100 protein-coding genes, 1 pseudogene and 1 riboswitch (1 of these 102 running past the window's edge) are annotated in these 115343 nt (G+C 32.7%); of the genes and pseudogenes, 23 read left to right on the top strand and 78 right to left on the bottom strand.

The genetic code is table 11. The features are described from left to right. A protein-coding gene (locus B5D15_RS01850; RefSeq protein ID WP_078695404.1) for a methyl-accepting chemotaxis protein crosses the window boundary here: on the bottom strand, positions 1-673 show its start. Its footprint begins 1385 nt before the window's first position; only the first 673 of its 2058 coding nucleotides appear in the window; its start codon is at positions 671-673; the stop codon falls past the left edge of the window. Positions 674-1112: 439 nt separating this feature from the next. Here B5D15_RS01850 and B5D15_RS01845 point away from each other — a divergent pair, with 439 nt between their 5' ends. The 5 genes from B5D15_RS01845 (at position 1113) to B5D15_RS01825 (ending at position 4944) form a co-directional block, all read left to right on the top strand. Further along, positions 1113-1739 carry a hypothetical protein gene (locus B5D15_RS01845; protein ID WP_078695403.1) on the top strand — a complete coding sequence of 209 codons (627 nt, stop codon included), beginning with the start codon at positions 1113-1115 and terminating at the stop codon, positions 1737-1739. Continuing rightward, positions 1732-2961 (top strand): glycosyltransferase family 2 protein, encoded by a 1230-nt coding sequence (locus B5D15_RS01840; protein ID WP_207651440.1) that lies wholly within the window; start codon positions 1732-1734, stop codon positions 2959-2961. The genes B5D15_RS01845 and B5D15_RS01840 overlap by 8 nt, the downstream gene beginning before the upstream one ends. A 101-nt stretch (positions 2962-3062) precedes the next feature. Further along, on the top strand, positions 3063-3437 hold the full coding sequence (locus B5D15_RS01835; RefSeq protein ID WP_078695401.1) for a GntR family transcriptional regulator: 375 nt from the start codon (positions 3063-3065) through the stop codon (positions 3435-3437). 3 nt (positions 3438-3440) lie between these two features. Then, positions 3441-4307: an ABC transporter ATP-binding protein gene (locus tag B5D15_RS01830; RefSeq protein ID WP_078695400.1), complete on the top strand. Its 867-nt coding sequence runs from the start codon at positions 3441-3443 to the stop codon at positions 4305-4307. Then, on the top strand, positions 4300-4944 hold the full coding sequence (locus B5D15_RS01825; protein ID WP_078695399.1) for an ABC-2 transporter permease: 645 nt from the start codon (positions 4300-4302) through the stop codon (positions 4942-4944). Before B5D15_RS01830 ends, B5D15_RS01825 begins: the two co-directional genes overlap by 8 nt. A 79-nt stretch (positions 4945-5023) precedes the next feature. Here B5D15_RS01825 and B5D15_RS01820 read toward each other — a convergent pair whose 3' ends face one another. Together B5D15_RS01820 and B5D15_RS01815 are read right to left on the bottom strand one after the other, a co-directional pair. Continuing rightward, positions 5024-5491: an HAD family hydrolase gene (locus B5D15_RS01820; RefSeq protein ID WP_078695398.1), complete on the bottom strand. Its 468-nt coding sequence runs from the start codon at positions 5489-5491 to the stop codon at positions 5024-5026. Between the two features lie 78 nt (positions 5492-5569). After that, positions 5570-6730, bottom strand: a pseudogene (locus B5D15_RS01815) (IS3 family transposase). Between the two features lie 113 nt (positions 6731-6843). On the opposite strand from B5D15_RS01815, the gene B5D15_RS01810 reads away from it, so the two are divergent. The 3 genes from B5D15_RS01810 (at position 6844) to B5D15_RS01800 (ending at position 9420) form a co-directional block, all read left to right on the top strand. Continuing rightward, positions 6844-7539, top strand: a complete 696-nt coding sequence (locus B5D15_RS01810) for a hypothetical protein (protein WP_078695397.1) — start codon at positions 6844-6846, stop codon at positions 7537-7539. A gap of 452 nt (positions 7540-7991) precedes the next feature. Next, positions 7992-8465 (top strand): C-GCAxxG-C-C family protein, encoded by a 474-nt coding sequence (locus B5D15_RS01805; protein WP_143287167.1) that lies wholly within the window; start codon positions 7992-7994, stop codon positions 8463-8465. 10 nt (positions 8466-8475) lie between these two features. Then, positions 8476-9420, top strand: coding sequence for a TDT family transporter (locus B5D15_RS01800; protein ID WP_078695395.1), 945 nt, complete (start codon positions 8476-8478; stop codon positions 9418-9420). A 232-nt stretch (positions 9421-9652) separates the two neighbouring features. On the opposite strand, the gene B5D15_RS01795 is transcribed toward B5D15_RS01800, so the two are convergent. From B5D15_RS01795 to B5D15_RS01785, 3 genes are read right to left on the bottom strand one after another with little or no spacing between them, the layout of a single operon-like run. Continuing rightward, entirely contained in the window at positions 9653-9973 is a 321-nt protein-coding gene (locus B5D15_RS01795) for a hypothetical protein (protein WP_078695394.1), read from the bottom strand. Then, positions 9966-12416 (bottom strand): hypothetical protein, encoded by a 2451-nt coding sequence (locus tag B5D15_RS01790; RefSeq protein WP_078695393.1) that lies wholly within the window; start codon positions 12414-12416, stop codon positions 9966-9968. Before B5D15_RS01790 ends, B5D15_RS01795 begins: the two co-directional genes overlap by 8 nt. A 36-nt stretch (positions 12417-12452) precedes the next feature. After that, a complete protein-coding gene (locus tag B5D15_RS01785) occupies positions 12453-12650 on the bottom strand; it encodes a DUF4177 domain-containing protein (RefSeq protein ID WP_078695392.1) in 198 nt (65 codons plus the stop codon). A 350-nt stretch (positions 12651-13000) separates the two neighbouring features. On the opposite strand from B5D15_RS01785, the gene B5D15_RS01780 reads away from it, so the two are divergent. Together B5D15_RS01780 and B5D15_RS01775 are read left to right on the top strand one after the other, a co-directional pair. Next, positions 13001-14413 carry a tetratricopeptide repeat-containing diguanylate cyclase gene (locus tag B5D15_RS01780; RefSeq protein ID WP_078695391.1) on the top strand — a complete coding sequence of 471 codons (1413 nt, stop codon included), beginning with the start codon at positions 13001-13003 and terminating at the stop codon, positions 14411-14413. A gap of 19 nt (positions 14414-14432) precedes the next feature. Further along, positions 14433-14828, top strand: a complete 396-nt coding sequence (locus B5D15_RS01775; RefSeq protein WP_242948667.1) for a YkvA family protein — start codon at positions 14433-14435, stop codon at positions 14826-14828. A 323-nt stretch (positions 14829-15151) separates the two neighbouring features. Here B5D15_RS01775 and B5D15_RS01770 read toward each other — a convergent pair whose 3' ends face one another. The 13 genes from B5D15_RS01770 to B5D15_RS01710 all read right to left on the bottom strand — a co-directional run bounded on the left by B5D15_RS01770 (position 15152) and on the right by B5D15_RS01710 (position 28569). Then, on the bottom strand, positions 15152-16453 hold the full coding sequence (locus B5D15_RS01770) for a tetratricopeptide repeat protein (RefSeq protein WP_078695389.1): 1302 nt from the start codon (positions 16451-16453) through the stop codon (positions 15152-15154). Positions 16454-16736: 283 nt separating this feature from the next. Then, positions 16737-17591 (bottom strand): NPCBM/NEW2 domain-containing protein, encoded by an 855-nt coding sequence (locus tag B5D15_RS01765; RefSeq protein ID WP_078695388.1) that lies wholly within the window; start codon positions 17589-17591, stop codon positions 16737-16739. A gap of 81 nt (positions 17592-17672) precedes the next feature. Then, on the bottom strand, positions 17673-18008 hold the full coding sequence (locus B5D15_RS01760) for a hypothetical protein (protein ID WP_078695387.1): 336 nt from the start codon (positions 18006-18008) through the stop codon (positions 17673-17675). A gap of 102 nt (positions 18009-18110) precedes the next feature. Next, a complete protein-coding gene (locus tag B5D15_RS01755; RefSeq protein WP_078695386.1) occupies positions 18111-18365 on the bottom strand; it encodes a hypothetical protein in 255 nt (84 codons plus the stop codon). Between the two features lie 66 nt (positions 18366-18431). Then, positions 18432-19199 (bottom strand): hypothetical protein, encoded by a 768-nt coding sequence (locus B5D15_RS01750; RefSeq protein ID WP_078695385.1) that lies wholly within the window; start codon positions 19197-19199, stop codon positions 18432-18434. 284 nt (positions 19200-19483) lie between these two features. After that, positions 19484-22306, bottom strand: a complete 2823-nt coding sequence (locus tag B5D15_RS01745) for a lipase family protein (RefSeq protein ID WP_078695384.1) — start codon at positions 22304-22306, stop codon at positions 19484-19486. Between the two features lie 81 nt (positions 22307-22387). Then, positions 22388-22588 carry a hypothetical protein gene (locus B5D15_RS01740; protein WP_078695383.1) on the bottom strand — a complete coding sequence of 67 codons (201 nt, stop codon included), beginning with the start codon at positions 22586-22588 and terminating at the stop codon, positions 22388-22390. 353 nt (positions 22589-22941) lie between these two features. Then, positions 22942-24258, bottom strand: coding sequence for a sensor histidine kinase (locus B5D15_RS01735; protein WP_179122151.1), 1317 nt, complete (start codon positions 24256-24258; stop codon positions 22942-22944). Then, positions 24242-24970: a LytR/AlgR family response regulator transcription factor gene (locus tag B5D15_RS01730; RefSeq protein WP_078695381.1), complete on the bottom strand. Its 729-nt coding sequence runs from the start codon at positions 24968-24970 to the stop codon at positions 24242-24244. The genes B5D15_RS01735 and B5D15_RS01730 overlap by 17 nt, the downstream gene beginning before the upstream one ends. A 149-nt stretch (positions 24971-25119) precedes the next feature. Then, entirely contained in the window at positions 25120-26334 is a 1215-nt protein-coding gene (locus B5D15_RS01725) for a putative zinc-binding metallopeptidase (RefSeq protein WP_078695380.1), read from the bottom strand. Between the two features lie 275 nt (positions 26335-26609). Continuing rightward, positions 26610-26816: a hypothetical protein gene (locus B5D15_RS01720; RefSeq protein ID WP_078695379.1), complete on the bottom strand. Its 207-nt coding sequence runs from the start codon at positions 26814-26816 to the stop codon at positions 26610-26612. After that, the gene (locus tag B5D15_RS01715) at positions 26809-27984 is read right to left on the bottom strand and encodes an ArsA family ATPase (RefSeq protein ID WP_078695378.1); all 1176 of its coding nucleotides are present in this window, start codon (positions 27982-27984) and stop codon (positions 26809-26811) included. The genes B5D15_RS01720 and B5D15_RS01715 overlap by 8 nt, the downstream gene beginning before the upstream one ends. Before the next feature lie 99 nt (positions 27985-28083). Next, the gene (locus B5D15_RS01710) at positions 28084-28569 is read right to left on the bottom strand and encodes a MarR family winged helix-turn-helix transcriptional regulator (RefSeq protein ID WP_078695377.1); all 486 of its coding nucleotides are present in this window, start codon (positions 28567-28569) and stop codon (positions 28084-28086) included. A 257-nt stretch (positions 28570-28826) separates the two neighbouring features. On the opposite strand from B5D15_RS01710, the gene B5D15_RS01705 reads away from it, so the two are divergent. Further along, positions 28827-29042, top strand: a complete 216-nt coding sequence (locus B5D15_RS01705; RefSeq protein ID WP_078695376.1) for a hypothetical protein — start codon at positions 28827-28829, stop codon at positions 29040-29042. A gap of 106 nt (positions 29043-29148) precedes the next feature. Here the strand turns inward: B5D15_RS01705 and B5D15_RS01700 are convergent, their stop codons facing one another. The 6 genes from B5D15_RS01700 to B5D15_RS01675 all read right to left on the bottom strand — a co-directional run bounded on the left by B5D15_RS01700 (position 29149) and on the right by B5D15_RS01675 (position 36669). Beyond that, a complete protein-coding gene (locus tag B5D15_RS01700; protein ID WP_179122150.1) occupies positions 29149-30732 on the bottom strand; it encodes a S41 family peptidase in 1584 nt (527 codons plus the stop codon). Positions 30733-30808: 76 nt separating this feature from the next. Beyond that, on the bottom strand, positions 30809-31621 hold the full coding sequence (locus tag B5D15_RS01695) for an SDR family oxidoreductase (protein WP_207651439.1): 813 nt from the start codon (positions 31619-31621) through the stop codon (positions 30809-30811). After that, the gene (locus B5D15_RS15740) at positions 31611-34868 is read right to left on the bottom strand and encodes an aminotransferase class I/II-fold pyridoxal phosphate-dependent enzyme (protein WP_078695373.1); all 3258 of its coding nucleotides are present in this window, start codon (positions 34866-34868) and stop codon (positions 31611-31613) included. Before B5D15_RS15740 ends, B5D15_RS01695 begins: the two co-directional genes overlap by 11 nt. 320 nt (positions 34869-35188) lie before the next feature. After that, complete coding sequence (locus tag B5D15_RS01685) at positions 35189-35476, bottom strand: putative quinol monooxygenase (RefSeq protein ID WP_078695372.1); 288 nt, start codon at positions 35474-35476, stop codon at positions 35189-35191. A 23-nt stretch (positions 35477-35499) separates the two neighbouring features. Then, a complete protein-coding gene (locus tag B5D15_RS01680; protein WP_078695371.1) occupies positions 35500-36120 on the bottom strand; it encodes a flavodoxin family protein in 621 nt (206 codons plus the stop codon). Positions 36121-36168: 48 nt separating this feature from the next. Next, complete coding sequence (locus B5D15_RS01675; protein WP_078695370.1) at positions 36169-36669, bottom strand: nitroreductase family protein; 501 nt, start codon at positions 36667-36669, stop codon at positions 36169-36171. Between the two features lie 306 nt (positions 36670-36975). Here B5D15_RS01675 and B5D15_RS01670 point away from each other — a divergent pair, with 306 nt between their 5' ends. Next, positions 36976-37326, top strand: a complete 351-nt coding sequence (locus B5D15_RS01670) for a winged helix-turn-helix transcriptional regulator (RefSeq protein WP_078695369.1) — start codon at positions 36976-36978, stop codon at positions 37324-37326. 98 nt (positions 37327-37424) lie between these two features. Here B5D15_RS01670 and B5D15_RS01665 read toward each other — a convergent pair whose 3' ends face one another. From B5D15_RS01665 to B5D15_RS01630, 8 genes are all read right to left on the bottom strand, one after another. Continuing rightward, entirely contained in the window at positions 37425-38423 is a 999-nt protein-coding gene (locus B5D15_RS01665) for a LacI family DNA-binding transcriptional regulator (protein WP_078695368.1), read from the bottom strand. Between the two features lie 55 nt (positions 38424-38478). Next, positions 38479-39396 (bottom strand): ribose ABC transporter substrate-binding protein RbsB, encoded by a 918-nt coding sequence (gene rbsB / locus B5D15_RS01660; protein WP_078695367.1) that lies wholly within the window; start codon positions 39394-39396, stop codon positions 38479-38481. Positions 39397-39418: 22 nt separating this feature from the next. Beyond that, positions 39419-40348: a ribose ABC transporter permease gene (gene rbsC, locus B5D15_RS01655; protein WP_078695366.1), complete on the bottom strand. Its 930-nt coding sequence runs from the start codon at positions 40346-40348 to the stop codon at positions 39419-39421. Positions 40349-40360: 12 nt separating this feature from the next. Continuing rightward, positions 40361-41860, bottom strand: a complete 1500-nt coding sequence (locus tag B5D15_RS01650) for a sugar ABC transporter ATP-binding protein (protein WP_078695365.1) — start codon at positions 41858-41860, stop codon at positions 40361-40363. Positions 41861-41871: 11 nt separating this feature from the next. Further along, on the bottom strand, positions 41872-42267 hold the full coding sequence (gene rbsD, locus B5D15_RS01645; protein WP_078695364.1) for a D-ribose pyranase: 396 nt from the start codon (positions 42265-42267) through the stop codon (positions 41872-41874). Next, positions 42267-43199 carry a ribokinase gene (gene rbsK, locus B5D15_RS01640; RefSeq protein WP_078695363.1) on the bottom strand — a complete coding sequence of 311 codons (933 nt, stop codon included), beginning with the start codon at positions 43197-43199 and terminating at the stop codon, positions 42267-42269. Before rbsK ends, rbsD begins: the two co-directional genes overlap by 1 nt. A gap of 327 nt (positions 43200-43526) precedes the next feature. Further along, entirely contained in the window at positions 43527-44636 is a 1110-nt protein-coding gene (locus B5D15_RS01635) for a THUMP domain-containing class I SAM-dependent RNA methyltransferase (RefSeq protein ID WP_078695362.1), read from the bottom strand. Positions 44637-44735: 99 nt separating this feature from the next. After that, positions 44736-45794: a CapA family protein gene (locus tag B5D15_RS01630; RefSeq protein WP_207651438.1), complete on the bottom strand. Its 1059-nt coding sequence runs from the start codon at positions 45792-45794 to the stop codon at positions 44736-44738. Positions 45795-46075: 281 nt separating this feature from the next. On the opposite strand from B5D15_RS01630, the gene B5D15_RS01625 reads away from it, so the two are divergent. From B5D15_RS01625 to B5D15_RS01610, 4 genes are all read left to right on the top strand, one after another. Continuing rightward, a complete protein-coding gene (locus B5D15_RS01625; RefSeq protein WP_143287165.1) occupies positions 46076-47557 on the top strand; it encodes a methyl-accepting chemotaxis protein in 1482 nt (493 codons plus the stop codon). Between the two features lie 55 nt (positions 47558-47612). Continuing rightward, positions 47613-48887 carry an aconitase X gene (locus tag B5D15_RS01620; protein ID WP_242948666.1) on the top strand — a complete coding sequence of 425 codons (1275 nt, stop codon included), beginning with the start codon at positions 47613-47615 and terminating at the stop codon, positions 48885-48887. Positions 48888-48955: 68 nt separating this feature from the next. Then, complete coding sequence (locus B5D15_RS01615; protein ID WP_078695360.1) at positions 48956-49399, top strand: aconitase X swivel domain-containing protein; 444 nt, start codon at positions 48956-48958, stop codon at positions 49397-49399. Positions 49400-49409: 10 nt separating this feature from the next. Then, positions 49410-51578: an oxidoreductase gene (locus B5D15_RS01610; RefSeq protein ID WP_078695359.1), complete on the top strand. Its 2169-nt coding sequence runs from the start codon at positions 49410-49412 to the stop codon at positions 51576-51578. Positions 51579-51839: 261 nt separating this feature from the next. On the opposite strand, the gene B5D15_RS01605 is transcribed toward B5D15_RS01610, so the two are convergent. Further along, entirely contained in the window at positions 51840-52808 is a 969-nt protein-coding gene (locus B5D15_RS01605) for a DUF5667 domain-containing protein (protein WP_078695358.1), read from the bottom strand. Positions 52809-52927: 119 nt separating this feature from the next. On the opposite strand from B5D15_RS01605, the gene sigI reads away from it, so the two are divergent. From sigI to nadC, 5 genes are all read left to right on the top strand, one after another. Next, on the top strand, positions 52928-53584 hold the full coding sequence (gene sigI / locus B5D15_RS01600) for an RNA polymerase sigma-I factor (RefSeq protein ID WP_078695357.1): 657 nt from the start codon (positions 52928-52930) through the stop codon (positions 53582-53584). A gap of 1 nt (position 53585) precedes the next feature. Then, positions 53586-54296, top strand: coding sequence for an anti-sigma factor domain-containing protein (locus tag B5D15_RS01595; protein WP_078695356.1), 711 nt, complete (start codon positions 53586-53588; stop codon positions 54294-54296). A 320-nt stretch (positions 54297-54616) separates the two neighbouring features. After that, positions 54617-55516, top strand: a complete 900-nt coding sequence (nadA, locus tag B5D15_RS01590; RefSeq protein WP_078695355.1) for a quinolinate synthase NadA — start codon at positions 54617-54619, stop codon at positions 55514-55516. A gap of 4 nt (positions 55517-55520) precedes the next feature. Then, complete coding sequence (locus B5D15_RS01585; RefSeq protein ID WP_078695354.1) at positions 55521-56816, top strand: L-aspartate oxidase; 1296 nt, start codon at positions 55521-55523, stop codon at positions 56814-56816. After that, the gene (nadC, locus tag B5D15_RS01580) at positions 56797-57624 is read left to right on the top strand and encodes a carboxylating nicotinate-nucleotide diphosphorylase (RefSeq protein ID WP_078695353.1); all 828 of its coding nucleotides are present in this window, start codon (positions 56797-56799) and stop codon (positions 57622-57624) included. The genes B5D15_RS01585 and nadC overlap by 20 nt, the downstream gene beginning before the upstream one ends. A 222-nt stretch (positions 57625-57846) precedes the next feature. Here the strand turns inward: nadC and panD are convergent, their stop codons facing one another. The 21 genes from panD to B5D15_RS01475 all read right to left on the bottom strand — a co-directional run bounded on the left by panD (position 57847) and on the right by B5D15_RS01475 (position 84389). Further along, positions 57847-58227, bottom strand: coding sequence for an aspartate 1-decarboxylase (gene panD, locus B5D15_RS01575; RefSeq protein WP_078695352.1), 381 nt, complete (start codon positions 58225-58227; stop codon positions 57847-57849). A gap of 16 nt (positions 58228-58243) precedes the next feature. Then, positions 58244-59095 carry a pantoate--beta-alanine ligase gene (panC, locus tag B5D15_RS01570; RefSeq protein WP_078695351.1) on the bottom strand — a complete coding sequence of 284 codons (852 nt, stop codon included), beginning with the start codon at positions 59093-59095 and terminating at the stop codon, positions 58244-58246. 354 nt (positions 59096-59449) lie between these two features. Further along, positions 59450-60286, bottom strand: coding sequence for a 3-methyl-2-oxobutanoate hydroxymethyltransferase (gene panB / locus B5D15_RS01565; RefSeq protein WP_078695350.1), 837 nt, complete (start codon positions 60284-60286; stop codon positions 59450-59452). Next, positions 60286-61158: a Rossmann-like and DUF2520 domain-containing protein gene (locus B5D15_RS01560; protein ID WP_278305438.1), complete on the bottom strand. Its 873-nt coding sequence runs from the start codon at positions 61156-61158 to the stop codon at positions 60286-60288. The genes panB and B5D15_RS01560 overlap by 1 nt, the downstream gene beginning before the upstream one ends. 186 nt (positions 61159-61344) lie before the next feature. Continuing rightward, positions 61345-61650 (bottom strand): nucleotidyltransferase domain-containing protein, encoded by a 306-nt coding sequence (locus B5D15_RS01555; protein ID WP_078695348.1) that lies wholly within the window; start codon positions 61648-61650, stop codon positions 61345-61347. Then, positions 61647-62042: a nucleotidyltransferase substrate binding protein gene (locus B5D15_RS01550; RefSeq protein WP_078695347.1), complete on the bottom strand. Its 396-nt coding sequence runs from the start codon at positions 62040-62042 to the stop codon at positions 61647-61649. Before B5D15_RS01550 ends, B5D15_RS01555 begins: the two co-directional genes overlap by 4 nt. 241 nt (positions 62043-62283) lie before the next feature. Beyond that, positions 62284-62733 carry a hypothetical protein gene (locus B5D15_RS01545; protein WP_143287164.1) on the bottom strand — a complete coding sequence of 150 codons (450 nt, stop codon included), beginning with the start codon at positions 62731-62733 and terminating at the stop codon, positions 62284-62286. A 210-nt stretch (positions 62734-62943) separates the two neighbouring features. Further along, complete coding sequence (locus B5D15_RS01540) at positions 62944-65682, bottom strand: GH36-type glycosyl hydrolase domain-containing protein (RefSeq protein WP_078695345.1); 2739 nt, start codon at positions 65680-65682, stop codon at positions 62944-62946. 43 nt (positions 65683-65725) lie between these two features. After that, positions 65726-68941, bottom strand: a complete 3216-nt coding sequence (locus B5D15_RS01535; protein WP_078695344.1) for a cellobiose phosphorylase — start codon at positions 68939-68941, stop codon at positions 65726-65728. A 175-nt stretch (positions 68942-69116) separates the two neighbouring features. Next, positions 69117-70124, bottom strand: a complete 1008-nt coding sequence (locus B5D15_RS01530; protein ID WP_078695343.1) for a LacI family DNA-binding transcriptional regulator — start codon at positions 70122-70124, stop codon at positions 69117-69119. A 153-nt stretch (positions 70125-70277) separates the two neighbouring features. Then, positions 70278-71039 carry a putative ABC transporter permease gene (locus tag B5D15_RS01525; RefSeq protein ID WP_078695342.1) on the bottom strand — a complete coding sequence of 254 codons (762 nt, stop codon included), beginning with the start codon at positions 71037-71039 and terminating at the stop codon, positions 70278-70280. A 284-nt stretch (positions 71040-71323) separates the two neighbouring features. Further along, positions 71324-72517: a trans-sulfuration enzyme family protein gene (locus B5D15_RS01520; protein ID WP_078695341.1), complete on the bottom strand. Its 1194-nt coding sequence runs from the start codon at positions 72515-72517 to the stop codon at positions 71324-71326. A gap of 149 nt (positions 72518-72666) precedes the next feature. Further along, positions 72667-73320 carry a class II aldolase/adducin family protein gene (locus B5D15_RS01515; RefSeq protein ID WP_078695340.1) on the bottom strand — a complete coding sequence of 218 codons (654 nt, stop codon included), beginning with the start codon at positions 73318-73320 and terminating at the stop codon, positions 72667-72669. Between the two features lie 9 nt (positions 73321-73329). Continuing rightward, the gene (locus tag B5D15_RS01510; RefSeq protein ID WP_078695339.1) at positions 73330-74094 is read right to left on the bottom strand and encodes an MTAP family purine nucleoside phosphorylase; all 765 of its coding nucleotides are present in this window, start codon (positions 74092-74094) and stop codon (positions 73330-73332) included. Positions 74095-74441: 347 nt separating this feature from the next. After that, positions 74442-75482, bottom strand: a complete 1041-nt coding sequence (gene mtnA, locus B5D15_RS01505) for an S-methyl-5-thioribose-1-phosphate isomerase (protein WP_078695338.1) — start codon at positions 75480-75482, stop codon at positions 74442-74444. A gap of 20 nt (positions 75483-75502) precedes the next feature. Then, complete coding sequence (locus B5D15_RS01500) at positions 75503-76789, bottom strand: amidohydrolase (protein ID WP_078695337.1); 1287 nt, start codon at positions 76787-76789, stop codon at positions 75503-75505. Positions 76790-76944: 155 nt separating this feature from the next. Beyond that, positions 76945-78261 (bottom strand): MFS transporter, encoded by a 1317-nt coding sequence (locus tag B5D15_RS01495; protein WP_078695336.1) that lies wholly within the window; start codon positions 78259-78261, stop codon positions 76945-76947. After that, positions 78251-79396: a nitrilase-related carbon-nitrogen hydrolase gene (locus tag B5D15_RS01490; RefSeq protein ID WP_207651437.1), complete on the bottom strand. Its 1146-nt coding sequence runs from the start codon at positions 79394-79396 to the stop codon at positions 78251-78253. Before B5D15_RS01490 ends, B5D15_RS01495 begins: the two co-directional genes overlap by 11 nt. Positions 79397-79423: 27 nt before the next feature. Next, positions 79424-80215: a carbon-nitrogen hydrolase family protein gene (locus B5D15_RS01485; RefSeq protein ID WP_078695335.1), complete on the bottom strand. Its 792-nt coding sequence runs from the start codon at positions 80213-80215 to the stop codon at positions 79424-79426. Continuing rightward, complete coding sequence (locus B5D15_RS01480; protein WP_078695334.1) at positions 80212-82005, bottom strand: glycoside hydrolase family 125 protein; 1794 nt, start codon at positions 82003-82005, stop codon at positions 80212-80214. The genes B5D15_RS01485 and B5D15_RS01480 overlap by 4 nt, the downstream gene beginning before the upstream one ends. 332 nt (positions 82006-82337) lie before the next feature. Next, positions 82338-84389: a glycosyltransferase gene (locus tag B5D15_RS01475; RefSeq protein ID WP_179122149.1), complete on the bottom strand. Its 2052-nt coding sequence runs from the start codon at positions 84387-84389 to the stop codon at positions 82338-82340. 400 nt (positions 84390-84789) lie between these two features. Here B5D15_RS01475 and B5D15_RS01470 point away from each other — a divergent pair, with 400 nt between their 5' ends. Continuing rightward, complete coding sequence (locus tag B5D15_RS01470; protein ID WP_078695332.1) at positions 84790-86232, top strand: Na+/H+ antiporter NhaC family protein; 1443 nt, start codon at positions 84790-84792, stop codon at positions 86230-86232. Positions 86233-86276: 44 nt separating this feature from the next. Here B5D15_RS01470 and ortB read toward each other — a convergent pair whose 3' ends face one another. The 21 genes from ortB to B5D15_RS01370 form a co-directional block, all read right to left on the bottom strand. Then, entirely contained in the window at positions 86277-87695 is a 1419-nt protein-coding gene (gene ortB, locus B5D15_RS01465) for a 2-amino-4-oxopentanoate thiolase subunit OrtB (RefSeq protein ID WP_278305437.1), read from the bottom strand. A gap of 17 nt (positions 87696-87712) precedes the next feature. Continuing rightward, positions 87713-88015: a 2-amino-4-oxopentanoate thiolase subunit OrtA gene (gene ortA / locus B5D15_RS01460; protein ID WP_242948665.1), complete on the bottom strand. Its 303-nt coding sequence runs from the start codon at positions 88013-88015 to the stop codon at positions 87713-87715. 186 nt (positions 88016-88201) lie between these two features. Next, on the bottom strand, positions 88202-89566 hold the full coding sequence (locus tag B5D15_RS01455) for a sigma-54-dependent transcriptional regulator (RefSeq protein ID WP_078695330.1): 1365 nt from the start codon (positions 89564-89566) through the stop codon (positions 88202-88204). A 1-nt stretch (position 89567) separates the two neighbouring features. Further along, a complete protein-coding gene (locus tag B5D15_RS01450) occupies positions 89568-91601 on the bottom strand; it encodes a transporter substrate-binding domain-containing protein (protein ID WP_078695329.1) in 2034 nt (677 codons plus the stop codon). A 192-nt stretch (positions 91602-91793) separates the two neighbouring features. Then, the gene (locus B5D15_RS01445) at positions 91794-91988 is read right to left on the bottom strand and encodes a 4Fe-4S binding protein (protein WP_078695328.1); all 195 of its coding nucleotides are present in this window, start codon (positions 91986-91988) and stop codon (positions 91794-91796) included. Positions 91989-92083: 95 nt separating this feature from the next. Further along, entirely contained in the window at positions 92084-93346 is a 1263-nt protein-coding gene (locus B5D15_RS01440; protein ID WP_078695327.1) for an MFS transporter, read from the bottom strand. A 15-nt stretch (positions 93347-93361) separates the two neighbouring features. Next, complete coding sequence (locus B5D15_RS01435; protein WP_078695326.1) at positions 93362-93610, bottom strand: hypothetical protein; 249 nt, start codon at positions 93608-93610, stop codon at positions 93362-93364. A gap of 8 nt (positions 93611-93618) precedes the next feature. After that, positions 93619-93987 (bottom strand): SHOCT-like domain-containing protein, encoded by a 369-nt coding sequence (locus tag B5D15_RS01430; protein ID WP_078695325.1) that lies wholly within the window; start codon positions 93985-93987, stop codon positions 93619-93621. Positions 93988-94000: 13 nt separating this feature from the next. Beyond that, a complete protein-coding gene (locus tag B5D15_RS01425; protein WP_078695324.1) occupies positions 94001-94363 on the bottom strand; it encodes a DUF2089 domain-containing protein in 363 nt (120 codons plus the stop codon). A 207-nt stretch (positions 94364-94570) separates the two neighbouring features. Then, the gene (locus B5D15_RS01420) at positions 94571-97285 is read right to left on the bottom strand and encodes a calcium-translocating P-type ATPase, SERCA-type (protein WP_078695323.1); all 2715 of its coding nucleotides are present in this window, start codon (positions 97283-97285) and stop codon (positions 94571-94573) included. A gap of 217 nt (positions 97286-97502) precedes the next feature. Beyond that, a complete protein-coding gene (locus B5D15_RS01415) occupies positions 97503-98864 on the bottom strand; it encodes an alanine/glycine:cation symporter family protein (RefSeq protein WP_078695322.1) in 1362 nt (453 codons plus the stop codon). 672 nt (positions 98865-99536) lie between these two features. Beyond that, positions 99537-100457 (bottom strand): ABC transporter permease, encoded by a 921-nt coding sequence (locus tag B5D15_RS01410; protein ID WP_078695321.1) that lies wholly within the window; start codon positions 100455-100457, stop codon positions 99537-99539. A 14-nt stretch (positions 100458-100471) separates the two neighbouring features. Continuing rightward, complete coding sequence (locus B5D15_RS01405; RefSeq protein ID WP_078695320.1) at positions 100472-101527, bottom strand: ABC transporter permease; 1056 nt, start codon at positions 101525-101527, stop codon at positions 100472-100474. After that, positions 101502-103088, bottom strand: coding sequence for an ABC transporter ATP-binding protein (locus tag B5D15_RS01400; RefSeq protein WP_078695319.1), 1587 nt, complete (start codon positions 103086-103088; stop codon positions 101502-101504). Before B5D15_RS01400 ends, B5D15_RS01405 begins: the two co-directional genes overlap by 26 nt. Positions 103089-103132: 44 nt before the next feature. Continuing rightward, positions 103133-104230 (bottom strand): BMP family ABC transporter substrate-binding protein, encoded by a 1098-nt coding sequence (locus B5D15_RS01395; RefSeq protein ID WP_078695318.1) that lies wholly within the window; start codon positions 104228-104230, stop codon positions 103133-103135. Between the two features lie 28 nt (positions 104231-104258). Then, positions 104259-104831 carry a xanthine phosphoribosyltransferase gene (locus B5D15_RS01390; RefSeq protein WP_078695317.1) on the bottom strand — a complete coding sequence of 191 codons (573 nt, stop codon included), beginning with the start codon at positions 104829-104831 and terminating at the stop codon, positions 104259-104261. Positions 104832-104984: 153 nt separating this feature from the next. Next, positions 104985-105086, bottom strand: a riboswitch (purine riboswitch). A gap of 97 nt (positions 105087-105183) precedes the next feature. Beyond that, positions 105184-105339 carry a hypothetical protein gene (locus B5D15_RS15350; RefSeq protein ID WP_179122148.1) on the bottom strand — a complete coding sequence of 52 codons (156 nt, stop codon included), beginning with the start codon at positions 105337-105339 and terminating at the stop codon, positions 105184-105186. Between the two features lie 86 nt (positions 105340-105425). Beyond that, on the bottom strand, positions 105426-107414 hold the full coding sequence (locus B5D15_RS01385) for a methyl-accepting chemotaxis protein (RefSeq protein WP_078695316.1): 1989 nt from the start codon (positions 107412-107414) through the stop codon (positions 105426-105428). Between the two features lie 322 nt (positions 107415-107736). Continuing rightward, entirely contained in the window at positions 107737-109845 is a 2109-nt protein-coding gene (locus B5D15_RS01380) for a sodium-translocating pyrophosphatase (RefSeq protein ID WP_078695315.1), read from the bottom strand. A gap of 187 nt (positions 109846-110032) precedes the next feature. Beyond that, the gene (locus tag B5D15_RS01375) at positions 110033-111985 is read right to left on the bottom strand and encodes an oxidoreductase (RefSeq protein WP_078695314.1); all 1953 of its coding nucleotides are present in this window, start codon (positions 111983-111985) and stop codon (positions 110033-110035) included. A gap of 21 nt (positions 111986-112006) precedes the next feature. Next, entirely contained in the window at positions 112007-113260 is a 1254-nt protein-coding gene (locus B5D15_RS01370) for an L-lactate MFS transporter (protein WP_078695313.1), read from the bottom strand. Positions 113261-113435: 175 nt separating this feature from the next. On the opposite strand from B5D15_RS01370, the gene B5D15_RS01365 reads away from it, so the two are divergent. Next, positions 113436-113999: a PadR family transcriptional regulator gene (locus B5D15_RS01365; RefSeq protein ID WP_078695312.1), complete on the top strand. Its 564-nt coding sequence runs from the start codon at positions 113436-113438 to the stop codon at positions 113997-113999. A 23-nt stretch (positions 114000-114022) separates the two neighbouring features. On the opposite strand, the gene yidC is transcribed toward B5D15_RS01365, so the two are convergent. Together yidC and B5D15_RS15345 are read right to left on the bottom strand one after the other, a co-directional pair. Next, positions 114023-114673, bottom strand: a complete 651-nt coding sequence (gene yidC / locus B5D15_RS01360; protein WP_078695311.1) for a membrane protein insertase YidC — start codon at positions 114671-114673, stop codon at positions 114023-114025. Between the two features lie 336 nt (positions 114674-115009). After that, the gene (locus B5D15_RS15345) at positions 115010-115159 is read right to left on the bottom strand and encodes a hypothetical protein (RefSeq protein ID WP_179122147.1); all 150 of its coding nucleotides are present in this window, start codon (positions 115157-115159) and stop codon (positions 115010-115012) included. Positions 115160-115343 lie beyond the last annotated feature (184 nt).

The raw sequence follows: 115343 nt of genomic DNA, 5'->3' as shown, positions 1-115343 counted from the left end.
TTTTATCTATTAAAAATGCGCTTCCCGTGTTTCCTATCTTTATACTGCCTATAGAATTTTGAATCATTTTAAGACTTATATCTGCTGTTGCAACCCCTATAAAATTTTTATTGCTGTCGAAAAATGGAGCTGTTGCAGTTATCATCGATGTTTTTGCAACTTCGTCGTAATATGCATCTGACCATGCTACCCCTGAAGGAATGTTTTTACCTATCTTATACCAATCATATTTAAAATAATCATAACTTTCGCTGCTATATTCTTCAGTATAAACGATTTTACCCTCTTCTCTATATACATAGGGTCCAAAATATTTCACACCTTCTTTATATTTATTTGGTTCAAACCAAATGCCAGCTCCAAAACTTTCTGGATTAGTAGACAAAACCCCTTTCAATAATTTTTCATAATGTTCATTGCTCATTATTACACCTGTAGATTCTGCTGATTTTGCAAGTGATTCAACAAGTTTAGAATGTGTTGAAAGGCTCTTATCTATATTTTTTACGATTGAATCGAGGTTTGCATTCATTTTATAACCTATTTCCCTATTTATTATTGTTTTCCCTGAATTATAACTTATAGCAGTAAGCAGTATCATCGCTATAATGGAAATCGGCAGTATAGCAATGATTATAAGTAGTCTTACACTTTTTAATTTTGGTAACTTCATTCAAATCCCTCCGCTCCATACTTTAGTAGTATAATTTTGTCCTTATTATTATCATCGACCTAATTCGTCATTTTTTTATACTTTCATATACTAAATTATTTTTTTAACCAGAAGAATTTTCTCTTCTCTCCGGTGCCTGTAACCGCATTTCCTCCAATTCCCATTATTATTTTAAATATCTTAAGTTTATAATTTTTATATGTATAAATCTCTTTTAAAATAAAACTCAAGCATTCTTTTCGAGGTGATAATTATTAAGAAGAATCTTTTCTATTTAAGCTTTGCTCTGTCAGCAGCTGTGCAGTTTGTACTGTTCTATCTTTTTTTAAGGATAATTCCTTCAGGGCTAAAGCCCTTATATATCTCTTATTTTTTACTATTGACTTTATTGAGTTATTTTTACGATAATCTCAAAAGTTTTACTTTTTTAGCCGCTTTTATGCTGAGCATTGCATTTTATTATGTTGCAAAGGCATGGATAAGTCCAATCTTAGAATACAGCCAGCTTAATATTATAGCACAGCAGCTAATTGTAATATTATTATCAGTTCTGCTGTGGGTTCAGTCCCTTTATATAAAAAATATTGTAAGCAAAAACGAAAAACTTGAAAGAAGAGTTCAGGAACTTGAAAAAATAAACCCTGAAATAGGGATAATGAATTTCAGGGAATTCTTAGACAGGGCTGAAACAATATATACAGCTGTAAAAAGGAGAAATGAAGCCGGGCAGCTTATTATAATTAAGCTTACTGATATTGCTATTGGAAACTCAAAAGCATCTAAAACCCTTATGAGGCTTTTAGGGGAAGCGATAATAAAATCAATAAGAAAAAACTACGACCTTGTCGGGCTTTATAATAACAATACCTTTATAGCGCTGCTTCAAAATACAAATGAATTTGGAAGCGAAATAGTTATAAACAGGATTAAGGATAACATAGATAAAATTGAAAATTTAAATTATGATGAGCTCTTGAATGATTTAAATTTTATAGTTAAAAACGTGGACAGCACCTTTATAAGTTTTGATGATTTTTTAAAATCTATTTTAAGTGCAGGTGAATAAGTTGTTTTCAAAGCTTGTTATAATAACTTCCATATTGTTTTGGGTTTTAATTTTATATTATTCCGTACTAACTATCTTAGGCCTTATATTTAAAATAAAAGAGAGAAATGATGAAAGAAAACTTGTTGAATATCCGAGCGTTGATATACTTATACCTGCCCATAACGAGGGAATAGTTATCTTTGAAACCCTCGATGCTATGGTTAATCTGTATTATCCGGGGGAACTTAATATTTATCTTTTAAACGATAATTCATCAGATGATACGGGAAAAATCGCCGATTATTTTGCAAAGCATTTTAAAAACCTTTACCATATAAAAGTGCCTCTTGGAACTCCTAAGGGTAAGGCAAGGGTTTTAAACTACGGCTTTTCTATATCAAAGGGGGATATGGTTGTTGTATATGATGCGGACAACCAGCCTGAAAAAATGGCGCTTATTAAGCTTGTAGAAAAGGCTGTAGAAAATGAAAAATACGCAGGTGCGGTAGGATATGTTAAAACAATAAATATGTACAAAAACGCATTAACAAGGATGATAGGCCTCGAGTTTATGGTTTTTCAGCTTTTGATGCAGTCAGGAAGGTGGATGCTTTTTAGGCTTGGCTCACTAACGGGAACTAATATGCTTGTTAAAAGAAAGGTTTTAGAGGAAGTAGGGGGATGGGATGCCTATGCCCTTGCGGAAGATGCAGAGCTGTCAGTCAGGATATATTCTAAAAACTATCTTCTGCCTGTTGTCCCATCTTCAGTAACATGGGAGCAGGAACCTGAAAAATTAAACGTCTTTATAAGGCAAAGAACGCGATGGATGCAGGGGAATCTCTATCTTATAAGTAAAATAATAAAAGATAAAAACATGACAAAAGGAATAAATAAATTTAACACTTTTCAGATGGTTTCAATATACTACCTATTCGTAAGCCTTGTCATAGCCTCAGATATATGGTTTGTAATGGGCCTTTTGGGAAAAATAAAAATAGACTACCAAATCCCTCTACTTATATTATGGTTTGAAACTCTTTGGATATATGTAGTTCAAATCGTAACTTCCGCAGTCGTTGAACGGGAAATAAACCTTAAAAACATAATCTTTGCTGTTCTTATGTACTTTACCTACGCCCAGTTTTGGATATACCTCGTTTTAAAGGGATATTTTCTTCAGATGAAAGGCAGCTTTAAAAAAGTAGAGCCTGAATGGGACAAGACCTTGAGGTTTTAGGTCAAAGAGATGTTTTCTCCATTCTCCTAATTATATATTGACGCAGGTGTTAATTCTGTATATAATGTATATATACAGTATTAACATTGGGAGGATAGAACATGAATATAATAATCTCCAACTCTTCTGAGGAGCCGATTTACGAGCAGATTGTAAAGCAGATAAAAGCAGCAATTATAAACGGTGAAGTTAATGCTCTTGAATCCCTTCCTTCAATCAGAAACCTTGCTAAGGAGCTTCAAATAAGCGTTATTACTACAAAAAGAGCCTATGATGAGCTTGAAAAAGAAGGTTTTATAGTTACTGTGCCTGGAAAGGGGACCTTTGTGGCAGCCCAGAACGACGAGCTTTTAAAAGAATCCCGTCTTAAAATAGTTGAAGAAAAGCTGTATGGCGCTGTTTCTGCCGCAAAAACAGCAAAACTGTCCTTAGATGAACTTAAGGAAATGCTTGAAATTTTATATAGGGAGGTTTAATAAATGGAAAACATTTTAGAAATCAAAAACCTTAGAAAAAACTTTAAAGATTTTAGTTTAAAGGATGTAAGCTTTTTTCTCCCGAGGGGATTTATTATGGGTTTTATAGGTCCAAACGGTGCAGGTAAAAGCACCACCATTAAGCTTATTATGAACCTTCTTAAAAAGGACTCTGGCGAAATAAAAGTGTTTGGATTGGACAACATAAAAAATGAAATTGAGATTAAAGACAGGATAGGCTTTGTATTTGATGAAAATTTATTTTATGAGGAGCTGACTGCCCTTGAAATTAAAAAGATTATAAAGCCTCTATATAAAAGATGGGACGAGGATTCTTTTTTAAAGTATATTAAGGACTTCAACCTCCCATTAAACAAAAAGATAAAGGATTTTTCTAAGGGTATGAAGATGAAACTGTCCCTTTCTGTTGCACTATCCCACAACGCTGAAATGCTAATTATGGATGAACCTACATCAGGGCTTGATCCTATTGTAAGAAGCGAACTTTTAGACATATTGTCCTATATAATACAGGATGAAAACAAAGGGGTTCTTTTTTCAACCCATATAACCTCTGATCTTGAAAAAATAGCTGATTATATAACATTCATAAATAACGGGGAGATTTTATTTTCCGTTGAAAAGGATATTATTATGGATAATTATGGTATGGTGAAAGGGGATAAGGAGATTTTAAGAGAGGATATAAAAAAGGAATTTGTAGGTATTAAATATAGCAGCTTCGGCTTTGAGGGGCTTGTTAAGGATAAAAAAGTTATTAAAAATGCTCTAAAAGAAAAAATAATAATCGAAAAGCCGTCATTAGACGATATAATGCTATATTATTTAAGGAGGGAGATTCATGCTTAGTTTAATTCTTAAGGATTTATTGATTCAAAAGAAAAACCTGATTTTTGCATTTTTATATATAATATTCATCATGTTAAGCATACAGTCGAAAATAATGGGTGCAACCCTATCCATTTGTATTTGTGCAATATCATATATCACACTTTCAAGCGCAAGTGCCTATGATGATAGAAGCAACGGCAATATATTTTTAAACACTTTACCGATTTCAAGGGAAAAAATAGTTTTATCAAAATATATTTCACTTTTTATCTACGCTGCTTTTACTACTGCAATATATTTTATAATATACATTATCACAAGCAGTTTAAATCTTAAAATCTCTCTATATCCTGTAACATTAGAAGGTATAATTTACGGATTATTTTTAGTCAGCATAATGTATAGCTTAAGCCTTCCTATATTTTTTAAGTTCGGATACATGAAAGCTAAATGGATACAATTTATAATTTTTTTCCTTTTCTTCGGAGGTATTTCATATATTATTAAATTCTTAGAAAGTAGATTCTCAAATATTTTATTAGACTTTGGAGGTTCTAAGTGCTTAATAATGTTACTTATTATAATTTTATCATTTATAATTCTTTTTATATCCTACTGCCTGTCGGTTTACTTTTACAAAAGGCGTGAATTTTAGGCTTAACAGGGCATGACTAAAAAATAGCCACAACGACGGAATGAAAAAGTTTGTCACTTGTCAACTGGGTGGCACTTTTTCAGCTTCTCAGCGTGGCCTTTACTCTATCGGGGTTTAAAAGGAGCATAAAAGCATCCTTGGGGCAGTTTACAACAATATCTGCAAAGCTTAAAAGCTTTCCACAGCATCCATCCTGCCCTATAATTGCTATAGACAAATCGCATACTTTAAACATTTCAATATCATTATAGCCATTTCCAACGCATATACTCCCGCCTTCTAATGCCTTTACAATATCCCTTTTAAATACAGCAGCATTGTCCCTTGGAAAAGTTTTTAAAGTAACATTCAAACCCTCGCACTGGCTTTTAACAGTGCCATAGGTATCCGCCGTTAATATATAGACCTTTGCATGCTCTGCAAGCTCATTTATCATCTCTTTTATATCGCTGCTCATAATACCATCTACTGCGATAGTTCCGTTATAATCAAAAACAACATTTTCAGCGTTTAATTCTCTTATTCCAGGTATAGTAAATTTTAGCATATTAAACCTCCTTATCCGTAGATACCTTCTATATATCTTTTACTCCTGTCTGCAGTGGTCAAGCATTTTTGTAACACTTTAACCTAATATTTTGGATTTTCTATTTCTTGCCTCAAATGGCGTAAACCCTTCATTATATGTATGAGGTCTTAGATGATTATACCAAACGTAAGCAAAGTTGTTTATTGCTTTATTTAATTCTTCATCATTGTGATAATGGTAATGATGGATTAATTCATTTTTCAAAGCGTTGTAGTATCTTTCCATAGGGGCGTTATCAAAAGGACACCCTGCCCTGCTCATACTTTGTTGTATATTTACTGACTCGCAGAAATCTATAAAGTCCTTAGATGTAAATTGCGCGCCTTGATCGCTATGAAGAATTAATTTATTTGTCAACTTTGGCTGCGAAGCAATGGCTTTTTTAAGCGTATTAATAGCAAGCTCGTTTGTTATTTCTTTACCGTTTAAACTAGCTATAACAGAGCGATCATACAAATCAAGGATAGTACAGTTGTATCTTTTACTGCCATCTGTCAAAAATAAATATGTAAAATCTGTACACCATACATGATTGGGTTTATCGGTTGTAAAATTTTGATTCAAAAGGTTTGAAAAAATTTTGTGGGGTTGTCCTTTTTTATAACCCGGTTTCTTTCTTTTAACAATGGAAGTAAGTTCTAGTTCCTTATTCATATATTTATGAACAGTATGTTACTGGTAAAATAAAATTACCCGAAAAAGGGAAGATTTTCATTTTACGATGGCCAAGACGGCCTTCGGTTTCATGATATATTTTATTAATTTGATCATGTATTTTCTGTTTTTGGGTATGATAATTAGACTTCCTATCCTTCAGAAAGTTATAGTATGCATTCGGTGATAAGTTAAATCTTCGAAGAAGTCATCTTAATCCGAATTCTTTACAATTATCTTGAATAAATCGATAAACCACTAATCGATTTCCCTCGCAAAGAATGCCGCCGCTTTTTTTAGGAACTGGTTCTCTTTCTTTAACTCTTCAAGTTCCTTGCGGAGCCTGAGATTTTCCTTCATATAATCGTATTCTTCCTTTAATTCGTGGTTTGTTTGGCATTCTTCACGGTAAGCCTTTATTCAGATGTATATAGCGGCTTTTGAAACTCTGTACTCCTCAGCTAAGCTTTTTAAAGTACGCCCCTCTTCCAGATGGAGACGAACTATTTTCTTTTTAAACTCTTCTTCATAATATTTTTGCATAGGTATCCCTCTTTTCTTATAGATTTATTATATCTATTAGATTGAGGTGTTACAACTTTAGTATACCATTACAATTATATAAAAATGTTACAAACTATGAAATAATTTTAACAATGGAAAATGCATATGTTAAAGAATACTATGGACATTATTTCAATGAAGTATATATTGGAGGGAGATGGATAAGAGTAAACTATGATCGTATAGCTCAAAACATCCTTGATAGTGTATACGGTGGCTTGATGATTAAACCAGGAACAGAAACTGATCATTTTACACATGAAGGATTTCAAAAAAGATATGGACTTTCAAGAGAGAATTTAAAAAAAGAAAAAAGCCTATATGTTTCTGAAAGTGCTGCAGCATATTATTCTAAAGATATAAAAGAAGAAAATGGTAAATATTCTAAAATAAAAATTGAAAATACTGCTACTAAAAAATTATTAAACGATAAACCTATAATTTTAGGTTATAAAGAACCTGTTGAATTATTTGATTCTATTTTTACAGAAGATATTAGTAATAAAATCTTTTCTTCCTTTAGTAAGATATCAAAAATGGACTTATATAATTCAAGCAATATTATATTATTAAAATCTGATGATAAAAATAATTATATCCCTGACTATCTTTGCGAGCTTGTTCCTGAAATTAATGATAATACTGCAAACATAATAATTAGCAAATTTGAAAATAATAAAAGAATAATAATTATTAAATGCAAAACAGAAGATTTATTATTAAAAACTATAAAAAATCTCCCTGAAGACATTTTTACTAAGGATTATTCTATAAATTTAGGAAACTAAAATCTAACATGAATTAGGTAATTTTTTAGGATGCTATTTATCTCATACTCGCAAGACATTTAAAGCCTGAAAAGCCCTTGATATTCAATGGTTTTCAGGCTTTAGATTTTTCTCCATTCTCCGGTGCCTGGCACCAGTTCATATTTTCGCTTCATTCAAATTTTTTTATTTCTACTATATATCTTCATTTTCCCTCCTTATTATCTTTAATAAAGTATTCAACATCCAGCAAAAATTCCCTTCTTTATCATTTAATTTTAAAAAAAGACTAAAGAAGGATAGGCCACCTTTTCTTTTTTCTTAATTAATTAGAGTATAACTATTACAAAAGTGAATATTGTTTTTTTCTATAAACACATATAAAACTATTACATTTATTAATTTTATTTACTTTTTCTTGTTTGTTATAATTATAACATCGATAAAATCAATATTGCAGGAGGATGATGTTAATGGAAAAAAACGCAATTGTAGACTTAGTAAGAAGCAAAGCTGAAGGTTATTTTGAAAGAGGAGAATTTTTTTGTTCAGAATCAGTAGTTCACACGATTAATGAACTTTTAGGATGGCCTTACAGTGAAGATGTTGTAAGAATGGCTTCAGGATTCCCAATAGGAATGGGAAAATCAGGATGTCTTTGTGGAGCTGTAAGCGGAGGTTCAATGGCTCTCGGCATGGCTTATGGAAGAAAGCATGGTGAACCTATGAATGAAAAAATGTTTCCAATAGCCAAAGAGCTTCATGATTATATAAAAAGCCTTTATGGTAGTACATGCTGTAGAGTTCTTGTTAGGAATTATGAATTTGCAAGCCCAGAGAGAAAGGCTCATTGTGTTAAAATAACCGGTGAAGTTGCTGCATGGATTGCTTCAAAGTTATTAGATGATCCTGAAATATCACAAAAAATAAATCCTAACTTTAAATAGAGGTGAATATATGGCTAATATTATCAAAAAGCTTCCTATTCCTATAGCGGGACTTATGCTGTCCTTAGCATCATTAGGTAATTTGTTATCTTCATATAATATAATGTTCAAAAATATATGTGGAACCATAGCAGGAATAATATTGATTTTAATGATTATTAAGCTTGCTACAAATCTTAAGGTTTGGCAAAAAGATTTAGAAAACCCGTTAATTGCAAGCGTTACGCCAACATTTTTTATGGCTCTTATGGTTTTATCTGGATATATTAAACCCTTTTCCCCAAAATTTGCTTTTTTGATTTGGGCAGTTTCAATAATTGCACATATTATTTATATTTTATTCTTTACAAATAAGTTTATTCTTAATTTCGATATTAAGAAAATTTTGCCAAGTTATTTTATTGTATATGTAGGATTAGCAGCAGCCTGCCTTTCTGCACCTGCATTTAAAATGCAGACTGTTGGACAAATTATATTTTGGTTTGCCTTTATATCATATTTGATTTTGCTGCCTGTAACCCTTTACAGGACTTTTAAATATAAGGAATTTGCAGAACCAGCGCTGCCATCAATTGCTATCTTTACAGCACCAGCTAACCTTTGCCTTGCAGGTTATTTAAGTTCTTTTACAAATAAGAGCATATTCATAGTTTCTTTTTTAGGAATTTTATCCTTTATAATGTTTATTCTCGTTATTTTATATCTGCCAAAGATGCTTAAAATTAAATTTTATCCAAGTTATTCATGCTTTACATTCCCTTTTGTTATAACTGCAATAGCTATGAAGTCCACAAACCTATTCTTAAAAAAATCAGGAAAAGCAATATCGATACTTCCTCAATATACTAAATTTCTCGAAATTCTTTCAATAGTTATTGTCTTATATGTATTAGTAAGATATTTAATGTTCTTAACTTCAAAAGATAATACTATAAAAGTTCAAAAAACAGCCTGAGGACAGAAAACTGTCCTCTTTTTTTACACAAGTGCAGTATAAGTCAATCATGCTAACTTATACAAGCTCACTACCACTTATTAAACATAACATTATGATAAAATGGCTTAAATTATGAATTAAAAAGTGCCTCCATCTTGCAGGCGCAAAACATAACCTGCTTTTTCAATATTGAGGCACCATCTTCTGCAGTAGTTTGCCACTCATCACCTGTACGGCACTTTTCCCTACCCTATTCTACAACGCCGTCATTAACTCCATTATGATCTAAATCTACAAAAGAATCGTGAATATCAGGGATTCCATCGTGATCCATATCTAAAAACATATCATTATGATCATGAATACCATTGTGGTCAAGGTCAATAAAATCATCATGTGAATCTGGTATACCGTCATGGTCCATATCAAAAAATAAATCATGGCTGTCAGGAATACCGTTATTGTCAAAGTCAATAGTAAAATCCATATTATCAGGTATATGATTATTATTCATATCCAAGAAAAAATCCGTCTGCTCCCATCCTTCCGGTCTAAAGGGATTATCAAACATTTTCCACTCCTCCTTTTATAAGTCTGTTGTTAATTTCAGACACATCTATATTTATTGATGAATGTATATTTTCTATGAGCTCCTTTTTGGGCTTAAGGCTTTCAGTACTTATTGGAAGCTGCTTAAAGGTATACAAATCGCTTATTCTTTCTATAAGTTCTACTTTAACTTCATATGAATCATTATAGTGAGCATAGTATTTAGCTATTTGCTTAAACAAATAAAACAGCGACTGATTAACTTCATCAATATAATAAGGAATCATAAAGTTCATAACATGGTTAAAGGTGTCTATTGCCTGATATGCATATATTTGTACTTTTTTCTCTTCAATATCCTCTAATTCCTTGTCCATTTTATATGTATTCCAAAGATTTATAGCCGATCCTGCTATAAAAGGAATAGAAAGCATTCCCGTCAGAGCAAATCCAGCAACACCTACAGCTCCCATAGTTCCTGCCTGCCTGTATCGGCTGTTTGTAGTTACCCTTCGTGAGTTAATATCAGGATGAATTGCAAAGGGTATCTGTGACAGCGCTCTTTCAACATCGCTTAAGGATTTTTGAATTTGAGAAGCTATAGATAAAAGCTGCTTTTGAAGGGTTTTAAAGGGAATTGAGTCTATATTAGCCCCATATTTTTTCATAAGCATAGCCTCATCACGTTCAAGCATTTTAGGAAAGTACACACCAATTACCTCAAGCTGTCTTTTCTGCTCCTGCACACCATAGTATAGCATATTTGCTGCACTTGTAAGTTCTTCATCGCTTAAATAATTCTTATTTTTAAAAAGCTTATCTATATCTTCCTTTAAACAAAACAAGGAACCAAAATAATAGAAATTTAAAACATCATTCACCTGTCTTGTCCAGCTTGTAAAAAGCTGCTTAACATTTAAATCATCGCACATTTTTAGTTTTGAATTCTTATAGGTTTCCCGTATAAGCTGGCTAACGCTTTTATTCAATAAATAAAAACTGTATTCTCTATCATCCTTTAATTGTATGCAAATATCTGTAAAATTTGAATTATTAAATATCTCTTTTACATATATATCTTTTATTTCATTATTTTCAATCTTAATTATATCCTTTGAAGATTTTTTAAAAATAATACCATCATGAGTTATATCATAGACAACAGGATGCTCTTCATTCGTATATCCAAAGCTTAACTTATCATCCTCTATGTTTGAATCGCTGTTAAGCTCAAGCATCTCTATTTCCTTTTCATTAAATTCTATAAGGATAGGATTTTCATCAAAAAAGATAAACAAATTATTGTCTTCACAATAATATTTAATAACATCAATATCTACATAAAATATTATCTTTAAAGAATCAATATCAACAAAGGATATTAAATTATTAGTTTTTGCAAAGGCCATATCCCTTTTACTATAAAATACATCATTTATATACCCCGTTAAACTTCCATACAATATTTCAGATCCCTCAGGAACTACAGAATATATGCTGCTCCTCTCGCTGAAATATTTATAAAGATAATCCAAATCCTCTTCCTTTGAGATAATTAAGCTAATATCTTCAAATATACTTTCATCATCATCATATTTAAAACAAAAATGCCCTTTAATATCAAGAACAGAGTTTTTGAAGTTAAAAGACTCTATATATTTATAATAAATATAAAAATCTTTTGATACTTCGAAATCTTTTATTATAAACTTTTCAGAGTCAATTTCTAATTCAACTCCATAACTGTAACAATCAGCATTTATTAAACTATCATATGGATATTCTATAAAATCAAAACATTTTTTATCGATTTTTCTTAAAAGCTTAAAAAAGTCTTCAATTTTTATATTGCAGTTATAACTTATTAACTCTTTTTTGCTTGAACTAAAATTTACATTATCTCCATAGATAACCTTTATAGGGTAAGATGTATTATAGCAGGATGCCTGTCCAAAAATCCCCCCTGAATCATAGGCAAAAACTCTTCCTTTGCTGCTTATAAATATAATGTGGTCTCCAACAATGGACTTGTTTGGTATTTCAAACTCAGCGCTGCTTATCTTATAAATGATACATTCATTTTCTGCCAATGTATTTTTTACAATATAGGGTACATCATTAACCGTATCCTTTGCTTTTTTTAATAGGCTTGGCATAATATTATAAGCAACAACATCGTTTATCTTACCTATAGCCATTAATTTTTCGTCGTCATCCGCAATTTTAATAGCCCTGTCTACGATACAATTAAGTTTATTTTCAATAGATTTTAAATACTCTGCTTCATCTTCTGACTTTACCTTATAAGCAGCTTCTTTTAATGCACTCTTTAAAGTTTCATATGAAATTGAAGGCTCACAATCCCTAACTCTTAATACTAAATCTTGATCAATATTGCTAAGTTTATAAAAAGCTTCTTTAACTATCATCCCAATTTCATTAATTATTGAATTGTTAATTTTCATATATGTCCTCCATTTAAGTTTATAGATACAGTATTTTTATTTACAATCCTTTTCAAGAATAATTGTTGCTGCGCTTCCGTCTATAGAAGAATTTAGAATTCCCCCGCTTCCCTTTACATTTGTTATAATGTTAAATATTCTCCATCCTTCTTTGCCATATTCATTTAAAGTTTTTTCTAACTCCTCTGCATCATTTAAATCAAATCTCCATCTAAAAACTTTGTACTCATACACATTAACCCACTCCTTTTAGTCTTAATCTGCCTATTTTTTATCAGTTTACCAAAGAATAGTTATTACAAATCAATTATATCATCAATCGATTTTTTCTTCAAAATTTTACTATTGCTTTTCTCCGGCTATAAGGAAACCTCTGAAATTTTGGACTCAATATATAGTATATATAAGCTTAGCACCTCCACATGAATAATATGTTTTCTGTAAATATTATAGTTTTTCAGAGCCTTCATAGACACCGGAGAGTGACAGTCACCGGAAAAACTTGATAAATTATTTTATATTATGTAAAATTTAATTGTATCGGTTTACTAACAGAAAATATAAAATAAATTTTGGTGAATATTATGGATAAAAATGATTATATTCTATCACTAAGAAAAGAAGTAACTTCTCTAAGAGCCCAAGGAAAATATAAAGAAACAATAGAAAAGGCTTATATTCTTTTAGAAGAAGGCGAAAAATTTAAAGATTATAAATCTATTCTCATTGCATATGTTAACATTATAGTATCCTATTATTGTATTGGAGATATAGAGGAAGCCTTTCAAGTATTAGATAAGTTTAAAATCCTTTGTGATGAGCATGGTGACGATGAGGACAGGCTTAGCCATTTTAACACATCTTTTTTATTGTATGAATTTGCTAAGAATTATAATAAGGCAAAGGAAATGTTAGATGAAGCTATTAAATTATCTATAAAGCTAAAAAAGTATAATATCCTCAGCAATGCCTATAGCAATTACAGCCATATATATATTATTGAAGAGGATTATAAAAGAGCTCTTCATTTTGCTAAGTTAGGGCTTGAGGCTGCAAAACTTCAGGAACCTTATTATGAAATTTTGGAGATAAGGGTAAAATTAAACATTGCAAGATCACAAATAGGGCTCAAAGACTTTGAATCTGCCAAATCTACAATCGATGAAATTACAAAAAGCAGCGTTTTAGATTCTTTTATAAGAGAAAGGGCTCAGCTTCATGATTTATATGGATATTTTTATAAAGAGCAGGGGCTGTATAAAGATGCCTTTGAAATGTTTACAAAGGCAAAAGAATTAGTAGAGAGCTATGACGATGTTTATCTTTTAAAACAAATTCAAGAAGAGAGATGCTCTCTTTGCGACATATTAAATGATACATCCTTAGGTTATAAAGTTCAAAAGGAATACATAGATTTACTTCAGGAAATAAACAAAAGAGAATTAGACAAAACTGCATTAAAGCTTGAAATCAAGCATAAAGTAATCGATATAACAAAAAAAGCAAGTACAGATTATCTCACAGGATTATATAATAGAAGCTATTTAGAAACCACAGCAAATAAATGGCTGAAGGAAGCTGATGAAAAGGGTGAAAGGATTATATGTATTGCCTTTGATGTAGATAATTTTAAAGGCATAAACGATAGCTTCGGACACAACTTCGGGGATAAAATATTAATAGAAATAGGAAAGCTCTGCCTAAAACTAATACCTTCCCCTAACATTGCATGCAGATACGGAGGAGATGAATTTGTCATTATTTTAAAAAACGCATCTTTAGAAGAAGGTAAATTAAAGGTTAAAGAAATATCTCAGGAAGTTAAAAAACTTAACATATACAAAGACGGTAAATGTGTAAATGTAACCATTAGCATTGGCATGTCGGATAACCTATCAACAAAAGCTAAAAGATTTAATGACCTGTTTCACAAAGCAGATATTAAGCTTTATAAAGCTAAAAAACTGGGTAAAGACACATACGTTTTTCAAATATAATTGGAGGAGAAATAAAGTTTTGAAAATAAAACAAAAAATAGAAGAAATAAAAAAGCAGACTTATGTTTTATATCTTGCATGCAAAAAGAAAGAAACGCCAGTTATTTCAAAAATTTTTGCTATTATAGTTGTTTCTTATGCTCTAAGCCCTATAGATTTGATACCCGATTTTATTCCTGTACTTGGATATTTAGATGATTTATTGATTATACCTTTAGGAATAATAATTGCTATGAAGTTAATTCCTATTGAAATAATAAAAGAATGTGAGATTAAGGCAGATGAAAAGCTAAAAAGCGATATTCCCGAGGCAAAAATAGCCGGCAGAATAATTATTTCCCTTTGGATTTTAATTATAATATTTATTTTATATAAGATATTTTCTATAATCCGCTTTAACCCTAAATATAATTGATGTTTTGCAAAATCCTCCCCAAAATATTACTGGATAAACTTACAACTGCCATTTTATCTCCTTTTTTTAATGATTTTGTTTTTATAAAAAGTATCACTCCTAACATTTTAATAAACAGTAAATAATAAAATCTATAGGGAAAATCTCAGAATTACCAGTTAATATATTTTTAATTCAAAAGAAGAATTCTTGAGAATGGAAAAGTTAGAAACCACTTTAGAGTATAAAATTGCTCATGAAGGAGTAACTATCTATGAACAATAAAGAAGTTTCAAATTATAGAGTTCCACACGCCAAAGAGCCAAGAGTACATTTTTCAAGCCTTATGAAAAAACCTGATTTTTAAATTCAATAAACCATGAATTTTGCGGATCCTTTTTTAAATACTGCTCAATTATATTAAGAGCATCATTTTTTCTTCCTTCTAAATAGAAAATCTCAGCCTTAAAATATAAAGCATCGGCATTATTTTCTTCAATACTTAATATTTTATCAATATACTGTAATGCTTCATTAGTATTTTTATTTATATAATATTCAATCCAGGCAATTTGATAATATGCCTCTAAAATTTTATCATCTTTTTCTATACAAATTTTGTAGTACTTTAACGCATTGTAATAATCTTCCTTGTACGAATAAACTGCAGATAGGAAAATATAACTGTCTATATAATCAGGATTTAAAATTACTGACCTGTTTAAATTTTCTGCTGCTTTATCTATCTGCTCATCATAGTAATATAAAATTCCTAATTGAAAATATATTAAGTAATCATCATCATTGTATTTTCTATTATACTCTTCAAATAAATCAATTGATTTTTTAATTCTCAGTAAATTTGAAACAAGAAAGCATTTCAAATTAAATGCCCCTTTATGGCTTGTATCTGCCTTTAGTATAGAATTACATAATTTCAAAGAATACATTAAATTTTCATGCTTAACACTGTCTATATTTTTAAAAATATCAAGCGCTTCTTTATAAACATCATCAATCGACCTATTATTTATATCTATTGCTGCATCCAAATCTTCATCATTTATAACTACATTAATTCTCTCTCCGTTGTAATTTTCAATATATTTAATAACTTCTTTAACATAATTTTCTGCACTTTCTTCTTGCGCATACCAAATATTAGATTGTCCAAACCCAAATCTGTTTAAAGAATCCTTTATAACAGCCACAGGAACTTGAAAAGTTCTATTATTTAAAGGAAGTAAAAAGCAATCCTTGGCTCTGGCAGTAATATTATAATCATAGTACCTTATAAGCTTATATTGAAATTGTCTGTAAACAGTAGCATTTTTATACCAGCCTACTATCTTTTGTTTCCCATGTCTATTTGCCGCTACCCATACAACAAGCACATTATCTATGCTTTCACAGTTTTTATAGCTCTCATCTATTCTTTCAATCCTTATAGTATTTCTGCCGTTTTTATTTCTTTTTGTTTCAACAAATCCATAGCAGTATCCATCTATATCTAAAAAGTTCTTTTCTTCCCCTCCCTCTTTATATTCATCAACATATTTTCCCCCTGTGTAAGGCATTTTGATTTCTTCATTTTCTCTTCCTATATATTTTTCCATCCATGTTATTCTGCAAAACAATACCCTCATAACACCATCCCCTAATCATTTAAATTTAATAAAATATCTTTAGCTTCTATTAATATTTTACCATATATTTCTATCGACAAAGAAATTATTTCTAAATTCAATACAACCCTAATATCTGTTATAAATTTATGTAATTATGCTAAAGCAATCAAAACACCCAGCTGGCAGTTTGTCACTTGTTAACCGCACTGTCAACTGGGTGGCACTTTTTCTCAAAACAAATCTTTTCTTAAAAATGTTTTTCGTTCCCTTTTAAAGACAATTATTTCAAAATATGAATATTTTATTTAATAATTAAATCGCACAAATCAATATAGGATGAATAAACATCTTTATTTCTAACTTTTATTGTCAGCTTTAAAACTCCAGTTACATTTAAATTAATATTTTGTGGTAAATTATCAGGTGTTATTTCATATTTAGCAAGTAAATTATCGTCACCATAAATTTCAACAGTAGCATCGTTGTTATATTTTGCATAATTGCATGCTCCGATTAGTCCACTTAAATCTGAATATTTTCCCTCAAGATTGAATGAGAATACTGATGAGTTATAAAAAGTAAATAAATGATACCCTTTAAAGTAATCCTTCCCAGCGAGTTTTAAATCTTCATTAATATAGCATTTACCATCTTGTACATTAAATGGTTTTAATATATCGCTCATGTACTGGCCTTCAGGAATTTTCCCAACATAAAATGTTTTTTCCTGGCTTTTGTATTGTATAGTTTTATCCATATTATTAGCAATGTAATTAATAGGTGTATATACATTATTTTGATAAAGTATCAATGATGGAATATTATTAATGCCATCATTATAAGCAGAAGGTCTCTCCGTTCCATCAATTACCAACTTAGCATTAAACTGTGATACAGGACTTTTTATCTTCATATCAGTACCATTAAAAATTACACTTTCTTTTAAATATGGCGCTACCTTGCTCCATGGTACATAATTTTCATTGCCATATTTAATTATAGAAAACGAACTCTTCAAGGTATTTTCATAATATAATTTTACGCTTGAAAAAACAGCAGTTATTTTTGCCGGAGCAGCAAATACTACTGTACTTGATAAAATTAACCCGCAGATAAAACCTATAATTATATACTTGGTCTTGCTTTTAAAATTCATTTTCTCACATCCTCCTTATAAAAATATTTTTAATACACCTTTCAAGGTCTGTCACCATAAAAAAGCTATAAAAACAACAGGCTATTCTTTAATCCAAATTTGCCCCTCTTCATCAGTAATAGTGTTACCATTAATTACCCCTTTAGCTGCCATACCTATTGATGTTTCAAGTGTAATTTCATTTCCATCAATTTTGTACTTCCCAGCAAAACCCAATCCTCCCTCTTTAACATAGAATGTTCCATCCGATTTTAATTCAAGGTACTCTTCTTTATTTTTTTGATTGTAGTAAGTGCCTGATACCGATTTTGAACATGCAGCTAAGGTAAAAGTTAAAACAAATATTGCTACGACTAATATGATATTTCTGATTAAAACCTTTTCATGCATCTTTTGCAGAAGTGTTTTAGAAAACATACCTAATCATCCCCCTAAACTATTTATAAAAAAGTTTTGTTATTATGTGCTATAGAGCACTTTAAAATAAAATTCATGAATAATTCAGGTTTAATGTATTCCTTATTTATTAACATTATCTTTTTTAATAATCTGATTTGCAAATAATACCAATCCAATTGCACCAATAGCAAATCCTGCATATTTGGTTAGATTTGATATCATCATTCCCTGTCTGCCTTCATGCATATCTTGAGTTAAGTAATATTCATAAGCAGAATCATACATACTGCTTCCTAAAACAATTACTAATATTGCAATAATAATCATAATAATGCTAATTATTATCTTCTTATTATTTTTCTTATTTTCAGACATTAAATAAAACCCCCTTAAATAATTAATCTTGAACTGAAAAAATTGAACTCATTAATAACATTATGGTTAGTATGTTCTGTCAAAATAATTCCATTGAACTATACGTTCTAATTTAATCTTGTTATCAATTTTTTTCAAAGATAACACATGTTCACCACGATAAGTAAAGACAGTTCCATTATTATTTTTAGTATTAAATAGTGATGATGCAAAGACTAAGAAAGAATTAGGATCAGCATTAGATTTAACAATTTTATCAACTGATACTCCTCGTATTATATCAAGGTTAAAGGAATCATCAAAAACAATGTTAGCTGGAAATATATATTCATCGTAAGGGCTCAAAATATCTTTAAATTCAGATTTTGCAACATTTTTGACATTCCATGCTTTTATTACTTTTATAATAAAATCCTTAGCATACTCTGATATTAATTCTTCATCTGACTTTTGAGCATTTATTTCACTTGAATTATTACTTTGTTGCTGATTCTGAATTGGAGTTTGTGTTGGAGCTGTATTTGTATTGTTTTGAGCAGTCTCGTTTGGCTTGCTATTGCTTATTGATTGATTTTCATTCTTTTGTTCATTTACAATTTTTCCATTTGAGACTTGTTTATTGTTTTCCTTAGAACATCCTAAAAAAGCAATTATAAAAATTGACACTATAATAAAAGTAGCTATTCTTTTTGACATTTCCTCACATCCTCCTATATAAAAACAAAATAAATACACTATCCAATACCTATCACCATAAATTAGTTTATCTTTTATTTCATATAGAAATTCACCTGTCTCTATTACTATTCCTATTGGTGGTGCAATAACATTCAATGCAAGAACACATGATTAATAAACTATTTCATCAAGATTGTTAATATTTTTGTGTAAAATGTTTACAAACATCCTTGTTGATTCTGTTACCAATTTATTCTAAAAGTGGTGTATTAGTTTGTTTATACAAATCATTCTTAACTAATAATAATTACTTAAAACAATATTCAATATTATGAGTATATCATTTTTATTAGTATTCTATATTTAGTTATTTTAAACGCCACAAGCAGTCATCTTATATTTCTATATCAGAATCCTCCACCATTGCTACCAGATTCTCCTCATTCAAGAAAGTAATATAACTTATACATATCATTTGCTTTTTCTGAGTTTAAATTATTAATATATGTGTTGATACTATGATATTTGAAACTAAGAATATTCTTAATCTTTTCTATAGTATTAATTTGTTGCATTTCTACAGGTATAACATACAAAGTTCCTAATGTGCTTTCCTGTTCCATAACATCCTTAGCAATTAATTGCATATGACTTACAGTTGGTATAGCTAAATTTAGATAGTCCGCGATTTTATCTCCATATATTGGTGAATAAGGAACTGGATCATACTCATTAACTATTGAGAACATGTTCAATTTATCATCAAAAGTCTCAATAAATCTTTTATCTCCAACTGCTGGAGTACCAAAAGTATATACAAAAATTTTATCAGCATCTATTCCTCTTTCATCAAACAACTTTATTGAATATATAGTAGCTATTGCACCGCCTAAACTGTGTCCTGTAATCCAAAATATATAATTGGGATCTTTGCTTTGAATTATTTCTTTCAGTGTTCTTCCTTGAAGATTAATTTTATCCTCTATTTCTTCAAAAGTTTTCTCTATAGAATAAAATCCCTTATAAAAAGACATTTCATTATTGTATCTTTTGCTTTTATAGTCGACCCATGAGATTCTAAAATCATTAATATAGTCAAGTGTACCGCTCGTTCCTTTAAAAGATATCGCAATTACTTTTTTACCACTGCTTAAGTTTCTTATCCCAACAACTGCCTGCAATGATTTATTTTCAATATTTATAATATCTTTAATACTCTTTGATTCATATGTTTTTAGCCAAACATCCTTATTAACATCAAATCCAAGATATTCAAGAGTTTCCCAAAAATGCGTTTCATCATTGTAAGCATCTTTACAAAGCTTCGCAGACCTATAGGCTAACCTTCTATTATATCCTATAAAATTTAATTCTTCTCTTTCTATATCATAAGCTTTTAAGAAAGTTTCATTTATTGTTATTTCCTGCTTCTTTTCTATAAAAGCGGTATCATTAGCTAATTGTTTGGTATTATTATTTTTATCAATTAAATAAATTACAAATGAATATTGTTTATTAAATTCAAATCCATAGTTTTCGAAATTGTTTATCTCCAAATTATATCTTGCTTCACCTAAATATAAATCTGAAGATTTTCTTGTTAACTCAAAATATTTTTGGTTTTCTTTGCAGTACAATTGCAGTCTGCTGTTTTTTGGTATTCCTATTGTATTTACATCAACAGTAATACATTTTAAATTTGAGTTATAATTTGCAAAGTCTTTATTCTTAACTTCCGGTTTATATATTTTTACCATAGTAGTACAATAGTCAAAATCAGCAGTATAGAAGTTATTATTTTTAATATTTTTTAAAAATTGTTCTTCATATCCTTTTGCAATAACAGCACATTTATAAGTTCTATCTCTTTGTAAATGTAAATCTCTTTCTAAATCCCATGCTTTATAATATTTTCTATAGTAATTTGACGCAGCATTATTTTCATAGGATATTTTTGTTATATTATTTATATCATATAACTTATACTTCTCTGTTCCGTCATCATCATAAATTATAATGTAAAATTCCGGAAGATTATTTTTCCCCTTTTCTGCTTCTATACTGACTAACGCTTCAAGTTTATCATCATTCCAATTATATCTAATACTCCAAGATTGTTTAGGTATCGGTGTAATTTTTAGCTTTTCCTTTATATTTGCGTATAAAATTGCGTCCGGATTATTATAACCATCTACAAAAAACATAAATTTTAAATTTTTATTTCTTGGAACTTTGTCAGCTGGTATATATGCTTCATATTTATTAATACTGTGATGTTTTAACTCATTGTGCTCTGATTTTGTTTCATACAGCCATTTTTTATTCTCATCATCATATATTCCAACCCATACAATAGGCCATTCGTTTTCATTTTTTTGGCCAACTATAGGGCTAATATCAGCGCGTACATATATCATATCAGATGCATAAAGATATCTTACTTCTTTATATTCAATAGGATCCATGACTTTTATAATAAATTGTCCATATTTAAATGTGGATAATGATTTTCCTTTTTTAGTTGTAACAAAGATAGTTGCTAAAAACTCTCCTGGTACCGACAATTCATTCTTTTGTGCATTTATTATAAAATTATTCAAATCAAATTTAGTTGAATTTATATTAGTCTTAATAAATGCTTTTGCTTTATTAAATTTAAAATCATTACCCAATCTTTTAATATCAATTCTAACTGTCGTCATAACAGATGTTGTTTTTATGGTTCCAAACAATGCTTTTGCTTGCCCCGGCAAAATTGTAAAATTTTTTGGCAATCCTTTATTGTCAATATCTATATTATTTAGACTATCATTATCTTGCTGTGTTATTTCTATAACTTTTATTGTAACCGTTCCTAAAGGAGTGTTTGTGCTGGTATACCCTTCTGAGTTCGCCCATATCCTTACTGTATATACTCCTGCCTTTGAGAACGTTCCGCTCGTTGTATTTATTTTTACCTCACTTAAATCAAACACCTTTACTCCGCTTAAATTCCTTGTAAAATAGTCCCCTGTATAATCGTTTAACACGTTTACTGTTACCTTTGTTAAATTTGTATTGCTGCTTATTATTCCTATTAAACTCGTGCTTTTTCCCTTCTCTACTTCTATATACCCCTGCAGGTTGCTTATTACCGGCGGGGTGGTGTCTACTTTCTTTTGTTTTATAGTTATAGTTACATATGTGTTTGCATCCCAACTCTCATTTCCACTTGCATCTCTTGCACCTACAGCTATTCGATACTGATGATTTTCTACAAGCATATATGATGGAATTACATAGCTTGTAGTATTCCCAACATTTGCATCTATTATCTTTATATCAGTGGTTAAATCCCTTACCCCTTAAATATAGCTATTAGCTCCTGTCACGCTCGTCCATGAAACTTTAATATCTGCCTTATCGATACTTGAACCGTTTGATGGTGCTACAATTCTCGGTGCGCCTAAAGCAGCATATGCCTTATTATAGTTAGGTATTAATGTAAAAGCATAAATAACAATTAGTAATCTTATCATGACTTTATTAATTGTTTTTTTATACATTGACATCCCCCCTAATTTATTGCATATTCATCAATTTTGGAAGTATTTTTAGGTTAAATTTATTTGAGTTTTTAGAGATTTAATAATTTGTTATGTAACAATTTGCAAATGACTCAATAATAGCTCAACCAAAATGATATTTCTCATAAATTTCTTATATTGTAATTATTTTCTATATTACAATATTTATTATAATTAAGTTAACATGTATATAAAATAAAACTTATGCAAACAGCTTTTTTTTGGTGATAAAATTTCCAAATTAGTTTTTTTAATTGAAAAAATCAGCTTTTTACAAAATAAAAACTGCAGCTATTACATTTCTTTATAATTCAGCTGCAGTTAAATACATATTATGAAATTATTAATTCTTGTTTAACTATGTTATTCTCAATAAAAGTATTCAACAATACATTTTTGTATTTTTTAGCTATGTTTTTCAAAATCCAAAGTCCTAGTCCGCGTCCTTCCCCCTTTGTAGACCAACCATGCTCAAACATTTTGTTTACATCTGGTTTACTTATACTCGTATTTTCTATTGTAAATGTAGTTACACCTTCATCCTTAAATACAGAAATATTAACATATTTTTCGTGGCTATCACTTGCCGCTTCTGCTGCATTATCTAATAGTATTCCTAACATATCACATAGGTCACTCATCTTTATATTAATCTCGTTAACATCATTATTTACTATTAGTTTTACATTAATGCCTAATTTTTTCATATTTTCAATCTTGCTCATAATAAGCCCTGCTAAACCTGCACTTTTTATTTTTTGAAACATAAATGTATTACTTATATTTTCATTTGATTGTTTTTGGATAATTTCATCAATATATTCTTCAATTCCATTCCAATCTTTGTATATTATAAACCCTTTAATAGATGCTAAAATATTATCATAACTATGCTTTATAACTCTTAAATCATTTAATAGAATACTCATTGCATTATTATAGAACTTTTGTTGCTCCAATTCTTGGCTTTTTTGTTCAATCTTTATAAAACTCATTGATATAATTATATTAAAGCAAAAATATAAAATGTATACTGCTGAAAGAAAAATTAACATGTTTAATTCCAGACTGTTTTTCATATAGAAAAAGATTATGGTTACATTTGCCATAATAACTAAAACTGTCAATAGAACAAAAATAATCATGTAAATTAAATTTTTGGTTCTTATATTAAATATCATTTTAACTTTATCTTTATGTATCTTTATAACTAAAATCAGGATAGTTTTTACTATATAGATAACTATATTACTTAACAATATATATACTCCGCTATTAACAACCTGATAAGCATTTAAGTTAAAAAATGAAAAAATGAAGAATGCAAAAAATCCAAAAAGTATATCAATAATTGCAATAGAATATACACATAATAGACTCTTAACAATTGTAAGTTTTGTTGAAAGTTTTACTGTTATAGCTAAGAAAAATTGTTGTATTATTGGAAAAAATATTATATGAACTATACCAGAGGTTCTCTCTTGTATCACGTAAAGTATAAAAGTTACAGCACCCAATACTAAAAAGTTAATTACATTTCTTATAAATTTATAATTTAGATTGTTTAAAACCATTACAAAAACAAGCATATATAAAGCATCAAAAAAAGCTATTGCAAATTTTAAATATATACTAATATTTTGTATCATCCAAAACCCCCCCCTTATATTTTCTACCAATAAAACAAATCTGACCATTTTCTAAAACTAATTCCATCTTACCTAATCTTATTTCTTGTATATATCTTTTATTTACGATATAACTCTTATGACACCTTACAAAGCAACTATAATTTAATAAGTTTCTTTCAAAATAATCAAGAGATTCGTAACATGAAATCTGATTATTAATAGTATGAATAATTGCTTTGTTTTGTAATTTTTCAATAAACATAATATCTTCTATTTTTATTCTGAAGATGCTATTGCCTGATTTCACAGTTAAAACTCTTAAATTATCTTCTGTAGAACTGTTTCGTTCCACATAGTCATTATATATATCAATCAAGCACTTTTTTATTATACCTTTAGTTGCTGGTTTAGGTAAAAAATCAAAAGCTCTAACTTTAAATGCTTGAAGTACAAATTCTAAATGCTCTGAAACAAATACTATATATGCTAATTTTATTTTTTCTCTAATAAGAATTGCTAATTCATATCCATTACTGCCGTTTTTGAAATTAATATCTAATAAAAAAACATTTGCAGTATTTGATTGAACAAATTTTTTTACATCTTCTGGACTATTAGTTTTTAAAACCAATCTACCTTCAATATTACTATTTTTTATTACATCCTGAACAAAATATTCAAGGGTATTTAGATGTTGTAAATTATCTTCACAAATCACAATTTCTAACATTTTCCCATCCCTTAAAGTTTATATAATTATTTCCTTTCTTATCAAAACATTTATATGTTATTAAAAATAAGTTATACCTGCATTTTTACATTATTTTTATTCAGAAGTTCGCTATTTTTAATTGAGTGTTTTTAATTTTTATTTGATATTTATAAATTCCTAAAATATTTCTCGGTAAATACAGGATTTAACTTATGATAAAAATCTATTAAAATCCTTACTTTTTTATTAAGTCTCTCGCTGCTGTCTACAAGCTTCCAAAAACTTTTATCATTCATAAACAAATAGTTCGATATTTCTGCTATATCCTCCTCAATTGCAGACATAGAATATTGATTAACAAAACCCTTTTTGGCAAGCTCCATGCTAAGGTTCATAGAATTATTCCCATCTTTTATTGCCTCTGTTCCTCCGTCTCCATAGTTAAATCCTTCAATATTGGCATTTTTCCATTCTTTTTCATTAAACAATTCCATATTATTAGTGTATAATATGTGGTTCAGCTCATGGTGAAATATCATTTTAATATCTTTAGTGCTGTAATTATCATCACACATATAAATATTCATTCTCATGTCGCTTGTACCGCCAACTGATATTCCTTCATATTTTATGCTCCTAAAAAAGCTTATGCTGTTTAAATTAGCAGCTAAAACTTCTTTTGGATATTTTTTAAGTTCAGTATTAAAAATATTTTTAAGCCTGCTTACCTCTTTTTTATCAAGAGGTTCATATTTAAGATCATTTAATGAATCAATAACATGGGGTGAGAAAACTTTATCTAAATCTAATTTTTCTGTAATGAATTTCATCTCTACATCAGGGCTCTCCCTGACCACAATCTTTAGCTTTACAGGTTTATCATATCCCCTAACAAATCCATTATCGTAAAAATAAATATCAGGCTTATCTGTTTCAGGAGGGCTGCAATCAAATTTAACTTCTACCTCCTTTAAAGTTCCATCCTCTAACTGTGCTTTTACTTTTGTTGGCAATTCTGCTTTTCCTCCAACTAATGTAACCTGCACAATATCATCAACATTAACTATTTTAGGAACCACATTAATAACCGCTTTCACAGTTTTATCGCTGTTTTTAATCTTACCATATATTTCAAAGGTTCCTGCCTTTTTAGTATCAACTTTAGGATTCTCCCATTCCACCTCATAACTTTTCCATTTCCCATTCACCATAACTGCATCTACTGAAGAAGGAAGTTCATAGCTGTCATTCATTTTAAGAGTAACTGTTTTCTCAGGTATTTTTAAAATCTTTGAATTGGCATATAAAGTATACGATAGAAAAATAATAACTGAAAAAATGATTACAGTAGAAAGAATTATTATTTTGGACTTGTTTTTCATAATATTCCCCCTAATGCTTCTAATTTTTGAATAAATTCCGAATATTTATATATTTTACATCTATGCATATATTATAACCTAAAAAAACAACTTCTTCAGTATTAATTTTCCTATTTTATTATTTTTTACTTACAGAAATTTATGTAACCACAATTTCTTAAATAAATATAAAAAAACAGCCGCACTACACATATCTCAGCACTGGTAATGCTAAAAATCTTAGTAATGCAGCTGTTTTTTTTAAATTTGCCCTCTTTGTTATTCTCTATTTTACCCTATTCTATTGTAATATTATTTAATTTATCTTTTGATTTTACCGATGGTTTCTCTTTTATTTTCTGTGCATTTTCGTTAAGGCTTTCAAGAATTATTCTTCCTAAATCCCTAAGTTCCTTTGACACCTCTAACGGCAGATAATTAATTATTTTATCTGCAGTGCTAAGCTTATAACCAATAAATTTTTTTATTAATGTTTCATTCATTTTTATCACTTCCAAACCATATTTTTAATACTTCCTCTTCAAACTTTGCTTTTTTTATTGAGAAGTCTAAAAGGGTTCTTGGAAGAGTTATATTCCTTTTAATATTTCCCGCTTTTATTATAAGTTCATCTCCTTTTTGGCTGAGGGAGAGATCCTTTTTATCAACAAAGGGAATATCAATTGAAAGTACATAATCCTCTCCTTCCTTATTAACCTTCTGAGCCCTCCCGTTATATTTAATTTCAGTCGGATCTTCATCCTTAAAAATCGCCTCCCCCATCCTTTCAAGCATTTCCATTCCCACTATTTCATTTTCAAACAAAGGTGCATAATATATCGGTATAGGCGAAAAGCTTTCATTTATTTCAGTTTTATATTTCTTTTGTATATCCTTCCATACCTTAAAATAGTCATCTGTTACATTCTCTGGAATAACCCTGTTTACTACCACAGCATCCACATTAAAATCATAAATGTTGAGATAGGTGAAGCTTCTCTGCGCTTCCTTTATAACCATTTTTTCAGGATTTACAACAATTCTTATGCTTGTTGTATTTCTATCTGAAAAAACTCTTTTCATCTCATCGAGCTGATAATACATATTGTCAATTTCATCAAGTACCTGATCAGACGGCATAGGTATTTTAAGCAGAGATTCTGCAATTGGTCCTGCAACTTTGATGGCCTTTTTCTTCATCGGAAAAAGCTTCTCCATCCACCATCTTAACATTTCAGGAAAGCTTAAAAGGGCAAGAGTTTCTCCAGTTGGAGCACAATCTATAATAATCGTGTCAAATCTTCCTTCTTTATAATATTTTAGTATTCTAATAAGACTTAGCAAATCTTCCATACCTGGGAAAACTGTAAGTTCCTGTGTTGTAATATCCTTTACAGCTTTTGATGTAAAGAGCTCAGTTAAATATTTCTGTACCTTACCCCACCCCTCTTCAATTTCATGTATTGTATCTATTTCCTGAGCCCAAAGGTTCTCCTTAATTTCAACAGGCTCATTAGAAAGCTTCATATCAAGAGAATCTCCAAGGCTGTGAGCAGGGTCAGTGCTTACAACAAGAGTTTTCATACCCCTGTTTGCACTTTTTAAAGCAGAAGATGCGGCAATGCTGGTTTTTCCAACTCCGCCTTTACCGGTATATAATATTATTCTCATAACATTTCCCCCTTTTATATATATACTTATTATACTTCATTTTGCGAATATTACGCATTGCGAAATATTTATTCTATAAAATGCCCAATTTAATGGGCGTTATTCAATATCTATTTTCTTTATTACCGTTTTGTCTTCATCAGTATTCTCCATAATATTTATATCTGTCTGCAGCTTATTCATTATTTTAAAAGCTATTCCGATCAAGAACTGTTTTTCTTCTCCTGTTAAATCCTCAAGAATTATTTTTAGATATTTTGAAATAGTATCCCTTAAGTCATTAATAAACTTACAGCCTGCATCGGTAAGTTTTATTACAACTATCCTTCTGTCCGTCTCGCTTCTGCTCCTGCTTACATATCCATTTCTTACAAGCCTGTCGACTATGCCAGTAGCAGTACTCATCGGACAATTTATATATCCCACAAGCTCCGTCATTGTCACTTCGCTTTTTCTATCGATAAAAAGCATTGTAAAAAGCTCATACTTAGAAAACTTTAAATCTATCTTAATCCATTCCTCAGGAAAAAAGAGTTTTTTAACATTATCAATAAAAAAATCTAAAATATTATCTACATCATTCATTATTCCGACCTCCAAATATTTCACAATTCGAAATATCTAATTATAGGATATTCCTTTCTTTATAATTTGTCAAGTATTCTTTTATGATATTCATAAGTTGAAAAATCATTTAAAAATAACTTTAAATAGTTCACATATATACCATTAACTAACATAATTATTTATTTTTATAAAATAAATTGTATTTATCCAAAGATTACCTTAAAATAGAAATATAAAATTAGTTATTTGAATAGTAATCGATGAGGAGGTTCAAAATGAAAAAATTTAATAATTACATCAATTTAGGACTTCTCTTTAACGCAATTTCAATTGTCTCATATAGGTTCAATCTTCTGCCAAGTTTTATTGAAGGATTATGTACAGGGTTAGGGATTGCATTTATATTCTTAGGACTATATGCAGAAAATCATAGTATTGAAAAATTTAAAAGCTGCAAAAAATATTTATTAAACAAAGCATTAGGAAAATAAGGCAAAATAAAATCATGCTCCCTCTGGTAAAAATTTAAATTTACCATAAGGGAGCATGTTCTCTTAAATCTTAACGTCTTTGTCACATGTAAATTAGGTGGCACTTTTATTTGCACAAATCAATTGTATAATTTAAAATCGTATCGTAAGGATTTATTATACTTTCTTTATTATTCTCACCATATTCCACAGCTTTTACAAAATCCTCATATTTCCACTCAACATATATATCCGGCTGGGTATGGAATTCTTCGTTTGATGTGCCGTCAGGATTAAGTCCCATATCTAATGGAAATCTCACTAAAAGCCCGCTGTTAGGAAGGACGGCTACAGCTGGGTCTATTCCTATTCCATCCCCTCCAGTTACAGTTCCTACAAGAGTTGCAAAACCTGTTGCCTTTGAAAAGGCTGCAAAGGTTTCCGCTGAAGAATAAACATAATCATCAACAAGAAGGAATATCTTACCCTTAAACCCAACGGTATTCTTGGGAGCAATTTTTTTATTGCTTTCAACATATCCAAAAAATAAATCCTTTGTCTCCTTTGGATAATTTAATCCTTCAGGAAGCTTATCTATGGATTTTGTTAAAATACCCCTCGATGCCAAAAAGGGCTTTATCTCACTTCCTCCTCTAAAAAGAGTATAAAACTTTGCACTTATATTTTTATTTATGAGAGGAGAAATAATGTTTTTATAATAATTCTCGCTTCCCCCTCCATTGCCCCTAATATCTATAATAAGATAAGGATAATCCTTAACGCTCTTTAAAAATGAATATATTCCCTCCCTGTCCTTATCCACATATTCATAAGAAAGGGACCTTACCTTCAAGTAAGCAATTTTATCCTTATCAATTATTTGAGTATCATATACTTTATCGGGTTTTTCATTTTTATTATTTTTCCACTTTACGTTTTCCCCCTTTAAAGTCCTATCTATAATTTCCCCATCTAAAGTCTTAAGCTTTACACTTATGATTTCATCCTGCCTGCAGGGTAAAACTAAAGCATTAACTTTAAGTTTATTCCTTTTAAAATCAAAGCTCAAATAAAAGCTATCGGTATTTGAAAGCAAAAATTTATCAATATCTTTCCCGTTTACTTCAAGGAGAGTTGAAAACTTAGGTATGCCATATTCTTTAAGCTTATCTTCCTCAGTTATGCTTTTATATGCTATATATTTCCCCTCAACATATTTAAAAGCGATTGGAACTATAAAACTCTCACTTTTAATAATTTGACTCCACTTACTGTACTTTTTCTCAACATCCTTATTCGCTATAACTTTTTTCCATGCATAATTACCTAACCCTTTATATGCACCTTTGTACATATCATAATCTGAAGGCTCTATTATGTTGGTATGACCGTTTTGAAGAAGATACAGCATTTTATCTATGTTTTCATAAAATTCAACGTTATCTTTAGAAGAGATAACCATATTTTTAAGCTCCTCTTTATTAGATAGGAAATCATACCCGGTTTTTCTCTTTAAAACCTCGATATAGGGATAGTTATCCTTTATAACATTATAAAGATAATTAAAATCCTCAAGCTTCTGCTCAGCTGTAAGCTCCCCTAATTCTCCCTTTTTAACATTTACTCTAACATTTATAGACTTAAAATATACAAATCCATAAATTGTTAATACAGCAAAAATAATTATAAAAAATATTCTGTTTCTTTTCATTCCCTCAACCCTTCCATTATTATCTATCATTCTCCGGTGCCTATCACCGGAGAATGGAGAATTACACTTTCAGCACTCAGCTGTAAAACCTTATAACCATATCCTCGTAAAACCTTTCTGGAAGAAACTTTTTAAGGCTGGCAGCAAGCTTTTGGCTCTTAAAGCCTATTTTATACCTTAGTCTTGGATTTTTAGTGTTTATAATTTTATATATAACCTTAGCCATTTCAACAGGCTCGCATCCGTTATTCTCCTCACATTCAACAAAATTCATATTTTTAATAAAAGCCTCCCTATAGGCTGAACCCTCACCTGAGTTTTTAACATATCTCCTGTTTGCTGTAAATCCCGTTTTAAAATCTCCCGGCTCTATAATGCACACCTTAATTCCAAAGCCTTTTACTTCCTTGCTTAATGCCTCAGTAAATCCCTCAACTGCAAACTTGCTTGCACTGTATAATCCTTGAAAGGGAAGGCCTATTATCCCTCCAATTGAGCTGGTGTTTATAATATACCCCTGCCCCATCCTTCTCATATTAGGAAGTACAGCCCTTGTAACTCTCATCATTCCAAAAAAATTCGTCTCAAATATTTGTTTTGCCTCCTCAAGGGTTGTATCCTCAATAGAGCCTGATATTCCCATTCCGGCATTGTTATAAAGAACATCTATTTTCCCTTCCCTGTTTAATATATAATTTACTGCATCCTTTACCGATTCCTCCTCTGTAACATCCATATTAACCATGGTAAAAAGTCCTCTTTTTTCTCCATTAATGCATTTTCTGCTGCTTCCGTAAACCTTATACCCTTTTTTAGAAAGATACTCTGCTGTTTCCTTTCCGAATCCTGAGGATGCACCTGTAACTAAAACCACAAAATTATCTTTCACTGTACTTACCTCCATCCATACAAGGCAGCTTAATTCCTTCTTTTTCAGCGATGTTTTTTAGGGTATCAAGGGCATATACAATCTGGTCCCTGTTATGATTGCAGTTTACGCAGAATCTGAGCCTTGCATATCCCTTTGGAACTGCAGGATAAACAGCAGGAGGAACAAAAACACCGTTTTTAAGCAGAAGGTTGCTTAGAATAAAAGCATCCCTGTCCTTGCCAACTAATATAGGTATTATTGCAGTTTCCTTTGCAAGACATGTATTAAGATTCCTTAAATGAGCTTCTTCTATAAATATTTTTATGTTTTCATGAAGTTTTTTAACCATGGAATTGTCCCTCTGAATAAGCCTTACAGCAGCAAGGGTAGCAGCCGCCGATGGAGGATTTATTCCAACGCTGAAAACAAATCCTGGAAGGTTATATCTTAAATATTCAATCAAAGATTTTTTCCCAGCAAGATATCCTCCGCAGGTTCCAAGACCCTTTGAGAGAGTTCCCATCTTAATATCTATTTCATCTCCCTTAAGTTTAAAATACTCATCAACTCCTCCTCCATGCTCTCCAATAACACAGGATGAATGGGCCTCGTCAACCATTAAGAAAAATCCGTACTTTTCCTTTAACTTTATAAATTCAGGAATTGGTGCGATATCCCCATCCATGCTGTAGACTCCTTCAACGACAACAAGGATTTTTTCATAATAGTCCCTGTTCTGCCTTAATATCCTTTCAAGAGCATCTATGTCGTTATGAGGAAAAGCCTTTGCAGCGGCCCTCGATATCCTGCATCCCTGTTCTATGGAATTATGGGACAGGGCATCATAAAGTATTAAATCATTTTCGCCGCAGAAGTTTCCAACAAATGTAACATTCGTTGCATGGCCAGAAACAAGAACGAGGCAATCCTCAGCATGTTTCCATTTTGCTATTTCTCTTTCAAGTTCAATATATAAATTCTTCTCTCCAGATATGAGCCTGCTTCCGCTCGCTGATGTACCATACTTTTCAGCAGCCTCCTTTGCAGCTTTAACAGTCTGCGGGTGTCCCGACATTCCCACATAGTTATATGAGCCGAAATTAATAACTTCTCTGTCTTTAACAATAGATGTATCCCTAATTATAGAATCGTGGCATATAAAATATGGATTTTCTGTGCTTTCAAGAAGCCTTCTTCTCTTTTCAAAATCTTTATATTCAATAGAATCTTCAAAGGTTTTAACAGCTTTTCTTTTTACTTTTTTTGCTGAAGCATCCTTAGCTGCTGCAGCCTCACCTGAAATATGCTTTAAAATAAGATTTGAAAGTTCTTCTATGTTAGTGCATTTATAATATTCTGCGTCAGATAATAAAATATCATATTTTTCTTCAATCTTTAATCTAAGTTCAATGCTCTGAAGGCTATCCCCTCCAAGGTCATTAACAAAGTGGGCATTATCGGCAATAGAATCAGATGCAATTCCAAGAACATCGGAAAAGTAAAGCCTTATCTGCTCTTTAATTGATGATAAATTTATTAAAATATTTTTGTCCTGTTCCTTATTCTTTTCATCTTCAGACTTTTTTATCTCAACAGCGCTGCATACAAAACTCCTATCTTCAATAAGTTTTTTAAGTTTTTGCCTTTGAATCTTTCCGTTAACCGATGGGAGAGGGTTTTCAGATAAAAGAAGCTTTTTTATCCTTTTATATATTGGAAGGCTTTCGTTTATTTTATATACCAATCCTCCAATATATTCTCTGTAATCATTTCCTTTTTCTTCAGAATATACAACAAGGCTTATATCTTCACTTTCTCTTTCGTTTTTTAATCCAAGTGCGCATATTTCCTTAACACCCTCTATATTTCCAAAATAATCCTCTATTTCATCTGGATATACGTTTTCCCCAGAATCATTTATTATAACATCCTTTATTCTTCCGTGAATAAAAAGCTCTCCATCCTTTATGATTGCAATATCACCTGTTGCAAAATATCCATCATAGGTTTCAGCAGGATAAAACTTTTTATCCTTAATTCTTCCCTTATGAATGCATTCACCCTTTACAAAAAGTTCTCCAGCTCCATCTGAAGCGGTAACTTTAAAGCTTAAGGAGGGAAATGCCTCTCCAAGATTTGCCTTTAGCCTCTTATCTATATCAAACCCTGTATAAACCGAAGCTATTCCAATTTCCGTCATGCCATAGCCCGATACAAGATAAAATCCGAGAGCATTTAATACCCTCAATGTTTCTATGGGGATATGTCCTCCTCCTGTAACAAGAGCTACTATATCATTTCCCAAAAATTCCTTATGTATATCATAAAAAAGTTTCTTAAATACTATTTGCCTTCCCTGCTCCCCAAGGCTTCTTTGAAGCTCAAGGCTCAGGTTTATCATTTTTTCTATAAATTCCTTTTCTTTTTCAGAGCTCTGACTAAACCTTTTCATTATGCCCATGGAAAGATTATTATAAAGAGCTGGAACTCCAAGTATATGGGTAACCCTGTGCCTTCTGCAGGCTGTTATAATCGTACTTTGGGCTCTGTTTTTAAGATAAACAACCGTCTTTCCATAAAAAGAATACCATAGATAAACTCCTATAATACCAAAAACATGATGAAAGGGAAGAAAAGCAAGAACTTTTGCCTCACCCTCGGGCATTAAAAGGGGAGATTTATTTTTAAGAGCCTCACCGTTTAAAAGCTGTCCGCATATATTATATCCATCATATACATAGATTTTAGAAGTTGCAGTAGTTCCAGATGTACAAAGAGCAATCTCGTCTGCCCAATCTGCATTAAAATTTATAAATTCATCACTTTCACATATTAAATCCCTATAATCAATTTTTAATATATCAAAACCAATTCTTGAAAAATCATCGGTTATTACTGCCGCTGCTCCAGTTTCATTAACAAGGTGTCTTAAAAGCTCTGAAGTTGCTCTAAAATCTATAAGAAGAGGTTTAAAGCCTGCCATTAATACAGCCCAGAAAACAACAGGCCACTCAGGACAGTTGTCAAGCATAAGGCCTACAAAACTGCCCTTTTCTACCTTTATCATCTGCTGAAGTTTATATGCTGCATTATATACTGCATTCTTATAATACCTATATGTAAAAGTTTTTATAGAATCATCCTCCATATATTCTGCAGCAGCTAAATCCCCATTTTCACATATAATATCAAACAAGTTCTTAAAAGTAGGGTTATCTTTTAGCTTTAAAACTCTTTCACTCCTAAAATCATGCAATGTAATCATTCCTCCCTGTTCATTTTTATTAAATCAGCATTTCAAGATTTAAAATTTAAATTAATACTATAATTGCCATTTGATTTTTAAATTATATTTTTATGGGTATTATACCATATTATTCTTCAAACATAGTAGTGTGTTTATTAAGCATAATTAAAATTTATTATTTTGTCACTTGTCAACTGGGTGGCACTCATTTGGCTTAAAACAATATCCTATAGGCATATATGCAAAAGTCATATTTTAAAAAAATATACATCCCTCAGTTTAAAAAAACCTAAGCTATAAATAAAAGTACTGCATATATCATGCAGTACTTTTATAAATCATATCAATTTTTTATAAACATTTAATTCTGTCTCTCTTGCCATAAACTTTTTTATTTGAGGAACGATTCTTTTAAAATGCTCTGAATTCAGATGTCTATCTAAAGCCTCCCTGCTCTCCCACTCTTCAATCATACATAATATGGATCTGTCCTTCTCATCCTGATAAAGTTCATATCTTATGCACCCTTCTTCCTTTCTTGTAAGTTCAACAAGCTCCTCATAAAGTTTAATTATTTCATCAAGCTTGTCCCTTTGGGCACAATTTTTAGCAACAACCTTTACCATTGAATCACCCCGCATTAAAATATTTATCTAATAAAATTAGTATAAATCTTGTCTTCCATCTCAGGCTCTTTAACAATATCCTTTCCATTTTCACGAAGCTTTAAAAGATAAGCCATGTTTTTCCCAAGAACTCTCATAATCTGGTTTCCTTCTTCATCCTGTGAAGCCTCGCCAATAACCCTCCCATGTATTACATTCCAGTAATTAGAGCTTGCCATAATCATCTGGGCGTAGTTGATATAGTTATTAAGCTGGTCAAAAGCGGCAACTCCTCCTGAACGCCTTACAGCAACAACACTCGCACCTACCTTATACCTTAGCTTTCTGCCTGCCATATAAAAAGCCCTGTCCAAAAAGCATTTCATAGTTCCGTTTATTCCTGAAAAATACACAGGAGAGCCTAATATTATGCCATCTGCATTAATCATTTTATCTACCCATCCATTTACCTCGTCATCTATTATGCATTTACCGTTATTTTTTGCACATGCGCCGCAGGCAATACATCCCCTTATAGTCTTATTCCCTACATGAATTATTTCAACTTCTATGCCTTCCTTCTCAAGCTCATCAGCAACAGTTTTTATTGCATAATATGTATTACCATTTGCTTTAGGACTTCCATTAAATGCAACTACCTTCAAAACAATTCCTCCTTCTTATGTATTCTCCTTCTCTATTGTCTGTAACCTTTACCACCTGTCGTAATGTATTCTCTCCTTATTAAATCTATCTGCTGCCTTTTTTTGCTCATCGGGATAGCCAACAGGTATTATAGACAGAGGAATTACACTCTCTGGCAGGTTTAAAATTTCCTTTATAGCTTCTGCTCTGTCCATATGCGGATAAACCCCAAGCCATACAGCACCTAAACCCTTATCCTCTGCGGCAATCAATATGTTTTCTGTTGCAGCAGAGCAGTCCTGTACCCAAAAGCCTTTATATACCTCTTTTGACTCATCTCCACAGACAACGATTGCAACATCAGCTTCAAGGAGCATCTTTGAATAGGGATGAACCTGCGTTATTTTTTTCATAACATCCTTATCCCTTAAAACTATAAACTCCCAAGGCTGTTCATTTCCTGCAGAGGGTGCCTGCATCGCTGCCTTTAAAAGATAATTTACTATTTCATCACTTACCTTAATGTCCTTGTATTTTCTAATGCTTTTTCTGTTGAATATAGCATCCATAATGTGTACCTCCTTTTATTAAATTTAAAATATTCTAAATTGCAGTTTTAATAATCTGCATTTTCCTTAAAATCCTATCTGCAAGTAAGTCTCTTTCAGTTTTAATCTGCCATTATCATTAAATAAACTTTAATAATCCAATCTTAATGAAACCTTAGCACAAAGCTTTTTCATGGAAAAAACATTAAAATATCTAAAAAACTTTTTTAAATTATGTTATTATTATATGTAATGAGTTTTAATTTAGCAAGTACGTACTATTTTGTAGTATAGTACCTAAAAAGATACTTAGAAAGGATAAAAAAAATGAGCACTAACTGCCCAGTATTGGAATTTAAAAATAAACATTATACCTGCACCTTTGAAATTACAATAGATTTAATCGGTGGAAAATGGAAACCCCTTATAATATGGCACCTTGGAACAAAGGGAACATTAAGGTTTAACGAACTAAAAAAACTTCTTCCCAATGCAACACAAAAAATGCTTACACAGCAGCTTCGTGAACTTGAATCAGACAAGCTTATAAACAGAAAGGTTTATCCTCAGGTTCCCCCAAAGGTAGAATATTCCCTAACCGATATAGGCAAAAGCCTCATGCCTATACTTAGCATGATGTGCGATTGGGGGAAAGAATATCACAGTTTAAATGTTTAAATTGTATTTAACTCATATTTCTCATTATGTTTTTTAAATTTAAGATGCTTTAATCTATGCATTAAATATATCTCCATCTCCTGTATCTACCACCTAAATTACGCCGTCCCTCTTATAATAAGCTTTGGGGTATAGTAGTGGACCTTTTCTACATCTTCCTCTTCGTTTATTACTCTTAAAAGTATTTTAAATGAGTCCTTTCCCATTTCATATATAGGCTGGGCTATTGTTGTAAGCTCCGGCTCTATAAACTCTGAAATCTTTATATTATCAAAACCAATGACGCTTACATCCTTTGGTACATTATATCCGCTTCGAAGCAAAACCTTAATGCCCCCAAGGGCCATAAGGTCGTTGCTGTAAAATATAGCATCAAATTTATCTATATCCTTTAAAAATTCCTCCGTTACTCTTTTACCTCCATCGATTGTAAAATCCGATTCAAAAACATAGTTTTCATCATAAAGCCCATATTTATTCATAGTATCCCTGTAGCCCTCAAATCTCTGCTTTGAAATCTCAACTTCATGGGGCCCTTTAACAAATACAATTTTCCTTTTACCATTATTCAAAAGGTATTCAACACCTTCCGCAACCCCTTCATAATTTCTGCAAAATACCCCGTAAAAATTTTCAAAGCCTTCGATATATCTGTCAACCAATACAAAAGGAACATGGTTATCCTTTATAAGGTTAAGGCTCTTTTTACTTTCCCCGCCTGCTATAAATATAATTCCATCAACCTGTTTGCTTATTAAAAGCCTTACATATTTTTCTTCCTTTTTTACGCTGTTGTCAGTGTTACAAAGTATTACGTTATATCCTGAAAAATTCGCCTCATCCTCAATCGCCCTTGCCATCTCAGAGAAGAAAGGGTTTGTTATATCTGGAAGAATAATTCCTATAGAAAAACTCTTGTTTGTAGCAAGGCTTTTTGCAACAAAATTAGGTATATAATTGAGCTCCTTTGCTGCTTTATATATTTTTTCCCTTGTTTCATCACTAATGCTTTCATCCTTTTTATTAAAAACCATTGAAACTGTTGTTTTAGAAACCCCTGCAACTTTTGCTATATCGCTTATTGTAACCTTCTTCATGCCATCACCCTTAAAACTATGCGCCGCTTTTAGGCGGCGCAATTTTAATTATATATTACTTCTTTATAACCTTTAGTGCAACAGGAATTTGCTTTTCAACGCTTTCACCCTTTATAAGTTTAACAGCGTTTTCAACAGCATAGCTTCCCATTAAATCTGGTTGCTGTGCAATTGTTGCAGCCATTTCACCGTTTTGAACGGCAGCTGTTGCATCAGCTGTTCCGTCAAATCCTACAACTACAGCCTTCTTATTTGCTGCAGTTAAAGCCTTTACAGCACCAAGCGCCATTTCGTCGTTGTGTGCAAATACTGCATCAAAATCTGGAGTTGCCTGTATTATGTTTTCCATAACGTTTAATCCCTTTTGTCTGTCAAAATCTGCTGCCTGACTTGCAACTACCTTTACTCCTTCTTTTCCGTCAACTGCTTCGTGGAATCCTTTACCTCTGTCCCTTGTAGCAGAAGCACCAGGTATACCCTGAAGTTCAACTATTTTAGCCTTTCCGCCTAAAGTTTCAAGTATAAACTCTCCTGCAAGCTTTCCTCCTGCAACATTGTCTGATGCTATATGGCAGGCAACATCAACGCCGTTTGCAGCTCTGTCAACTGTAATAACTGGTATGTTCTTATCCTTTGCAACTGAAATTGAATTAGCAACAGCATCGCTGTCAGTAGGATTAATTACTAAAACTGCAATACCCTGCTGCACTAAGTCTTCAACGTTTGATCTTTCCTTTGATGCATCGTTTTGTGAATCGAGAACAACAACTTCATATCCAAGTTCCTTTGCCTTCTTTTCAGCGCCTTCCTTCATTGTAACAAAGAATGGATTGTTTAAAGTTGAAATAACTACACCTATTTTCTTGCTTTTCTCAGTCGTGCCCTGCTGCTGTTTGTTTGTACATGCAGAAAAACTGCCAAGTATAAAAGTGAGCATTAAAAGGATTGATAAAGATTTTAATAGTTTTTTCATATTATTTCCCCCTCGGAAAAATTTATTTTTTATTCCTCTTGTCAATTAATACTGCAAGAAGAATTACAAGGCCTTTTACAATTGACTGATAAAAAGGAGATACATTCATAAGGTTAAGCCCGTTGTTTAAAACTCCTATAATCATTGCACCTATTATAGTTCCTGTTATGCTTCCTTCACCGCCGGATAAGCTTGTTCCTCCTAAAACAACTGCAGCAATTGCATCAAGTTCATAACCTGAACCCGCATTCGGAGATGCTGAGCCTATTCTGCTTGTAACTATAATACCGCTTATTGCAGCTGCAATGCCTGATACTATATAAACTATCATCTTTATCCTGTCGGTATTTATACCAGAAAGTCTTGTTGAATCTTCATTACCTCCAAGAGCATAAACATATCTTCCAAAACGTGTTTCGTTAATAATATAGTAAGCTATTAAAAACACTATAAGAGTTATAACAACTGGGAACGGAATACCGATAACCTTCGCATTACCTATAAAAGTAAAGTCTCTTCCAAGTCCTGAAATAGGAGTTCCGTTAGTATAAACATAGGTTACCCCTCTGAAAATCGTCATAGCTGCAAGAGTTACTATAAAGGGCTGTATCTTTCCCTTTGAAACTATAATTCCGTTAAAGGCTCCAATAAGTGCTCCTATTATAATTGCTGCTATTATTGCTAAAAATACACTGTTTGATTTTACAATTATTGAAGCCGATATAGCCCCTGTTATAGCAAGTATTGAACCTACTGAAAGGTCAATTCCACCTGTTAGTATTACATAGGACATACCTATCGCAATTACTGCATTAACTGAAACCTGGGTTAAAACGTTTAAAAGGTTGTTAACATTTAAAAATCTTGGGGTTATTATTGAAATAATAACGCAAAGAGCTAAAAGCCCAATTAAAGATTTAAATTTTATAATTACCGATTTTAGTTTATCCATTTTCCCACTCCTTTAATCAGCAATTCCTACTGCATATTTCATAATTTTTTCTTGACTTGCCTTATCTCTTTGAATCTCTCCTGTTATCCTGCCCTCATGCATAACAAGTATTCTATCGCTCACTCCGAGAATTTCCTCCATATCCGAGGAAATCATAATTATTCCCTTACCTTGAGCTTTAAGCTCGTTTAATATCTGATAGATTTCCTTTTTAGCTCCAACGTCTATTCCTCTTGTGGGTTCATCTATTATAAAAACCTTAGGTGAAGTTAAAAGCCACTTTGCAATTATAACCTTTTGCTGATTTCCACCGCTAAGATTTTTAATAAGCTGATTTGGGGATGATGTTTTTATTAAAAGTTTCTTTGTATATGCCTTGCAGTCTTCAAGTTCCTTTGCCCTGTTTATTCTTTTAACTTTGCTTTCATACTTTTTAAGATTTGACAAAGTCATATTTTCAAGAACAGAAAGCTTTAATATTAGTCCTTCCTTTTTTCTGTCCTCAGAAAGATATGCAATTCCTTCCCTTATACCATCCTTTGGAGAATTTATATCAGCTTTTTTACCTTCGATGTAAACATTTCCGCTGCTTTTTTTATATTCTCCAAATATAAGCTTTGCAACTTCTGTTCTTCCAGAGCCCATAAGGCCTGCAACACCTAATATTTCTCCCTCGAAAAGCTCAAAGGATACATCCTTTATCTTATCCTTCATTGAAAGGTTCTCAACCTTTAAAATTGACTTTCCAATCTTTGTATCAATTCTTGGGAACTGCTCCTCAAGCTTTCTTCCAACCATCATTGATATTAATTTGTCCTTTGTTATTCCCTTTACGTCCTCTTCTCCAATAAAGGTTCCATCCCTTAAAACCGTTATTTTATCGCATATTTTAAATATCTCATCCATCCTGTGGGAGATATAAATTATAGCTACATTATTATTTTTGAGCCTTTCAATTATCTTAAATAGCTTCTCCGTTTCAACTTCAGTTAGTGCAGTTGTTGGCTCGTCCATAATTATTATCTTTGCATCCTTTGAAACTGCCTTAATTATCTCAACCATCTGCATCTCGCCAACGGTCAATTCCTTTGTTAATGTCTTTGGAGATACTGTAAAGTCAAAACTTTTTAAAAGCTCCTCACTTTTTTTAATCATTTCTCTTTTATTGAGCTTAAAGCCCCCTAAAATCTCATTTCCTAAAAACAAGTTCTCATAGATTGTAAGGTTAGGAAGAAGGCTAAGTTCCTGATGAATTATTGAAATTCCAAGATTTTGAGCATCTTTAATGCCGTTTATTTCAACTTCTCTTCCCTCAATCCTAATAATTCCTTCGTCCCTCTTATAAACTCCGCTGAGTATCTTCATTAGAGTTGACTTTCCAGCACCGTTTTCTCCTAAAAGTGCCATAACTTCTCCAGAAAATGCTCTAAGGTTAACGCCGCTTAAAGCTTTAACACCGGGAAATGATTTAGATATATTTTTCATTTCCAAAATAGGCATTTTTTCCTGCATATTTATCCCCCTTAAAATACAACTCCCGATTTTAATATTACATTGGCATAGGGAGTCTGTTCTCCTGTTCTTATTACTGCCTTGCAGTTTTTAAGCTCTTTTTTAAGCTCCTCATGGCTGATTACAGTTATCTTTACATCTTTAAGCTCACTTTTAATGTCTTCAAAAACCTTAGGGCTCACATCAATTGTTTCCTGTGCCAAAACAACCTCTTCAACCTTAAGCTCTAAAAGTACCGCCTTTAAGGTATCTATAAAGGTTGGTATATTCTTAATAAGTGCAAGGTCTATTCTTTTAGTATTATCGGGTATTGGAAGCCCGCAGTCTCCTATTGCAATGCTGTCTGTATGTCCCATTGATGCTATAACTTCTGAAATATCATGATTTAGTATTCCGATTTTCTTCATTATATTTCCTCCCCATACTTTTCATATACTTCATTAAGATATGGCAGAGAGGATTGTGCTCCCTGTCTTGTTACCGCAATTGCTGAAACCTTATTTGCAAATTTTACTGCGCTGCAAAGAATATCAAAGCTGAGACCTTTTTTAGATAGAAAACTTGCAATTCCTCCAATAAAGGAATCCCCTGCAGCTGTTGTGTCAACTGCATCAACCTTATATGCTGCAATTTCTTCATAGTTATCCTTTGAAACAATTGCAGCTCCTCTGCTCCCGAGGGTTATTATTACAAATTCTGCTCCCTTATCTATAATTGATTTTGCTGCTGTTTTTATTTTTTCATCATCAGCAGGATTTATTCCTGTAATAATTTCAGTTTCAGTTTCATTTGGAACTATAATATCAGAAAGTTTTATAAGCTCATTAGGTATTCTCCTTGCAGGAGCAGGATTTAAAATAGTAATCTTTCCATGCTCCTTTGCTAATTTAAAGGCCTTTATAGTAGTTTCAACAGGTGTTTCAAACTGAGCTATTATAATATTTGAATTTATAATTACATCCTTTAAACTATCAATATCATCTTCTTTTATATTCATATTTGCACCGGCATAAACGGAAATAGTGTTGTTTCCAAGGCTGTCAACAGTTATAAGGGCAATGCCTGTTGGAATATCCTTTATAGTCTTAATATACTTTGTTTCAATTCCGTCTTTTTTCATATTCTCAACTAATATGTTTCCGTTATCGTCATTTCCAACGCATCCGAGCATTACAACTCTGTTTTTAAGTCTTGCTGCCGCAACAGCCTGATTTGCACCCTTGCCTCCTGGTACTTTCTTAAAGTCCTGTGCAAGAATCGTTTCACCTATTGCAGGAATTTTTTCAACATTTATAACAAGATCCATATTTAGACTTCCTAAAACGCAAATATCAAACACTATTTTCACCTTCCTATTTTACTTAACCGATTTACTAAACCGGTTAATCACATTATATAATATTCACAATTGTTTTGTCAATTCAAAATAATTTTATTTTTATTGTCATATTTTTAACACTTTGAAGGAAATTATTCATGATTTGATTGGTTTTCAGCTTCCTTATTATCTGTATAAGCAAAAACATCCTCATATATCAGAAATTTTCTAATATATGAGGATGTTTTTATAAATTAAATAAGCATATCTTATTATATTATCATTAAATTTTTATTATAAAACTGACTATATATACCCTCTTATATACTCATCTTCTTTTGTATTTTATTATGAAAAGTACTGATAAAGGTAGCAAAGTATTTTGCCGTTATAGAGCTTTCTATTTTTATCCGCTTTTCTTCCAAATAGCCTTTCAAATTCTAAGTGGCTTGTAAGTATAAAATAGGACCAGCCATCAAGGTTTTGAAATACTTCCCCCATCCTTTTATATAGCTTTTCAACTTCCTTAATCTGCCCTATTCTCTCTCCATAGGGAGGGTTGCATATAATAACTCCATTCTTTTTCTTTGTAGAAAGCTCCTCCATAGGAAGCTTTTGAACGAATACAAAGTCTTCAACCCCTGCCCTTTTTATGTTTTCCCTTGCCGTCTTTAAAACCCTTCCGTCTATATCCTGACCTAAAATTTTAAACTCATCATTATTAATCTCATTTCTTGCCCTCTCACGCATTAAATCAAAGACCCTTTTATCTATATGGCTCCACTTTTCAGCATCAAAGCTTCTGTTTAATCCTGGGGCAATGTTTTTCCCAATAAGTGCCGCTTCAATTAATATAGTTCCCGAGCCGCAAAATGGATCTATTAAAAGCCTGTCGCTTTTCCACCTGCTTAAAAGTACCATTGCAGCAGCAAGGGTTTCCTTTAAGGGCGCCTCCCCTGCCTCAATCCTGTATCCTCTTTTATGAAGGCCAATCCCCGATGTGTCAAGGCTTATAGTTGCAACATCCTTTAATAGAGCAATCTCTATTTTATATGTAGGGCCATCCTCTGAAAACCAGGTCTTTTTATATTTTCTTTTCATAGATTCCACAACAGCTTTTTTAACAATCGCCTGACAGTCGGAAACGCTGAAAAGCTTTGACTTTATTGATTTGCCTATAACATGCATCTTTGCATTCTCAGGAAGAAAATCCCCAAAGTTTATAGAAAGAGTTCCCTGAAACAAATCCTCAAAACTTTCTGCAGTAAATTCCTTTAATTTTATGTAAACCCTGTCCCCAGTTCTTAAGAATATATTAAGTCTTGCAATATCTTCATCATTTCCTTTTAAAGTTATCTTACCGTTTTCAACCTTTAAATCTTCATATCCAAGATTTTTAAGCTCCCTGCTTGTTACAGATTCTATTCCAAAGGCGGTAGTTACTACAATATCATACATACAAATTCTCCTTTATAATTTTAATAAAAGCGATAGTATAATATTATCACATTAAATATGTTTTATACATATTGACATAAAAATAGGAAGCAGCGCTTCCTATTTAATTTTGCTGTAATATTTTATCTTGTTTAAAACCCTTTGTTCTTCACTTCCCTTAAGGGGTGTTGGCTGATAATTGTTTCTATAATTTAATGAAGATATAGATACGGGTATTACTTTATAATTTTTATCTAAAAGCTTTCCATCAGAGAATTTAAATGTCTGCTGATAAATAAAGGAATCTTTATCCTTAGGGTTTTTATTACCTCCAAAGCAGAAATTCCCAAGGCTGTATACTATATTCTTTCCCTTATACGCACTTATTCCCTGAATTACATGGGGGTGATGGCCAAGTATCAAATCAGCCCCTGAATCTATTGTATATTTTGCTAAGCTCTTTTGAATATTATTTGGATAGTATTTTCCCTCATCTCCCCAGTGAAAGCTAACAATGATGAGCTGTGCTCCCTTTGATTTTAAATATTTTATATCATTTTTTATCTTCTTTTTTATGTAGCTGTCATAGCTCCATGCCTTATATCCTAAAAGCCCTATATTTACACCTTTAATATTGCGCAAAACTTTATAGTCCATTCCAAAATATATGATTTCTTCTTTTTTCAAACTGTTTATCGTATCAATAAAGCCTTTATTACCGTAATCAAAGGTGTGGTTATTTGCAACATTTACAGCTTCAATACTCCCCTGCTTAAGTATTTTTGCATATTCTAAAGCCCCTTTAAAACTAAACTTCTTATCCACTCTGTTTTTTTCATTAGTCAGGGGGCCTTCTAAATTAATGATAGTTAAATCATCCTTTTCAAATATGTCTTTAACGTTTTTGAAAAAATAGGAATAATCCCTCTTTTGTTTTATAAATTCGTCATCGAAGGAATATATGTAGGGGCTTTTTTCATCCCTTCCAAGACTGCAATCCCCCGCCGCACTTATAATAATCTCAACTTCGTCCTTATTCTTATCCTCTGCAACCTGTGTAATCGTGGTATCATTCTTTTGTGCATTTTCCTCTTTTGACTCATTATCTTCACCTTTCACAGTAAAAAAGCAAAAAAGAAAAACAAAAATTGTTAAAATGATTATCCTTCTTTTAATCACATAATCACTCCTCATTGATATAAAAGCATATCAATTATTACATATATATTTATATAATACAATATTTAAGATTTTAAAGTTTTATGCATAATTTTAGCCAAGCCTATGACAGCTTAGGGGGACGGTTACTTATTATATCTCAATTTTCTTCACTCTCCGATACCAAATACCCTTTCCAAAAATATGCTTAAAATATTAAAGTTTATTAATCTTTTAACGATAACTGTAATTAGATGACATTATTAGTTAAATTATCTATAACCATCAATGGAGGGATTTTTATGAAAGACATGGATTTTTTGCACAGCAGAAACAAACTCTTAATCAAACTTCTTTGGGCTTCATTAGCTCTTGGAGTCCTTGTTGACATCGCCAACAAGCTCCCACTTCCCGTAATTTTAACCGTACTTATTGGAGGCTCTGTTATTTGTCTTGCAATAACGCTTCTTGTCGTTAAAAAGAAACTTACAAATCTTATTATGTATTTTATATCAATCGCACTTATAGTTTTTTCCTTTATGATACTTCACGCATCAACAGGTTCCACATCCTTTGTAAACATACTCATAATCTATTACTCTATTGCAATTATTTCACTTTACCACGATTACAGGCCAATAATATTAACATCAATCCTTGGGCTGCTTCTTACAAACTATTCCTTCTTTACATATAAAACAACTTTATTTAATGGAGTACCAGCAAAAACCCTGATTTCGCTGAATCTTTATCTAATACTTTTCAGCGCAGTAACAATCGCTCAAAGCAGACTTGGGGAAAAGATGAGGAAGGAAATAATAAGCGACAAATTACAAACTGCTCAATCAAAGGAGAAGATAGAAAATATATTAAATGAAGTTAAAAATACCATAGATGTACTCATTCAATTTAGTACAAAGCTTAAAGAAAATGTAAATGCAGCAGGGCAAATATCACAGGATATTTCACAGGCTTACTCTCAGATACTCAAAGCCGTGGACTCACAAGCAGCAAGCGTAAATGAAATAAGCGAATCAACTATTAAAGTTGATGGAAATGTTGATTCTCTGCTTAATGAATCATCAGAATTAAAAAATGCATCAAAGGAAATAATGTCAACCGCTGATGAAGGAAAAACAGAGGTTCAAAATCTTTCTAAAGATATGCTAAAACTTCAGAGCATAATATCAAACACAGTAAAATTAATGGGAGAGCTTAGCAGCACGAAGGATGAGATATCTTCAATACTTAAGGTTATAAGCTCAATATCTGATCAGACTAATCTTCTTGCACTTAATGCATCTATTGAAGCTGCAAGGGCGGGAGAAGCTGGACGAGGCTTTGCAGTTGTTGCAAGCGAAGTATTAAAACTCGCCGAAAGCTCTAAAAAATCAACGGATGAAATCGGAGAAATTTTATTAAATCTCGAGCATAAAGCAGAAGATTTATCAAAGGAAATATCCCTCGGAAGCGAGGCTATGAATCTTAGCATAAAATCCCGTGAAAAGGTTGATGAGCTTTTCAAAAACATACTAAAGGAAAGCGAAAAAGTTCTTGGATATTCAAACACAATAGATGAAAGTCTAAGGAAAATAAAGGATTCTTCCTCTAATGTTTCAAGTGAAACCCAGTCAATAGCTTCTATAACTGAAGAGAATTCTGCCGCTATGGAGGAGATTATGGCAAGCATAGATTCTCAGGAGGAGAGAATGAAAAATATCATAGACAGCTTTAATGAACTTGAAGATATGACTAATAAATTAAGTTTAATCGTTAAGGAATAAATATAGAGCATACTCTCTATACTTTATTAAGAAATAAACTTTAAGGAGGGGGAAAATGGACTTCAAAATGCGCCTTACTCCAAAAGAAATTGAAATTCTTGAGGGTAAGCATGGAGAAACTCTTAAAAAGGCTCTTAAATCAGTTGTTCTCTATGGTGAAACCTTTGGTGCAGAAGAATTAGTGGATATTACAGGCCCTGTGCATCTTGTTACATCCTTTGGAATACCTATATTAGAGCCGGTTTTTGACATGATGGAGGAGCTTATTAGTGAAGGTCTTCTTACAAAGGAAAAATTTACGGTTGATCCAAGGCCAATAGACTATGAAAACGTTAAAGCTAATCTACTCGAAAAAATCGTATTTAAAATAATGTATGGAAAGCAGAAGGAATATGAGAGCCAACTTAAAAAAGTAGGTCTTAAGGATGACAATTCCTTCACCTGCACCTGTTATCTTCCTGAAGTTGGTAATATTCCAAAAAGAGGGGATATACTATCTTGGGCTGAATCCTCCGCCGTCGTATATGCAAATTCTGTTATAGGCGCAAGGACAAACAGAAACTCAGGTATTATAGAGCTTCTATCTGGAATTGTAGGCAAAACTCCAAAATTCGGTTTTTTAACCGATGGGGGAAGGCGTGCTAAATGGCTGATTGAACTTAAGACAAGCTTTCTTCCAAATCCCCAGGTTTTAGGAAGCGCAATAGGAATGAAGGTTATGGAGGATGTACCGTATATAGCTGGGCTTGACAGGTTCCTTGGAAATAACCTTTCTGATGATGTTAAAGACTACCTTAAAGATATGGGAGCTGCCAGTGCATCAAACGGGGCAGTAGGGCTTTACCATGTTGAAAACTTAACCCCAGAGGCGGTTGACTTTAAAAGAGAACTTCTTTTAAAAGACTATAATACCTATATAATCGATGACTCTGAAATAGAAAGGATTATTAAATCTTACCCTTTAATGTGGAAAAGCAAAGATGCTAAGCCAAGCTTATGCTTTATAGGATGTCCTCATTTATCCCTAAATCAGCTGAAAAACTGGACGGAAAAAATATCAAAGGAACTTGAAAAAAGGGGAAACAAAAAACTAAAAGTAAACACAATACTTTGCGCTGCCCCGGATGTCATTGAAGAATTTAAGAAGGATTCTAAAAATTATGAAAAGCTGATTTCATCGGGAGTAAAGCTTACATATATTTGTCCCCTTATGTACATGAACAACCCATTATGCTCAAAAAAAGCTGTAATAACAAATTCCAATAAGCTTAGAACCTATTCAACAGCAAGATTTTATACTGATGATGAAATACTTAACTATATTTTTTGACCTATATAATCAAAATTTATTTTGTCACTTGTCATATGGGTGGCACTTTTATAAAAAGAGGTGATAGCATGGCAAAGATATTTAAAGGAAGAGTAGTACTTCCTGGAAACATAAAAGGTGAGGCAGTTGTAAGCCACAGCGGAGTTAACATCCTCGCCTCCTTCCAAAAAAGCGCACTTAAAAAGGCTAAGAAGGTTGTATGCGCCGATCAGAACAATAGCGAGCTTTACGGTAAAGTTCTTACGGATAAAATAATGTGCCTTCCAAAAACAATCGGCTCTACAACGGGAGGTATGGTTTTAGAATCCGTTGCAAAACTCAACATAGCACCCTCTGCAATGCTTTTTTCAGAGCATATAGACTCCCTCGCTGCAGCAGGTGTAATACTAACTGATGTTTGGGTAAACAAAAGAATAATTACAATAGATAAGCTTGGGGATGAATTTTTAGAGTATGTTAAAACAGGACAAACCATTGAGATTAAAGAAGACGGCACTGTAATAGTAGAATAGGGGGATAATTATGGAATATAAAAAGCTTTTTGAGCCAGAAAACATAGGAAAATGCAAAATTAAAAACAGAATTATAATGGCACCTATGGGCAACATAAACATGGCGGATCCTATAGGAAGGCCTTCGCTAAAGATGATTGAATACTTTGGAGAAAGGGCAAAGGGAGGAACAGGGCTTTTGATTACAGGGCTTATCCCTGTATCCTACGGTATCGACCCTACAGTTTCCGAGGATAACGATACTACTTATTTTCCAAGAATAGATGGTTCATCAAGGACAAGACTCTCTGGATGGAGGGATTTAACAGCTAAAGTTCACTCCTTCGACTCAAAGATTTTTATACAGCTTACAGCAGGACTTGGAAGAGTCGGCTCTCCTGAACCTGCGCTTAAAGGCAAAATACTAAAATCTGCCTCTATAAATAAAAACTTTTATGTTCCACAGCTTCCTCACTTCCCCTTTACCGACAGACAAATCAAAAAAATAGTTAAAAGCTTTGGTCAGTCGGCAGTAAATGCAAAGGTATGCGGCTTTGACGGGGTTCAGCTTCACGGACATGAAGGTTATCTTATGGACCAGCTCACCTCAAACCCTTGGAATAGAAGAAGATTTGGAAGGTACAGCAACAAGTTTCAATTTGCAGTTGATGTTGTACGGGAGATTAAGAAAAGATGCGGAGAGGATTTCCCAATAATATACAGGGTGGACTTAACCCAGGCTCTAAAGGAATCCTATGGCGATGAAATATTTAGAAAAAGATTCAAAGGAATGGAAAGAACAATAGAAGAAGGCTTAGAATTCTGTAAAGTTCTTTATAATGCAGGAGTTGATGCCTTTGATGTTGATAAGGGATGCTATGACAACTGGTTCTTCCCTCATCCTCCAGCTTATTTTGAGGACATACCCTATGTAAAGGAAATAGCAGGAACATTAAAAGAATACTTTAAAAAAGAAGGAATAAAGGCAAAGGTAATTGCTGTTGGAAAGCTTGGAAAACCTGAAGTTGCAGAGGATGTTTTAGATAAAGGTTATGCAGATTTTGTAATGCTCGGCCGTCCACTACTATCTGACCCATACTGGCCTCAAAAGGTTTCTGAGGGAAGGGAAAAGGAAATTAACCACTGCATAGGAGATCAGGAAGGATGCATACAGTCCTTCATATTAGGAGGGCATCCATGCTGTACTGTAAACCCATACACTGGATTTGAAGATTGCAAGAAAGTTGAAAAAGCATCTGTAAAAAAGAAAGTTGCAATAATAGGTGGAGGGCCTGGAGGGTGCGAGGCTGCTAAGACTGCCTTTTTAAGAGGGCACGAGGTTACTTTGTTTGAAAAGGATAATATGCTTGGCGGACAGCTTATAGCAGGCTCAAAAATAAAGATTAAACATGATGTTGAAAGATATATTAAAAATCTTAACTATCAGATGAATCTCCTTAAGGAAAAGGGACTTGATATAAGATACAACTGTGAAGTTAAAAAAGAAGATTTAATTGGAAAATACGATGTTATAATATGTGCCAACGGGCTTTCACCCTTTGTGCCGCAGATTGATGGAATGGATAAAATAAGGCACATTGAGGCAAGGGAATTTCTCAAAAGCGATATGAGCCTTCCAAAGGATGTTAAAAAAGTTACCGTAATAGGAGGAGGGGTTGTAGGATGTGAGCTTGCCTATTCTCTATCCTATGAGAAAAATGTTGATGTAACTGTTGTTGAAATGCTCCCAAACCTTATGACAGGAGTTGTACACTCTAACCGTTCAATGCTTCTTTGGCTTATGATGGGACTTGGCTCCCCGACAGGAAAAAAGGAAGATGTTCTTAAAAATCCTATAAAAGCTTACACATCCTCAAAGGTTATAAAATTTGAAGAAAACAAAGTATATATAAACGCAAACAGAAAAAGAAAAGACCCCTATACTCCTTGGCATACATTAGTTCCTGAAAACATACACAACCCCTTTGACAAAAAGCTTAATCCAAATGATGTTGAAGAAATAATAATAGATACAGATTATGTAATCTTCTCAACAGGAGGAAAAGCCAGCGATACGCTATACTACGAACTTTTAAAGGAAAAAGCTGCAAAGGAGATTTACGCTATAGGCGATGCTAAAACCCCCGGCAGAGCATGGGAGGCAATAACCTCTGCCAACGAAGTAGCCCGATTTATATAGTTGGCATCCCTCGGGGACGGTTACTTATTATAGATACTTTTTATTTATATCCTCGTAGACATGCTAAGGGAGGGTTACTTATTTAATATATTAAAAATCAAAAGTCCTTCTATATTAGAGATAATTCTAATATAGAAGGACTTTTCTGTTAAAGTGTGAAAATTACCAAAACCGCCTCAAATACCACAAGTAACATCCTTAAAGATATAAACAAACTTTGTCACTTGCCAACTCAGTGACGCCTTTTTCCTTCACTTTGTTTTATTCCGTTTTGACATCTGTTTGCTGGGTTAAAGTCCCTTGAGTCTCATTTGTTACTTTGTTTTGTCTTTTCTCTTCAATTTTATTTTTTATCTCTTTCTTTATTTCATTTTTCTTAATTTTTTTAGACAATCCAAAATTATTTTTCAGCTGTTTTTCAGCCTCTCTTGCCTCTTTAATTGTAATATTTCCGCTCTTTACTTCTTGATTTAATACATCCTTTACTTCTTTTTTTAGCCCTGCATTTTTAACAGCTTCCTTTTTTAATTCTACTGCTTCTTTAAGTTCCTGCTTCTTTGCTTCAAAATTTGTTTTTGCAGCATTTAAAATATCCTGCGCTTTTTTAATCTCCTCTTCATTTCCTGAAGCCTCTGCTTCTTTTAGCTGTTTTTCTGCTGTTTTTATCTGCTTTTTTGCATCTATCAATTCATGCCTTTTATCTACCATATTAATTACAGCTTCTTTTTTAGCTGTCTGCATTTCAATTACCTTTTGAATAGTTGGCTTTGCATTATCTGAAACCTTATCCTGTATCTTTTTCAATACTTCTATTGACCATTTATATCTTTCTTCAATCCTGTTTTTCAGCTGTTCAGCATTGTTGTCTATTTTCTGCTGAACATTTTGATTATCATTTGTTACAACCTTTTCAATGTTTTCCTGAGCTGTATTCATTTTTTCTTGGAATTCCTCAACAGTTTGCTTTGCTAAATCTTCCTTGTTCTCCTCTGCCATAACCTGTGCTTCTGCAAGCCTCTCCTGAGCAACCTGTTCAATCGTCTCTATTTTCTTTTCATCATCTGTTGTTAATGCAACTTTCACCTCATCAATAACCTTATCTACTGGATATAATATGCTGTCCGGTGTAATTCCTGCATTAACATTTACATCTCCCTCCTGCCCCTGTGCCTTTGCAATAGGGTTAAATGTAATAAAGAGCATTAATGTAAAAGCTATAAGTTTTTTCATATATGTAGCCTCCTTTATTTGTAATTTCACTTTTTAATACGAAAGTTTATAATAATTTAAAGGGGTACCCTTTTAAAAAATATATTTTTTTCGTATAAATTATTGAAAGGGGGAAGTAGATGGACATTATTAGTAACAGAGATGAATTCATAATAGAAAACAAACCCTTTATATATAAAACCGCATCGAATATATGCAAAAGAAATCTTCAGTGGGAAAACGATGATGAGCTGAGCATAGCGCTTATAGCATTTAATAAAGCTATAGATACTTATAATAATGAAAAAGGAAATTTCTATTCCTATGCAAAAATGCTTATCAAAAACTCCCTTATAGATTATTTTCGAAATAACAGCTCTAAATATACTCTTTATTTTATAGATGAACAGATAATAGATATTCAAAATAAAAACTCTTTAAACCAATTTGAAATTGATATAGAAAATAAAATAAGGGCGCAGGAGATATATGATTTTTCAAGAAGGCTTAAAGAATTTGGAATTGAATTTAAAGATCTTATAAAATCTTCTCCAAGCCACAAAGATACACGAAATGAATTATTAAACGTTGCTATTAAAATATCAATGAATGAGGATATCGTTAATCTATTGTATAAATCTAAGCAGCTTCCTATAAAAAAAATATGTTTACTAACTTCAAAAAAAGAAAAATTCATAGAAAGCTGGAGGCGTTATCTGATTTCCCTTATAATTATTCTCTCAGATGACAGCTTTAAATATATAAAATCTTACCTAAATATAAAGGCAGGTGATTAAATTGATTAAAAAGGGAATCGTTATGGACTATGATGGAAAAAATGCAGTTTTACTTACTGAATCAGGAGAATTTATTAGCATTAAGACAAAAGAAAAGTTGTCAGTAGGTCAGGAATATGTATATAAATCCAAAGTAAAAATAATCCCCAAACAATTTTTAATTGCCGCCTCTGTAATTTTAGTTCTTTTCTTAAGCCTCTTTTATAACCTATATTACACCGTATATGCCTCCGTTACCGTGAGTATAAATCCTGAAATAAGGCTTGATATCAATAGATTTGACAGAATAATTAATGTTGTTCCTCTTAATGAAGATGCAAAAAATCTCCTTTCCGAAGCTAAAGTAAAATATAAAAAATTGGACAATGGTCTTATATTAATCGTTAACAAAGCAAAGGAGAAAAAATATATAAATAATGAATACTACGAAGGTAACCCAAAATCAATAAAACTTTTAGTAGACGGGAAAAATATAAATCTTACAAAGTTTTATAAAGAAATTAAAAAGCAAAAATTAAATTTAAACACGTTAGATATAAAAAACATAAAAAAGAATGATGATAAAACTAAATTAGAGAAAAAGGAAAATAAAATAATTCCCCCTTCTATCAAAAAATCAAATGATGTTCCTATCCCATCTGGCAAGAAAATAGTACGACCTAAATATAAAGCTAAAAAAGAAAAATCAGTTCCTAAAGGGAAAAATAAATAGCTGATTTTAAAAGCTATGATAAAGAATTGTTTTTATCATGGCTTTTTGTCTATCATTTATATCTGCCTCGCTGTCCCAGAACGGTTACTTATTTCACCTAATCTTCTCCTCTCTCCCGTGCCTGTCACTTTTTCTCCTACGCTGTTACTTATCAAATACATGGAATTTTTTTTCTGTTTTCTCCGTTCTCCGGTGCCTGGCACCTTTTTCGCTTAATAATTAACGCTAAAATTACTAATAATAAATAAAGAATAATAGTTGTAATTGACATTATCTTTATTTACAATAGTGTATATACAACTGTAAAGTGAGGTGTAAAGATGATAGATGAAATAAATAAGTTAAAGAAAGAGAAAAATGCCTTAATCCTTGCCCACAACTATCAGCTTTTAGAGGTAATCGATGCAGCTGATTATGTTGGGGATTCCTTTTATTTGAGCGATATTGCAAAAAAATCCGATAAAGATGTAATAGTCCTTTGCGGGGTTCATTTTATGGCAGAAAGCGCAAAGATTTTATCCCCTGAAAAAACAGTGCTCCTTCCTGTTGTTGATGCAGGCTGTCCCCTTGCCGACATGGTGGATACCGATAAGCTTTCGGAATATAAAGCAAAGCATACTGACGCTGCTTTTGTGTGCTACATAAACACAACTGCTGAGGTTAAAGCCCTTTGCGATGTTGTTGTAACTTCCTCAAACGCACTAAAGATTATAAAAAAGCTTGATAATAAAAAAATAGTTTTTCTTCCCGACAAAAACCTTGGGGAATACATTAAAGAGCAGGTCCCCGAAAAGGAAATAATTCTTTGGGAGGGATTTTGCCCAACCCACAAAAAGATTTCAAAGGAAAGCATACTTATGCTGAAGGATGAGATAAAGGATTTAGTAGTTTTAGCCCACCCTGAATGTGAAAAGGATGTAAGGGACATATCCGATTTTGTGGGAAGCACAAAGGAAATAATAGAATATGCTACAAACACAAACTACAAAAACTATGTTATAGCAACAGAAGAAGGAGTAATTCATACGCTAAAAAGGGATAACCCTCATAAAAATTTCTACGCCCCTGGTAAAACTGCAACCTGCCCTAATATGAAGAAAACAAGAATTAAAGATGTATATGAGAGCCTATTATATATGAAACATGAAATTAAAGTTGATAAGGAAGTTGCAGATAAGGCAAGACGTGCCCTTGAAAATATGCTTCTTTTAGCAAGGTGATAAAATGGATATAGAATGTGATGTTTTAATAGTGGGGACTGGAATTGCAGGGCTTTATTCTGCACTTAACCTGAGAGATGATTTAAACATTGCCCTTATATCTAAAGGGGATATTACAAAGACCAATACATATCTTGCACAGGGGGGAATTGCAACTGCAAAGGATGAGCATGATAAGCCATCCTTTATCGAAGACACATTACGGGCTGGAAACTATAAAAACGATTTGACTGCTGTCAGGGTTCTTGTTGATGAGTCTATCGAAAATATAAAAAAGCTTATTGAGCTTGGAGTTGATTTTGATAAATCAAAGGATAACCTTTTATACACACGTGAAGGTGCCCACAGCACAAACCGAATAGTCCACCACAAAGATTATACTGGAAAAGAAGTAGCAGACTCTTTAATAGAAAAGGTTTTAAAAAGAAAGAATATAAAGATATATAAAAACTTTTATCTTTGCGATTTAATAACCCAAAACAACAGATGCCTTGGCGGAATATTTATTAAAGAAAGCAAACAGCTAAACATATTTTCCAAGTTTACTATACTTGCAACTGGAGGAATTGGAGGTTTATTTAAAAACTCAACAAACCAAAGGATTTTAACAGGAGATGGGCTTTCTATTGCAGTTAAAAACAACATAAAGCTAAAGGACATACAATATATACAGTTTCACCCAACAGCCTTTTATGAAAGCACCAATGAAAGAAGGTTTTTAATATCAGAAAGCGTAAGAGGTGAAGGGGCACATCTTTTAAATTCTAAGGGTGAAAGGTTTGTAGATGAGCTTTTGCCAAGGGATGAGGTGTCATCAAAGATTTACAGTGAAATGAAAAAAACAAATTCCTCTAACGTTTATCTTAGCCTTTCCCATTTGAATTCTTCATATATCAAACAAAGATTCCCTAAAATCTACAGCGAGTGTTTAAAAAGGGGAATAGATATTACAAAGGATTCTATACCCGTTGCCCCTGCCCAGCATTATTTTATGGGAGGAATTGAGGTTGATTTGTATTCTAAAACTTCTATGGAAAACCTTTTTGCAGCAGGGGAAGTATCCTGCAGCGGTGTTCACGGCGAAAACCGCCTTGCAAGCAACTCCCTCCTTGAAGGCTTAGTATTTTCAAGAAGGGCTGCAGATTATATTAATAACCTTTCAGATAAAACCCCTCTTAAGAAAGTAAGCCCAAAGATTATAACCGACTTTGAAATGGTAAAAAGAGAAAACTTAAAAATAGCAATAGATTTAATAAAAGAAAAAAGGTGGGATCTTAAGGATGAACTTATCAGTTATTGATAAACTTATCATAGATGCTTTAAACGAAGATGTAACCTATGAGGACATAACAACTGAGGCGATAATATCAGATAGCCTGCAAAGCAGTGCAAATCTTTATGCAAAGCAGGATGGAATTTTAGCTGGAATTTTCGTATTTAAAAGGGTTTTTGAAATTTTAGGAGATGTTGATGTTCAGGTTTTAAAAAAGGATGGTAATGAAATAAAAAAAGGAGATGTCGTATGCACATTAAGAGGCAAAACAAAAAATATACTTATTGGTGAGAGAACTGCCCTTAATTTTATACAAAGGATGAGCGGTATTGCAACGCTTACAAGGGAATTTATAAAAAGGATAGAAGGAACAAAGGCTCAGCTTCTTGATACAAGAAAGACAACCCCAACCCTTAGAATTCTTGAAAAATATTCCACAAGGGTTGGAGGTGCTGTAAATCACAGGTTTAACCTGTCCGACGGGATATTAATTAAAGATAACCATATAAAGGCAGCAGGTGGAATATATAATGCAGTAGAACTTGTTAAAAAAAGATACTCCAACCTTAAAAAGATTGAAGTTGAAACGGAAGATTTAGACATGGTAAGGGAGGCTTTAAAATGCAATGCTGATATTATTATGCTTGATAATATGAGCATTGAGCTTATTAAAGAAGCCGTTTCGTTAATAGACGGCAGGGCTTTAACTGAAGTTTCAGGGAATGTAAGCTTAGATACTATAAGCGATATTGCAAAAACAGGGGTTGACTTTATTTCAACCGGTGCCATAACCCACTCCTACAAATCCTTAGATTTGAGCCTTAGGATAGTATAGTGCCACCCAATTGACAAAATAAAAACTTATATAAATAAAAAAGCAGGCTGTTATCAAATAACTTCCTGCTTAATTCATAATATCAATTCTTTCTAAAGTTAATTCATGAGTAGTATTTCGCTATAATTTTAATTTGAAATATAACATAAACGCAAAGGTAAATTTTAACTAATTGAGTCAAGAATAAAAAGAACCTTTTTGTTACTTGTCATCTCCCTTGCACTAAACCACCATTCCCTCTCTTTCCTGTATAATCCTTTCTACCCTATTATTATCGTCTACAAGCACAACCTTTGGTTTTATATCCTTGGCCTCGCTATAATCTACAAAGCAGTAGGCCATTATTATTATTTTATCCCCAGGATGAACAAGCCTTGCTGCTGCACCGTTAAGGCATATCTGACCTTTCCCTCTTTCTCCCTTTATAACATAGGTATCAAACCTTTTACCGTTGTTTATGTTTACAATCTGAACCCTTTCGTTTTCCAAAAGCCCTGCTGCATCCATTAAATCCTCATCTATTGTAATACTTCCAACATAGTTAAGGTTTGCCTCTGTAACCGTTGCCCTGTGTATCTTTGATTTTAACATATTTAAAAGCATATTATCCTCCTTTGTATCATTCTTCACATTTTATTCTCATATTATCTATAAGCCTTGTTTTCCCTATTTTAACCGCAAGGGCTATCAAAACTTCCCCTTTAATCCTATCTATCGGCTTTAAATTTTTGGCATTAACAAATTCAACATAATCAATCTTTGCATCCTTTGCAGTATTTATAAGTTTTATCATCTCGTCCCTAATTATTTTTACATCCCTCTCTCCCTTATCTATCATATTCTTTGCAAGGTTTAAGGATTTATAAAGATTTAGGGCCTGTACTCTTTCATCCTCGCTAAGATATGTATTTCTCGAGCTTAATGCAAGGCCATCCCTTTCCCTTATTATTGGGCATCCTACAACTTCAACATCCATATTCAAATCTTCAACCATTCTTTTTATTACAGCAAGCTGCTGAGCGTCCTTTTCCCCAAAGTATGCCCTGTCAGGTTTTACTATATTAAAAAGCTTTGTAACAACCGTTGCAACCCCTCTAAAATGACCAGGCCTTGAAGCACCGCAAAGCCCTTCTGTTAAATTTAAAACCTCAACATAAGTAGAATAATTATCCTTATACATATCGCTGCTCTCTGGCATAAATATAATATCACACCCTGCATCAAGGCATACTTTTTTATCTCTCACCTCGTCTCTTGGGTATCTTTCAAAATCCTCCGCAGGTCCAAACTGAGTGGGATTTACAAATATGCTCACTACAACGACATCGTTTTCTAATCTTGCCCTTTCAATAAGGCTTTTATGTCCATCGTGAAGATACCCCATAGTAGGCACAAAGCCTATGCTCTTTTTAATATTTTTTATATCGTTAATAACACTTTTCATCTCAGTTACGCTTCTTATTATTTTCATAGCATCCTCCATCCTGCCGTTTATATCCGGCACAAATATCAATTTAGCTTATGCAATTTTTTATAAAATTAACTTTAATCATAATATTATTTTATAAAGCAAATATTTAAAGCTGCTTTAAAAAATATATAAGCAAAATCTTTAGAAGCCAAATTTTTTAAAAATTATTCTATCTTTAATTCACCAAGCAATTTAAATACATTGACAGAACTAAATTTCTATTATAAAAGAATTTAAAATAAAACTTAATATATCAAATTGTTTTAGAGCACTTACCTAATTTAAGAATTAATCAAACTGTTTTGATATAATATGCCTGTGCTTATAAGGCTAAAATTATATTGTCTTGTTTTACTAATACAGCTTTTTTATCTCATCGGAAATTTCCTTATTAAGCTTAAAAGAATGCACATCCTCAGGGAATTTTCCCCCTCTTACATCTTCAATATACTCTAAAATTCCTGACTTTATTTCCTCTCCAAGGTTTCTATACCTTTTTACAAACTTTGGGGTAAAATCGCTGAAAAGCCCAAGCATATCGTTTATAACAAGAATCTGTCCGTCGCAGTATTTTCCTGCACCAATTCCTATGGTTGGAATTGATATTGATTCAGTAATAATTTTTGCCACCTCATCAGGAACAGCCTCTAAAACTATTGAAAATACTCCTGCCTCCTCAAGATACTTTGCATCATCTATAAGCTTTTTTATCTGTTCCTTTGACTTACCCTGAACCTTAAAGCCCCCAAGCATATTTACCGACTGGGGAGTTAATCCGATATGCCCCATAACAGGTATTTGAGCTTTTATAATAGCCTTTACCTTATCTAAAACCTCAATTCCTCCTTCAAGCTTTACAGCATGGCATCCTCCCTCTTGAACAAGCCTTCCTGCGTTTTTTATAGAATCCTCAACTGATATATGATATGAAAGAAAAGGCATATCTCCAACTATAAGAGCATTTTCAGCCCCACGCCTTACCGCCTTTATATGATGAATCATATCATCAATTGTAACGGATAATGTGTTTTCATAGCCTAAAGCTACCATGCCAAGGGAGTCACCGACTAATATTCCATCAATTCCTGCCTCATCAACAAGCTTTGCAAAGGAATAATCATAGGCCGTGAGCATAGTAAGCTTTATACCCTTTTCCTTTGCCTCTTTAAAAGTTGCAACTGTATTTTTCATTACTTATCTCCCCTTAACATTTTTTCTATTTTATTTAGCTTTTCCATCTTTTCTTTACATTCTTCATCTTTGCAGCCCTCTAATTTTTCCATTTCAATATTAAGTGCTGTAAGTCCTAAACTTTTATATATTTCCTTATATTTTTCAATGCTGTCAAGATGAAGCTTTATAGTGTTATAATCTCCCCTGACTATTGGCCCTGTTAAAGAATCTTCAACACCCTTTTCTTTTATGTTTAAAAGGGCTCCCTGCATAAGAGGATATATTGCATCAACTATAAACTTTTCATCCATATTGCACTCTAACATTATTTCCTTGGAAATTTTAGCTAAAGATACAATATAATTTGAAGCAAAAACTGCAGCTGCATGATATTTTGCCTTATTATTTTTATCTATTAAAAAATATTTAAGTTTTGCTAAGTCTAAAAAAGATTTTATGTTATTTATATTTTCTCCTTCTACAGAAAAAATAACATCCTTTAAAAATTTATAACACTCTCTGTCAGTAAAGGGATAAAGGGGATGAAGTGAATAAGAAAAAGCCCCGATTTTTTTTGCATCACAAAAAACATCAGAGGTCAAGCACCCGCTCATATGAAATATGTTTTTTCCTTTTAAATCAAAATCTTTAAGTCTCTCCCAAAGAGATGATATTGCATTATCGGGAGTTGTAATGAATATGTAGTCACAGGATAAGATAAGCTCCTCTAAGGATAAAACCTTTGTCTTTGTAAAGTCTGCAGCACTTTGACACGATAAAACAGACCTGCTGTAGAAACCTTCAACATCAAGTCCTGTCTCAGTTAGATAGCGTCCAAAGGCACATCCCACCTTTCCAGCGCCAATAAAACCAATTTTCATTTTTTCCACCTCTTTAAATTAGTCCCACTCCAAAGGATATGGGCTAATTCTATAATAGCAGAATTTCTTTATATGTTTTAGTATGTAATAAAAATTTAATAATATTATAAAAAAAGTATCACCCAGTTGATAATGACAACCCTAATCCTTAGTTTGTCACCTATCAACTGGGTGGCACTCTTTTAGTATCATTTTTTATTTTTCATATATTACCATTCCTACCCTATCTATATGCTCTTTAAGCTCTTTATGATTTAAATGAGAATAGTCAACTATATCAAAAAAATATGGCATAGGACTTTCCTCTTCAAGCATTGCATGGAGTTTCGATAAAATATCAAAGTTTATTTTTTCCCCGTAAATAGCAATATCAACATCGGATGCTGCTTTATAATTCCCTTTTGCCCTTGAACCAAATATTACTGCCTTCTCTATATCTTTAAATCTTTTCATTGCATCCCTTATATATTCAATATCCGAATCCCTCAATCCAAAATTCATTCCAATTCCTCCAATTTAGAACATAACTCCTTTATAAGAGGATAATAATTATTACGAATAAGCTCTTCTACTTCCTTTACAATCTCTTCATTATAAGTATGAGACATTAAATTCCTTTTTTCCAATGCATCAATCCATGTATGTCCATCTTCAACTAATTGTATTTGAAATGCAGTCTGTATTGTTGTTCTTGGACTTTTAACATCAAATCCTTCCATTTCAAGATAATCCTTCATAGTCTTCCATGCCAATTCAAAAGTATATTCAAAGCACTGTATAAGCCCTTGAACTTCAAACTTATTAAGCTCTCCCTTTTCTATAAACTCTGTAAGCTGAGCAACTGCTTTTTTATAATTTGAAAACCTCTGTTTCCAACGAACATCTCTATTCATAACGTCACCTCTTATACGATTTTTAAATCGACCAAAAACAAATCCTTGCTTTTTAAATTAATACATTATTAAGTATACCATATTTATGCAATTTTAATAATATAGCTAATAGAGTTATTGAGATTTAGAATTAAAATTACAATAGACATTTTATTCTTTAATGAACATGATAAAATGCCACACAATTGATAGCGACAACCCTATTCACGAGTTTGTCACTTGTCAACTGGGTGGCACTCTTTTAGTTTGTACATCCATAATCAATTAAAACCATCCTATTGTTTAAAATCCCCCAGGAACTTGTTGAAACTATATCCTCAAACAAAAGGTTGAATTTATTTGATAGTCTTATTAAATCTTCATAGGAATTTCTATCGCTTCTTACTTTCGAAATATCTATATAGGGCTCTCTTATATAATAAGATAGTGGTATTGCCCGAGGCATTGCAATCATTCCCCTTTTATACCATACAATAGGGCAAAGGTAGTCTTTCAATATTTTGTTTGTGTGGGTATAAACATAATATTCAACTTTACACTGATAATCCCCGTCTAAATCCTTTGCAACCTTTACCACATAATCATTATTTACAGCAAAAACAGCCCTGCTTATTCCTTCCCCTAAATATGGAAAACTTCTTTGTATTTCATACAATTCCATATCATAAATCCTGTTAAAAAGTTTACTCATAGAGCCCATATTACCACCCCTTACTTTTTTGTATGCATTTAAACCCTTTAATGTGAATTAAAAGTAAAATTTATAAAAATATAATTCGTTATTCACAAGTATTAATGACTTATTTAATTAAATACTATTTGTTAAATGCAAAAGATTAAATAAAATTTTAAAAGCTCAACTCTATTAAGAGATGAGCTTTTTATCTTTTGAAAATATTAATTAACCGAGTTCTACAACTATATCGTGAAGCTTATCACCATCTAATGCTTCTATAACCTTTCTTTCTATTACCGCTTTATTTTCATATATACTGCATTCTACTTTGTTTCCATCTATGCTTAAAGACAATATTTTATATTCTCCATAGTTTAATTTATTTCTATTAACATATTTAACCTTAATACTTCTTTGGGCAAATAGAGCCGTAGCAGAAGTTTTACCTTCACTGTCAAACTGCTTATCTATTAATTTAGGTTCTATTACTAAATCTCCAAAATAACCTTTAACTCCAAATACTTCATTAAGCACTGTTAATAGCATCCAGCTTGCTGAACCTGTAAGATAGTGATACATACCCCTTCCCTTTTCGTTTATATATTCTGGAATTCCAGGGTATATTCTACTCTTTTCAAAATTTATACAATGTGAATATATGGAATTAATTACCTCATATCCCGCTTCTACATAACCTCTCTTGTAAAGGGCATTTCCATACATTACTGCCATATGGCTGAACATCGCACCATTTTCCTTGTGTCCAAAGGCAAAACCAAAAAGTCTTCCCAAATCCTTTTTAACTTCATGATAGTTAGTATTAAGTCTATATCCTCCTACCTTATCATCCTTTAAATATTTATTTGCAGATTCTATAATTTTTTCAATTTGCTCTTCTGTAGCAGCACCACCCATTGTAGTAAATACTTGACTTGTTAAATTCATTCTTGTACCATTTGCATGGTCTCCTTCTACTCTATTTCCTGAATTATCATAATAGCCATTAAACCACTCATAACCTTCAGAGTTTTTAATCCATTCATTATTTCTAATATGATTGATTATCCATTTCCCTTTTATTTCTAAATCCTTTATCAGTTCATCAATTGATACCTTAACTTTTCTTCCTGATATTTTATTCTTACAGCTTTTAAAATATGTCTTTAATAAGTTAACTTTTTCTTCTACTGAATCATAATTTATAGGTACATTTAAAGAATCGAGTAGTATCGTCATTTCTTCGGCTAAATCTATTTCTTCAATGGAATATCTTCCCTTTAATTCTTTTAATATTTTTGCAAACTCAATTAAATTGCTTCCATATAAAGCAGTAAATGCAACGCTCTCTCCCTTTTCAGGCGCCATATCAAGTCCATCATTCCAATCTGCGCCTTCAAGTCTAATATTATTATGCGTTCCCACATTAAAGAAGGGTGTAAGATGTTGAATTAAAATATGCTCTAAAATAGTTCCTTTATAAATTACTCCATCAAAAGTTTTTAATTTGTTACCTTCTTCAATTGTCCAAGTGTCATCAAAATCAGTACATCTGCTTGAAAGTCTATCCTTGAAATATTCCTGTTCTTCTAATAAGAAGCTTAAATCTCCACTTAAATCTAAATATAATTTTGTAGTAAGGAAAGGCCATGCACCATGGTCCATCCATATTCTTGCTATATTATTTCTATCTGCAATAAATTCACCAGGTTTTGAACCAATTATTGTAGCATTACTCCCATCTATTCTCACACCAGCGTAATTATTATAAAGAAGCTTTCTAACCTCATCTGGTTCCATTATTAAAAGTGCAAGGCAATCCTGCCACAAATCTCTCCATCCTCTTCCCCCTCTGCCATAATCGTGGTGAGGTAGGAATGAACATCCATATATTCTTCTTAAAATTGGCTGCAGGTTAATCCACTTCATCCACCTATCAAACTTTTCATCACCAGTATTAAATTCTGGCCTGCTTAATTTGTTATTCCAATATTTTTTACACTCATCTAAAGCCCTATCAATCTTTTCAAGGTTTCCATATTTACTTATAAGAACTTCATTTTCTGTTTCATCGCCTTCTTCATTTATTGCCATCATAATAATAAATGTCTTAGTTTCACCCGCTGAAAGTTCTACATCTTTAAATCTTATTGCACCTATAGCTTCATAACCTTCAAACATATCCAAAGACTTAGAATATGGCTCTTTATTGCAGAATACTGCTTCAGGACATTCAAAACTTCCGCCTTCGCCAATAAATTCTTCAACTTCTGGGAAAAATCCAATAGGTTTGTCCCCATTATCTTCAACGCCAAGTATTGAATAAATTACATCATTTGTCTTATGACCTCTTTCATCAAATGAAAGTGCAGGTTTTACTACTACACCATTATCAGTTGTTTTAATTCTATGAAGCAGTGAAGTAACATGTCTATGGTCTCTTAAATTATCTGCTGAACGTCCATATATAGGAATTGCAGCAGTTGGAGCTATTGTTTTAGTATCCTCCCCTGTGTTTGTAATACTAACCTTCATTAATTCAACCTTATGATTGTCAGCAGGTGCAAAGTTCAAAATCTCTGCCTTTATTCCTAAATCATTATTCTCCCTCGTTACCTTATGCCATAAAAAACCTGCTTCTAATTTAACACTTTCAGGAGAATTTTCTTGAAAGGTATACCCTAACTGCATTGGTGAGTTGCCACTAACAGACCATGGTTCAAATCCTTTAATGTTAATCCAAAAATTTCTTGAGCTTCTCGTATTGTGTAAATCCTCCGCTGATACAGGAAGCAAAAGAAAAGTATTCTGGCCGGACTTAATATCTCCATTTAATGTAGGGGTAATTGATGACATAATACCAGCTTCATTTGCAATAGGGAAATATAAATAACTGCTTTTTTCAGGATTTTCAAGCTCAAAATCCCCATTTTCATTAACAAATCCCCATGATTTAAATTTATTCATAATATGGGCCTCCTACTTTATAATTTTACATGTACAAAATGCATTATTGCATATAGATATCTATCTTGCTTACTTTTCCTTCTCTCACTTTGATTGCATATTCTTCTTCAATTACATTTCCTGATATCTCTACCTTACTTCCATCCAACAGGTAAAGAACTATCCTTTGATTTGAAGAATCTATTTCATAGGTATTTTTTCTATAAGTATTGTAGTAAGTAACCCTGCATCTTCCTAAGAAATTAAAGCTAAGTTTGTTTTCTTCATCAAATAGCCATTCTATCAGAGCTGGATTAAAGCTTAAAGTTAGCCTCCCCTCTGTCATTTTAAATGGATTTTTACCTACAAACATAAGTCTCCATATACTTAAAAATTCTGCAGTAGCACCGCTTAATCTTGCAACAAATCCAGTTCCATGTATTGATTCATCAACATTAGCACTGCTTGCAATAAAGGATGAATTTTCAAGTGGGCTTCTGCCGTATACGCCTATATCCATAAATGGAATTAAAACATTTTTAAAGTCGCTATAAAACTCGTCATAAAGGCCGCTCTTTAATATTTCAAGCATATATTTATATTCCATATGAATCCATATCGATTCATTTTCAAGCCAGCCTGGTGTGAAGGCTCTTGCTCTACCAATCTCTATTGTCTCATTATTAAGTGATGCGTTTACCTTATACATCTTTAGCTTTCTATCAAACAAATCACTTTCTTTTACTTTATCGTAAACACTGCTTAAAAGCTCTTTATCATTATAGATTTTAAACCCTCTAACTACCCCCTCTAAAAACAGCGGCATCTTATGCTGCTTAAACTTAAGCACTCTAACATACACTTGCTCATCTTCATCATCTTTATCTTCACTGTTACTTTCAATAACTTCATATTCCTGAACATCATAGTAGAAGTATGTTGGCATAATGCCTCCATTTTCTTCTTTGGCTTTTTCTAATCCTGTCTGGAGCTTATTTTTTAGCTCTAAAATTTTATTAGCAAGCAGCTCTGCCTTTACTAAAACTTCTTTTCCTTCAAAACCAAATTTAACTTCTTCTCTGTATTTTTCACGTAAATCAGACATCTGTGACCAGAGATTGTAATCTATATCTTCTTGTGACTTGTAATAAGCTCTCAAAAGCTCTACTTCCTTTTCAATCAAATCAAAAACTTCAACTGGCAATTTGATTTCTTCCTCATAATATTCCTTTAATACATCGATTATGAAATTAGATAGTCTAACAAGCTCGTAGGCATCTGCCACTGAAGAGCCAAATAATCCCGGTAAACCATTTAATGCATCATACCAGCCTGGTTTTCCTGCCTCCATCTCTATTCCCATACCACAAGGATCTATTGTTGCAAATTTTATGCAAGCAAGATTTACCAATTTTACAATAAGGTTTGTTTTGTATATTTCACCAAAACCCTTGCCTTCCCTCATTAAATTTTTATATGTTTTTCTATTTTTTATAAGCTTCTTCTTTTCTTCATCTTCAATGAGAGAATTGTACTGCCTAACTTTACCGTTTGATAATACATATCTTTTTTCCCTTGGAAGAACAACTTCGCTGTTGTCAAAATATGTGTAGTCATACTCATTAAATAATAAATCTCTCTTCTTATCAGGATAAACCTCTAAATAGTTTTCAATTAAGTCTAAATTGTATGTCCAGTGATCAGTCCAGAAGCCTTCTCCATGAACTGCATAAACCTCTTCCTCAACATTCTCCATAATCTTTTTTAGTAGTTCCTCTTCTGAAACCTTAAGCTTTATATTCTTTTGTTCTATAAAAGTAAACAGGTTGCCAATTGTAAAGGAGTTGGTTAAAAATTTCTTTAAAATATTTCCTTCTTCAGCCAATTCATCAACAAAATTTAAATCATCTTTATTTACTCTATATTTAACCCCATTAATTACAAGAGGATTATATCCATCTGCTTGAATTAAATTCATAAAGGTCTTTATGTTGTAGCTTTTTACCTCTGGTCTAAAGAAAACATCATTTCTTCTATTTTGGTTTACATCTCTATAGTTTCCATTTCCACTTGAATAGTATTCCGGCTGAAGTGAAAAATCGTTGTAGTCTCTTTCTAAATCTCCATGCTTTCTTGAATACACGTAATAGACAAAGGTTTTATCCCCTTTATTGAAAACAACAGGATAACCTCCTCTTAATATATTGTCTAAATAACTTTGCCTGCAGTATTCATCAAATAACTTTGAAGATGTATTTGTATTTATGTCATCTGTTATTTTCTCTATAATTTCGTTTCCCTGTAAATATTTTTCGTTTATATATACTTCGCTGCTAAATTTATCTATATAGCTCTTTAAAACTGAAACCTCTATCGTATGTCCAATAACTTCATAAATATCTATAGTTTCACTATCATCTAATTCAACACTTGCTGCTGAAAAACTACAGGGCACTTTATTTGAAGTTATTTGTTTTCTACTCAATATATCTTCAATAGAATTATTTGCAAATATATCTGGAAAGCTAAAAGATGTATTCATACCAAAAACTAAATTAGCATCGACTATTGGCTTTATTAACTTCTTATATCCCTTTACATCTTTAAATGATAAATAAAAATTGCCCTCTTTAAATTCACTTACATTTACACTATCTTTTGACGATGATCTCATTCTAAAAATTGGTGTTCCCTCTTCGTAATCGTATACTTCCATCCACGCTTTAAGTGTATTCCCTACCTTCTTTAATCCCTCATCACTTATACCATAAGGAAGTAGTGCTGGCATACCATCTAAAATTTCAAGGTTCAATTTCTTGCTTGATATATTTTTAATTGTAACTTTTCTAACAAGTGCAGCTATCTTCTCCTGTGGCAGCATATAATAAAGCACATTTACTTTAATACCCTTTTCATTATTAACCTCTTCTATTTCTAACTCATTCATTCCAACATACATTTTTTGATATATTTTTGAATTATTTCTAATGTTTAAAAAGGGTTCATATATATCTTTACTATCGACAAACTTTATAAAGGTTCTAAATCCTGTACTTTGAACATTTTGGTAGCATTTATAAGCTGGGAAAAATTCCATTATTGGATTATCCTTGTTTTTTGTACCAAAGGCTGATATGCATTGCCCTCTATTTACATAAAAAATCCACATTGGAATTCCCTTTTTACCTGCTATTCCAGGTAAAAAGCTTGAAAATGGCTTTGCATTATTAAAATTTTCTATAACAAATCTGTTTTTTTTATCAAAATAACAGCTGTTCATATTTATCCTCCATAATAAAATTGATTCTTATGTTGATTTATATTTTAATTAAAATCATTATTTGCATTATAGTTACATATTACTTTTTATTTAAGCAATTATTTTCCAAAAAGTTTTTATAGCTTCTTAAATTTCATTTTTCGAAATCGATTTCGATAAGAAGAAAAAATTACATTTATTTTATAGGTTTGCAGGAATCTCTAACGACTAATTCTACTGGAATAATCATCGATGTTCTGCAAATCTTTTTATCAATTTCATTTATTAAAATATCTGCTGCATTTTTTCCTATTAAATCTGTATTCTGTTTAATAGTTGTAAGCCTTGGGGTTACGTATTTACATATATCCAAATCATCATATCCAATAATTGATATATCTTCAGGTACTCTTAATCCCTTTTCCTTTATAGCACTAATTGCTCCAACGGCCATAAAGTCACCTGCTGTAAATACAGCAGTCGGCAAATCTTCCAATTCCAAAAGCTTTTTCATAGCATTATAACCACCGTCAAAGGAGAAATAACCACCATCAACTAAGTATTCATCTATTTTTGGTAAGTTAAATTTTTTCAGAGAATTTATGAATTCATTTAATCTTACATTACCCGCAAACGTATCTTTACTTCCATATATATGAGCTATTTTCCTATGGCCTAATGAGTAAAGGTACTCGACTGCTAAATAACATCCTCTAACATCATCTGAGTGAATACTGCTTTTTCTGTTACATTCATTGTCTATTAATACACATGGAAAATCGCTATTAATAAGTTCTATTATTTGCTCATTATTAGGATGTGAGGTAATTATTATAACTCCATCTATACCTCTTATAATACAGTGATCTAAATAAGTTGTTCTATTGCCTCCTAAATCTTTTGAGATAAACAGCAGATCATAACCTCTTGATTCTACATTTTCCTTAAAGCTCTCAATAATTGCATTAAAATATGGGTGTTTCATCCCTATATTAAGCTTTTCGTCAAATAGTATTCCTATAGTCCAAGACTTTTTTGTAATTAAGATTCTCGCATGGGAATTTGGAATATATCCCATCTCACTTGCCTTTTTTAAGATTATTTGTTTAGTTTTTTCGCTTACATCAGAATAATCGTTTAAAGCCTTTGAAACTGTTGTAGGTGAAAAACCTGTAGCTTTAGATATATCATAGATTGTTGTCAATACTTACACCTCTTTTTTAAAACTTCGAAACCCATTTCGTGCTTCATTTTAATTATATCGATGGTAAACTTTACAGTCAATATACTATTTAATTTAAAAAATTTATAATAGTAAAGCCAATCCATAAGTTTGTCACTTGTCAACTGGGTGGCACTATTTTAGGTGAATCCTTTTTCTAATGTCCTCTATAGCCAAATCAAATTTTTTAGATTTCATATGAGGGTATGCCTTTATAAGATATATTTGTCTCTGGCTTATTCTTGCTATAAGCCTTTCCTTTACATCAGAAAGATATCCTATCCTTCCTTCAATTTTCTCCCTTACTTCAAGGGCTAAATTCTCTTTAAGCTCCTCCATACTGGATTTTGTTTCAAGGAGTATTTCCTGAAGCTCTTTAAATAATACTTTAAAAGCAATTAGGCTGTTTACAGTAAGCACTATATCAACAATCAGCCCAGCAAAAAGGAAACTATATAAAACTTCTCCAAAATTTTTCATAATCCAAAATATAATCCTTGAAACAGGAGGATTTATGAATTTCATAAAAACTACTGAGAGAAATCCCCATATTATTGAAAATCTAAGACATATAAATCCTTTTATGTTGAATTTCTCATTGCTGTAATCCCACCATTTTGAATTGAATAAAACTTCCATAAGATAACCAGTTACAAGCTCAATTATAGATGCAACAAGAGCTCCTCCAAAAAATATAAGTACATAATTATTATTAAACCGGCTTAAAAATACAATAAAAAACACAGCCGAAACCCCGTATATAGGGCAAATAGGACCATATAAGAATCCTCTGTTTATAAATTTCTTTTGAGTATAAATATGAAATATTACCTCAAGAACCCATCCAAAAAAAGCGTAAAAAATAAAGGAATAAAAAAGATAATAATAAGTATTCATATGAACCTCCCCATGAAGTATCTTAAATATTTTAACTAAATACTAAAATATACTATAGATGTACTTTTATCAATATTTAATTCAATACTTTTTTATACTTTAAATATAAATCCCATAAAAAAGACTTTGATAATTTATACCAAAGTCTTGAAATCCTCAGCTAATGTAATTTGTCAGCTTAGTATTCAAGGTAAATTATAACAATTAGCTGCTATATAAAAAGAGCTGTTCTTATCTATATTTTATAAGTGAACTGCCCCAACTTATAGAAGGATTAGACAGCTTTAGTCATTAATTAGTTTAAATGCCTGCTGTAAATCATAAATTATATCATCTATATCTTCAAGCCCTGCTGAAATCCTTATTAAATCCTTTGAAAATCCAAAATCTAAAAGTTTCTCCTCAGGATAACCTCTGTGGGTTATAAGCGAAGGTATTTCGATTAAGCTCTCGCAGTCTCCAAGGCTTACTGCTATTTTAATGAGCTTTAGAGAATTTACAAATTTCTTAGCTCTGTCAAGCCCGCCTTCAATTTCAAAGCTTACCATTCCCGAAAAGCCCTTCATCTGCTTTTTAGCAATAATGTGCCCTTCAAAATCTTCAAGGCCCGGATAGTAAACTTTTTTAACGTATTTATGCTCTCTTAAAAATTTTGCTATTTCAATTGCGTTTTTCTCATGCTCCCTCATCCTGACTCCAAGAGTCTTAAGTCCTCTTATTAGAAGCCAGGCGTTAAAGGGGCTTAATGCTCCTCCAAACTCACACATATAATCAAACTTTAAGCGGTTTATGTAGTCGATATCCTTTGAAACTGCAACACCTGCAACTACGTCTCCATGCCCGCAAATGTATTTTGTTGCACTGTGAACCACTACATCAGCACCTAAAGTTAAAGGACGCTGAAAATAGGGAGATGCAAAGGTATTATCAACAACAACCTTTATATTTTTACCCCTTACAGCATCGCATACTTCTTTAATGTCTATTATTTCAAGGTTAGGATTGCAGGGAGTTTCAAAATAAACAACCTTTACGCTCTCATCTATAGAATTTTTTAATTCATCAATATTTCTCATATCAACGGTTTTGCATTTAATTCCATACTTTGGAAGAAGAGTGTTTGCAACGCTAAATGTTGAACCATATAATGTTCTGTGGACTATAACGCTGTCATTAGGCTTTAAAAGAGAAAAAAGAACGCTGCTTATTGCCGCCATGCCTGATGAGAAAGCAACAGCCCCTTCTCCTTCCTCTAAAGCTGCCATTTTATTTTCAAAAAGCCTTAGGGTTGGATTGTTTCCCCTTGTGTAAACATAATCGCTGCTTTTAAAGCTCATAACATCCTCTGCATGCTCTAAACTATCAAAGGTAAAGGTTGATGTTTGAAATATAGGCGGATTTAAAGCGTTGTCAGGATTACTCTTTGAGCCTTCGTGTATAGCTTTTGTATCAAAACCATAGTCTTTATATTTTTCCATTTTTCCCTCCATCAATCTTCATTAATTTTTCTTTATCTTACACAATAAATAGGCATGCAAAACTATTTAAGTTCTTTCCTTCTTTTATTTAAAGAATACAATATTTTATAATATAAGATTCTACTTACCAATTAACATTAGAAAGTTTTTCATCTTTGACCGTATTTATTAAGATAAAAATCTCTCATAGCATCGATGTCCCCTTGAGAAAGCTCAACAACTCCACCTAAAATATTTGCAAATATTGCTGCCTTTGCAGACTTTTCAACAACTGCAGCAGCCTTCAGCGCCTCCTTTAAATCCTTTGCAGCGGCAACGCATCCGTGGTTTGCCAAAATCGCAGCATTTCTTCCCTCAAGAGCCGCAACTGCTGCCTCTCCAAGTTCCTTCGTGCCAGGTAATGCATAGGAACTTACCCTTACATCCCCTCCAACTATCTGCACTAAATCCTCCGCTGCAGCAGGAATGGGCTTTCTTGCAATTGCAAAGGCTGTGCAGTACTCACTATGGGTATGAACAACAGAATTTACATCCTCCCTAACAGCATATATACTGCTGTGAAGATTATACTCAATTGATGGCTTTTTATTTCCATCGATTATATTCCCATTAAAATCCATCAAAACAATATCATGGGGCTCAATTATATTATAATCAACGCCGCTTGGAGTTATAGCAAAGCCTTTATTATCAGGAAGCCTTACGCTTATATTCCCCCAAGTACCAACAACAAGATTTGATTTTAACATATTCTTTCCTGCTTCAACTATTTGAATCCTTATATCTTCATATTTTATAGCCATATTATCCTCCTATAATCTTATTCTGCTGTCTTTGCATTTGCAGTTATTTTGATTAAGCTCACCTTTAAAAACATTAATAAAAGCCTTTGTTACAGCTTCCTTGTTTTTATTCATTGCCCCTTCGATGTCATGAAGTTCTATATCACCGCCTATACCAGTACAAAAGTTAGTTATAATTCCAACAGCACTGTAGCACATTCCAAGCTCCTTTGATAGTACAACCTCTGGAACGTTTGTCATTCCCACAACATCAGCCCCAAGGCTTTTGTACATTCTAATTTCAGAGGCTGTTTCAAATCTCGGCCCTTCAGTACAGCAGTAGACTGCCTCTCCCTTTATATCGATTGAAAGCTTTTTAGCCTCATCATAGAATTTTGATATTAAATTCCTGCAGTAGGGCTCGCTCATATCAGTATGTACAACCCCTGTTTCTCCTCCTTCATAAAACGTATTAGGTCTTGATTTTGTAAAATCTATAAAATCTTTAATTACAACAACATCCCCGACAGAATAGTTTTCATTGCATGAGCCTACCGCTGCCGTTGCATACACATATTTTACCCCAAGCTGCTCTAAAGCTTTCATGTTTGCTCTGTAATTTATAAGATGCGGGGGATTTGAATGCCCCTTACCGTGCCTTGCAAGGAAAACTATCTTTTCACCATCAACATTTACTATATCAACATAAGCTTTGCCGTAAATCGTATCAACTTCCATAGAAGTGCTGTTTCCTATATCATATACACCAGTTCCGCCAATAATCGCCTTATCCATACTTTACCTCCTTAAACTTTGCTTTAAATATTTTGCCTTATTAACCTTGCCACTATTCTTTCATATAATAAGTGACTAATAAATAGCCGCAACAATTATATGAAAAAGTTTGTTACTTTTAAATTTATTAGTAAACAGGAGGGACGGTTACTTATTATATTAATTACCAATAATTTTTTATGCATGTCCCCCTAATTTTGCAGATATTGTGTATGAAATAAGTAACCGTCCCTGTGCTTGCCTGTGCTTGTACTTTTTTCCTTTTTTGTAAAGTAACTTTTTCATACTAACCGTCCCTATGCATGTCTACTTTTATACAAAAATTATAGGCAGCTAAAAGCCACCGCCTATAATTTAAGCTTTAATATGTTTTCTCTAAAGGGTTTTGTTATTATTCCCTTTTCAGTAATTATCCCCGTTATATTCTCATTAGGCGTTACATCAAAGGCAGGATTGTAAACATCTATACCTTCTGGGGCAATTCTTATGCCTTCTATATGTGTAACTTCCCTGCTGTCCCTCTCTTCTATTACTATTTCCTTTCCCGATTCTATATTAAAATCTATTGTTGATGTGGGTGCTGCTATATAAAAAGGAACGTTGTATACCTTTGCTATAACTGATAGCATAAAGGTTCCTATCTTGTTTGCTGTATCTCCATTTAATGCTATTCTGTCAGCTCCGACTATAATAACATCAACCTTACCATCCCTTATAAGGGTTGCAGCAGCATTGTCAGGTATAAGCTTTGCAGGTATTTTCTCCTTAACAAGCTCAAAGGCAGTAAGCCTTGCTCCCTGAAGGCGCGGCCTTGTTTCATCGGCATATACGAATATATTTTTCCCGCTATAATGCGCCTCCCTTATAACACCAAGAGCTGTTCCATAGGCTGATGTTGCAAGGGCACCTGTGTTGCAGTGGGTAAGTATTCTTGCATTTTGTGGTATTATATTGTTCCCATGCTCAGCAATTTTTTTATTTATATTCTCATCTTCCTTTGCTATTTTATCAGCTTCATCCTTTATAGCATCACATATTTTATCAATACTATCTTCCTTAAGAGTATTTATTAAATCCCTCATTCTGTTTATCGCCCACATTAGATTAACAGCAGTCGGCCTTGATACATATAAAATATCGCAGGCTCTTAAAACTTCCTTTAAAAACTCTTCCTTTGTAAGATTTTTATATTCTAATGCCGCAAGGTATACCCCATAGGCAGCAGTAACTCCAATCGCCGGGGCACCTCTTACAACCATGTCCTTTATAGCAAAGTCAACTTCTCTATAGTTTTTGCACTCGAAAATCTCAAAACTTAAGGGAAGCTTTCTCTGATCTATTAATTTTAAAACTCCATCTTTAAATTCTATAGTATTAAACTGTGCCATTTTAACCTCCTATTTTATAGCTATCCTATCAGCCTATTTATACATCTTTCAACATTATAATAGAGCTTTTCAACATCCACGGTCTTTATTTCATAGTTTTCCATTACTATATTGCCGTTTATAATAACTGTTTCAACATCACTGCCCTGCGCAGTGTATGCCATAGAAGATACTACATCATGTATTGGGTAAAAATGCGGCTTATTCATATCAACTATTATAATATCTGCCTTTTTATCCACTTCAATTGAGCCTAAATCTTTATCCATACAAAGAGCCTTTGCACCATTTATAGTTGCCATTTTTAAAGCCTCAATTGCTGGAACAACCGTCGGATTTCCCGTTACACCTTTATTTAATATTGCAGCTAAATTAATTTCCTCAAACATATTTACATTGTTGTTGCTTGAGGATCCATCGGTTCCAAGGGCAACGTTAACCCCTTTTTCAAGGAGCTTTACAACCGGTGCAAAGCCGTTTCCAAGCTTCAAATTGCTGCCTGGGTTATATACAACGCTTACATTCTTTTCTTTTAATATATCTATATCCTCATCAGATAGATGCACACAATGAGCAGCAGTTACTGGAACATCAAAAATCCCAATATCATATACATGCTTTATGGGAGACTTCCCATATTTTTCATAGTTCTCTTCAACTTCTCTTTTACTTTCTGAAAGGTGAATATGTACTGAAAGACTCATTTCCTTTACAAAATCAGCTACCCTTTTTAAATATTCAGGGCTGCATGTATATGGAGCATGGGGGCCTGCCATAATAGTTATCCTTCCATCACCCTTCCCCTGCCAGTCGCTATAAAATCTTTTTGTTATATCAAACCTGCTGTCATCATCAGCTCTACTGCCTATCATTCCCCAAGCAAGTCTTGCTCTGATACCCGACTCTAATGCTGCCTTTGCAGTATCATCCATAAAAAAGTACATATCGGAAAAGCAGGTAACACCAGACTTTATGGATTCTACAATGCTAAGCATAGTGCCGTAATATACATCTTCCCCTGTCAGCTTATCCTCAATAGGCCATATCTTTTGAGTAAGCCACTCATGAAGAGGAAGGTCGTCGGCATAATTTCTAAAAAGGGACATTGCCATATGAGTATGAGCATTTATAAGTCCTGGTAAAACTGCCTTTTTGCTGCCATCTATTATTTTATCCGCCTTAAAATCAGAAGGCACATCATTAACATATTTTATCCTGTCATTTTCAATAGCCAAATCAGCATTTTCAAAGATTTCTTCCTTTTCATTCATAGTGATTATATAGGCATTTTTAATTAATATATTCATTTTGTACACCCCTTTTTATCTAATTTTTCAAATCCTTAATTCCTTATAACTTAAAAACTAACCTTTATGGCACAAAACAACATATCACAAATTAAATTATCCTTTTAATTTATGATTCACTTTATATTATAGTCGTAAAGTCTTATAAATATCAATTATCTATTAGCTATTCCAATAGAGTTTTCTATCTTTGCCTCATCTATTGAATACATCCTTAAAAAAACTAAGCCCAATAAAATAAAAATTGCTGCAACTATACCGCAAAGCCTTATTCCAAGAGGTCTATCTATACTATATCCAAAGGTTTTAAATAAAAAAGGAGTTATAAAGGATGAAAGTCCTATAACTATTTTAATAATAAGCCCTTGGGCACCGAAAAACATTCCCTCTCTTCTTTTTCCAGTATTTTCAGCATCCACCTGAGCTATGTCTGCAATCATAGCATTTGGAACTACAAATATAACCGAAAGTGGAATACCAGAAAGAACTACGATAACAAAGGAAACATTATATGAAAACAAACTCCCAAAGAAAGAAGTTAAAAACATAATAATTGAAAGAAAAATAGAGCTTAAAATCATAACCTTCTTTTTTCCGTACTTTAAAACAATTTTAGGAAGGAAGGGCATAAAAACAGCAGCCAATACAAAGGCACCTGCTATCATAAATCCAGAGTTTTCCGCCTTAGTTTTTAGAAGTACCTCAGTTATATAGGGCATTGTTATGGTTAGGGTATTTATTCCAAACCATACTGTTATATATGAAATAAGGTAGTATGCGAAATTTTTATTAGTGATTGTCTGCCTGACAGATTCTATCATTCCTATATCCGGGACTTCCTGCATATCTTTAATGTTCTCTTTAACAAATATAGGAGTTAAAATAACTGATAAAAGAGCAATAATTCCAAGTACAATACCCATTACTTTAAAATTATACATATTTATTATTATTCCAGAGCCCACTTCAGCAATCATTACACCGATTATTTGTGTAATTCCCTGCATAGTCGTCAGCGTTATTCTTTCACTATTATTAGATGATATTTCACTTATAAGGGCAAGGTAAGGAGCTGTAACTATTGTAAAAAATATAAAAAACAAACTTAAAACTACTGTAAGATAAATAAAATTAGCAATAGATTCCCCTAAAACAGGAGGAAACCAAAGTGCAATAAAGCTTAGTGATAAAGGAACAGCTCCATATAGTATAAAGGGTATTCGCCTTCCTCTTTTGCTTTTGCATTTATCTGAATAGTATGCAACAAGAGGGTCTGATACACCATCAAAAATCCTCGCTATTATCATAGAAAAACCAATCACCCCAACGGGTATCAACGTTCTTAGGTTTGAACTGTTTACTTTAGGAGGGGTATAAAAGTATTGATACCATTTTACCGTGGTTTGAGTGAAAATAGATATTCCAAGATATCCAAGGGAATACATAATCATAACAAACCTTTTACTTTTCATTTTTTTCACTTCCTTTATAGGTTTTTAAATAATAATCCCTCTCAAAGTTTTCATTTACATCGCCGTAATATTCTGCCTCTAATCTTTGTGCTTTCAATCTTTTAATATCTATGCAGCCAATTATGAGACTATCACCTTCATAATTTTTAGAAATATTAACTATTCCATCCCCCTTTTCAGTTAAGGGGGCAGGCGCAAAAATTCCCGATTTTCCTGTAAATTTAATACCCGCTATGTTCCCATTTAACGAGGATTTCAATCCATAAACATAAGACTCCTGAACCCTCGGCCATATTCCTCTAAGGGCTCTGTAAAAATTATATTCTTCATTATTTGCAATAGGCAGAGCAACAATATCGCACCCAAGATTTCTTGCAATCTTAAAAGTCTCAAAATAAGTTGCATCCATGCATATAGGGCACGCTATCCTTCCAATATCAGTATCAAAATAGTTTAGTTTATCTCCCCTCGATAGGTTCATATCCTCTTCAAAATCAGTTAAATGAAGTTTCTTCTGTCTTCCTAATATTTTCCCATCTCTTGATATTAAACTTCCGCAGTTGTAAAGTTTACCCTCTTCCCTTAAAAGGTAAGTGCCAGTGTATATATAGATATCGTATTTTGCTGATAGGGAGCACATTATATGCTCAAGAGCACTTTGAATAGGAAAAGATATTGCATACAAAATATTAAAAATAGTTTTATCTTCTCCCTTTGAGGGGGACAGTTCTTTGTTTTCTGCTGTTTTCTCTAAATTAGGATGATACATCTCTTTATCAAAGGTCTGAGCTTCACACTTTGAATTTTCATTTGTCGTGTTTTTACTAAATAGGGTTCTTATCTTGTCACTAAAGGGAATTATTCCATAAAGGTCAAGAAAATTATACTCAGGGAAAACTATAAAATCGCATCCTGCTTCCTTAGCTTCCTTAACGAATCTATGTAAAATATCTATATATTCCTCAACTGACTTAACCTTTTTAATGCTTCTTTGTACACAGGCAACAGCTGCAATATCCTTTTTTTTATCTATTTTCTTATAGTAATTTATTTTAATAAGATGCTTGTCTATTTTTTTTCCGCTCAACTTTATTTTAAAAAACATCTCTAAAAAATTACCGATTCCTGCCTCCATTTAGCCACCTCCCACAGCGATTTCAAATCATTTTAACATATCCTCATAAAGCTTTATATTTAGCTTTGATAATACATCAAACTTTTTTATTGCATTTTTCCTTTTTTCATTATCTAAATTTGCAACGATTAAGTTACAATCGTTATTTCTTTCAATTTCTAATATTCCGTTTTCCCTCTCTGTCATCTCAAGGGGAGCATGAATTATAGAAAGGCTGTTAAAATTCATATTTTTATAACTTCCTTTAAATCCGCTTTCAACCCCAAAGAAAAGATTTTGCTGTACATTTTCCCAAAGGGGGCTTATATTAAAGCAATATTTCTGTTCTCTTATAGCTGCAGGCGATAAAACTAAATCCGCCCCTGACATTGCAATATATCTTGAAACTTGGGGATAAAATAAATCCGTTGAAATAAGAAGGGATGTCTTAAAGCCATGTATATTAACAAATGCAGCATCCTCTCCCCTGCTAAATCCTTCATCCTTTTCCCATTTCGATAGGTATATCTGCCTTTGCCTTAGCAGTATCCTTCCGTTTTGAATTATACAGGAGGAATGATATTTTTTCCCATTTAAAGTTTCGAAATAACTTCCTGGGCATATTATTAAACTTTTAAAATCTATTGATAATCTAAGAATACTTTCAACATATTCCCTGTCACTTTTAAAAAAGCATCCTAAAAGTCCTGGAAATACAATAACCTCAACCTGCTCATACAAAGCTTTTACAAGAAGCATAAGAATTTTATTTAAAACATCATCCTTATCCATACTGCTGTTAAAATCATCTTTTCTGCTTACAACCGCTCCAATTCTCAAAACTTCTCCTCCTTATCAGCATTTTTAATAAGCGCCTCATAAAGAGCCATAGCTAAATATCCGCTTCCTGTTGCAAAACCCACTCCTGTTTTAGCCTCTGTGCTGTCTTTATCAAAGCTCTCACTTAAAAGCCCATAGTCCATTACTGCTAATTTTACATATTCAATTGCTTTATCTTTTCTTATAGGATTTAATATGCTTCCACAAAGTCCAAGCCCCGATGGAGTGTTAGGATGATGGTCGCAGGCAAGCTCTTTTATCCTTGCATCTTTAAAATAATATCTATACCTTTCAGAATAATAATATTCAATAGTGTTTTTAAATATTTCATCCCTATAATCTATAAATCCATAGTAAGGCAAAAGCCCAAGATTTCCCGGAGGATCATTATAAAGCTTAAAATTTCCCATTTTGTCACAAGACCATACAAATATATCTTTCCCATCAATATTTTTAACAAGGTGCTTATAAATTCCTATTCTTATTCCCTCTGCCTTTTCCTTTAATAATTCAGCTTTCTCCTCTTGCCCTATTTTTTCATATATTCTGCTAAGATTAATAAATCCTCTCTGCAATATAACATTATCTATAGTTACAAAGGGATACTCGCTCGGATCATCTGAAGGAAGAAGAAATGTTTTATAAAGCATAGTACTTTCATCATACTCTCTCTCTATTCTTTTAAGTACGAACTCTAAGGATTTTAAAATCTCTCTGTCATATTCCTCTAAATCCTCAACTGATATAAAGTAACTTGCTGCCTCATCAAGTTCAAAACCGGGATAAAGTACAGTCCCATCAATATAGTGGGCATGATCCCCTGCATTTTTAGAATGAACAATAATTATATCCCTTAAAAGCCTTTTATAAAGCTCTATATCAACAAGCTTTAAAGCAGGGAAGGACCATAAAAAGCTGTCTCTTTCCCAAAAAGCACCTGAAACATAATATCTATGGCTTCTTGAAGTTAGAGATATATACTTGTCGCTTTCCATATCCTTTCCAACTGCAAAAAAGTAATTAAAAAATAAATTTTCATTTAATATTCTCTCAATAGTTAAATCCCTACGATATTCAATTTTCTTTCTGCACAGCCATTCTTTAAGTTCTAAATAAATGTTTTCAAATCCTTTCCTTTTAAAATGTATAAGAGTTGTTGAAGCGCCATCAACATCTGAATTCATAGTTATATAGAAAGCATTTTTATTTTTGCATTTTAAATTTAAAATAAGCCTGTCCTCATAATATTCATAGTTAAAATCTCTATCCCCTCCAAATGCCATGGCAAAACTTAATGAATTTGAGCTTATATTAACCGCAGGATTATTAAGCCACTTGTCTATTATAAATTCCTTTTTAAAGTCAATATTATGGGAGTTAAACCTTAATAATCTTAATTTTTTTAAATTGCAAATAAGTTTTATATAAATTTCCTTGTAACTTTCAAACTCATACACAAAACCTTTTTCGCAAAGGTCTGCATATATCCTTATTATTACATTTATATCCTCTTCAAGATGAACATCAAAGCATGATATATAATAATTTTCTTTAAAGCATTCAATTTTTTCTATATTAATCTTCTTTTCTTTAACATAAAATTCCGGTTTAAAAACATATTCATCATCATAAATCTCAGTCAGTGCTTTATTAAAAAGAGAAACAATATTAACGCTCTTTATTGAAGCGTCACAAACATTAATCTCAGGTATGCTTATATAGTGATTCCCTGCATATAAAACCCTTTCGTTTCTATCAATTTCCTTTGGAGTTGTAAGTATTTTTTTCATCTAATCCCTCCTTTATTTCTATTATTTTCTATAACAATAATAAATTTCCTGCATGTTAAACTATTTTTAACATTATATTATTTTTAAAAGGGACGGTTAGTGTGAAAATGTTTTCTCAATCTCCGGTGTTAGGGAGAGTTCCGAAAGCGGAGAGGAAACTTTTTCACACTAATTTTTATTGGGGGTTTTACCTGCCACCTTATAATTGCAAATTCGTTAAATATTATAAATAGTAAGTAACCGTCCCTCAGCTTGTTTACAATAGATACTTTACTTGCTAATCTAAATGAATTTATCAACCTTTCTCTTATATCCATATAATCTCTTAGCGATTATATTGGAATACCGATATATTTCAAGAGCCTTATTATTTCGCTAACCCTTCTCTCATCAATCTTCATTTCCCTCATTATTCTTATCTGTGTTGTTACATGATGCTTGATTACTATACCTATATACTGCTTAGAAGTGTAATCAGAAACGTTTTTATAATATTCAATAAGTCTATATGTGATTTTTTCAATGTCGGGGAGTCTTTTTTTCATCACCTCAATATTTACGCTCTGATCAGCTCTTCCTAAATTATATTGATAAAGCTCTATGTCTTGATAGCTTATTGTATTCACATAGGGAATAGGGGCAGTAATATATTCCTCATCCACATAAAAAGTTTTCTCTAAGCATTTTAGATTAGATTTTAAAAGCACCTCAGTTTTGTAGGTTATGGAATGCATATGAAAATATCCTGTAAAGTTGTCTGGATTTAAGAATTTTAGAATTGACTTTAACTGAATTGAATTTTGACTTTCAAAGCTTTCAAATTCCCTTTTGTAGCTTACCATTTCCCTTTTTCCATCGATAAAACACCTGCAGTAATTTGTAATAATCATATCATCGCTGCAGTTTAAAAGGTAGGTAAGATGATTTATTAAAGATGATTGGTTAACACTGTCATCAGCATCAACAACTTTAAAGAATTTACCCTTTGCAAAGCTTATACCTGTATTTATTGCAGAGCCATGTCCTCCGTTTTCCTTTGATATAACTCTAAAAACATCAGGGTATTTGTCCTGATATTTTAAAGCAACGCTTAAAGTATTATCCGTTGAACCATCGTTAACAATGATAATATCAAGAAACTTCATAATTTCATCCTTTATTATAAAACTGCTAAGACACCTGTTTAAATAATTTTCCATATTATATGCTGGCACTACTACCGTTAATAGTTTTTCCTTAGAATTAATTTTACTATCTATATAATTTTCAAGGATTTCACCCCTTTCATTCCATGTATTTTTATCAGCCTCTTCATATAATTTATTCTTAATATCAGCATTATCCTTAATGTTTAATGCATAATCAATCTTATTTATAAAATCATTATAATTTTCTCCTATAAGGCACAGACTGTTATTTTTGCATTCAGGGATATTTGTTGAAACAACAACTTTCTTCTGAGCCAGATACTCATAAAGCTTTACAGGAGACACAGATAAAGTTACATCATAAATTTTAAAAGGTATAATACAAACATCAAAATACTTTGAATAATATTTAAGCTTTGCATAATCTTTGCATCCTAAATAATAGATATTTTTAAAACTTAATATATTACTTCTTTTAAAAGAGCTGTCATACTCCTGCCCAATTAAAACAATATTATAATTTCTTGAGGCAGAAAGTTTTTTTATAAGCTCATAATCTATCCATTTAGAAAGAGCACCATAATAACCTATAACAGGCTTATTTTGATTCAATATGCCTCTTATATCAGGCGGTACATAATTTTCATATTCTATAGTCCAATCTTCTAACCTTACACCATTTTTTAAGAGCAAATAATCACCTTTTCTAAAGGGAAGTATTTTTTCCTTAAGTCTGTCACAGGAAACAACAACTATATTAGATGGATCTTCCAATATCCTTTTATGCCTCTCCAAAACATAACCTGGAATGTTAGGTATTATATCGCTGCTTATTTCATCTATATACTCATAAAGTATAATTCCTCCAAGGCTTTTTATATACTCTATATCTTTAATTGTATTCCCAAAATCCGTTCCTATAAGATGGTAAATAACAGGAGATTTAGTATTTGTGAATATCATTTTTATTATATTATTGCGGTTTACTCTGTCGTTAAAATTTACAAGATACAAAAAATCCTTCTGTTTTAAAATAGTTTTCACTCTGTCCCCTAAATGTGAAGGATTTGCAGCATAAAATATCAAATCCCCTCTTTTTAAGTGTTCTTCAACCAAATGGTGGGTTCTTTGCTTCATAGGCGTGTTCCATCCTAAATTCAAAGTGGAATAAATATATACGTTTTTGTATTTCCCTTCTTTAAGATCAGCTAATGCTCTGTTTAAATCACTGTCCATCACTATCCATCCTTTCTTAAAATTCGTCATATTATATTATTTTTCTTATATATTTTATGAAGTTGCTTTAAAGTTTGTTAAGTTTTATTGGATGAATATTACATTCTCCAGTGTTAGATATCGGATGAATCAGGTAAAAAATACCATGCAATTAACAAGTAAAAAACTTTTTCATTTCTTCGTTGTGGCTATTTTTTAGTCATGATTTGTTAGTGTGAATATGTGAAATAAATTTCCTATAGGCAAAAAAATTCATAGAAATCTATTGCATTAATTTAAAGTATAAAGCCTTTTTTCCTGTTTTTCTGCTAAGAATACCTCGATATGAATTTGGCACAGTTTTTGTATATATAAATATTAAACGCAATAATTAAATAATTTTTATGGAGGGGGAATAAAAATGTCTAATGAGTCAAAGAAATTGGAATTCTATGGTGGTGAATGGGTTTCTTTTCTTCCATTTATCGTATTCATCGTGTTAATCGTTTTAACAACCTTTGTTTTTGGTTCTATTTCTGATGGTGCTCTTTGGGTGCCAGCCTTTATGGCTTTAGTCGTAGCCTTCTTCTTTGCAAAGGACAAGCGTCTTTATGCCGATACAATAATTAGCGGTATGGCAAGCAAAGAAGCAATAATCCCCGTTGTATGCTGGATTTTTGCCGGAGTATTTTCAAGAATACTTAGAGCATCAGGTTTAGCATCAGGGATAGCAGGTCTTGCAGCTTCAATGGGTATAAACGGTACATTTTTCATAGTTATATCCTTTATAGCCTCTGCTTTATTTGCAACAGCCTCCGGTACAGGATTTGGTACCATAGCTGCAGGAATGGGAGTTCTTTATCCTGCAGGTGTTGCCCTTGGCGCGCATCCAGGTCTTCTTGCCGGTGCAATAGTATCAGGAGGTGCCTTTGGCGATAACTTAGCTCCAGTATCAGATACAACAATATGCTCTGCAACATCACAAGGCGTTGATGTTCCTGGTGTTGTACGCTCACGTTTTAAATATGCAGCTGCAGCAGGAATTATAACTATAATAGGTATAATAATAATCGGCATGGGCTACTCTGGACAAGTTGGAACAGCTCAAGCTATAACCTATAATTCAAAAACTTTATTTATGCTTATTCCTGTAGCAATAACAGTCTATATTGCAATAAAAACTGGAGATATAATAATTGCTACTACTATAGGTTCAGTTCTTGCAGCAGTTACAGCAGTAGCAGCAGGATTAATAGACTTTATACAAATAGACCCAAGCGCTGAAGTTGCAAAGGACGCTCTATTAAAAGTAACAGGTGCCGGTCTTGACAGAACTGTCGGCGGTGTTATCTACAATGGTATCAACAGCATGATGCAGGTTTGTATGCTCGCAATTCTTCTATTTGGTTCTATTGCTATAATGAGAGCAGGCCATGGCGATATAAAACTTCTAAATGCTCTTGAAAAGGTTGCAAAGGGACCAGTTGGTGCTGAAATTGTTATTTCAGCAATGATAATAGTGCTCTCTGCCCTCATGGGACTTAATGCCCCAGCTATACTTGCAGTAGGTGCATCCTTCGCTAAGCCTCTTTCACAAAAATATGGCATAAGCCCATATAGAACAGCAAACCTTCTTGATGCAACCTCCTGCACACTGGTTTACTCGCTTCCATGGACACCGGCTGTTATATACACTATAGGCTTTGCAAAGGACAGCGTACATCCTCTCTCAGCACTTGATGTTACTCCTTACGTAATATATGCCTATGCTATGATGGTCGTAATGCTTATAAGCATAATCCTTGGAATTGGTAGACACGATAATATGGAAAAAAACAAAAATAAAAAAGCTGCTCAATTATAATAAAAAAATCTCCTCTTACTAAAAAGTAAGAGGAGATTTTTTATCTAATCTATTGCAACTTTTAATTCTTTTAGCGCTTCAATAACTTCTTCCTTCGCTAACTTTGTATCCTCTGCTAAAAACTTTACATCTTCCATAGTTACTTCTGTTAGCTTTTTATTTTCTACTGCATTTTTAATATAGCTGTGGCGAAGCCTGTTCATATCAAAATCCTTTGCAGTTATTTGTCCAATATTTTCTGGTATAACAACGTTTTTACCAGGAATATTCTCTATTGAATTTCCTCTTCTTACTTCTATACCATTTTGTTTTGCAAAGGTAAGCTGAGGCATTGGATGTTTTCCAGCACCAGTATATTCTGTCTCCTGCACAACAATAATCTTATCCTCATCCATTTCCTTTGCTAAGGCTATTGCTGCTGCAAGAGAAGTATTTCCTGCAGGACCTCTTTCAATTCCTTCAAGCTGAGCAAGCATTTCTGTAACATAAAATACATCGCCCTGAGTTACAGTCACATATCTGTCCATATATCTTAAAACCCTTGCTGCGTTTCTTGGAACATCTGACCTGTCTGGCCATGTTGCAAAGGGAACTCCAAATCCAGTATGTCCTGTCGTAAATGACTTTCTATTAAAATCCCTGTCAGAAGCCATATGAAGTCCCGTTAAATCAACTGATGCTCCTATAACCTTTGTATCTTCAGCTCCTGCTTTAATAAGTCCCCTCGCTGTTCCTGTAAGGTTTCCTCCTCCTGCATGGGTAGCTATAACAACATCAGGATATCTTCCTTCCATATCCTTCATTTGATTTGCTACTTCGTATCCTAAAGTTTCAACTCCAGCAATGCCAAAGGGAGTATAAAGTGATGCATTAAAATATCCTGTCTCCTCTAAAAGTCTTAAAAACATATAGAAAAGCTCTGGCCCAACAGTAAGCTGTACAACCTCTGCACCAAAGGCTTCACATTTTCTCGCCTTTTCTAATATTTCAGGCTGCCCTATTTTCCTTGAATCGAATACTTCCTGAACTATAATACACTTTAAGCCTCTTTGAGCCGCCTGTGATGCAACAGCCGCGCCATAATTTCCGCTGGTTGCTGCTATTACTCCCTTATAGCCCATCTTCTTTGCATGATAAACGGATATTGAAGCTCTTCTTGCCTTAAAAGAACCCGAAGCGTTTGCGGCCTCATCCTTTATAAATATCCTTGCTCCTTTGCCCTTTTGTGCATATTTCTTTATCAGCTTGTTTATATTTTTCAATTCAAATAAAGAGGTGTTGCCAACCTTAGTTTCATACTGTATTTTTTGCATTTCTGGAATAGAATAGGCAACTTTCTCCATCATTCCTTCATAATCAAAGGATAATTTCCCATATTCAAATACGCTGTAATCTAAACCAACAGCCTTTTTCATTATTTCATTTTTTCTTCCCATTACTGCTTGATAAGATAAATCTATCACTTAAATCACCTCTTATTTTATAGATTTTCTATTTCTTTTCTAACTTCAACTCCAACATCTAAAAGTTCTTCAACAGGATGTCCAAAATTGTGTTCATGCCTTGGATTAACTACAACCAATTTGCCCGATGTTATTCTTCCTGACAAAGTTTTAATCGTAACAACATCGCCAATTTCTGCTGCTTCATCTTCTAAAAAGCCCTTTGTCCACATCATAAGAGGTACAGCCTTTGTATCCTCTGGTACTTGGGGTGCCCTTTCTTCAGGCTTTAATACTAAATTTTCAATCTCTACCCATTGACCTTTTCTTGCAGTATTCAAATACATTACCTCCTTTAAAACTACTTTTTAAGTATAATAAAAATATTATGTCTTATTTTATAAGCCTTCAAAATTTATAGTGCAAATTTAATGCCAAAGGGAGAAGACTATAAATTGTAGCCTTCTCCCTTTGAGTGTGAACATAATTTCCTTTTTAAATATGAAATTTATTTCTATGTGGAAATATTATTCCATATGCTCTTTTAAATTAAGCTCAATAATTTTATTAAAAAGCTGCCTTCTGCTTATATTCATGATGCTTGCGGCCTGAGTTATATTATTGCTGCAGTATTTTAAAACATTTAGAATATACTCCGTCTCAAACCTTCTTCTTGCCTCTTTATAGGGTATAATAGAAGATTCATTATTACTATTGATTTTACCTGTTTTTTCTAAAGTGCTTTTAACACGCAAAATGCCATCTTTAGACAAAACCACTAACCTTTCTATTATGTTTTTTAGTTCTCTTATATTACCCGGGTAATCATATTTAGTAAGATACTCTAAAGTTTCATCATCTATACCTCTAATTTCTTTTTTGAGCTCCTTTGAAAACAAATTAATAAAAAAATTAATCATATCTAATATATCTTCTTTTCTTTCCCTTAATGGAGGTATTTCTATTGTAATTGTATTTATTCTATAATAAAGATCCTCCCTAAAACTGCCCTTTTTAATTTCCCGTCGAATGTCCCTGTTTGTAGCTGCTATTAGTCTAAAGTCCACATTAATGGGTTTATTTGAGCCTACCCTTTCTATCTTTTTATCTTCAAGAACCCTTAAAAGCTTCACCTGAGTATTTAAAGACATTTCTCCTATTTCATCTAAAAATATAGTTCCGCCGTTAGCCTGCTCAAATCTTCCTATTCTTCTATCCAGTGCCCCGGTAAAAGCACCCTTTTCATGTCCGAAAAGTTCCGATTCTAAAAGATTGTCAGAAAAAGCCTGACAGTTAATAGCCACAAAGGGCATTGAGGATCTATTGCTTTTCTCGTGAAGCATATGAGCTATAACTTCTTTCCCAACACCAGATTCGCCTAAAAGAAGAACATTAGTATTGCTGCTTGCAACTGTGTCAATAATATTTAGTATTTCTTTCATTTTAGGATTTTTACTCTGATTTAAAAATCTTCTTCCTTCTTTTTTATTAATAGATATTATTTTCTGATTTTGAAAATTTACTATCTTCTTTGCCTTTTCTATCTCAATAAGAAGTTCTTCAGGATTATGGCTTTTTATGAAGTATCCAAAAGCTCCCATCTTCATTGCATTAACTGCTGTTTCTATGCTTCCATAGCCAGTTACCATAATAACTTCAACAGATTTATCATATCTATTTTTTATTTCTTTTAAAAGCTCAAGTCCATCCATATCGGGCATTATTATATCTGAAAGCACTAAGGGATAATATTCATAATCTAAAATATCTAATGTTTCCTTTGCACTCCCTGCCTCTCCTACGATATACCCTCTGCTTTCAAGTATAATTCTATAGGTTTCACGATATTCTTTTTCATCATCTACTATAAGAATTTTGCATATATCGCTCATACTACCTTACCCCCATTTCTACTGGAAAATAAACTTTAAAGTTTGTACCTTTGCCTATTTCACTCTCAACTGTTATTTCTCCATTTAATTTTTTAACTTCATTATATACAATATAAAGTCCTAATCCTGTTCCCTTATCTGGTCCTTTTGTAGTATAAAAGGGGTTAAATATTTTTTCCATATCTTCTTTTTTTATTCCGTATCCAGTATCCATGCACTCTATCATAATTCCATCATCAACCTTATATGCCCTTATATTTATGCTTCCATTTTGGTTTATCGCATCAGCGGCATTTGTAATAAGATTTATAAGAATATGTTTAAGGGATTCTTGATTTATTAAACATGTTAAAGCATCATCGCATTGAACTTGAAGAGATATGTTTCGTTTTTGCATATATTTATTATGAAGTTCACGAATATTTAAAATAAAATTTTTAATGTTTGTCCATTCAAGCTGATTGCCAGATATTCTTGAAAAATTCAAAAGGTTATCTATTATTTTACTTGCCCTTTCTACTGCAGAATCTATATAATCTAAGGACTTATTTATTTTCTCATCTCCGCTATTTAATCCTCTTAAAATAAAACTGTGATTTCTAACAATTCCTAATGGATTTCTAATCTCATGGGCAATACCTGCAGCTAATTGCCCTATTGCTATCATTTTATTGGCTTGAAGAATCTGGTTCTTGCTTATTTTTTCATTTGTAATATTATTTATAACCATTAATACATTCTTTACATTTCCTATTGAATCTAAAAGAGGATATATATTAAGGTTATATACCTCATTTTTTATAGACATTTCTATCTCATAATTTTCTTTAGTTGTAAATGCATCTTCTATTATGCATTTTTCGCAGCCTTTGCAAAAACTCTTTAAATAACTGCTGCAGCTGCTGCTTATAATGTCTTTTTTAGGCTTTTGTATAAAATCTAAAAAAGCTTTATTTACATTTACTATATTTTTATCTTTATCAATAACAATCATATATTCAGTCATTCCATCAAATACTATCTGAAGGTCATTTCGGCTGTCCTCTAATTCTTTTGTTCTAAGCTTTACCTTCTCCTTTAAAGACTGATTCCATATGAACATCATAACGAATATCAAAAGAATTATAAGGGTTGTTATTAATATGTATTTTTTTATCTTATCAACATCCACTGCCTTTACTATTGGGGTTGAAATTCCAAACCATTTTTGCTGTATTTTCTCTAACTGACCTTTTTTATTTAGGCTGTCAATCCCTTTATTAAGGATAGGTATTAATTCAGGCTTGGATTTTGGAACAGCAAATACAACTTCATTTTCATAAAGAGGATTATCAATTATTTTAACTGAGTTTTTTAAATTATTTTTATCTATCTGATATAAAACAACAGGCTCATCTCCAGCAACAGCGTCAACTTTTCCCTCTTCTAAAAGTTTTACTGCTTCCTGTATATCAGCAACATAAAAAAGTTTTACTTTAGGATAATTTGCCTTCATAAACTCATTTAAATAATCTCCCTTTTGAGTTGCAAGAATCTTACCATTTAAATCAGAAACAGATTTTATTTTGTTGTCTCCTGCTTTTACGGCAAGTACTCCTCTCAAATTATATATAGGCTTTGTAAAAAGATAATACTTTGACCTTTCCCCGCTTTTAAACATGTCACAAATGTCCGTTTCACCCTTTGAGAGCTTGTCTAAGGCTGTCTCCCACAAAAGAGGGTGAAGCTCAATTTTAACTCCCAATTCTAAAGATAAAGAATTAACATAATCCACAACTACCCCTTTATATTGGTTATCTGCAGTATCAACAAATCTAAGAGGCGGGGCATTCCTATCCGCAGAATATACTAAAACCCCCTGATTTTCGAGCCATTCCTTTTCCTTATCCGATAATATACCAGAATGTTCTCTCTTTATGCTGCTCAAGATATTGCTACTTAATGTATCTGCTTTGCCTGCATAATTTAAAATTATAAATAAAAGTATAAACAACAATGATAGAACTATCATTTTAATTTTCGATGTCTTTATCATATATCCCCCTCGTTTTGCTAAGTATTAGCATATCTTACGCTACAATTATATCATATAAGATAAAATAAGTAACCGTCACTATGGGTACCTATGGGTATAATAAAGGGCAGATTTCATCTGCCCTTTATTATATTATTGCGCTTTTTAAGTTTTTTGTTTGAAATTATAGCCTTAATATTAAGAAGCTTATGCTTATATTTTTAGGGCTCCATGAGGACAAACATTGACACACTTTCCACAGCCCACGCACTTTTCTTCATTTATTACTACATTTCCTGAAAAGAGACCTGTCTTTTTAAATTCTATGGCTGAAACTGGACATACTCTCTTTGCTGCACAAAATGGTGAACTGTCGCATCTATCCTTTAAAAGCTTTACCTTTTTCATATTATCCCTCCTTCTATATACCCCCATAGGGTATATAGAAATTATATACGCTTTTAAATTTAATGTCAAGATGAAAAAATATAAGCCCAATACTATTAAGAGTTTTTAAAATTCTTATTCATAGAAACAAAAATGCTCAATAGTATTATCATTATTCCCGATATAAAGAACATAACCGATATAGAAACCCTTTCAGAAACAGCACCGGCTGCAGCACTTCCAAGAGGAGTCATGCACATGCAAAACATACCCATAACTGAGGATACCCTTCCTAAAAGTTCTTTTGGAGTATTTAGCATTACATAGGAATTTATAGGAGCATTAATCATTGGAAGTACAAATCCCATCATAAAATAAAGAATAGCAGCTACTATAACCGATGATACAGCTCCATTAATTAAGTTGCCCGGCAAGCTTAAGAGGCAGTAATTTATACCGAAAAAAATCAGCCCATTTATAACAAGTTTCTTCTTATTAAATTTAGAACCAATCTGGCCTACAACTACGCCGCCTATTATAGCCCCCGTCATAAGCCCTACCCCTAAATAGCTCATGAGTTTAGCATCTCCTCTTAAAACATCCTTTACAAAAGCTGCTTCAAGAACATTTATAGGCGTTACAAAAAAGTTTACAGCCGCAGCCATTAATATAATTATAAATATGAAAGAACTTTTTTTAACAAAATTAAGGCCTTCCAAAAGATCGTTATAATAGGATTTTATATTAGAATATTTCATCTTTTCAATATTTTCAGTATATTTCATAAAGGATAAAAGTATACAGGCTATAAAAAACGTCATACCGTCTATCAATATTGCACCAGATATTTTAAATATCGAGATAATTGCCCCTGCAAGAGCAAGGCCTATAAGCTCTGAAAAAGTATTTGCAGAGGATGAAAAGGAGTTTGCCGTAAGATAAAGTTCTTTAGGTACGAGCGATGCATTTAGTACTGAATTTGCAGGATTAATAAAGCTTTCAAAAGTTGAATTAAGCGCTGTAAAAACAAACAAATGCCAAGGTCGCAATAAATTATAATAAAAAAGTATAGCCGTAGCAGACACTACAATACCTCTTAAAAAATTACCTGTAATAATTATTTTTTTCTTGGAATGTCTATCTGCAAAGGCACCTGCGAAGGGGCTTAATACTATGTTAGGAACTGCGTTTACAGCAAACAAAGTCCCCATCAAAAGTTTTGATCCTGTTAATTCATATACCATCCAGGCATAGGCAATTGCATCAATAGAATCTCCAAATCTTGATATAGAGTAGGCTATCAGCTTAATCATAAAACTTTTATATTTAATCAAATCCTTTATACCCACACTATTTCTTACTAATTCGGCATTTTCCATAAGTTACACCCCAAATCATAACCATATTTCAACTACTGTGCCATCGGAAGAGTGCACGTCTACTATTTTAAGGCCTTTATACTCTTTTAAAATATTGAAGGATTGATTTAGTAAATTGAAATCGATGGTTTCAATATATTTTATATTTTCATTATTAATAGCTTTCTTTTTTATATATACTTTAACTGCTAATTTTGCAAATGCCATTGGAACATATATTGGAACTTTACACTTAAACCCCTGTGTTTTTATTATAATCTTCATATAGCCACCTACTCTATACTAACTTCTACGATATCTCCCTTATCTGATTTTATGTCAACAATTTTACCCTCTAATCCTGAATCAATGGCTCCTATAATTTCATCAAAATCAACATCTTTTAAACTCTCATTTTCAACTTCAATTGGAAGTTTCTTAGTAAGTTTCAATACAGATTTTACAAATTTCACAGGAATAGTTATATTTACATTGTCACCTTTCTCAGATAAAACCTTTACTCTTAACATTTTTTGATTATTATTTTTTACTTCAGGCAGTGTTTCACTATTTTTTAAAGCATTAATTATCTCTGCAGCTTTTTCTGAACTAATCTTTCCTTCCTCAACCATCTTTAAAACTCTAATAATCTCATCACTCATTTCAAAAACCCCCTTATTCATTTAACATTTTTATAGCATCATCAGGTGATATTTCACCATTTTCAAGCATATTAATTATATCGCTTTTGCTTGAGCTTTTTTGTTTTGGAATCGAATATCCAAGGGCCTCAATCACATCATCAAGTTTTGCCCTGACCGTTGGATAGGAAATTCCAAGCTCCTTTTCAACATCTTTTATATTTCCTCTGTTTTTTATAAACACTTCGGCAAAATATAACTGCTCACTATTTAAATTTAAAAAACTTGTAAGCTCAAAATCGTTTTCAATAGTAGTATTGCATTTCGGACATTGTAACTTTTTAACTCTAAGATTTGAGCTGCAAACTGGGCATTTTGCAATTAGTTTATATGCCATATTTTTCTACCTCCTTATTTACAGTATAATATATATGTTTAAATATTTCAATATTAATATTAATTTTTTTAATTTTTATTTATATATATTTTAAATATTTTAATTTTGATATTTATTTTTTGTTTGGAATAAGCAAGCCTCCCTTACGTTGACAAGTTATCGTAATCTAAGGGCAAATAAAAAAGGCCGCGATTTGCAGCCTTTTTATTATCTATATAACTTTCTTTTAATAACCTTGTAAACTTCACCAGATATAAACGGTATTGAGCAGAAGATTAAGATTACTGTCCAATCCCACAATGTAAGATATACCGTTTGGAAGATTGGTCTTAAGAACGGTATATAAATTACGGCAAATAATAAAAGGAAAGAGAAAATTGATGCATATACAAGTATTTTATTTGTAAATACGCCTATCTTAAATATGGTGAACCTTTCTGAACGGCTTGAATAGGACCTTATAAGTTCTGCCGTTATCAGCGTTGCAAAGGCATAGGTTCTTGCGAAGCTTAAATGTTCAACATTTGTTAAATAATCAGGATATCTGTTAAGCCCAATAAAATAAGCACCAAGAACAGCAACAACAAGTGCTATACTTTGAACTGCAATGCCTGTTATCATGGATTTATCGAGTATTGGCTCTTTAGCGTTTCTTGGCTTTAAGTCCATAATATCAGGCTCTCCCTTTTCTGTACCAAGGGCCAATGCTGGGAAGCTGTCAGTTACAAGGTTTAACCACAAAAGCTGTATAGGAACAAGGGGCGTTGGATATCCAAAGAGCATGCTTAAAAATACAATCAATATCTCACCAACGTTGCAGGATAAAAGGAAGAATACAAACTTTCTAATGTTGCTGTAAATTATTCTTCCCTCTTCAACAGCTGATACAATACTTGAGAAGTTATCATCAGTAAGCACTATATCAGCAGTTCCCTTAGCAACGTCTGTTCCAGTAATACCCATAGCAACTCCTATGTCAGAGCGTTTTAAAGCCATAGCATCGTTTACTCCATCTCCGGTCATAGCAGCTATGTGGCCGTTCTTTTTAAGGGCATCGACGATTCTTACCTTATGCTCAGGAGAAACCCTCGCATAAACGCTTGTTGTTTCAACTCTTTTTATAAGTTCTTCATCAGACATATTGTCAAGTTCATGACCTGTCAGTACACCGTCTCCTTCATTCATTAGCTTTAAATCCTTTGCTATAGCTACAGCCGTATCCTTATAATCCCCTGTTATCATAACAGGCTTTATACCAGCTCGTCTGCATATATTTATAGAATCCTTAACCTCAGTCCTTGGAGGGTCAATCATACCCATAAGCCCAACAAATATCATATCTTTTTCTATTGTATCTGAGGATATAGTTTTAGGCATTTCATCATATTCTCTGTATGCAAATGCAAGAACACGAAGGGCACTGTTTGCAAAATTGCTGTTTGCCTCTTTTATATCTTTTTTCATTTCATCGGTTAAGTCTTTAATTTCTCCGTTTATATATATTTTTGAACACCTTTCAAGAATTATATCCGGCGCACCCTTTGTAAAGGACACTATACCCTTTATAAATTCTTTATGAAAAGTTGTCATCATCTTTCTGTCGGAGTCAAAGGGTATTTCCGCAATTCTTGGGTACATTAAATTAAACTCGCTCTTTAAAAAGCCTGCCTTCTCTCCTGCAACAACAAGAGCTCCCTCAGTGGGGTCTCCAACTATTCCAAACTGCCCGTCTTCTTTTTTCTTTATTGAAGCATCGTTGCAAAGAGTTCCTATTGAAAAAAGAAGTTTAAAATCTTCATCTTCAGCAGCATTTATTTTTTCACCATTTATTATAAATTCTCCTGATGGGTTATATCCTTGTCCCGTAACATCCATATATTTATTAGCGCAATAGGCCTTTACAACAGTCATCTCGTTTTGGGTAAGGGTTCCTGTTTTATCAGAGCATATTACATCAACGCATCCTAAGGTTTCAACTGCAAGAAGCTTTCTAACGATTGCGTTTCTCTCAACCATCCTTTTCATTCCAAGGGCAAGAACGATTGTAACAACCGCAGGAAGCCCTTCAGGTATTGCCGCAACTGCAAGGCTTACGGCTACCATGAACATCTCAATTAAAGAACCTCCCCTTATTATCCCTAAGGCAAAAACAACAGCGCATATTCCAAGGCATGCTATTCCAAGCCACTTGCCAAGCTGGTCGAGTTTTTGCTGAAGAGGTGTCTTTTCTTCCTCTATATTTTGAATTTTATCCGCTATCTTTCCAATCTCTGTTTTATGACCAGTACCAACAACTATACCCTTGCCTCTTCCATAGGAAACAGTTGTACTCATATATGCCATATTAGCCCTGTCACCAAGGCTGACCTCTTTATCGAATATCTTCTTTGCATCCTTTTCAACAGGTACTGATTCTCCAGTTAAAGAAGATTCTTCTACCTTTAAATTATGACTCTCTATTATTCTAATATCAGCAGGTATTACATCTCCTGCTTCAATAACAATTATATCTCCAGGAACAAGCATCTTTGCTGGGATTATTTCAATTTTACCATCTCTAAACACCTTAGCATTAGGCGATGCCATCTTCTTTAATGCATCGAGTGCCTTTTCAGCTTTCCCCTCCTGCATTACTCCAAGTATGGCGTTAATAATAACTATCGCTATAATAACTATAGAATCTGTAGTCTCTCCCATTGCTGCAGATACAACGCTTGCAGCGATTAAAATTATTACAAGAAAGTCCTTGAATTGAGCTATAATCTTTTGAAAAAGGGATTGCTTTTCCTTTTCCTTCAGCTCGTTATAACCGTATTTTTCAATAAGTTCATTTGCTTGACTTGAAGACAGCCCCAAAGATAAGCTAACCGAAAGCTCCTTTGACACTTCCTGCGCAGTCTTGCTGTGCCAATTATTTTGCATTTTCATCCTCCTTCTTTCAGCTTAAACTTAATGTATTTTCATTTATATAATATCATAATATATAATTATTTTCAACATATAATAGGTTATTTTTTAACTTATTTGTATTAAAATTAGATTTTTTAAAGTTTACAAAGTTAGTTTAAACTTCATATATTAAATTATTCATAAATAATAAAAATTAAGGAACTGCCATCGGCAGTTCCCATTTTATTATTTATAGTTTTATAGTTTCATCCTTTGCTATAGCTTCAATATTATCATCCCACAGATATTTCTTTGTTTCACTTACAAGCACACCGCTTAGAGCTATTAATGATATTAGGTTTGGTATTGCCATAAGTCCATTAGCAAGGTCTGCAAAGTCCCAAACAAAGTTAAGTGAGAATACTGAACCTACATATACAAATATAACCCAAAGTATTCTATATGGAAGAATAGCTTTCTTTCCAAGGAGATATTCTATAGCCTTTTCACCATAGTATGACCATCCAAGAATTGTGGAGAATACGAAGGTTAAAAGGCCAACTGTTAAAACTATAGGCCCTAATACTGGAATTGCTGAGAAAGCTGCTTTTGAAAGAGCTGCTCCCTTTAACCCTTCTGTCCATTTTCCTGAGTTAACAAGAACTATACCTGTCATAGCGCATACAACAACTGTATCCCAGAAAGTTCCTGTTGAGGATACAAGAGCCTGTTTCACAGGGTTTCTTGTCTGTGCTGCTGCTGCAACTATAGGAGCACTACCAAGACCTGATTCGTTAGAGAAAAGTCCTCTTGCAACACCATAGCGCATTGCAATCATAAGGGTTGAACCTGCAAACCCTCCAAGGGCCGCCTGTCCTGTAAAGGCTGATTTAAATATAAGAACTAATGTTGCTGGAATAGTCTTTATTCCTAATATTATAAGAATTATACATCCAAGAACATAAAATGCTGCCATAAATGGAACGAGTATATCGCAAACCTTTGCTATGCTCTTTATACCACCGAGAATAACAACAGCTGTTAGTACTGCCATTATGATACCTGTAATATAGGTTGGAACCTTAAAAGTTTCATTAACCATAACAGATATTGAGTTTGCCTGAACCATACATCCTATACCAAAGGCAGCTATACTTGTAAAGAGAGCAAATAACCATCCGAGCCATTTTTTCTTCATACCGTATTCAAGCACATACATAGGTCCACCAGCCATAGTGCCATCAGCCGTTTTAACCCTGTATTTAACCGATAGGAGAGCTTCTGCATATTTGGTTGCAATACCGAATACGCCAGTTAGCCATGTCCAAAGAACAGCACCAGGACCGCCAAGAGCAACCGCTGTAGCAACACCAACTATGTTACCAGTTCCTATTGTTGCTGCAAGAGCTGTAGCAAGAGCACTGAATTGACTAACATCACCCTCTGCAAAATCATCCTTTGTAACAGAGAGCTTAATAGCCTTTCCGATATACCTTTGGATGAATTTGAGTCTGAAGGTTAAATAAATATGAGTCCCAAGAAGAAGAATAATGAGTGGCCATCCCCAGATAATACCATCTACTGTCGATATGAACTTTGCTACGGATTCCATAAAAATCCCCCTTTATTTGTTATTATGAATTTAATTTTATATTAAATTCTATTTTTTTTCAATTTAGAATATTCTGTTATTGTTTTACAAAATTCGATTATATGTATTTAAGTTTATATTTATTCGCAATATGTCTTAATATCTTGGTATTTCTTAGTGTTTCTCATTTTATAATTTTGTAAATTTATACAAACATTGATTAAATCATTAATCTGTTGTTTATGATAGTTTTTTTCTATAATTGTTATGCAATTTTTAAATATAAAAGTTGCATTTTTGTGAAATATTTAATTTGCTTCTAATAAAGATGCAAAGAGCAGGAGAAGTTTCCTGCTCTTTAATGTCCTCTATTTTCCACTCGAGGGACGGTTAGTGTGAAAATGTAGCATTCCCATATTTGGTTATATATGACAATACGCAGTGTTAGATACCGGAGAAAGGAGGTATACCGCAAAAAAAGTGCCACCCAGTTGACAAGTGACAAACTTTTTCATTCCGTCGTTGTGGCTATTTTTTAGTCATGCACTGTTACTTATTACGCACAAAATAGATTTATAAGGCGTACCCATCTCATTTATCCCTAAAAATCAGTATCTTCTATGCAAACCTAATAAAAGGTGCTTGTACGAATTGTGTGCAAAATAGGTATAATAAGTAACTGTCCCTCACCTGCTACCTCTCCTCCCTAAAGTAAGGAAGGCCTAAGAATTTTGGAGGGGAATTCTTTTTTGACCTTTTAAAGGAGAAAAGAGTTAGGATGATTATTGTAACTAAATAAGGAAGCATGTCTAAAAAATATTTAGATATAAATCCATCCTGTATCCTGAATCCTATAATGTCGAGTCCTCCGAAAAGATATGCCCCAAGAAGAGCCTTGCAGGGATTCCAAGCTGCAAATATTACAAGTGCTACTGCTATCCAGCCCCTTCCTGATGTTATATTGTTTTGCCAAGCAGGGACATATATTAAGGACAAATATCCTCCCGAAAGGCCGCAAAGAGCCCCTCCTGCTAAAATGTTTACATATTTATATAATGCAACATTTATACTTACAGCGTCGGCAGCATAGGGGTTTTCTCCAACAGCCTTAAGATTCAGCCCTATCCTTGTTTTATAAAAATAAAATGCAGCTGCAAAGGCTAAAATATATGAAAAATATACTATAATATCCTGTGTAAAAAACACCTTACCTAAAAACGGTATATCCCCTAATAAAGGAAGTTTTATTGGGCTTAAAAAGTATTTAACTCTATCAGGAACCACCTTACCTGATAGGTTTTGTCCAATAAAGCTTGATATTCCGCTTCCAAATATGGTAAGAGCAAGCCCTGTAACCGTCTGGTTGGCTCTTAAAGTTATAGTCAAAAAGGCATATATAAGAGCTCCAATGCATCCAAAAAGAATTGAACAAAGAATTGCTAAAAAGGCATTATTTGTCCCTTTAGCTGCCAAAAATCCTGCTACAGCCCCCATAAGCATCATTCCTTCAACTCCAAGGTTTAAATTCCCTGCCTTTTCATTTAAAATTTCTCCAAGAGTTGATAAAAAAAGGGGAGTGCCTGCTATTATTGTTGCATGTAAAAAACTTGTCATCCTAAATTCTCCTTTCAATCCTTAAATTTAAGCCTGTAGGTTGTAAATATTTCCGAAGATAGAATGCAAAATAGTATTAGAGACTGAAGTATAAGAGCTGCAGAATTTGGTATCTTAAGGGATGTTTCTATATATGAACTTCCCTGCAAAAGGGCTGCAAAAAGTACTGAAACTATTAATATAAAGGGTTCCTTTAAATTTGAAAGGTATGCTATTATTATTGCTGTATACCCTACTCCTCCAGCTATTTCAACGGATAGGGTTCCATTTACTCCGCTTGATTGTATAAATCCTGTAATACCGCATAGAGCGCCGCTTAGGAATACACATAGAATAGTTACTGCTTTTATGTTTATTCCTGCATATCTTGCGGTATTTATACTCTCACCTATAATCGCTATTTCATACCCCTTCTTTGTATGATTCATGAATATATATACTAAAATAATTAAAATAAGCGCAATAATCCAACCAACGTTTACTCCTAAGAGATTAGGAAGCAGCGCCTTATCAGGAAAATTTGCTATCTTAGGAAATCCAAGGGCCTTCTTATCCTTCCAAGGTCCATACTGAAGGTAGGTTATGAATTTTAAAGCAATATAGTTAAGCATAAGGGTAACTATAGTTTCATTTGTTTTAAAATATATCTTTAAAACTGCAGAAATAAGAGCATACAATCCGCCAAAAACTGCTGCAGATAATGCCATAAGTAGTAGAAGGGTTGTACTATTAAAACCATTATAAAAAAGTGCCAATATAGAAGCGCCAAAGGCTCCCATTAATATCTGCCCTTCCCCTCCAATGTTCCAAAATTTCATTTTAAAAGCAGTAAGTATTCCAAGGGAAGTTATAATAAGGGGCACTGCCTTTATTGTTGTCTGTCTTATCCTAAGGGGAGAGCCGAAAGCTCCTTTAATCATACCTATAAATGCATCTTTAGGATTTATCTTTAGCATTATTAAAAATAAGCTCATTATAAAAAAGGCTGCCACAATTGATATCAGCTTAACTTTAATATTAGTATATTTATCTACCTTATCCCTTCTAACAAATCTCACCTGATTCACCATCCTTCATTCCAAGCATCAAAAGTCCAAGCTTTTCCTTCGTCGCATCCTTTGAATCAACAATTTTAGTAACCTCTCCCCTACTCATTACCATTATTCTATCGCAAAGCTCAATTAATATATCCAAGTCTTCTCCTACAAATATAACTGAATTACCCTTTTCTCTTTCTTCATTAATAATGTTGTATATGGTATAGCAGGTATTTATATCAAGTCCCCTTACTGGATAGACAAGTATTAAAAGCTTGGGATTAATATATATTTCTCGTCCTAACAATATCTTTTGAATATTCCCCCCAGAGAGATATTTAATAGGATAGTTTACATCAGGAGTTTTGATATTTAGCTTTTTAACAAGCTCTATTGCTCTTTCTTTAAAGGGTTTTCTATTTAAGAAAGGAGATTTTTCTAATTGATAGGATTTTAGCATCAAATTATCAACCATATCCATGGAGCCCACAAGTCCCATACCAAGCCTATCCTCAGGAACAAAGCCAAGATTAATACCTTTCTTCATAAATTCTCTAACGCTTTTCCCCGTTAAGTTTTCACCTTCAAAAATTATATCTCCTTTTTTTATCTTCCTGACTCCAGCTAAGGCCTCACAAAGCTCCCTCTGCCCTGAGCCCGCTATACCTGCAATTCCAAAAATCTCTCCCTTTTTAACATCAAAGGATATATTGTTAAATACCTTTTTGACATCCTCAGTTAAGGATATTCCTTCTACTTTAATAAGGACATCCCTAAGGGACAGTTCTCTTTTTTCTTCGCTTTTTTTATCTATAGACAATTCATTATTATTTGAAGTTTTATTAAAATCCTTCTCTTTTTTTGATTCTCTTTTTCTTATTTTTAAGTCAACATTCTCCCCTACCATAAGCCTTGTAAGCTCTTCAATGCTTGTCCTTTCTTTATCTAATGTCTTAATAAAATTTCCCTTTCGAAGCACAGATATTCTATTGCTTATTTTAATAACCTCATCCATCTTATGAGATATAAATATAACCGAGCACCTTTCTTCCTTAATTTTTCTCATTATATTAAAGAGTTTTTCTGCTTCTTGAGGAGTAAATACAGTAGTAGGCTCATCAAGAATTAAGACCTTTGCCCCTCTATATAAAACCTTTAATATCTCTACAATCTGCCTTTCCCCAACTGACATATCCTCAATATATTTCTCAAGATTAACTTTTATATCGTATTTTTTTAAAATATACTCTATTTTCTTATTAAAATCCTTATCTTTATCTCTTTGTCCAAGAAGTATATTCTCTTTTACAGTCATAGATTCTACAAGTTTAAAATGCTGATAAACCGTACCTATTCCATTAGATATTGCATCCCTCGGGGAAGATAGATTTACCTTCCTGCCAAAAATCGATATCTCTCCTTTGTCAGGAGCATATATCCCTGACAAAATGTTTATAAGCGTGCTTTTTCCTGCACCGTTTTCCCCAAGAATCGTATGGATTTCTCCCTCATATATATCAAGGCTTACATCGCAAAGGGCTTTAACTTTCCCAAAACTTTTATCTATGTTTTTTAATGAAACTAAAGGCTTCATAGCTATCCTCCTTAAAGTGATAAAGGGCTGATTTCAGCCCTTTATTATTTCTTTGGTATGCTTCCTTCAACGCCTTCTATAAAATAATCCATGTTCCAAACCTCATCGTCGGTCATTGTCTTCCCATCTTCAACCTTTAAAGCACCAGTTTGATCCTTTATAGGTCCTTTGAAAATTACAAGTTTGCCGCTTTTTATATCTTCCTTTGCCTTTTCAACAGCTTCCTTTGCGTTCTCAGGAGCAACCTGTGTTAATGGTGCTATATCTACAACGCCGTCCTCTATTCCTCCCCAGTACTTTCCTGACTTCCAAGTGCCATCCATTATCTCTTTAACCGTTTTAACATAATATGGTCCCCAGTTCCAAACCGCTGAAGTCATGTTTGCCTTTGGAGCAGTTTTGCTCATATCAGAGTTGTATCCTATTGAAAAAACTCCTCTCGATTCTGCAGCCTGCTGTGGCCCTGCCGTATCCTGATGCTGAGTTATAACATCGCACTTATCATCGATTAGAGCTATTGCCGCATCCTTTTCCTTTGCAGGGTCATACCAGGTGTTTGTCCAAACAACTTTAACAGTTGCATCCTTGTTTACAGACTTTACTCCAAGGGTAAAGGCGTTTATGCCTCTTATAACCTCAGGTATAGGAAAGGCTGCAACATAACCTATCTTGTTCGTCTTTGTCTTTAGCCCTGCAACGATACCTGTTAAATATCTCATCTGCTCAATCTTTCCAAAGTACTGTCCCATGTTTTCTGCTGTTTCATAACCAGAGCAGTGTAAAAACTTTATATCAGGGTGCTTCTTTGCTGATGATAAAAGTCCCTCTTGGAATCCAAAGCTTGTACCAAAAATAATAGTAGCCCCTTGGTCAATCATGTCTTCAACAACTTTTTCAACCTCTGCCTTATCTTCCTTAACTGATTCTTTGTAAATTGTTTCTACTCCAAGTTCCTTTTCAAGGTATAATCTTCCCTGATCGTGAGCATAGGTATATCCCCCATCACCTATTGGTCCAACATAGATAAATCCTACTTTAACCTTTTTATCCTCTTTTTGTGATTGTGTATTTGATGAATTTGAACAACCCGCAAATGTAAATATTAGTACAGCACATAGTAAAAAGACAGCTATTTTTTTCATGTTTTTCCTCCTCGTTTGTAAAAATATGTTATTTAAAAATTATTTTATTATCATCAAAGTTCTCTATAGAAGCAAGGGCGTTTACCTTATATCCCCTTTTTTCTATTTTTTCTCTGCCTCCTTGAAAAATCTTTTCTATAACAACCCCAATGCCTGCTACATTTGCTCCTGACTGCTCTATTATTTCTATAAGTCCAAGAGCTGCACAGCCGTTTGCAAGAAAGTCGTCTATTATAAGGACGTTTTCTCCATCTTTTATATATTTTTTGCTAACTCTAATTATATAATCAGTATTTTTAGTAAAAGAATGAACCTTTGATGTGTATACATTTTCATCTATTATAGAAGAATTTGTTTTTTTAGCAAAAACAACAGGAACATAGTTAAAATGAATTGAGGCAAAGGATGCCACTGCAATTCCTGAAGATTCTATTGTTAGTATTTTATCTATGGTCTGTCCTTCAAATAACCTTTTAAATTCCTTTCCAATCTCATTAAAAAGCTTTGTATCTATTTGATGATTTAAAAAATTATCAACTTTTAATATTGAATTATTAATCACTATACCGTCCTTTAAAATTCTTTTCTTTAAAAGTTCCATATAAACCTCCATTTTTTATTTTAAAATCCTTATAATTTTAAGATATTCTGCTCTCTTTTTAAGGATTTAATCTAATATTCTATATTAAAAATGTTTTAACTTGCTATAAAAAAACTCTCGGCGATGCCGAGAGTATATAATCCGATAGCAAAAAATATCGAACTACATACTCGTAGTCAGGTTGTTTACGGCATCCTGGTAGAAACGCCCAAACCGTATTATTGGGCATATACGAGTAGTAAATATTCGTATAATAACGACTATTTATTTTTATATTAAACATAATACATCATATTTCACCAAAAATCAATTATTTTTTTATTTCAATATGCCTTAGCATATCCTTTTTGTATTAATATTCCAATTCCTTTTCATATTTTTTTGTTGAAGACAGCACAATATAGTTTATAACTACTAAAATGCTTATAACGCCCCCTAAAACTTTAAAGGCGATTTGAAGAGAAAAACTATCTCCAATCATACCCACTATCGGGAACATTACTATCATAAAAAGGCTGAATATCATACTTGAAAATGTAATTAAAAAATGGTTACTTATTTTTAATATAAAAATAAGTAACCATACCCTTAAATTTAAATTTTAAATTTGTTTACGCTGTCTAATAGTTTATCTGCGCTTTCCTTTGATGAGTTCATCTTTTCAAGAATCTCTAAAGACTTAGAATTAACATCTATTATTCTCTCTGATATATTTGTAGCACCTCCAGCCACTTCATTTGAAGCCTTTGCAACTGTATCTATAGTTTTTGACATCTCTCCTATAGAATATAATAGTTCTTTTGATATGCTGTTAAATTCCCTCACAAGATTTTCAACGTATTTTGCATCTGTACTGTATTTTTCTGCTACGCTGAACATTGTAGAATAATCAGAATCCACATCCTTTGCCATAAAATCAAGGAGCTGCTTTGAACTTGACGCAAGTTCATCTCCTGCTTTTGTTACTTTTTCCGTAACCTTTTGAATTTCAATTACTGTTTCCTTTGATTTTTCCGCAAGCTTTCTAATCTCCTCAGCAACAACCGAAAATCCTCTTCCAGCTTCCCCAGCTCTTGCAGCCTCTATAGCAGCGTTCAGTGCCAAAAGATTTGTCTGCTCGGTTATTTCCATTATTGCCTCAGAAAGAACACTTATCTGTTTAATTACCTTTGAGTTTTCAATTGCTCCTTCAAGATTATTTTTATTTGTATTAAAAATATCATAAGCTCTGTTTCTTGATGCTAAAAAGTTTTCTTTAATTTTTTGAGCATTCTTTAATATTTTCTCTGCTGCAACTTCTCCATTGGTCGAATTTTCAACAATTAGTTTAACCTTATTTTCTATTTCATGAGAAGTTGCCGCCATCTCCTGAGCCGAGGCTGATGTTTCCTGCGTACTTGCTGCAACCTGCTCAGTTGTAGCTGATACATCTTCAATGTTTGAATTTAACTCCCCAATATTGTCTTTTACATTTTGTACAATACTTTCTATTCCTTCTGCTTCAACTTTTACACTCTTTATAATTCCTTTTAAGTTATTTTGCATGGAAATAATTCCATTTATTATATGGCCAATTTCATCCTTAGAAGATTTTATATTAAGTTCTTCCGATAAATCTCCCTTTGAAATATTATCTACAACCCTTGATGCAGTTTTTATTGGTTTTATAATGCTCATTCTAATCCAATAAATAAATATAAGTGATATTAGTATTATTAAAGCTATGGAAAACAAAGCAGCCTTTATTATCAGCTTGTTTTTAACTGTACTAAGCTCACTTATTGGCTTACCAATAAATAAAATACCTTCTATCTTATCATCATAACCCTTTAAAGGCTTATAGTATGTAAAATATTTTTCATTATTTATATCTGCATTCCCGCTGAAATTTTTTCCTTCATTTAATACTATATTTGCAATTTCAGGCTTTAATTTAGTACCTATTATTCTCTTTCCATCTTGAATTATAGTTGTATTGATTCTTTCATCATGTAGAAATATAGTGGCATCAACATTATATCTTTTCTTAATGTTATCAACATAGACATTATTAGACAAATCATACCCTAAGTAAATAGAGCCTATAATTTTACCTTCATCGGATTTTACAGGGGCAGCTGCTGCAACAGAAAATCTTATGTCATCCCCCTTCTCTATTCCTGATGCTGCATTGTCTGAAAGTGCCCTCTTTATGCTTTCCTTACTCGATAGATTATCACCTTTTTTATCTTTATCATTTGTTCTAACTATTGCTTCTCCTTTTTCATCAGTTATTATTATAAAATCAACATCCATATCTTTTAAAATAGTATCAGATTGTGCAAGCAATTCCTCTTGATTTTTATCTAAAACGCTCTTCTTTATTTTATAATTATCAGCACAAAGCTTTGCATAATTCAATGATTTTCCCTTCAAGGTCTCAATTTCATCATATAATAAATTCGAAATCATTTCTGTGTTAGTTTTGGTATTAGAATCAAAATATTTTAAAAATTCCGTAACTGATAACGCCGTTGATAGAACCCCCAATAATATCATACTTAAAATAACTGCTAAAATAGTTTTTGAAGTAATACTTTTCATATATACCCCTCCCGCCCTTATTACATAGATAACACAATTTGTTTTACATAATTATACACGATTTTGCATCAAAATTCCATATTTTATAACTTTTTTATAAATATTTTTAACTGCATTTAATTTTTGATTTAAATATATTAAAAATAGTACAAATTAAACAAAAACCGAATAGCAATTTTGCTCATCCTCTCACACTATCATATGTACCGGTATATAAAGATTCGTTACATTACAATTCATTTATAAGCAGTTATCTATAAGGCACTTATAATCCCAAAAACAATGCCACAGGACTTTTCCTGTGGCATTGTTTTATACAATTTTATTTAAATAACGAAATGTGAAGTACCAAGGATGCAAATACTACGGATACCATGGATACAAGTTTTATAAGTATGTTAAGAGATGGCCCTGATGTATCCTTGAATGGGTCACCTACTGTATCTCCGACAACAGCAGCTTTATGCGAATCGGAACCTTTCCCTCCATGATTTCCAGCTTCAATATACTTCTTTGCATTGTCCCATGCTCCGCCTGAGTTTGCCATCATAATTGCAAGAACAAAGCCTGTTACTGTTGAACCTGCAAGCATACCAGCAACCCCGTTTACTCCAATTGTAAGTCCCACTATAATTGGAACGATTATAGCAAGCAGAGCCGGCATTATCATTTCCTTCTGCGCTCCCCTTGTGCATATATCAACACATTTTGCATAATCTGGTTTAACTCCCTGTTTGCCTTCCTTAAGTCCTTTTATTTCCTTAAACTGTCTTCTTACTTCAAATACAATATTCTGAGCTGCTCTTCCTACTGCCTTCATAGTCATAGATGAAAACAGAAAAGGAAGCATTCCTCCAATAAAAAGACCTATAAGAACTGTTGGATTTAAAATAGATAAATCCATATTAAAGGAAAGACCTTCTTTTTTAACTATTAAATCAACCTCATCCTTATATGCTGCAATAAGCGCTAAAGCTGTAAGTGCTGCAGAGCCTATTGCAAAGCCTTTTCCAGTTGCTGCTGTAGTATTGCCAAGAGAATCAAGAGCATCTGTCCTTTCCCTTACATGCTCAGGAAGATGAGCCATCTCAGCAATTCCACCGGCATTATCTGCAACTGGCCCATAGGCGTCAGTTGCAAGTGTTATTCCAAGTGTACTAAGCATACCTACAGCTGATATTGCAACACCATATATGCCTTTGTTAAAGCTCTCTGTTCCTCCCGAGAGGAAATAGCTTGCAAGAACTGCTACTGCTACAACAACTACAGGTACAATTGTTGACAGCATTCCAAGGGATAATCCTCCTATTATTATAGTTGCAGGACCAGTTAGAGATGTACCTGCAAGTTCCTTGGTTGGTTTATAGGAATCCGATGTGAAGTATTCAGTTGAAAGACCAATTATTATGCCGGCTAAAAGTCCTATAAGTATTGCAAAATAAACCCCAATATTTTCTTTTCCAAGTATGGATGTTACAAGAAAATATGAAATAATAACTATTAGCCCTGCGCTTACATATGTGCCTCTCCTTAAAGCCTTTAATAAAGTTTTTTGCTCGGCCTTCTCCCCAGACTTTACAAAAAATGTACCTATTATTGATGCAACTACTCCAACAGCCGCCATAATCATTGGAACAGTAACCCCATCTACCCCATAGCCTGCAGCAACACCAAGTGCGCTTGTTGCGACTATTGAGCCTACATATGATTCATAAAGGTCTGCGCCCATTCCTGCAACATCTCCAACGTTATCCCCTACGTTGTCCGCAATAACTGCAGGATTTCTCGGGTCATCCTCAGGTATCCCGACTTCAACCTTTCCAACAAGATCTGCACCAACATCGGCAGCCTTAGTAAATATACCTCCTCCTACACGGGCAAACAAAGCCATCGAGCTTGCACCCATTCCAAAGGTCAGCATTGCGCTTGTTACATTTTGAATCCTTGCTGCTTCCGGAAGTGCCCTGTACCACCATGATAGGAAATAATACCAGAAGCTTAAATCAAAAAGACCCAGACCAACAACAACAAGTCCCATTACGGCACCGCTTGAAAATGCAACCCTAAGTCCTGAATTCAAGCTTTCACTCGCAGCATTTGCAGTCCTTGCATTAGCATTCGTTGCCATCTTCATACCTATAAAGCCCGCAAGGCCTGAAAAAAATCCCCCTGTTAAAAATGCAAATGGAACAAAAATAACAAGATACCCTCTAAGGGCAATAATAAGAAGAATTACAAACATAACAGCAAAGAAAAGAGCAACCCCGCTGTACTGGCGCTTTAAATATGCATTAGCACCTTCCCTTATAGCCTTTGCAATTTCCTTCATTAAATCATTGCCTTCACTTTTTTTAAGTACCGTACGTGAAAGATACCATGCAAAAAGAAGTGCAACAATAGAACCCAGTGGAGCAAGTAAAAGTAAACCCATATTGAACCCTCCCTGCATAAAAATATTATTTTACCCAAAATTTTACTCCGATTTTATTATAGTACTTTTTGTTAGTCAATGTAAATGAAAATTATAAAAATTTTCACAATAAAACAATAAATTATGATAAAAAGGAGATGGCTTTTGCCATCTCCTTTTTCATAACTTTTAAAAATTAGTTATTGTATTAATTAATATCAAGTGCTGCATGATATCCTTGGTATATAGCAGTTGTTATAGTAGAAGCCTTTACGCAGTCACCAATTTGTGCAACATGCGGTGCACAATCTATTAGTTCATCAACAATGTCTCTTCTTGGTTTTTGTCCAAGTGCACATATTACAGAACTTCCAGGAACAAGATGCTCTTCTCCGTTTACATCAACGCATATAACGCCTTCTTCTGTTACACGAACTCCTTTATATCCTGTATGAACATTAATATTGCACTTTTGTATCTCATTTAATAAAATCGGACGATGTCTTATGTTTGCATCAATTGCTAATTCTTCTCTCATTTCTACTAAATGAACAGTCTTTCCTTCCCTTGCAAGATGAATTGCAGCTTCACATCCTGCAAGACCTCCTCCAAGAACTACTACTTCATCAGTAACCTTATTCTTTTCTAAGTAATAGTTATTAACAACTATTACATTATCGCCATCCAAGCCAGGAATTTGTGGGATAATTGGTTCAGAACCAACTGCTATAATAAGTGCATCAACATTTTCTTTTTCTACATATTCTTTAGTAACAGTTGTGTTTAACCTGATTTCAACTCCAGCATCCTCTGCTAATTTTGCTAAAGTAACCCCTAACTCATACATTTCATGTTTAAATGGAATCGCTCTTTCTCCTTTTAATATTCCGCCTAATTCATTAGACTTTTCACAAAGTATTACCTTATGTCCTCTCTTTGCAGCAGTTATAGCAGCTTCTAATCCTCCCGGTCCTCCTCCAGCTACTAATACTTTACGCTGTTTTGCCGCAGGTATAATCTCAGTACCATCTAATTCACGACCTATTAATGGATTAACTGTACATCTTCTTGTTGATGTTGTCGCACGCTCTGCCATACAAGTAAAGCATCTTAAGCATTTTACAATGTCTTTGTCCCTGTTGCTCATAATCTTATTTGGGAGTTCATGGTCAGCCAAAAGTGCACGAGCCATTTCAACAACATCAGCCTTGCCGCTTGCTATAATTTCTTCCATCATTTCAGGATCATTTAACGCACCAACTGTTGCAACCGGTATATTTACATGCTTTTTAATTTCTGCTGCAAGGTAAACATTGCATCCATGAGGTACAAACATTGAAGGATGCGTTATTGCAAATCCTCTTTGATAAGTTCCTGCAGATACATGAAGTAAATCTATTCTGCTTTCTAATAACTTAGCTATTTGAATACCTTCCTCAAGATCATAGCCGCCTTCAAAAAGCTCAGAACCGCTCATCCTAAATTCAATTGGGAATCCAGGTCCTACAGCCTTTCGTATGCTGTCGAGAACTTCTTGAGCAAAACGTACTCTGTTTTCAAGAGAACCACCATATTTATCTTTTCTCTTATTAAAATATGGAGATAAGAACTGATTTATAAGCCAGCCATGTCCTCCATGAACCATAACCATTTCAAAGCCTGCTCTTTTAGCAAGTGCAGCACATTTCCCGTAAGCCTCTACAATATCAGCTATCATTTCCTCAGTTAATTCCTTAACTTCAAGACCATCAGGACGTACTCCTGCACTTGGACCCCACTGCGCAAGTCCACGTTTTTTATCCTTGTCAGTTAAGTAAGTTCCTGCATATTGTCCTGAATGAGAGAGTTCTACACTGGCAATCGCACCATGGCGGCGTATAGCATCTGCAGTATAAGTAAAACTTGAGAGAGAACCTACTGTTTTTAAATCCAAATGGAATGCATGAGAACCATCAGTTTCAGGATGAACCATACATTCACTTACAGTAACTGCTGCAGCACCTCCTTTTGCTCTTAATTCATAAAAAGCAGTAGATGCTCGTCCAATAGTACATTCAGCAGTTATATCTGTTCCACCCATAGGAGCTGAAAACATTCTGTTTCTAAAATAAACATTTCCTATTTTAATAGGTTTACACAAGTTAGGATACTTTCTTTCCATATTTTAATCCCCCTTAAATTTTTATGCTGCTATATTGCAATTTTTTTCTTTCTGATTAACAAAACGATAAACAAATGTTAATATAAACCCTGCCATTCCAAGAGCAGCAGCTATTAAAAATGCCCTTTGATAGCTGTTATCTGCTGCATATACGTTCTTCATTACAGTTGGTCCAAAATAACCTGCTAAAGCAAACCCTATAAACATTATTCCATAGTTAACACTGTTGTTTTTAGGGCCGAATTGGTCAGCTGTAAATCCCGGAAATACTCCCATCAATGAACCAAAACATACTCCTAAAATTGAAATTCCTATACAGAACTGAGCAACATCTCCCTGTCCAGATAGATATAATAATATAAGTCCTACGATTGAAAAAACAAAGGCTGCCGCTAATGTATTAACTCTTCCTATCTTGTCTGAAATATATCCTGCAACAATACGTCCTGCAGTGTTAAAGAGCGCTAAAACTGATACTACTGTAGTTGCTGCTGCAGTTGACATTCCAATCATTTTCTGTGCTATAGGCGATGCCTGTGAAGTACACATTAAACCAGCAAAGGCTCCACAAATAAGCATAGAAATCATTACATAAAATATTGGGCTTGAAAGCATTCCCTTCCAATCTCTATCATTTGAACCTGCCTTGCTTTGACTCTGCACTGGTGGTGTCCAGCCATCTGGCACAAAGTTTACAGGACATTTTTCTATAAAAAATGAAGATACACATACTATAACAAGGAACGCTGTTCCTATTATTTTGAATGCTGAAGTTACTCCAACATTGTTAATTAAAATATTAGCAATTGGAGGCACTAATACTGAGCTGAAACCATAAGCTGCTGTTGTAACACCGCCAACCAAACCTCTCTTATCTGGGAAAAACTTAATTGAATTGCTAATTGTACATCCATAGATCATTCCTATTCCAAGACCAGTTATTATACCATAAGCAAGTGTTAGAAATCCTAAACTTTTAGCAAATCCTGATAGAATCATTCCACCTCCAAAGAGTATACCTCCAACAAATATTACTTTCTTTGGTCCAAATAAGTCGTTTATTCTTCCGCCTGAAATCATAGTAATAGGTCCTACTGAATTAGCAACTGTAAATACAATTGCTAAAGCACCTGGTGTTAATTTTTGTCCAGTAATACCGCTCAAATACTTTGCCATAGGAGCTGCAAATACACTCCATGCATATATTGAGCCAATACATAGATTGATAAAACAGCTTGCGATTAAAATAATCCATCTTTTACTTGTTAGTTTCATAATACCCCTCCTATTATTCTTTGTGTTAATTTTATCACAATGTATATAACATGTCAACATTTACATGTTTAATTTTACATGATTATTTTCATAATATTATATTAATTATTACAGATTGTTATTAAATTTAAAAAAGTGATATAATGAATAAGTAATTATTGAAAGTGGTGATTTTATGAGAGTTTTAAAATACGCAATTTTAGGGTTATTAAATAGAAAGCCCATGACCGGATATGATTTAAGTAAAGAATTCAGTTATCAAATAGGTAATTTTTGGAGTGCAAACCATAGCCAAATATATCCAGAATTAAAAAGATTATTAGATGAAAAACTTGTAGTGTATAATATTGAAATAAGCGGAGATGTATTAGAAAAAAAAGTTTATACTATTACAGAAAAAGGTAGGAAGGAATTTCTTAAATGGCTAAATAAGGATGAACCTATGGAGCCAACCCCTAAAAATGTCTTCCGTCTAAGAATGTATTTTTCCAACAACTTAGATATTGAAACAAGAATTCGCCTTTTAGAACATCAATTAGTTCAACACGAAGAAAAACTTGCTTTTTTGTTATCTGAGATGCAGCGTTACAGCGGTGTTCCGCCCTTTGATAGTGATGATTTTGGAGATTATTTAGTTTTAGATGGGGCAATTATGAGAGAAAAAACAACAATTGAATGGTTAAAAAAATGCATAAAAATTTGTCAAAGTAAAACCAATTGCGATGAAGAGCGCAATTAAAGGAGATGGCTTTTGCCATCTCCTTATGCTTTAACCGTATTTAAATATCTTTGATAAAGTCTAAAGGCTATTTCCTCAAAGAGTGTAAAAACCCCCGATGCTATAAAGTATATTCCTATTGATACAGGTGCTTTAATAGTTATAATTATGCTTATTACCATCATGGATATCATATTAAATCCTAAATTTTTAACTTCACTTCCATAGGGTTTTAAAATTCCTATATATGAAATTAAATTTGGAGAAACAGAAATTAAGCTGTACAAAAGCGGGACAATAAAGTATCTATCTGGCAGCTTTAAGCTGCTAACCCAAGGAATTAATATGGTCCCAACATCTGCCGGCATCCTCTGTATAGTATAATAAAGGGCTGATAATATAGGCAGCTGCAGTATCAATGTAAAGCATCCAAACATGCTTTTAGAGCTTTCTTTATAATGTTTCATCAATTCTTCATCAAGCTTTGCCTTATCATTTTTATATTTTATCTTTGTTTCTTCAATTTTCTTTGAGATTTCACCCTGTTTTAAAATGCTCATCCTCTGCTTAAAAGATAAAGGCAAAAGTAAAAATCTCAAAAGTATTGTAAGAAGTATTATGCTTATTCCCCAGTCTTTAGTAATAGAAAAACCAATCCTTAATATGTTATTAAACATTTCCAAAATGATGTTCATATCTATTCTCCTTTATAAAATATTTTTGTTAGAACATCATTTTGATTAGAACACCTCACAAAACCGCCAAATATCATATTTTTGGTAAGAAGAATATTCATCTCTTGTAAGGCTTTTAAAATATTTTAGCGCAGTAATTAAAATTAACCTGTTATATTTTTTTATTTTATTGATACGATAATTCCTATAGTTTTTAATGAAAGTTATTACGCTGAATATACAAATAAGAAATACCGCAAACTGCATTAACATAATAGCATCTATCTTCATAAAAATTACCTTCCTTAAAAACTTGCTATACTAATTATTATATATTATAAATATAATCAATTCCAGTTATATCGCACTTATACAGAGATTTCGCAGCAAAATTCCAGTAGAATTTTTATTTTTACTGAAATTGCATTTTATTGTATCATATTGAAGAAATGGTATTCCACCAGCTCTATAGGTTGCAAAAATAGTTATAACTCCCCCTACCCCCAAAAATTTAAATAATTAATTTCCAATTTTATTGTTTCATTAAGTTTTTTCAAATACTGGATTATTCCAGGTATCTTCTATTGTAAATCTCTCATCTCTTATATCCTCAATAATATTTATTTGAAGCATTCTTTTCTTCCTAAAACCTCTAATACATCTAAAAAAATATAACTGCATAAGATTAAAT

Source organism: Caloramator quimbayensis (genome assembly GCF_900167605.1).
Classification (GTDB): Bacteria; Bacillota; Clostridia; order Clostridiales; family Caloramatoraceae; genus Caloramator_B; species Caloramator_B quimbayensis.
The sequence above is the reverse complement of the archived record's forward strand: the minus strand, read 5'-3'. Positions and strand labels throughout refer to the sequence as shown.

Bases quoted from the DNA above. Each gene is read 5' to 3' on its own strand.
- B5D15_RS01845 (WP_078695403.1), top strand. From the start codon at position 1,113: ATGCTGAGCATTGCATTTTATTATGTTGCAAAGGCATGGATAAGTCCA.
- B5D15_RS01835 (WP_078695401.1), top strand. From the start codon at position 3,063: ATGAATATAATAATCTCCAACTCTTCTGAGGAGCCGATTTACGAGCAG.
- B5D15_RS01830 (WP_078695400.1), top strand. From the start codon at position 3,441: ATGGAAAACATTTTAGAAATCAAAAACCTTAGAAAAAACTTTAAAGAT.
- B5D15_RS01825 (WP_078695399.1), top strand. From the start codon at position 4,300: ATGCTTAGTTTAATTCTTAAGGATTTATTGATTCAAAAGAAAAACCTG.
- B5D15_RS01820 (WP_078695398.1), bottom strand. From the start codon at position 5,491: ATGCTAAAATTTACTATACCTGGAATAAGAGAATTAAACGCTGAAAAT.
- B5D15_RS01810 (WP_078695397.1), top strand. From the start codon at position 6,844: ATGGAAAATGCATATGTTAAAGAATACTATGGACATTATTTCAATGAA.
- B5D15_RS01805 (WP_143287167.1), top strand. From the start codon at position 7,992: ATGGAAAAAAACGCAATTGTAGACTTAGTAAGAAGCAAAGCTGAAGGT.
- B5D15_RS01800 (WP_078695395.1), top strand. From the start codon at position 8,476: ATGGCTAATATTATCAAAAAGCTTCCTATTCCTATAGCGGGACTTATG.
- B5D15_RS01795 (WP_078695394.1), bottom strand. From the start codon at position 9,973: ATGTTTGATAATCCCTTTAGACCGGAAGGATGGGAGCAGACGGATTTT.
- B5D15_RS01790 (WP_078695393.1), bottom strand. From the start codon at position 12,416: ATGAAAATTAACAATTCAATAATTAATGAAATTGGGATGATAGTTAAA.
- B5D15_RS01780 (WP_078695391.1), top strand. From the start codon at position 13,001: ATGGATAAAAATGATTATATTCTATCACTAAGAAAAGAAGTAACTTCT.
- B5D15_RS01770 (WP_078695389.1), bottom strand. From the start codon at position 16,453: ATGAGGGTATTGTTTTGCAGAATAACATGGATGGAAAAATATATAGGA.
- B5D15_RS01765 (WP_078695388.1), bottom strand. From the start codon at position 17,591: ATGAATTTTAAAAGCAAGACCAAGTATATAATTATAGGTTTTATCTGC.
- B5D15_RS01760 (WP_078695387.1), bottom strand. From the start codon at position 18,008: ATGTTTTCTAAAACACTTCTGCAAAAGATGCATGAAAAGGTTTTAATC.
- B5D15_RS01755 (WP_078695386.1), bottom strand. From the start codon at position 18,365: ATGTCTGAAAATAAGAAAAATAATAAGAAGATAATAATTAGCATTATT.
- B5D15_RS01745 (WP_078695384.1), bottom strand. From the start codon at position 22,306: ATGCTTGTAGAAAATCATCAGTATCGAATAGCTGTAGGTGCAAGAGAT.
- B5D15_RS01740 (WP_078695383.1), bottom strand. From the start codon at position 22,588: ATGTATAAAAAAACAATTAATAAAGTCATGATAAGATTACTAATTGTT.
- B5D15_RS01735 (WP_179122151.1), bottom strand. From the start codon at position 24,258: ATGATACAAAATATTAGTATATATTTAAAATTTGCAATAGCTTTTTTT.
- B5D15_RS01730 (WP_078695381.1), bottom strand. From the start codon at position 24,970: ATGTTAGAAATTGTGATTTGTGAAGATAATTTACAACATCTAAATACC.
- B5D15_RS01725 (WP_078695380.1), bottom strand. From the start codon at position 26,334: ATGAAAAACAAGTCCAAAATAATAATTCTTTCTACTGTAATCATTTTT.
- B5D15_RS01720 (WP_078695379.1), bottom strand. From the start codon at position 26,816: ATGAATGAAACATTAATAAAAAAATTTATTGGTTATAAGCTTAGCACT.
- B5D15_RS01715 (WP_078695378.1), bottom strand. From the start codon at position 27,984: ATGAGAATAATATTATATACCGGTAAAGGCGGAGTTGGAAAAACCAGC.
- B5D15_RS01710 (WP_078695377.1), bottom strand. From the start codon at position 28,569: ATGAATGATGTAGATAATATTTTAGATTTTTTTATTGATAATGTTAAA.
- B5D15_RS01705 (WP_078695376.1), top strand. From the start codon at position 28,827: ATGAAAAAATTTAATAATTACATCAATTTAGGACTTCTCTTTAACGCA.
- B5D15_RS01700 (WP_179122150.1), bottom strand. From the start codon at position 30,732: ATGAAAAGAAACAGAATATTTTTTATAATTATTTTTGCTGTATTAACA.
- B5D15_RS15740 (WP_078695373.1), bottom strand. From the start codon at position 34,868: ATGATTACATTGCATGATTTTAGGAGTGAAAGAGTTTTAAAGCTAAAA.
- B5D15_RS01685 (WP_078695372.1), bottom strand. From the start codon at position 35,476: ATGGTAAAGGTTGTTGCTAAAAATTGTGCCCAAAGGGACAAGCTTGAT.
- B5D15_RS01675 (WP_078695370.1), bottom strand. From the start codon at position 36,669: ATGGATGCTATATTCAACAGAAAAAGCATTAGAAAATACAAGGACATT.
- B5D15_RS01670 (WP_078695369.1), top strand. From the start codon at position 36,976: ATGAGCACTAACTGCCCAGTATTGGAATTTAAAAATAAACATTATACC.
- B5D15_RS01665 (WP_078695368.1), bottom strand. From the start codon at position 38,423: ATGAAGAAGGTTACAATAAGCGATATAGCAAAAGTTGCAGGGGTTTCT.
- rbsB (WP_078695367.1), bottom strand. From the start codon at position 39,396: ATGAAAAAACTATTAAAATCTTTATCAATCCTTTTAATGCTCACTTTT.
- rbsC (WP_078695366.1), bottom strand. From the start codon at position 40,348: ATGGATAAACTAAAATCGGTAATTATAAAATTTAAATCTTTAATTGGG.
- B5D15_RS01650 (WP_078695365.1), bottom strand. From the start codon at position 41,860: ATGCAGGAAAAAATGCCTATTTTGGAAATGAAAAATATATCTAAATCA.
- rbsD (WP_078695364.1), bottom strand. From the start codon at position 42,267: ATGAAGAAAATCGGAATACTAAATCATGATATTTCAGAAGTTATAGCA.
- B5D15_RS01635 (WP_078695362.1), bottom strand. From the start codon at position 44,636: ATGTATGATATTGTAGTAACTACCGCCTTTGGAATAGAATCTGTAACA.
- B5D15_RS01625 (WP_143287165.1), top strand. From the start codon at position 46,076: ATGAAAGACATGGATTTTTTGCACAGCAGAAACAAACTCTTAATCAAA.
- B5D15_RS01620 (WP_242948666.1), top strand. From the start codon at position 47,613: ATGGACTTCAAAATGCGCCTTACTCCAAAAGAAATTGAAATTCTTGAG.
- B5D15_RS01615 (WP_078695360.1), top strand. From the start codon at position 48,956: ATGGCAAAGATATTTAAAGGAAGAGTAGTACTTCCTGGAAACATAAAA.
- B5D15_RS01610 (WP_078695359.1), top strand. From the start codon at position 49,410: ATGGAATATAAAAAGCTTTTTGAGCCAGAAAACATAGGAAAATGCAAA.
- B5D15_RS01605 (WP_078695358.1), bottom strand. From the start codon at position 52,808: ATGAAAAAACTTATAGCTTTTACATTAATGCTCTTTATTACATTTAAC.
- sigI (WP_078695357.1), top strand. From the start codon at position 52,928: ATGGACATTATTAGTAACAGAGATGAATTCATAATAGAAAACAAACCC.
- nadA (WP_078695355.1), top strand. From the start codon at position 54,617: ATGATAGATGAAATAAATAAGTTAAAGAAAGAGAAAAATGCCTTAATC.
- B5D15_RS01585 (WP_078695354.1), top strand. From the start codon at position 55,521: ATGGATATAGAATGTGATGTTTTAATAGTGGGGACTGGAATTGCAGGG.
- nadC (WP_078695353.1), top strand. From the start codon at position 56,797: ATGAACTTATCAGTTATTGATAAACTTATCATAGATGCTTTAAACGAA.
- panD (WP_078695352.1), bottom strand. From the start codon at position 58,227: ATGCTTTTAAATATGTTAAAATCAAAGATACACAGGGCAACGGTTACA.
- panC (WP_078695351.1), bottom strand. From the start codon at position 59,095: ATGAAAATAATAAGAAGCGTAACTGAGATGAAAAGTGTTATTAACGAT.
- panB (WP_078695350.1), bottom strand. From the start codon at position 60,286: ATGAAAAATACAGTTGCAACTTTTAAAGAGGCAAAGGAAAAGGGTATA.
- B5D15_RS01555 (WP_078695348.1), bottom strand. From the start codon at position 61,650: ATGAATTTTGGATTGAGGGATTCGGATATTGAATATATAAGGGATGCA.
- B5D15_RS01550 (WP_078695347.1), bottom strand. From the start codon at position 62,042: ATGAATAGAGATGTTCGTTGGAAACAGAGGTTTTCAAATTATAAAAAA.
- B5D15_RS01545 (WP_143287164.1), bottom strand. From the start codon at position 62,733: ATGAGTAAACTTTTTAACAGGATTTATGATATGGAATTGTATGAAATA.
- B5D15_RS01540 (WP_078695345.1), bottom strand. From the start codon at position 65,682: ATGAATAAATTTAAATCATGGGGATTTGTTAATGAAAATGGGGATTTT.
- B5D15_RS01535 (WP_078695344.1), bottom strand. From the start codon at position 68,941: ATGAACAGCTGTTATTTTGATAAAAAAAACAGATTTGTTATAGAAAAT.
- B5D15_RS01525 (WP_078695342.1), bottom strand. From the start codon at position 71,039: ATGAATACTTATTATTATCTTTTTTATTCCTTTATTTTTTACGCTTTT.
- B5D15_RS01520 (WP_078695341.1), bottom strand. From the start codon at position 72,517: ATGGAAAAATATAAAGACTATGGTTTTGATACAAAAGCTATACACGAA.
- B5D15_RS01515 (WP_078695340.1), bottom strand. From the start codon at position 73,320: ATGGCTATAAAATATGAAGATATAAGGATTCAAATAGTTGAAGCAGGA.
- B5D15_RS01510 (WP_078695339.1), bottom strand. From the start codon at position 74,094: ATGGATAAGGCGATTATTGGCGGAACTGGTGTATATGATATAGGAAAC.
- mtnA (WP_078695338.1), bottom strand. From the start codon at position 75,482: ATGGCACAGTTTAATACTATAGAATTTAAAGATGGAGTTTTAAAATTA.
- B5D15_RS01500 (WP_078695337.1), bottom strand. From the start codon at position 76,789: ATGAATATATTAATTAAAAATGCCTATATAATCACTATGAATGAAAAG.
- B5D15_RS01495 (WP_078695336.1), bottom strand. From the start codon at position 78,261: ATGAAAAGTAAAAGGTTTGTTATGATTATGTATTCCCTTGGATATCTT.
- B5D15_RS01490 (WP_207651437.1), bottom strand. From the start codon at position 79,396: ATGGAGGCAGGAATCGGTAATTTTTTAGAGATGTTTTTTAAAATAAAG.
- B5D15_RS01480 (WP_078695334.1), bottom strand. From the start codon at position 82,005: ATGAAAAAAATACTTACAACTCCAAAGGAAATTGATAGAAACGAAAGG.
- B5D15_RS01475 (WP_179122149.1), bottom strand. From the start codon at position 84,389: ATGGACAGTGATTTAAACAGAGCATTAGCTGATCTTAAAGAAGGGAAA.
- B5D15_RS01470 (WP_078695332.1), top strand. From the start codon at position 84,790: ATGTCTAATGAGTCAAAGAAATTGGAATTCTATGGTGGTGAATGGGTT.
- B5D15_RS01455 (WP_078695330.1), bottom strand. From the start codon at position 89,566: ATGAGCGATATATGCAAAATTCTTATAGTAGATGATGAAAAAGAATAT.
- B5D15_RS01450 (WP_078695329.1), bottom strand. From the start codon at position 91,601: ATGATAAAGACATCGAAAATTAAAATGATAGTTCTATCATTGTTGTTT.
- B5D15_RS01445 (WP_078695328.1), bottom strand. From the start codon at position 91,988: ATGAAAAAGGTAAAGCTTTTAAAGGATAGATGCGACAGTTCACCATTT.
- B5D15_RS01440 (WP_078695327.1), bottom strand. From the start codon at position 93,346: ATGGAAAATGCCGAATTAGTAAGAAATAGTGTGGGTATAAAGGATTTG.
- B5D15_RS01435 (WP_078695326.1), bottom strand. From the start codon at position 93,610: ATGAAGATTATAATAAAAACACAGGGGTTTAAGTGTAAAGTTCCAATA.
- B5D15_RS01430 (WP_078695325.1), bottom strand. From the start codon at position 93,987: ATGAGTGATGAGATTATTAGAGTTTTAAAGATGGTTGAGGAAGGAAAG.
- B5D15_RS01425 (WP_078695324.1), bottom strand. From the start codon at position 94,363: ATGGCATATAAACTAATTGCAAAATGCCCAGTTTGCAGCTCAAATCTT.
- B5D15_RS01420 (WP_078695323.1), bottom strand. From the start codon at position 97,285: ATGCAAAATAATTGGCACAGCAAGACTGCGCAGGAAGTGTCAAAGGAG.
- B5D15_RS01415 (WP_078695322.1), bottom strand. From the start codon at position 98,864: ATGGAATCCGTAGCAAAGTTCATATCGACAGTAGATGGTATTATCTGG.
- B5D15_RS01410 (WP_078695321.1), bottom strand. From the start codon at position 100,457: ATGACAAGTTTTTTACATGCAACAATAATAGCAGGCACTCCCCTTTTT.
- B5D15_RS01405 (WP_078695320.1), bottom strand. From the start codon at position 101,527: ATGGTGAATCAGGTGAGATTTGTTAGAAGGGATAAGGTAGATAAATAT.
- B5D15_RS01400 (WP_078695319.1), bottom strand. From the start codon at position 103,088: ATGAAGCCTTTAGTTTCATTAAAAAACATAGATAAAAGTTTTGGGAAA.
- B5D15_RS01395 (WP_078695318.1), bottom strand. From the start codon at position 104,230: ATGAAAAAAATAGCTGTCTTTTTACTATGTGCTGTACTAATATTTACA.
- B5D15_RS01390 (WP_078695317.1), bottom strand. From the start codon at position 104,831: ATGGAACTTTTAAAGAAAAGAATTTTAAAGGACGGTATAGTGATTAAT.
- B5D15_RS15350 (WP_179122148.1), bottom strand. From the start codon at position 105,339: ATGATAGTAATGTTCCCGATAGTGGGTATGATTGGAGATAGTTTTTCT.
- B5D15_RS01385 (WP_078695316.1), bottom strand. From the start codon at position 107,414: ATGAAAAGTATTACTTCAAAAACTATTTTAGCAGTTATTTTAAGTATG.
- B5D15_RS01380 (WP_078695315.1), bottom strand. From the start codon at position 109,845: ATGGGTTTACTTTTACTTGCTCCACTGGGTTCTATTGTTGCACTTCTT.
- B5D15_RS01375 (WP_078695314.1), bottom strand. From the start codon at position 111,985: ATGGAAAGAAAGTATCCTAACTTGTGTAAACCTATTAAAATAGGAAAT.
- B5D15_RS01370 (WP_078695313.1), bottom strand. From the start codon at position 113,260: ATGAAACTAACAAGTAAAAGATGGATTATTTTAATCGCAAGCTGTTTT.
- B5D15_RS01365 (WP_078695312.1), top strand. From the start codon at position 113,436: ATGAGAGTTTTAAAATACGCAATTTTAGGGTTATTAAATAGAAAGCCC.
- yidC (WP_078695311.1), bottom strand. From the start codon at position 114,673: ATGAACATCATTTTGGAAATGTTTAATAACATATTAAGGATTGGTTTT.